Source organism: Vibrio sp. 1874 (assembly GCF_033344395.1).
In the GTDB taxonomy this organism is placed as follows: Bacteria; Pseudomonadota; Gammaproteobacteria; order Enterobacterales; family Vibrionaceae; genus Vibrio; species Vibrio alginolyticus.
On sequence record NZ_JAWPOR010000015.1, the window covers coordinates 1 to 81,584 of the forward strand.

Below are 81,584 nucleotides of genomic sequence, written 5' to 3' on the forward strand. Positions count from 1 at the left end.
TGGGTGTTTTTTATTCTAAAAGGCGAGTTTTCACTACTATTCTACCTCCATACACCCTGTAATCGCCCTGAATAAGGAAAAAAGATGAGCTCAATGAGAAGCTACAAAGGTATAAAGCCTGAACTTGGTGAGCGTGTTTACGTTGACCCAACCTCTGTTTTAGTCGGTGATATCCGAATTGGCGATGATTCTAGCATTTGGCCATTGGTAGCAGCGCGAGGCGATGTAAACCACATTCACATTGGTGATCGAACGAATATTCAAGATGGCAGTGTTTTGCATGTCACCCATAAGAACGCTGAAAACCCAAACGGCTACCCATTGATTATTGGTAATGACGTTACGATTGGCCACAAAGTGATGCTGCACGGTTGTCAGATCCACGATCGTGTTTTGGTTGGTATGGGAGCTATTGTTTTAGATGCTGTTGTAATTGAGTCAGAGGTGATGATCGGAGCAGGCAGTTTAGTGCCACCTGGGAAAGTATTAGAAAGTGGCTACTTATATGTTGGAAGCCCAGTAAAACAAGCTCGCCCTCTATCAGAAAAAGAACGAGCTTTCTTGCAAAAGTCTGCCAACAACTATGTGCAAAACAAAAACGACTACTTAAATGAAGTAAAAGACTTGAACTAAAGCCCTGTTAACCGATGATGATATGGCCTTCTTCGTTGAAGGCTTCATCTTCTATTAGCTCTTCAGCCATTTCTTCTAGGTCGAATCGGTAATCAGTAAACACTTTAATTGCCGCTTGCTCAGTTTCAATCAGTGAACCACTGAGCTTTTCTAACTTTTGTTTCGTCACAAAGCACTCTATTAGTGCGCCTGATTGTTGCGCCGAAAAGTTTACCGATTGTGATACTTCATCCCATGATTGAATATCTGGGAATAAGATGGATTGATTCATCGCTTATTGACCTTCAAGGTTCTTTCTTAGTTCTCTGAGAATTTGTTTGGCACCAGGACGTAAGCCACGCCAGAGCATAAAGCTTTCCGCAGCCTGCCCAACTAACATCCCAAGACCATCATACGCATGAGCGGCGCCATTATCTTTTGCCCATAAGTTAAAGCTCGTCACCCCTTTGCCATAAATCATGTCATAGCTTGTACTGTTAGCGGCAAAGATGGAGGATGAAATAGTCGGCAGTTCACCACTAAGAGAAGCGGATGTGGAGTTAATGATGACATCATACTCTTCATCAATACTTGCCATCTCTTTGGCGAGGATAGGACCGTGAGAGACAAACAGCTCTGCGAGCTCTTGTGCTTTACTAAAGGTACGGTTGGTAATGGTTAAAGAGGTCGGCTTTTGATCGAGTAGTGGCTTAATAACACCACGAGCTGCACCACCAGCACCAATAATTAGGATTCGCGCACCTTCCAATACAACCTGATGCTGAAGCAAATCTTGCACTAAACCTGCACCATCAGTGTTGTCACCGATGATTTCACCATCGTCTAACTTCTTGAGGGTATTTACCGCGCCTGCTAACTGAGCCCGTTCTGTCAATCGACTAGCAAATTGATAAGCATCTTCTTTAAATGGCATAGTGATGTTGCACCCCTTGCCACCTTCAGCAAAAAACACCTTCGCCGCGTCAATAAAACCATCAACAGGTGCACTTTCTGCGGTATACACCAAAGATTGATTAGTTTGACGAGCAAACAAAGTGTGAATGAATGGCGACTTACTGTGTCCGATAGGATTACCAAACACGGCATAGCGATCGATTTGCTGGGTCATTTCCTTACCTTTGTTCCTTACTTAGATATAGAGAAAACAGGGCCACCTGATTACAGATGACCCTATCACTATCTATCTATATAGAAAAGGAGATTCCGTGCTTACCACTCTCGTGGCGTTAGGTATCGCTCGTAAAGTTCAGCTTCTGGCGATCCCGCTTCTGGCTCGTAGCAGTACTCCCAGCGAGCGAGCGGCGGCATTGACATCAGAATCGACTCAGTACGCCCACCACTTTGTAAACCAAATAAGGTGCCACGGTCATACACTAAGTTGAACTCTACGTAACGGCCGCGACGATATAGTTGGAATTCACGCTCACGCTCACCATACTCGATCTCTTTACGACGAGAAACGATCGGCAAATAAGCCTGGCAATAGCCTTCACCGACTGCTTTGATGTAAGCAAAACACTTATCAAATTCCCACTGGTTTAGATCATCAAAGAACAAACCGCCAACACCGCGAGTTTCATTACGATGTGGTAGGAAGAAGTATTTGTCACACCATGCTTTATGCTCTTGGTAAACATCGTCACCAAATGGTGCACAAAGCTGTTTTGCAGTGTCGTGCCATGATTGGCAATCTTCTTCAAATGGGTAGAACGGTGTTAGGTCAAAACCACCACCAAACCACCAAATTGGGTCTTCGCCATCTTTTTCTGCAATAAAGAAGCGGACATTGGCGTGTGAAGTCGGTACATAAGGGTTTTTAGGGTGAATAACCAAAGAAACACCCATCGCTTCAAAACGACGACCCGCTAGCTCTGGGCGATGCGCTGTCGCAGATGCTGGCATTTCTTTCCCTTCCACATGCGAGAAGTTCACGCCTCCCTGCTCGAAAACAAGGCCATCACGCAAAACACGTGAGCGACCACCGCCACCCAGACGCTCTCCTTTTTCACGTTGCCATGCATCTTCGACAAAGACGGCCTTTCCATCTTCTTGTTCTAACTGCTGACAAATGGAGTCCTGAAGTGACATCAAGAACTGCTTTACGGCGTGCTTATCGATCGCTGACATACGTTATTACCTATTACGTGAAACCTAATGATGGCTGGCTAGCAGGGTTAACCCTGTCTTAATATTTGTGAAGTTTTGGCGTCACGAATCTCGCTGGGTTTATCACGACCGCTGGTCTCGCCACGAAGAATGGCGACCAGCTTATCACCCAACTGCTCTTCGACTTCTTCCGTGGTCATACACGGTGGTAAGCCGGAAAGATTCGCGCTGGTAGAGGTTAACGGCTTTCCGAATGCATTACACATTTTTTGCACCAAAGGATGATCAGTCACACGAACCGCAATTGAATCAAACTGCCCTGAAACCCAGTTGGATACTTTATCGCTCGCTGGCATGATCCAGGTGTATGGGCCTGGCCAAGTGGCATGAACAGTCTGTAATTGTTCTTCAGTCAACTGAGATTCATCAATATAAGGCAAGAGCTGATCATAACTTGCCGCGATGAGAATCAGCCCTTTTTCTACCGGACGCTGCTTGAGCTCTAATAGCTTTTGAATTGCTTCTGGGTTATCTGGATCACATCCGACACCAAAAACCCCTTCTGTTGGATAGGCAATCACTTCGCCTTGCTTGAGTGCGTTGAGCACTTGTTCAAAGTTATCCACCGATTACTTCCTATTTGTTTGACTGTGTTGTTTTCACTAAGTGTACAAATATTCATTCTCAGACACTAAAGCAATTTTTTTATAAAATGTATCAATAGCGCCAACAACAAGACGCAAACGTTTGCTTGAGATAAAAATCCCCGTATAATGCGCACAAATTTATAGCTCACCTAATTTTTGCAGCTTAAAGGAGTTTGAGATGAAAGTCGGTATCATCATGGGTTCTAAATCCGATTGGCCAACCATGAAACTAGCAGCGGACATGCTAGATCAATTTGGCGTGCCTTACGAAACAAAAGTCGTGTCAGCACACCGAACTCCTCAATTACTGGCTGACTACGCTAGTGGCGCAAAAGAACGCGGCATCAAAGTTATCATCGCAGGCGCAGGTGGTGCAGCCCACCTACCAGGTATGGCGGCGGCGTTTACTAGTTTGCCAGTGCTTGGGGTTCCCGTTCAGTCTCGTGCACTGAAAGGTATGGATTCACTGCTTTCTATTGTACAGATGCCAAAGGGAATTGCGGTTGGTACATTGGCGATTGGCGAAGCGGGCGCAGCAAACGCCGGTATCCTAGCTGCGCAAATCCTAGGCACTCATGATGAAAACATCATGGCGAAGGTAGAAGCATTCCGTAATGAGCAAACGGAAACAGTTCTCGCAAATCCAAACCCTGCAGAGGATTAATCAGATGCATGTACTGGTTCTTGGTGCGGGTCAGTTGGCTCGTATGATGTCTCTGGCTGGTGCGCCACTGAATATTCAAATTTCAGCTTACGATGTCAGCAGCGGTGATGTCATTCACCCTTTAACTCAACAGGTACTTGGCCATGGCTTGGAAAATGCGATTACGCAAGTTGATGTGATTACTGCCGAGTTCGAGCATATTCCACATGACGTGCTCAAGGTTTGCGAAGCGAGCGGCAAGTTTCTACCAAGTACGCAAGCCATCAAAGCAGGTGGTGATCGCCGTATTGAAAAAGCACTGCTTGATGATGCTGGCGTGCGCAACGCGAAATACTACGTCATTGAAACTCGTGAAGACTTTGACCGCGCAATTGAACACGTTGGTATGCCAATGGTTCTGAAAAGTGCATTAGGTGGTTACGATGGTAAAGGCCAATGGCGCTTAAAAGAAGCTTCTCAAGTCGACGACATTTGGACTGAGATGTCGGAGTGCATCGCGGCAACACCAACTCAAGCGATTGTTGCTGAAGAGTTTGTTCCTTTTAACCGCGAAGTATCACTGGTTGGTGCTCGAAGCAAAGATGGCAGTGTGGAAGTGTATCCTCTGGCAGAGAACGTCCACACCAACGGTGTATTGAGTCTTTCTACTGCGATTGATGCGCCAGGGTTACAGGAACAAGCAAAGCAAATGTTCACGGCTGTCGCAGATAGCCTAGATTACGTTGGCGTATTGGCGCTTGAGTTCTTTGATGTCGATGGGGCACTTTTAGTGAATGAGATTGCTCCACGCGTGCACAACTCTGGTCACTGGACACAGCAAGGTGCAGAAACGTGTCAGTTTGAAAACCATCTGCGCGCAGTGTGCGGCTTGCCATTAGGTAGTACGAAATTGGTTCGTGAAACCTCAATGATTAATATTCTTGGTGAAGACACACTACCAGAAGCATTGTTATCAATGGATGGTTGCCACATTCATTGGTATGGCAAAGAGAAACGTGCAGGTCGCAAGATGGGACATATCAACGTGTGTGGCGACTACCCAGGAGAATTGCACCGTAGGTTGTGCGCTCTGGCAGACATCTTAGACCCAATAGCTTTCCCAGCCGTGCAAGCGTTCGCTAAACAGCCTCAACACTAACGTTTGGCAGCAAAAAAACAAAAAAGGGTCGCACGATGCGACCCTTTTCAATTCCTTTAATTCATTTACCCTTGCTGGGTGTGCTGACACTTACGATTAGCACATTGCAATTTCACACCACTGGCAAGTTTCTTCTCCACCAACAGAGTAAAACCACATTCTTCGCATCGCCCCTTGACCGGAGCAAGGTTCACAGCAAATTTGCATTTAGGGTAGTTATCACACGCGTAGAATGTTTTGCCAAATCGGGTTTTACGCTCAACCAAATGTCCTTTGCTACATTCAGGGCAAGCGTGTTGCTCTTCTGACTGCGCCTCTGGCTCTGGTTGATTAATCGACTCAATATGATGACAAGCCGGGTAATGGCTACAACCAACGAACATACCGTAGCGCCCTTGGCGGAGTACCAACTCGTTACCACAATCTGGACAAGGAACGCCAAGCTCTTTGATGATGTGTCCATCATTGTTGTGCAGGGCTTTGATGTAATCACAGCTTGGGTAGTGGCTACAGCCAAGAAAGGGACCGTGTTTGCCATGTTTGAGGGTCAACTCGCTGCCACATTTAGGACACGGCTCGTGTTCCAATGCGTGTTCATGGGCAGAGAAAAGGGTGTTGTCGATTTTACTACTCATACTTACCGTTTCGTGAAAAACACACCAAAAGACAAGCTCGCGTTCTTGCTAGCTAAACTCGAACTTGCCTAGATTGGGTTAGTGAAGAATCCCTTGTTCTTTGGTGTACAACAGCTCTTCCATTAGCGTATAAGCGTTTTCATTACCAGGCACATTAAACAGCACCATCAAAATGATCCATTTGAGGTCTTCAAGCTCAAACTCGCTCGTTTCTAGCCCCATCACTCGGTCAATCACCATTTCACGAGTTTCTGTCGTCAATACATTGATTTGCTCAAGGAACAATAAAAAACCTCGGCACTCCAAATCCAAACGCTGTATCTCTTTCGCAGTGTAGATACGAGTCGATGATGACGCGATACAAGCCGAAATCGCAGAAGATGTATCACTTTGCTGCAGCGCTGCGAGCTCTTCTAACCAGACAAGGGCTTTATAGATATCTTTTTGTTGGAAGCCAGCGCGAAGCAATTCTTCTTCCAACTCGTCTTGTTCGACCTGTAACTCTGCATCGCTATGGATGTAGGTTTCGAATAGATACATCAGTATATCCATCATCATAGCTAGCCCCTCCCCTTTCGAATATAGCCACCTGAAACCGCAACGACATGCCCAGAGAGTTCTAACTCTAAGAGCTGCATCATGACTTCTTGGACAGGTATATTGGTCCTGTTTGCAAGAATATCAACCGGTGTAGCTTCGCTTCCTACGTTAGCTAACAGCTGAGGAAATGGCAATTCTTCTTCATCATTTAACGTAGAAAATAAATCGGTACTCTGATTAATAGACCAATCAAGCAAGGACTGTATTTCATCTAAGACATCTTTCGTCTTTTCTACGAGGCAAGCGCCATGACGTATCAACTGGTTTCCACCGCAGGCATTGGGGGCATTGATTGACGCTGGCAGCGCAAATACTTCTCGACCTTGCTCAAGCGCGTAACGAGCTGTAATTAACGAGCCGCTCTTTTTCGCCGCCTCGACGACCAGCACACCAAGCGATAATCCACTAATAATACGATTACGACGCGGGAAGTTTTCTGGGCGCGGCTTGGCATTAGGCCGAAACTCAGACACCAAAGCCCCATGTTCAATAACACGTTGCGCTAAACCACGATGACGTGCCGGATAAATATTTTCTAAGCCAGATCCTAGCACCGCAATCGTCTTACCACCCGCTTGCAACGCACCATCATGCGCATGACCATCAATGCCTAAAGCGAGACCACTGGTGACAATAAAATCGTGCTGAACAAACTCTGCAGCAAACTGACGTGCATGCTGTAATCCATCAATACTCGCATTTCGACTGCCAACCATCGCGATTTGTGGCTGAGAGAGACAAGTAGGGTTTCCTTGAACAAAAAGCAGAGGTGGCGGTGCAACGATTTGTTTGAGTTGAGGTGGATAACGCGGGTCAGTCAGTGTCAGGATATGATGGTTTGTAGAAGCCTCAAGCCAGCTTAAACAAGCATCGACTTCTTTATCTGTTGAAGCCCAAGCTTGAATTTGCTTAGTTGTTAACCCAAGTTGTTGTAGCTGTTCAGGAGAGAAGTTTACGATGTTACGTGGCGTGTCTCTTGCCAGTAGCTTATTCATTTTGACGCCGCCAATGCCTGGTAAGCAACTCAGTTTTAACCAGGCAGCGAGATCATCGTTATTTCGTCGATTCATCGATGGTTAATTCGTCCGCCAACGGTGACACCACCGAAATATCTTGGTTAATGGGTTTCGTACTGTTAGTGATCAGTGCCAAGCTAAAGTACTCATAAGGACGAATGACCAGCAACTCACCAACTTTGCTTTGAGGCAAAGTGATTTTCTTATCAAGCACGCCAAACTCTTTCTTGAACTCATCGCCGTCTTTGTAAACTGGGTGCGCGTCTTCTTTTAAATCAAACACACTGCCTTGCTTGAGATTATCTGACGTGCCTTTATCAATCACCACGACTTGGTTAGTTGAACTAAAGCGAATACCTTCGATATTACCTAGCAACTTTGCAGAACTGCCTTGTGGCGACGGCAGCGGATAGAACGTAGTCGTGAAGTCAGTATTCTCAACCGATTGATTTGGCAACGCGATATCGTTACGTAGGATTTCTTGCATTTGCGATGTAAGCTTCAAACCTGAATAATCACTCGAAGCTTCAACGAGCTCGCCTTTGGCAATCAAACGCAGCGCGGTAATCTCTTCGGACACATCGTCACGCGAAAAGGTAGCTACTGGTCGGTAAATAGCCCAACCTGTCGCGGTCTGATTGCCATTGATATACAGCACATCTTCTGCAGTCAGATACTTACTGCCTTTGCTGCTACCCATCACTTTTGCTGCTCTGTTCAACGAATCTTTATCTAGCAACCGATCCGATTTAAGGTAAGGCATCACCAAACCTTCCGCGACCGTTGGTACGGCTTTCTTTTCTGTGATGCGAGCTTTCGGGCTAAGCTTCTTAACCGGTTTTAGGCTCAACACGGGCTGACCGTTAATCCACACCAAAGACAGCTTGTCTCCGGGATAAATTAAATGAGGGTTATCGATTTCCGGGTTTACTTGCCATAAACGAGGCCACAACCACGGGCTATCTAAGTACATGGCCGAAATATCCCATAGCGTATCGCCCTTCACGACTACATACGTTTGTGGCGCATCATCTTTAACAGTCAGTGGGTTCGCATCCACATTTGCTACAGCGTTGAAAGAGAAAAGTAGCGGCAACGTAACACTGGCAACGTTGCGGAAAATTCGATTCATGACCCTCGTCCTTGGTCTATTAAGCAGGAACCAGAATGGAAATTGGTGCAAGGATGCTGTCATTTAGGCTATAAAATGTCTAGAATTGAGCCAACAAGGTTTGTGCTGTTTCGGCACAGTTCAATATTTCGAGTGAATATGTCTGTATTACAAGTATTAACATTCCCGGATGATCGCCTGCGCACAGTCGCAAAGCCTGTTGAAGCGGTGACCCCTGAGATTCAAAAAATCGTCGATGACATGATTGAAACCATGTACGACGAAGAAGGTATTGGCCTTGCTGCAACGCAGGTTGATATCCACAAACGTATCGTAGTGATTGATATTTCAGAAACTCGCGATGAGCCGATGGTGCTAATCAACCCTGAGATTCTGGAAAAGCGTGGCGAAGATGGCATCGAAGAAGGCTGTCTGTCGGTACCAGGTGCGCGCGCACTTGTGCCTCGCGCTGCAGAAGTTACCGTTAAAGCACTGGATCGTGATGGCAAAGAGTTCACCTTTGAAGCCGACGACCTGCTAGCGATTTGTGTTCAACACGAGCTTGATCACCTACAAGGTAAGCTGTTCGTGGATTACCTATCGCCACTGAAACGCAAACGCATTCAGGACAAGCTAGCGAAAATCAAACGCTTTAACGAGAAGCAGCAAAACGCTTAATCTCGAACCATACCAATTAGAAGGAAGTCTACCTTGAGTCAGTCTTTACGAATTGTCTTTGCAGGTACTCCGGATTTCGCCGCCCGTCACTTGGCGGCGTTGTTGTCTTCGGAGCATGAAGTCATCGCGGTTTACACAAACCCAGATCGTCCAGCGGGTCGTGGCAAAAAATTGGCTGCGCCACCGGTAAAACAACTGGCGCTAGAACACAATATCCCGGTTTACCAACCTGAAAGCTTTAAGTCCGACGAAGCGAAACAAGAACTTGCCGATCTGAACGCCGACCTCATGGTTGTCGTGGCGTACGGTATGCTGCTGCCACAAGCGGTTCTTGATACCCCTAAACTGGGTTGTATCAACGTACATGGTTCTATCCTACCTCGTTGGCGTGGTGCGGCTCCAATCCAACGCTCTATTTGGGCGGGCGATGCAGAAACTGGCGTGACCATCATGCAGATGGACATCGGTCTCGACACTGGTGATATGCTGAAGCTTGCAACTCTGCCAATCGAAGCGACAGATACCAGCGCTTCAATGTACGAAAAATTGGCTGAGCTTGGTCCAGAAGCCCTGATTGACTGCCTAGTAGACATTGCTGCGGGTAAAGCAGTGCCAGTGAAGCAAGACGATGAGCTCGCGAACTATGCGAAAAAGCTCAGCAAAGAAGAAGCACGCATCAACTGGAACGACGATGCGGCGCACATTGAGCGCTGCGTTCGTGCATTTAACCCATGGCCAATGAGCCACTTTGAGGCGGCAGAAAACAGCATCAAAGTATGGCAAAGCCGTGTCGCAGAGCAAACCAGTGACAAGCCAGCCGGCACCATCGTGCAAGCAGATAAAACCGGTATTTATGTTGCGACAGGCAACGGCGTACTGGTGCTAGAGCAACTGCAAGTTCCTGGCAAAAAAGCCATGTCAGTTCAGGATATTCTGAATTCGCGTGCGGCTTGGTTTGAAGTGGGCACTCTGCTGGTTTAAGCCATATTAGGGGTTATCATCCCCAATAATACGAACTTTTAGAGGGCAGAGATGCCCTCCTTTACTTTAAGGTACTCATCATGAATGTTCGCGCTGCGGCTGCTAACGTCCTGTATCTTGTCGTCGACAAGGGCCACTCACTTTCAAGCGCTCTTCCAGCGGCTCAACAAACGGTACGACCTCGTGACCACGCTCTGTTACAAGAGATCTGTTACGGTGCGCTACGTTACCTCCCTCGCCTAGAAATGATCGCAAACCAGTTGATGGATAAGCCCCTCAAAGGCAAACAACGTGTATTCCATCACCTAATTCTGGTTGGTATTTACCAACTGAGCTTCATGCGCATTCCTGCGCACGCAGCAGTTGGTGAAACGGTTGAAGGCACTAAAGAGCTGAAAGGTCCTCGTCTGCGTGGTTTGATTAACGCGGTATTGCGTAACTACCAGCGCAACCAAGAAGAACTCGACCAAATGGCCGTCAGCAACAACGCTGGCAAGTACGGTCACCCAAGCTGGTTACTAAAACTGCTGCAAGAGGCCTACCCACAGCAATGGGAAAGCATTGTTGAAGCGAACAACCAAAAAGCACCAATGTGGCTGCGTGTGAACCATCAACACCACACTCGTGATGAATACCTTGCGCTGCTCAAAAATGAAAACATTGATAGCACGCCACACACAGAAGCAATGGACGCCATAAAATTGGCCGCACCATGTGACGTGATGAAGCTACCTGGTTTTGAAAAAGGTTGGGTTTCGGTCCAAGATGCGGCGGCGCAGCTCTCGATCAACTATCTAAAACCACAAGACGGCGAACTGATTTTAGATTGCTGTGCAGCGCCAGGTGGCAAGACGGCGCACATTCTAGAGCGCACGTCAGGCAGTGAAGTGGTCGCGATTGACTGCGACGACACACGCTTGAAACGTGTGCATGAAAACCTGAAGCGTCTCAACCTTCAGGCAAAAGTGGTTTGCGGTGATGCGCGTAATCCACAAGAATGGTGGCAAGGCGAGCAATTTGATCGCATTTTGCTGGATGCCCCATGTTCTGCGACTGGCGTGATTCGTCGTCACCCAGACATCAAATGGCTACGTCGTGCAGACGACATCACCGCATTAGCAGAGCTGCAAAGTGAAATTTTTGATGCCATGTGGACGCAACTGAAGCCCGGCGGCACCATGGTTTACGCGACTTGTTCAATCACACCGCAAGAAAACGTGGAGCAAGTAAAAGCGTTTTTAGCACGTACCGCGGATGCGCAACTGCTGGATTCTGATCCCGACCAGCCTGGTCGTCAAATTCTACCAGGCGAAGAAGATATGGATGGTTTCTACTACGCAGTGCTAACTAAAACACACGCGTAACAGCATGCTAAATAGGGCGATTGAAGTGATTTCAATCGCCTTTTTCAGATACGAGAAAAGAGTATGAAGATCATTATTCTTGGTGCAGGTCAGGTTGGCGGCACACTGGCAGAAAACCTAGTGGGTGAAAACAACGACATCACCATCGTCGACAATAATGCCGACCGACTGCGTGAATTGCAGGACAAATACGACCTGCGTGTGGTCAATGGCCATGCGAGCCACCCAGACGTGCTGCATGAAGCTGGCGCGCAAGACGCCGATATGCTCGTCGCAGTAACCAACACTGATGAAACCAACATGGCTGCCTGTCAGGTCGCGTTCACTCTATTCAATACCCCAAACCGCGTTGCACGTATTCGCTCTCCAGAATACTTGGCAGAAAAAGAAGCCCTGTTTAAATCTGGCGCTATTCCTGTTGATCACCTTATCGCACCAGAAGAACTCGTCACGAGCTACATCGAACGTCTGATCCAATACCCAGGCGCGCTGCAAGTGGTGAGCTTTGCTGAACAGAAAGTCAGCCTAGTGGCGGTGAAAGCCTACTATGGTGGCCCGCTGGTGGGTAATGCGCTGTCTGCTTTGCGTGAGCACATGCCGCACATCGATACCCGTGTGGCGGCTATTTTCCGCCAGGGTCGCCCGATTCGCCCACAAGGCACCACGATTATTGAAGCCGACGATGAAGTGTTCTTCGTTGCAGCAAGTAATCATATTCGCTCAGTGATGAGTGAGCTTCAGCGTCTAGAAAAACCGTACCGCCGCATCATGATTGTTGGCGGGGGTAACATCGGCGCAAGCTTGGCTAAACGCCTAGAGCAAACTTACAGCGTGAAGCTGATTGAGCGTAACTACCAGCGTGCAGAAAAGCTCTCTGAGCAACTAGAAAACACCATCGTGTTCTGCGGTGATGCGGCAGACCAAGAGCTTCTCTCGGAAGAGAACATCGACCAAGTCGACGTCTTCATCGCGCTGACCAACGAAGATGAAACCAACATCATGTCTGCAATGTTAGCAAAACGCATGGGCGCTAAAAAAGTGATGGTGCTGATCCAACGTGGCGCTTATGTAGACCTGGTACAAGGCGGCGTAATTGATGTAGCAATCTCACCTCAGCAAGCCACTATTTCAGCCTTGCTAACGCACGTTCGTCGCGCTGATATCGTAAACGTATCCTCACTTCGCCGCGGCGCTGCGGAAGCGATTGAAGCCGTCGCTCACGGTGATGAAAGTACATCTAAAGTGGTTGGACGTGCGATTGGAGATATAAAACTTCCACCTGGGACCACCATTGGTGCTATCGTTCGTGGCGAAGAAGTTCTTATTGCCCACGACCGTACGGTCATCGAACAGGATGACCATGTGGTGATGTTCCTGGTCAACAAAAAATACGTATCAGACGTCGAAGCGCTATTCCAGCCGAGTCCATTCTTCCTCTAGGATTTTCCTATGGTCAACTTACGTCCCGTACTGTTTGTTATCGGGCTAGTTTTATCCAAACTGGCCCTGTTTATGTACGTGCCGACTTTGGTCGCTTTCTTTACCGGTACGGGGGGATTCCTCGATTTCGCCCAAGCCGTTGTGATCACGCACCTTGCCGCCTTCATCTGCCTAACGATAGGTCGAACCGCCAAGTTCAAACTCAGCGTACGCGATATGTTCCTCATCACCAGTTTGGTTTGGACCATCGCGAGTGCGTTTGCCGCCTTGCCATTTGTGTTTATCAACCACATCAGCTTCACCGACGCCTACTTCGAAACGATGTCGGGTATCACCACGACGGGCTCAACGGTGCTCAGTGGCCTAGACAACATGGCGCCGAGCATATTGCTGTGGCGCTCTATTTTACAATGGCTTGGTGGCATTGGTTTTATCGTGATGGCGGTAGCAGTGTTACCTATGCTGAATGTCGGTGGTATGAAGCTATTCCAAACCGAATCATCAGATTGGTCGGATAAAAGTAGTCCAAGAGCGAAAACGGTCGCCAAAAACATCGTAGCGGTTTATTTGATGCTAACGGGCCTATGTATTTTGGGCTACTTGATCACCGGCATGAACCTGTTCGAAGCAATCAACCATGCCTTTACTACGCTATCGACGGGTGGATACTCTACATCTGATGGGTCAATGAACCACTTCTCTAATGGCGCACATTGGGTGGCCACTACCTTTATGTTCTTAGGTGGTTTGCCGTTTTTGCTCTTTATCGCCGCATTACGTAAACGCCGTATTGATGTGTTGGTTAACGACGCTCAAGTTAGAGGATTTGCGTACCTGTTCGTATTCTCAAGCTTAGTGATTTCAGCTTGGTTAGTGATTCGAGATGGGTACACCATTTTGGATGCCCTGCGAGTGTCGATGTTTAATATTGTCTCTGTCGTCACCACAACTGGCTTTGGCTTAGAAGACTTCACCGCATGGGGCGCATTACCCACTACTCTTTTCGCATTCTTAATGATGGCGGGAGCATGCTCAGGATCAACGTCTGGCGGGATCAAAATCTTCCGCTTCCAAATTGCGATGACGCTGCTAAACAAACAAATGATGAAGTTGATTCACCCTTCAGGGGTGTTTGTACAGCGTTATAACCAGCGACCGGTGAATGATGATATTGTTCGCTCAGTGGTGGCATTTGGCTTGATGTTTTTTATCACCATTATCTTTATCGCGGGTTGTTTAAGTGCACTTGGCCTCGACCCTGTGACCAGTATTTCTGGCTCAATCACCGCCGTTGCCAATGTTGGCCCTGGTATGGGCAGTGTGATTGGCCCGACAGGCAACTTCGCGCCTCTGCCCGATACTGCCAAATGGCTCTTAAGCTTTGGGATGTTAATGGGCCGCTTGGAAATTCTGACTATTCTTGTACTGTTCTTTCCTGCGTTTTGGCGCCGCTAAGCAGACTCTAATTAAAAGGTATAACAATGAAAACATGGATTACTCTGGCGACCCTATTTGCCGCCTCATCCACATACGCCGCCGAGGTCATCACTTTAGCCGATGGTCGAGAAGTGAAGTTGAACGATGACTTTACCTGGGAATACGTCATGAAAAAACCGGCGCAGCAAGCGACGGAGACACAAACAACAGCAAGCGTAGTTGAAACAATCGCAGCTCCTGCGATTGCGACAATTCCTGTGGTAACGAAAACCGTTGGCACGACCGTGGTGGTAAACGCCAAAAAGCCAACCATGCAGCTATCAGATTCAGGTGTGGATGTATTGATTGGTTCAGCAAGCTATCAAAGCGGTGAGCTTATTTTACCTACATCAATCACTAACCAAAGCTCTCAATCTGTCATTCAAGTGGAAGTTGAGGTGCAAGTGTTTGATATGTCTGGTCAGCAACTGGCAAAAGAAAACGTGACTGTTTGGCAATCCATCAAGCGCATGGCGGATACCTACCTGCGACCTCAGCAAGCGGAGCAAGGTAAGAGCATAAAACTGGCTGTACCGCAATCACAGCAATACCAGTTTTCTGCCAAAGTGCTAGAGGTAAAAACTCGCTAATACGTGTTTAATATTCTTTGTTGAGCCTATCGGCTAGATAGGCTCAACAAAGTAATAAATAGCAAAGAAATGGCACACGCAGCCAGCCAAAACAAAGCCGTGCCAAATCGCATGGTTAAAGGGAATGCGCTTCGCAACGTAGAAAATCACGCCCAGTGAATACACAATTCCACCAGCGGCAAGCAGTGTAAGTCCGCCGACATCCAAGTTGATCGCCAACTGATAAATCACAATCAACGATAACCATCCCATCACCAAATACGTCATCAAAGAAAGCTTTTTAAATCGATAGACGAACGCAACTTTCATGATGATGCCGATCAACGCAATGCTCCAAATAACGATCATCAACCCAAATGCTAGAGGTGTTCTTAAGCTGACTAACAAGAAAGGGGTATAGCTGCCTGCTATCAAAAGATAAATAGCACAGTGGTCGAAGGTTTTTAGCCAACGTTTCGCTTTGGGATGAGGGATCGCATGATAGAGCGTCGAGGCCAAAAATAGCACGATAATACTCGCACCATAAATCGCCATACTGGTAAGCGTTAAAGTGTCAGCTTGATGGTCTATGGCTTTAACTAACAGCAGTATCAAGCCAACAATACCAAAAATCATCCCTATACCGTGGGTGATGGTATTGGCCAGTTCTTCACGTTGACTGTATTGAGGTTTCTGCAGCTCGGACATCAATGCGCCTATACTAGAGTTTGAAATTTGCTCTAGTATGGCACATTAGGCTTACACGTGTAAGCTTAAATTAAGACTCATGAACGGCAGTAGTTTGATCGAGATAATTGAGTACCAGTTCGCCAACTTGATCTGGCTTAGTCGTGGCAGGGATGGTCAGCTCTCGCTTGAGTTTGCCACTACCCAGTAAGCTCGCGAGCATGCCACCTTGCCCCTTGCGTGTGCGGTCAACTTCAAACCACAACTTGAGCTCTTGCTCACTGCGGTGGGCAACAAATTCTAATTCGCGCCACACGCCGTGGTAAGGTCCGTCGGTTGGCACCAGTTCAAACTCTTGCACAAATGGTAGATCGAATCCTTTCACTTCCTCGCATTCCACCTGGCGAATTCGTAAACCTTGCGCTTCAAATGCAGATAGTACCGCATCCATCAGTGGATCAGGTCGAACGGTGAGGATGTCTTTATCAGTCGGATCCAAAGCAGCAGCAACGTCTAAGCCAGTTTCTAACCATACTTTGGCATCACCAATGGTGACAGGCGTGTTCCAAGGCACATCGAGCTTAACATCGAAGGTACGCTCTTCGCCGGAATGGATGGTAAATGCGTAAGGGAGACTCCACTTAGCAAGCACATGAGTTTGAGGTACTCGGCGCATGCTGTGTCCTTCTCGCGCACCACGGTCATCAGGGGCTTCTGCGATGTAGCGGCAACAGAGTTTTAAATCAATGTTGTCGATCGCTTGTTCAGTCGCACCACCATATACATGGATCGACACATCCACACTTTGACCTGGGTATAGCACGTCTTGGTTTAAGATTGAGTCGACCTTCGCGCTCCCAATCCCAAAACTGGCAAGTGTCTTCTTCAAAAATGACATAGGCACCTCCTTCATCGAGATCTCATACTACTACTGCTGATCGTGGGAGCAAACAAAAATTGCCTCGAACATCGCGACAAAATGACAAAATCTAAACAATTCAATTGCTCAACTATCGACCAATTATTACAAGGATGCTAATCTTACACTTGATATGCATGCATATCGGTATTCCTGACTCATTAACTGGATTGGCGAGAGCCAGAAGAGTGATTCTTCAATCTTGTTGGAGCCTAGCTCATAATGATTCAGGCCATTACATCGGCAATGGATATGCCTGACAGTTAGGTAAATTAATGCGCCCAACAACAGTCAGGTTCGCACACACTAATACTAGTGCAATGCGCCGCCGCAGTGGCTTTACTACTGCACCAAAGGCAAAGCAAGTTGCGCCAGCAATGACATTGGTTGAGAAGACAGCAATGATGTCGAGTGTTCCGGCCAAAGTTATCAAAGCAGCTTAATCAAAAGCGCGGCGCCAGCTGCGCTTTTTTCTTTGCACGCGACTCATAAAGCTTCAAAGACTTAGAACAAACTACAGTGAAAGAGATCGTTTTTCCTATTTGGTCTTAGCAAAGCAATTTGGTACCTTTACTGCTAATTACACCTATAAATTCTGTGGAGAAAGAAATGAAGTGTCATCGCATTGAAGAGCTGCTTGAGCTACTAGAGCCTGAATGGCATAAAGATCAAGAGCTGAACCTCTTGCAGTTCATCGTTAAGCTGGCAAAAGAAGCAGGCTATAAAGGAAAGCTAGAAGATCTGACCGACGATGTACTGATCTACCACCTTAAAATGCGTAATAGCAGCAAAGATGAAATGATCCCTGGACTCAAAAAAGACCAAGAGGACGATTTTAAAACGGCGATCCTACGCGCTCGTGGCATCATCAAATAACCAGCTCAACAGCCAGTATTCTTTAAGCGACTCTCTCTGTGAGTCGCTTTTTTATAACCAAAGTTTTTAGTCCCACAATTGGTTATAACTGTTCAGCCAATTATCAGGTTAACTGTACTGATTTTTGTTGTTAAACATTGACTGCGTTAAAGAAACGGAATTGTTATTGATTGTATAATCGCCGTTCATCAGTATTTACTAAAATAATTATGTTCGGTCATCTTTATGACGGAACGAGCAGCAATGTCATCGAGCGACATCAATAGAAATGACGCCGTACATTATAAAAGCCTAAGAAGGATGAGTGCATGAGTCAGGACAAGATCGATATCAAAGATGTGACTCCTAAAACCTATAATCCCAAAACCCATAAAGGAAACGGGGATCGGTTCAACCCAAGTAATCGCATCTATGTACGCGAAAGCAAAGGGACTTACCAGAAACTGCGTCGTTACGGTGGTTGGTTCTTACTGCTTCTCTTCGCTTTGATACCGTGGATTCCTTACGGTGAACGTCAAGCGATCTTGCTTGATATTGGCAACCAGCAGTTCAACTTTTTCGGTACCACCCTGTACCCACAAGATCTTACCCTACTCGCCTTGCTGTTTGTGATCGCGGCGTTTGGGTTGTTCTTTATTACCACCTTCTTGGGTCGGGTTTGGTGTGGCTATCTCTGCCCACAAACCGTCTGGACCTTCATGTATATCTGGTTTGAAGAGAAGCTGGAAGGTAGTGCCAATAAACGCCGCAAACAAGACTCCAATAAGCTGACGGCGAATTTAGCGATGCGTAAAACCGTCAAACATATAGCTTGGTTTGCCATTGCACTCGCCACTGGTTTTACTTTTGTTGGCTACTTCGTGCCAATGAAGCAATTGGTTATCGACTTTTTCACCTTTAACGCCAACTTCTGGCCCGTCTTTTGGGTAATGTTCTTTGCCATTTGTACTTATGGTAATGCTGGTTGGATGCGTTCCATCATGTGTATTCACATGTGTCCTTACGCGCGCTTCCAGTCTGCCATGTTTGATAAAGACACCTTCATCGTTGGCTACGATGCAAAACGTGGGGAAAAACGTGGCCCACGTCCGCGTAAAGCCGATCCAAAGCAGCTTGGTTTGGGTGATTGTATTGATTGTGATTTGTGTGTGCAGGTGTGCCCAACAGGTATCGATATTCGTGACGGCTTGCAGTATGAATGTATCAACTGTGGCGCCTGTATTGATGCGTGTGACAACACCATGGATCGCATGGGCTACGAGAAAGGCCTAATTAGTTACACCACCGAACATCGCTTATCGGGTAAGAGTACCAAAGTCATGCGTCCGAAGCTGCTAGGCTATGGTGCCGTACTACTCGTCATGGTCGGTCTTTTCTTTGCCCAAATTGCAGCGGTAGACCCAGCCGGCATGAGTGTTATTCGCGACCGTAACCAACTGTTCCGCGTTAATAGCTCGGGAGAAGTAGAAAACACCTACACCCTCAAAGTGATCAACAAAACTCAGCAAGTGCAAGAGTACTCGTTGGATGTTGAAGGGCTATCCGATGTAAGCTGGTATGGTAAGCAGACAATTCAGGTCCAGCCAGGTGAGGTATTAAACCTGCCAATGAGTCTTGGTGCCGATCCTGACAAGCTAAACTCTGCGATTACGACAATTCAGTTTATACTCACCGATAAGAGCAACGAATTCACCATTGAAGTAGAAAGCCGTTTTATTAAAAAACTATAGTGCTACTTCAGTGACTAACGGAAAAAGGCTCAGTAATGAGCCTTTTTGTTTATATGTCCCAAAGTATGTTTAACTTTGACGCCCTTACCCCAGACTTTATGTGGTACGCGTTAGAAAGCATCGGCGTTCGCGCAGAATCAGGCTTTCTTCCCCTCAATAGCTACGAAAACCGTGTTTATCAATTTACTGACGAAGAGCGTCGTCGTTATGTCGTCAAGTTTTACCGTCCTGAACGTTGGAGCAATGAACAGATCCAAGAGGAGCACGACTTTACTTTAGAGCTGATTGGCAATGAGATACCCGTCGCACCACCTGTGCGCATCAACGGTGAAACCCTGCATCACTATCAAGGCTATGCTTTTGCGCTGTTTGATAGCGTGGGTGGTCGCCAATACGAGGTTGACAATTTAGATCAGCTCGAAGGTGTAGGGCGTTTCCTTGGCCGCATCCATAAAGTCGGCAGCCGCCAAGCGTTCCAACATCGCCCTACGATCGGCTTACAAGAATACCTGTATCAACCAAGAGAGATTCTGCAAAACGCCAATATGATTCCAATGCACTTGGAGAACAGCTTCTTCAATGACTTGGATATGCTGATCAAATCAATTGAAAGCCACTGGCAAGAAGGCTTCAATATGATTCGTTTGCATGGCGATTGCCACCCAGGCAATATTTTGTGGCGAGATGGCCCTATGTTTGTTGATTTGGATGACGCTCGTAACGGCCCTGCAGTACAAGACTTATGGATGCTATTGAACGGTGAACGCCAAGACAAACTGATGCAGTTGGATATTGTTTTAGAGGCTTACCAAGAGTTTTGCGACTTTAATCCTGCAGAATTGAAACTAATCGAGCCACTTCGCGGTCTACGAATGGTGCACTATATGGCATGGCTAGCAAAACGTTGGCATGACCCTGCATTTCCTCTCGCTTTTCCATGGTTTAATGAGCCAAAATACTGGGAAGGTCAGGTCCTTGCATTTAAAGAGCAGATCGCCGCTTTAGAAGAAGCACCGCTGTCTTTAATGCCTCAGTGGTAAGTCAGGCCAAAAATTCAAAAATGGAGATATTTCGATGAAAAAACTGTTCGCACTGTTTTCTATGCTGATGTTAAGCCTGTCGGCACATGCAGCGCAATTCAAAGAAGGTGAACATTACAAAGTATTGGATCTTGAGGCATCAAAAAAACCTCTTGTGACGGAGTTTTTCTCTTTCTACTGCCCGCACTGTAATAGCTTTGAACCTGTTATCCAGCAACTGAAAAAGCAGTTACCAGAAGGTACTAAGCTATTAAAAAACCACGTTTCTTTCATGGGTGGCAACATGGGCCCATCAATGAGCAAAGCCTACGCAACGATGGTTGCATTAAAAGTGGAAGACAAAATGGTGCCAGTGATGTTTAACCGCATCCACAATCTAAAGAAAGCACCACGTAATGATGAAGAACTTCGTCAAATCTTCCTTGATGAAGGTGTAGATGCGAAAAAATTCGATTCTGCATTCAAAGGCTTCGCGGTTGATTCAATGGTTCGCCGTATGGACAAGCAATTTGAAAACAGCGGTCTAACCGGCGTTCCTGCGGTTATCGTTAACAACAAATACCTAGTTCAAGCACAAAGCATCAAAACGATGGATGAGTACTTCTCTCTGGTGAACTACTTGCTGACACTAAAATAAGCACATCGATATCAATCAAAAGGGGAGCACGTCGCTCCCCTTTTGTTTACTTGTAAATCTCTTGTAGTAACCGATCTTTTTCTTGCCACACATCACTCAGCCATTGTTGAAATTGCCGCTTATAGGGCTTATCGTTGAAGTAATCACCAAGCACTCTTTCATCAACGGGTAACACATTTACACGCACAACCACCTTGCTCATGCGGCCCATCAATAAATCCTTGAACGGTTTATGCGTATTTTCTGGGTACGCCAACGTAACGTCGATAATGCTCTCGAACTGTTCCCCCATCGCCGCTAACGTGTACGCAATCCCGCCCGATTTTGGTTGCAGCAAATATTGATAGTTTGCTTTACTCTTACGCTGCTTTTCTTCGGTAAATCGGGTTCCTTCGACATAGTTAACCACTGTGGTTGGAGTGTGTTTGAATTTAGCGCACGAGCGACGTGTCGTTTCTAAATCTTGACCTCGCTTATGAGGATTGCGGATCAGATACTCTCGCGAATAGCGACGCATAAATGGCATGTCGAGCGCCCAACACGCCATCCCGATGAAAGGCACATACAGCAGTTGTTGCTTGAGGAAAAACTTCGGCATGGGAATACGGTCTTTAAACACGCAGCAAAGCACAACAATATCTGTCCAACTGAGATGATTACTGATCAGCAGATACCACCCGTCTTTTTTAAGCGCTTCACCGCCCTGAACATCCCACTCAACACGGTTAGATACCGCCAGAATGCACGCATTAACGGTAGCCCATAACCACATCACCTTATTGGCACAAACGGTCGCTATCGCTTTTAGCTTTACGCCAGGAAGCAATATTTTAAATACTGCGATAACACAAATTGCGAGTGAACAAACCGCAGAATTGAGAATCACAAAAGAAGCGTTAAAAAAAAATAACAAATATGCCAACATGATAGTCAAACAACAGTGATAATGTGTGAAGAATAAAACAGCGTGTAATTATACTGCGCCTTTGCCACATTGGAACATGCGTGGAAATGGTCAGATTTGTTACCGCAACCAATATGTGCACCACTCATTCGACAACAAGGAGATAACGAATGAAACCAAGGCTACTTCTCTTGCCTTTGGCCTTTGTCGTCAGTTCTGCTCAGGCTCAACTCGCTGAAACCGCAGGTTTTGGCGGTGAAATTTCGCTGAATGCCGGATTCATATCATCAGAATCCAATTTCAATACAGAAAATAGTAACACCATCGATTCTCTCGATAAGCGTGCCGATAGTGACAGTTCCGTTATCGCTGCACCGCTAGGGAGTGTGACATACACCTTTGGTAGCCGACTCAACCACCAAGTTTACGCCGGTACCACACGCTCAGATGTCGCGGTAGGTACACTCGCTTTTCAGTTGGGCTATCAACACGAGCTACAATCTGGCACCGTGCTCGATGTTTCCTATCTGCCGACGGTACTCAAAGGCGAAACTTGGCGCAACCCTTATCAAGTAGGAACCGCACGTAAAGAGACGGATGTTGACGGCAATGCGTATCGCTTTCAGATCAAAGGGTTGATTGATAAGAACTTCAACCTTGATCTTGCTTATGCTGATAAAGACATCGAGCAGGAGGAAGTGACAGACCGCTCACTTGCTCGCGATGCTAACCTTTACTATGTCAAAGGCGACTATCGCATTCCACTCAACCAAACATCTATGTTGCAACCCGCTTTCACCTACATCAATCAAGATGCCGACGGTAAGGCGGAGTCATTTGATTCGTACGGATTTGACATTAGCTGGTTTAAATTTATCAACCGTCATCGATTGGCCCTCACCGCGGGTTATGCATGGAAAGACTATCAAGCAGCTAGCCAAACTTTTGCTAAAACACGAAATGACGACACCATCAGCCTATTTGCGGCCTACGAATATCAAAACGTATTTGACTGGCAAGACTGGTCGTTCATTTCTTTAGCCGGCTATAGCCAAACTGACTCGAATATCACGTTTTATGAGGAGAAAGAGTACCTATTGTCGCTTGGTCTCAACTACACCTTCTAACGCCCTTCATCGCAACAAGGTGCTTACAACACTTGTTGCGATGACACTTTGCTGTCTATACCGCTTGCGCCGTAAGCTGTTTCAGCAAACGGTCCATCGCTCGATACCCAAGTGCCTCGGCCAAGTGCGTTCGTTCAATTTGCTCCGCCCCATCCAGATCGGCGATTGTTCGCGCCACTTTGATAATACGATGATACGCACGAATCGAGAGTCCTAAACGGTGCAAAGCGGTTTCAAGAAACTCAGCATCACTCTTATGCAAGGGACAAAACGCCTCAATTTCTCGACTACCTAGCAGTGCATTGACCTTACCACTGCGGTTTAGCATATTGTTACGCGCATGGCTCACACGCGCTTTTACGATAGCAGTCGGCTCACCGCGATCACCACCTTCTGCTAATGTCCCTTTGGGCAAAGCTGGGATTTCTAAAGACATATCAAAGCGATCTAACAGTGGTCCAGATAATCGACCAAGGTAGCGCAAAATAGCTTGTGGATTGGTGCGCGCTTGATTGCCTTCGTAATATCCTGTCGGGCTTGGGTTCAAGGCTCCTACTAATTGGAAGCGAGCCGGAAAGCGTGTTTTACCTTGCGCTCGAGAGATAATGATCTCGCCAGATTCGAGCGGTTCGCGTAACGAGTCTAGAACTTTACGATCAAATTCGGGCATTTCATCGAGAAACAATAACCCGTTGTGGGCTAAAGAGATCTCCCCTGGTCTGGGTACCGAGCCACCGCCGACTAATGCCGCCATTGAACTTGAATGATGCGGAGAACGAAACGGACGCGACTTCCAGTTATGCTCATTAATTTCACTCTGAGTCAACGATGCCACCGAAGCGGTTTCCATTGCTTCTTCGTCACTCATTTCCGGTAATAAGTCACACAAACGCGAAGCCAACATCGTTTTTCCAGTACCTGGCGGGCCAAGGAAAAGTAAGTTGTGGTTTCCAGCGGCAGCAATCTCCAGTGCTCGCTTACCTTGTTGTTGGCCAATAATATCTTGTAAGTCTCGACCATGTTTTTCGATCGTTTTTCGCTTAGGCGTTTGAAAAAGATTCAGTCGATGTTGACCACAAAGCTCGGCACATACTTCCAGTAATGATTGGGCCGATTTATGTTGTTCCTTCCCCACTAGCGCCGCCTGATCGCCATTCACATGTGGGACGACCAAATGACGTTGAATCTTACTGGCTTCCAGCGCAGCAGGCAGCACACCTTTTACAGGTCTTAGACCACCAGATAGCGCCAACTCACCAACAAATTCGTAGTTTTTGAGCTTATCTGTCGCGATTTGATCCGAAGCGGCCAAAATTCCCAATGCAATAGGAAGATCAAAACGTCCTCCCTCCTTGGGTAGATCTGCCGGAGCCAAGTTCACGGTGATCCGCTTAGCAGGAAATTGAAAGTTAGAATTAATGATCGCACTGCGTACGCGATCTTTGGACTCTTTTACCGTTGTCTCTGGCAAGCCTACTAAGGTAAACCCTGGCATGCCGTTGCTGATATGAACTTCTACACTAACCGATGGCGCTTGCACCCCGACGCTTGCTCGACTATGAATGATTGCCAGCCCCATACGTTCCTCAATTTTTTGAACACTCTGTAAACAAATGTTTTATCTAGTTGGTTATGTTATATACCGCGTCCCAATTGAGAGTTAATGTGAAAAAAGAATGACTTTTTGCTTGTCATGCAGCGGAATTGTGTGATACCACTAATGACGCAAACAATTTCGTAGAACATTACACAACATTTTTTAACGAAAAAAGAACGACAGACAGATGAACCTTTTCGCTCATATCAACGCACTGCTAGCCCTGATTATCGTGGTCATTATTGGCACCGCGCGGGGTATTGTGGGCGAAAGGTAACCACAAATTACAAAAAACCCCCGCACTGAAAAGTCCGGGGGTTTTTTTACAACTACAAGTTGTCATCTGTCTAACCCTCGGACAGTTTAACGGGAAGAATGGGAGTGCACATGAAGTGCAATAAATATGGCAATCGCTACGAGCCACAACGTAGCAAAGGAGGTTTACGATGACTGGTGCACAACTTGTCGTAGCCGCTTTAAGACAGCAAGGCATCGAAACCGTTTTTGGCTACCCCGGCGGGGCCATCATGCCAATCTATGATGCTTTGTATGACGGTGGGGTGGAACACATCCTATGCCGTCACGAGCAAGGGGCCGCTATGGCAGCTATCGGGATGGCTCGTTCCACTCAAGACGTTGCTGTGTGCATGGCAACTTCCGGCCCAGGAGCCACTAACCTTGTTACCGGCCTTGCCGACGCTTTCCTTGACTCCGTACCTCTAGTTGCCATCACAGGCCAGGTTGCTAGCTCTCATATCGGTACCGATGCATTCCAAGAAATGGATGTGATCGGAATGTCCCTAGCCTGTACTAAGCACAGCTATCTCGTGACTGAAATTGAAGATCTAGCTCCGACACTTGCCGAAGCCTTTGAGGTCGCAAAAACCGGTCGTCCGGGTCCTGTCATTGTCGATATCGCCAAAGACGTTCAACTCGCTCAAGCACCTACAGACCTTCTTCCTCCATACATAGCACCAGCAATCGAAGATGTCAGCGCTGAAGATATCAAACGTGCGCAAGATGTGCTGGCAGCATCTACTCGCCCAGTGTTGTATGTTGGTGGTGGCGTGCAACTTGCGAAAGCAACCGATGCAGTACGCGAATTTCTTCGCTTAAACCCAATGCCTGCAGTTAGCACATTAAAAGGCCTCGGTACCATTGAACGCCATGATCCTCACTATCTTGGTATGTTGGGTATGCACGGCACCAAAGCCGCTAACCTAGTGGTTCAAGAAGCCGATCTATTGATCGTGGTTGGCGCGCGCTTTGATGACCGTGTGACGGGTAAGCTCGACACGTTTGCACCAAATGCGAAAGTGATTCATATCGACATTGATGCTGCGGAGATTCATAAACTGCGCCACGCCAACGCACCATTACGTGGCGACATCAACACCATTCTTCCTCAGCTAGAGCTGACTCAAGATATCTCACCGTGGGTTCATCACAGTGAAAGTCTGCGCAGCGGCTTTAAGTGGCGTTACGACCACCCGGGCGAGTTAATCTACGCACCGCTATTGCTTAAACAGCTGTCTGACATGATGCCAGATAGCTCAATTGTCTCGACCGACGTCGGTCAGCACCAGATGTGGGCAGCGCAACATATCCAGCCACGCGAACCACAAAATTTCATCACTTCTGCTGGCCTTGGCACCATGGGCTTTGGCTTGCCAGCGGCGATGGGTGCTGCAGTCGCACGTCCTGATGATCAGTCTATCCTTATTACAGGTGACGGTTCATTTATGATGAACGTTCAGGAATTGGGCACGCTGAAGCGTCGTCAGATTCCAGTGAAGATTGTCCTTCTTAATAACCAACGTCTTGGCATGGTTCGCCAATGGCAGTCATTGTTCTTTGACGGTCGCCACAGTGAAACCATTCTTGATGACAACCCAGATTTCGTGATGTTAGCAAAAGCGTTCGATATCCCGGGCAAAACCATCACCAAGAAAGAAGAAGTCGAACCTGCTCTCAAAGAGATGCTAGCGAGTGAAACTTCTTACATGCTTCACGTTTTGATTGATGAAGAAGAAAACGTGTGGCCATTGGTGCCACCTGGCGCATCAAACAGTGATATGTTGGAAAATACATAGGAGACAATCGCATGGACAGATATTTACTCGACATCAAAGCCGATGACAAACCGGTACTGTTGGAGCGCGTTCTACGTGTGATTCGTCACCGAGGCTTCGTGATCAAACAAGTCGCTGCTACGCAAAACCACGAAAGCAAAGTAGCCAGCGTCGAGATCATCGTCGACAGCGATCGACCAATCTCGTTTTTGATCAATCAAATAGAGAAGTTGTGGGACGTTCGTAAGGTTGAGGTGCTAAAAATCCGCAACGATGAACTGCCAAATCACAACTTACAACAACACGTAAGTGCATAAGGAAGGCAACAAATGGCAACGAAAACTGCAGATTTCATTTGGTTTAATGGTGAGATGGTTCCATGGGCAGAGGCGAACGTTCACGTTCTGACTCACGCAATGCACTATGGTACATCCGTGTTTGAAGGCGTGCGCTGTTACAACACACCAAAAGGCCCAATTGTCTTCCGTCACCGTGAGCATGCACAACGTCTAAAAGATTCTGCCAAGATTTACCGCTTTCCGATCCCTTTCTCTGTAGAAGAAATCATGGAAGCGACCCGCGAAACGCTGCGCCAAAACAAACTCGACAGCGCTTACATTCGTCCATTGGGTTTTGTCGGTAATGTTGGCTTAGGCGTATGCCCACCAGTTGGCACTGAGATGGATCTAATCATTGCAGCATTTCCTTGGGGCTCTTACTTAGGCGAAGAAGCGCTAGAAAAAGGTGTCGACGCGATGATTTCAAGCTGGAACCGCGCTGCGCCAAACACCATCCCAACTGCGGCTAAAGCAGGCGGTAACTACCTATCTTCACTACTGGTTGGTGGTGAAGCCCGTCGTCACGGTTACGACGAAGGTATTGCGCTAAGCGTAGATGGTTACCTATCAGAAGGGGCTGGTGAAAACATCTTCGTTATCAAAGATGGCGTAATCACCACACCACCAGCAACTAGCGCGATTCTACCGGGCATCACTCGTGACTCGATCATGACAATTGCACGCGATAAAGGCTACGAAGTACGTGAAGCGAACATTGCTCGTGAAGCCCTTTACCTTGCCGATGAAGTCTTCATGACAGGTACTGCGGCTGAGATTGTACCAGTGGCAACCATCGACAAGATTGAAGTGGGCACTGGTAAGCGCGGCCCTATCACTAAAGAACTACAAGCAGCCTACTTTGGCCTATTTGACGGCACCACGGAAGATAAGTGGGGCTGGTTAGACTATGTGTACCCAGAACAGAAGTAAGAAGGATTAGGAAATGCCAAAATATAGATCAGCTACCACCACACATGGTCGTAACATGGCGGGTGCACGAGCACTGTGGCGTGCAACGGGTGTGAAAGAAGAAGACTTCGGTAAACCAATCATCGCCGTTGTAAACTCGTTTACTCAATTTGTTCCGGGTCACGTACACCTGAAAGACATGGGCCAGCTTGTAGCGCGTGAAATCGAAAAAGCCGGCGGCATCGCAAAAGAATTCAACACCATCGCGGTTGATGATGGTATCGCAATGGGTCACGGCGGCATGCTGTACTCACTGCCTTCACGCGAACTTATCGCAGACTCTGTGGAGTACATGGTCAACGCGCACTGTGCCGATGCCATGGTATGTATCTCTAACTGTGACAAAATCACTCCGGGAATGTTGATGGCATCTATGCGTCTCAACATCCCGGTTATCTTTGTTTCTGGTGGTCCAATGGAAGCGGGTAAAACCAAGCTTTCTGATCAGATCATCAAACTAGACCTTGTAGATGCGATGATCCAAGGCGCGGATCCAAAAGTGTCTGATGAGCAAAGCGAGCAGATCGAACGCAGCGCATGTCCAACGTGTGGATCGTGTTCAGGCATGTTCACTGCAAACTCGATGAACTGTCTAACAGAAGCCCTGGGTCTTTCTCAGCCGGGCAACGGTTCTATGCTGGCAACGCACGCTGACCGTGAACAACTGTTCCTTAATGCAGGCCGTCGTATCGTTGAACTGACTCGTCGTTACTACGAGCAAGATGACGAATCAGCACTGCCGCGCAACATCGCTACGTTTGATGCGTTCGAAAACGCAATGGCATTGGACATCGCAATGGGCGGTTCAACCAACACCATTCTGCACCTACTTGCCGCGGCGCAAGAAGGTGAAGTGGATTTCGATATGGAAGATATCGATCGCCTATCACGTCAAGTACCACACCTATGTAAAGTGGCACCATCTACCCAGAAATATCACATGGAAGACGTACACCGCGCTGGTGGCGTCATGGCAATTCTTGGTGAGTTAGATCGTGCAGGTCTTCTACACAATGATGCGCGCACCGTGCTTGGCCTTTCGATGAAAGAGCAGCTGGCGAAATACGACATCATCCAAACTGAAGACGAAGAAGTACTTAAGTTCTACCGCGCAGGTCCTGCGGGAATTCGTACTACTCAAGCGTTCTCACAAGATTGCCGCTGGGATCGCCTTGATGACGACCGTGCGGAAGGCTGTATTCGTACTATCGATCATGCCTTTAGCCAAGAAGGTGGCCTAGCCGTTCTATCAGGCAACATCGCATTAGATGGTTGTATCGTTAAGACTGCTGGTGTGGATGAGAGCATTCATAAATTCACTGGCCCAGCCGTAGTTTTCGAAAGCCAAGAAGACGCCGTAGAAGGCATCTTAGGCGGCAAAGTAAAAGCTGGCGACGTGGTTGTTATCCGTTACGAAGGCCCTAAAGGTGGTCCGGGCATGCAAGAAATGCTTTACCCAACCACTTATCTAAAATCGATGGGCCTTGGCAAAGAGTGTGCACTTCTGACTGACGGCCGTTTCTCTGGCGGCACATCAGGTCTTTCTATCGGCCACGCCTCTCCTGAAGCAGCAAACGGCGGTGCAATTGGCCTGGTAAAAGAAGGCGATATGATTGCAATTGATATTCCAAACCGTTCAATTTCACTCCAAGTGTCTGAACAAGAACTTGCTGAGCGCCGTGCAAAACAAGACGAACTAGGCTGGAAACCAGTTGACCGCCAACGTGAAGTTTCATTTGCACTCAAAGCGTACGCGAGTATGGCAACCAGTGCTGACAAGGGTGCAGTACGAGACAAGTCGAAGCTAGAGGGCTAGCAATGATGGAAGCTCAACCCGAAAAACAAGTGAACCAAACTGGCGCAGATTATCTGCGCCAAATCCTTCGCGCACCTGTTTATGAAGTAGCAACAGTGACGCCACTGCAAGAAATGCCTCGTTTATCTGCACGTATCGGGAATAACGTGCAGATCAAGCGTGAAGATCGCCAACCCGTACACTCGTTCAAATTGCGCGGTGCATACAACATGGTGGCGAGTTTATCTGAAGCACAAAAAGCCGCTGGTGTCATTGCAGCATCGGCAGGTAACCACGCTCAAGGCATGGCGCTCTCTGGTACTAAGCTAGGCATCAAAACCACCATCGTGATGCCTAAAACCACACCAGACATCAAAGTCGATGCGGTACGTGGCTTCGGTGGCAATGTAGTGCTGCACGGCAGCAACTTCGATGAGGCAAAAGCGGAAGCGGAACGCCTTTCTGATCTGCATGGGTACACATTTGTCCCTCCTTTCGATCACCCACTGGTGATTGCAGGTCAAGGCACCATAGGCATGGAAATGCTGCAGCAAAATGGTCACCTTGATTACATTTTCGTCCCTGTCGGTGGTGGCGGTTTGGCTGCGGGTGTTGCGGTACTTGTGAAGCAGCTCATGCCAGAAATCAAAGTGATTGCAGTTGAGCCAGAAGATTCGTCATGCCTCAAAGCTGCTTTGGATGCTGGTGAGCCAGTAGTACTAGACCAAGTCAGCATGTTTGCCGATGGCGTCGCTGTAAAACGCATTGGCGAAGAGACTTTCCGTCTATGCCAAAAGTACATTGATGGCCATATTGCCGTCTCTAGCGATGAAATCTGCGCAGCAGTAAAAGACATCTTTGAAGACACCCGTGCGATTGCAGAGCCTTCTGGCGCGCTTGCTCTGGCGGGTTTGAAGAAGTTTGCTGAGCAAAACAAACTGCAAGGTAAGAATTTAGGTACTGTGCTGTCTGGTGCCAACACTAACTTCCATGGCTTACGTTATGTTTCTGAGCGTTGCGAGCTTGGTGAGAAACGTGAAGGTTTGCTTGCCGTCACCATTCCTGAGCGTCAAGGTGCCTTCTTTGAGTTCTGTAACCTCATTGGCGGCCGCGCCGTAACGGAGTTTAACTACCGCTACAACGATGACGCATTGGCAAATATCTTTGTCGGTGTGCGTTTGCAAGGCGGTCAGGAAGAGCTAGAACATATCATTCACGACTTACGTGATGGTGGCTACCCAGTGGTTGATTTGTCTGATGATGAAATGGCGAAGCTGCACGTGCGCTACATGATTGGTGGTAAGCCGTCTAAGCCGCTTAAAGAGCGCCTCTACAGCTTTGAATTCCCAGAATATCCGGGAGCGCTACTCAAGTTCTTAAGCACACTCGGTACTCATTGGAATATCAGCTTGTTCAACTACCGTAACCACGGCGCTGACTACGGACGTGTTTTATGTGGTTTCGAGTTAGATGAAAGCGATTTAGCTCAGTTTTCTGCACATTTACGTGAACTTGGCTATCAATGCAAAGACGAGACAGACAACCCATCGTATAAGTTTTTCTTGTCATAAAACGCCACATTTTAAACATATCAATGAAAACACCTCGCTAATGCGAGGTGTTTTTTATGACTGTAACCAATCTTTATGTAGCTGATTAGGCGACCCAAGATAGTCCACCATCCACTGGATCAATTTATGATTATCATCTTTGCGCCATACTAAGCAGCAGTGACTGAGCGGTTTATCATCCGGCATGACCTTCTCCACCAGTACACCATCATTGATTAAGGGTGTTGCAATATGACGTGGCATGTAACCCACGCCCACCCCATTTTTTAAACATTCAATCGCACTATACCAATTGGGCAATAATAATCGGCGCTGTTGCGGATAATGGCCAGTATGGCGTTTTGGCAGCACGTTCGAAGTATCATCAAGACAGATCGCCGGAAATTGACTCACAAACTCTTCAGTAAGCACTTGTTGTCGAACGCAAGGATGAGCGGGTGACATTACAAATGCCCAATCTAATACGCCCATATCTTTGACTTCAAAATCCCCACCAACGGGAACCGCAGACGTGGCTCCAACGACTATATCGGCTCGTCCTTGTGCTATAGCCTCCCAAGAACCATTGAAGACCTCCATATTGATCTGCAATTCAGCAAATTCAAACTCGCGATAAAAATCTTCCACCAAAGGTTTGAGTTTTTCTAACTTCACCACGTTATCCAAGGTCAGCTTTAACGTGCTTTTCCATCCTTGAGCCGCTCGCCGCGTTTGTGCTTTCACCTCTTCCATTTGACGCAGCAAAGAGCGCGCCTCGGCCATAAAAAGTTCACCCGCTGGAGTTAGCTCGACTTTCCTTGGTAAACGTCGAAACAGCACCACATCTAAATCTTGCTCGACCTGCCTTACTCCATAGCTGATGGCTGAGGGGACTTTATGCAATACCTCAGCCGCAGCGGTGAAACTGCCTAAACGGGCAACCGTATCCAGCATTTCCAAAGACGCTTTAGAGAACATGATTTAACCTTTCAAAAAATTTGATTGATAACCAACAATTTTAGCGTTTTATTTTCTCAAAATCGAAAAATAGAATAATAAGGTAAATAAATCAGGGTTGGCGCCAACTGATGTTGATTAAAAAATGATTAAATAATTTGACTGGTTGAATCATGAAAATCTCAAAACTACAGCTCATTTATCTGGCAGCATTATCGATGCTTGGCTTCGTTGCTACCGATATGTATCTGCCAGCATTCAAAGCGATGGAAATCGACTTTGCAACAGGCCCTGAGCAAATTGCGCTCTCTTTAACGGTATTCCTCGTTGGTATGGCGATTGGCCAACTAATGTGGGGATTGGCATCCGATAAATTTGGCCATCGTAATACACTCGCAGCCGGGTTGGTGCTATTTACTATCGCGTCATTCGGTTTGGCTTTCTGTGATCAAGTATGGCAACTACTCACACTGCGCTTTATCCAAGCTATCGGTGTGTGTGCACCAGCCGTGATCTGGCAGGCTATGGTCATTAAGCGCTACTCAAGCAGTAGCCAACAAATTTTTGCGACAATCATGCCACTCGTCGCGCTATCACCAGCACTAGCACCTCAATTAGGGGTTGTGTTGGCAGATAACTTCGGCTGGCACAGTATCTTTATTACGCTAACACTAGTTGGCGTCTTTTTGGTCTTTGCGACCATGGCACAAAAAGACGAGAAAGCAGAAATCAAACAAACCAGTATGTCTGCCGACATCAAAGCGCTGCTGAGTTCTAAAAAATACCTTGGCAACGTGTTTATGTTTGCGACGGCTTCAGCTGCATTCTTTGCTTACCTAACTGGGATGCCAGAAATCATGGCGCAACTGGGCTACGAAGCAAAAGATATTGGTTTGAGCTTTATCCCACAAACCATCGCGTTTATGGCTGGTGGCTACTTAGGTAAAGTAGGCGTTCGAAAATTTGGTGATGAAAAGGTTCTGCGCCAACTGATTGGCCTATTTAGTGTCGCGGCATTAATGATTTTCATTGCTTCACAGTGGGAGCTGTCATCGATTTGGCCTATTCTTGCGCCATTCTGTTTGATTGCCGTTGCTAACGGCGCACTGTACCCAATCGTGGTAAACCGTGCACTGGCCAGCGCACAACAGAGCCCTGCAACAGCAGCAGGTTTGCAAAACAGCCTGCAAATCTGTGTAAGTAGCTTCTCAAGTGCATTGGTAGCCGCAATGGCAAGCCAAGCTCAGATGGTTACTGGCATCGCAATCATCATCTGTATGGGTGGGCTGTGGATGGGATACATTCTGTCGAATCGCGAATTATCCAAGCACTTTACGACTCCTGACAACGCCCGAGTCGTGAGTGAAGACGAACTTTAATCGTTCAGATAATAAAAAGAGCCGCGCAATGCGGCTCTTTCTGTTTATAAGCTTTTCAACCCCCATTTCTTGGCAGTCTGCTTAAAAAAGCCTTGAGTCTTTTTCAACTCTACCCAGTGATTGATGTAATTAATCCATACTTGATCGTCTTGCGGCAACAACATAGCAATTGGGGTTGGTTTACGCGGTGCGGTCACTGGCACTATCGCCAACTGTTTAAACTTATCCACCAACGTCGCTGCTTCCACATTGGACGTCACGGATACATCGGCCCTGCGAGCTAGTAGTTCTTGGAAGTCGCGCGCTGGCGCTTCAATAACAATATGCTGAGCAGACGGGAAGAACTCTTTCACCATTTTTTCTTGTACCGTACCTAACGTCGCTGCGACTTTTACTTCTGGTTTATTAAAATCCGCCCAATCAGAAAATTTGGCGAGATCTTTCTTTTGCACCACAGGTACAAAGGCAAGGTAGAAATACGGCTGGCTGTATCCAGCTACTTTCGCGCGCGACATGTTCAGAGATGCGCTGCCAGTAATATCGTATTTGTTGGCGGTAATGCCATTAACTAGCGTCTTCCAATCCGTGGGCACATACTCCACTTTTACACCGAGATCTTTAGCAAGTTCTGTTGTTACATCGATATCGAAGCCACGATAACTGTTTGTCGCGGGGTCTTTCATCGTCATCGGATTCCAATCTCCCGTCGTTCCAACTCGGAGTACGCCATTGTCTAAAATGGATTGAAGACGGCTTTCAGCGTGAGCGACTTGAGTCACAGCAAGCAAACACATTCCTAGCACTAGTAAAATCTTTCTCATTTTTATTCCCTTAAAAATAATGACCTTATACGGTTTAATAATTAACCTTTATTAGAGCTCTACTGATAACATAGCAGCAACAAAGGAAGTTTTTTAGTTAATTCAGGGAGTAAATGTGACGTTTCGAACTCTATGGCTATTTTCATTGCTATTACTCACTGGTTGTTCAGATTATCAATGGGGCTGGTATGTACTTGACCCTTCGACGGATCAAGGGCTCACCAATCTAAAGTTTTTAATCGCTGGGTTTAATGACACCATTCAGGTATCACTCCTCAGTATGTTATTTGCGATGAGCTTGGGCCTGATCGTTGCGTTACCCGCTCTGTCGGACTCTGCCTCTCTGAAGTGGATAAACCGTATTTATGTCGAGGTGATCCGTTCAGTGCCAGTTTTAGTCTTACTACTTTGGGTGTATTACGGCATGCCTACGCTATTGGATGTCTCACTCAATCACTTTTGGGCGGGTGTTATTGCACTGACTATCGCTGAGAGTGCGTTTATGGCGGAAGTGTTTCGCGGTGGGATACAAGCTATCAGCCGTGGCCAGCATGAAGCAGCTGAGTCTTTGGGCTTAAGCTATTGGCAAAAGATGCGCTTGGTAATTCTTCCCCAAGCGTTTCGACAAATCCTCCCTCCACTGGGCAATCAATTTGTCTACATTCTCAAGATGAGTTCTTTAGTCAGCGTGATTGGTTTAAGCGATCTCACTCGCCGTGCTAATGAGCTGGTGGTGAATGAGTACTTACCCCTAGAAATTTATACCTTCCTCGTTTTGGAGTACTTGTTGCTCATCCTATTTGTATCTCAAGCCGTTCGTTGGCTCGAAAAACGTATTGCTATTCCTAGCTACTAACGATGAAGCCAGAGCTAGAAACAACAAAGCCGCTCTTGTTGAGCGGCTTTGACAGTATAGCGATAGAGTGAGTGCAGGTAATGTTTATTTCTGTTTTACAGGACGCTGCCAGCCAGTAATTTTGCGCTCTTTGACGCGAGTAATTACTAACTCACCTTCTTCAACATCTTTTGTTAGTGTCGTGCCTGCACCGATGGTTGCGCCATCAGCGATAGTGACAGGCGCCACCAGCTGGCTATCAGAACCAACAAAAACATCATTACCGATGATGGTTTTAAACTTGTTCGCACCATCGTAGTTACAAGTGATAGTACCTGCACCGATGTTAGTACGTTGGCCGATCTCTGCATCACCTAAGTAAGTTAGGTGGTTCGCTTTTGAACCTTCTCCGATGCGCGCATTTTTCACTTCAACGAAGTTACCCACATGGGAATCGTTACGCATTTCAGCACCAGGACGAAGGCGAGTAAATGGACCAACCGTACATTCTTCACCAACCGTTGCACCTTCAATCACACTGTAAGGGCGAATGATGGTGTTGTCGTCGATTTCACAATCTTTCAGTACACAACCCGCACCGATAACCACGTTATCACCCAGTGAAACTTTACCTTCGATGATAACATTCACGTCGATTTCACAGTCCATACCGCACTGTAACTCACCACGCAAATCAAAGCGTGCTGGATCGCGTAGCATGACACCTTGCTCTAGTAGTTTCTGAGCTTGCATTGACTGGAAAGCACGCTCTAGACGAGCAAGCTGTGCGCGGTCATTGACCCCTTCCACCTCAATGGCATTGACTGGGTGTACTGCCTCAACGGCACGACCTTCATCGTGTGCAGCTGCAATAACGTCAGTTAGGTAGTATTCGCCTTGTGCGTTGTTGTTGTTTAAGCCAGACAACCAACGCTTAAGATCCCCACCAGTCGCAACCATCACGCCAGTGTTGATCTCTTTAATTTGTTTTTGTTCTTCTGTTGCATCTTTTTGTTCAACGATCGCAACAACAGGACCATTCTTACGGATAATACGACCGTAGCCTGTCGGGTTATCTAGAATCACTGTTAGTAGCGCAATACCGCCTGTTGGCTGTGCATCTAATAGGTTTTCAATCGTTTCAGCTGAAATCAGTGGAACATCACCGTAAAGCACCAGTACTTTTTCATCGTCTTCAAACTTCGGAGACGCTTGATCAACCGCATGACCTGTACCTAGTTGCTCCGCTTGCAGTACCCAGTTTACAGGCTCTTCTGCTAGCGTTTGCTGCATTTGATCACCACCGTGACCATATACTAAGTGGATGTTTTGTGCGCCAAGACCTGTACATGTATCAATCACATGTTTTGCCATTGGCTTCCCTGCCAAAGTGTGTAGCACTTTAGGCATGTTTGAATACATACGGGTACCTTTACCCGCAGCAAGGATCACAGCACTGAATTTCATTAATAACCTATTGACGTTCTATTTTAATTGGGCGTTATTTTAAACACCTTGGAAGGATTAGTTAATGGTGGGATGTAAATTTCCAACTAAAATTAATCAAAAAGGCGACCAATTGGCCGCCTTTTTTCATGCAACGTTGCTAATTGAGCTTAGCGACGCTTTTTTGTCAGCTCGATAACTCGTAGCTGAGCAATGGCTTTAGCCAGTTCACTGGCCGCTTGTGCGAAGTCCATGTCACCATGCTGATTCTGGATTTGCTCCTCAGCGCGGCGTTTGGCTTCTTCTGCCTTCGCTGCGTCTAGCTCTTCACCACGGATAGCTGTATCAGCTAGTACAGTCGCTGTACCAGGCTGAATCTCTACCATACCACCAGAAACATAAATAATTTCTTCGTGGCCGTGCTGTTTCACAATACGCACCATACCAGGCTTGATAGCGGTCAGCAGCGGTGTGTGACCATGGAAAATACCAAGTTCACCTTCGCTACCGGTCACCTGAAACGTTTCAACACGACCAGAGAAGATTTTCTTCTCAGCGCTTACTACGTCTAGGTGAAAGGTTATTGCTGCCATATCGCCTCCTAGTTAGCCTTATAGCTTCTTCGCATTCTCAATAGCATCGTCGATGCTACCGCAGTACATAAATGCCTGCTCAGGAATGTCGTCGTATTCACCAGCTAGTAGGCCTTTAAAGCCACGTAGAGTCTCTTTTAGAGGTACGTAAATACCAGGGTCACCTGTAAATACTTCTGCTACGTGGTAAGGCTGAGTTAGGAAACGCTCAATCTTACGTGCACGAGATACAACTTGCTTATCTTCTTCAGATAGCTCGTCCATACCTAGGATAGCAATGATATCTTTCAGCTCTTTGTAGCGCTGAAGAGTCTGCTGAACACCACGAGCAACTTCGTAGTGATCTTGACCAACGACTAGTGGATCAAGCATACGAGATGTTGAATCTAGCGGGTCGATCGCAGGGTATAGACCCATTGCAGCGATGTTACGGTTAAGTACAACCGTTGCATCCAAGTGCGCGAACGTTGTTGCTGGAGACGGGTCAGTCAAGTCATCCGCTGGTACGTATACCGCCTGTACAGACGTGATAGAACCTGATTTCGTTGACGTGATACGCTCCTGGAGTACACCCATCTCTTCTGCAAGAGTTGGCTGGTAACCTACCGCAGAAGGCATACGACCTAGTAGTGCTGATACCTCTGTACCTGCAAGTGTGTAACGGTAGATGTTATCAATGAACAGTAGTACGTCACGACCTTCGTCACGGAAACGCTCTGCCATTGTTAGACCAGTCAGTGCAACACGTAGACGGTTACCTGGTGGCTCGTTCATCTGACCGTAAACCATCGCTACTTTTGATTCTTCAGGCTTCTCAACGTTTACAACGCCCGCTTCCTGCATCTCGTAGTAGAAATCGTTACCTTCACGAGTACGCTCACCAACACCAGCAAATACTGATAGACCTGAGTGCTGTAGTGCGATGTTGTTGATAAGTTCCATCATGTTAACGGTCTTACCGACACCTGCACCACCGAATAGACCGATTTTACCACCCTTAGCGAATGGACAAATTAGGTCGATTACTTTAACGCCCGTTTCTAGAAGTGCAATTTCGTTTGATTGCTCTTCGTAGCTTGGTGCACTACGGTGGATAGAGTAAACCTCTTCCGCACCCACTTCACCACGCTCGTCAATCGCGTCACCTAGGACGTTCATGATACGACCTAGAGTTTTAGTACCTACTGGTACTGAAATTGGAGCGCCAGTGTTAACCACTTCTACTCCACGACGTAAACCATCAGAGCTACCCATTACGATACAACGAACTACGCCACCGCCTAGCTGTTGTTGAACTTCAAGAACTAGACGCTCTTTTGAGTCCGTTACGTTTAGAGCGTCATATACACTAGGTACATTGCTCTGTGGGAACTCTACGTCGACTACCGCACCGATGATCTGTACGATCTTACCTGTAGCCATCGTTAATCCTCTAAACTATTTCGTTTTACCTAAGCTTAAACCGCAGCTGCACCACCAACGATTTCTGATAGTTCTTGTGTAATCGCAGCCTGACGGGCTTTGTTGTACACAAGTTCCAAATCGTCAATCAAACTGGTTGCGTTATCCGTTGCAGCCTTCATCGCAATCATTCGAGCCGCTTGCTCACAAGCAAGGTTCTCAACCACACCTTGGTATACCTGAGACTCTACGTAACGCACTAATAGCGTATCCAGTAGAGGTTTTGGTTCAGGCTCATAGATGTAGTCCCATGAATGCTCACGCTGCATCTCTTCGCTGTCCGATTTAGGCAAAGGTAGCAATTGATCGATCGTTGGTTGCTGAACCATAGTATTTACAAACTTGTTGAATACTACATATAGACGGTCCAGTTCACCTTCATCGTATTTCTTCAGCATTACGCCAACAGAGCCGATTAGGTCTTGTAGGCTTGGATTATCTCCAAGACCAGAAACCTGTGCCGCAACTTTTGCGCCACCATGTTTAAAGAAAGCTGTTGCTTTTGAGCCAACAACGGCTAGCTCAATCTCAGCACCTTTCTCTCTCCATGCTTGCATGTCTGTAACGGCTTTTTTGAACACGTTAATGTTCAAACCACCACACAGACCACGGTCTGTCGAAACGATGATGTAACCAACACGTTTAGCTTCACGCTCTTCTAGGTACGGATGACGGTACTCTAGGTTTGCGTTAGCCACATGACCGATCACTTTACGCATTGTTTCAGCGTATGGACGAGAAGCTTCCATTGCATCTTGAGAACGACGCATTTTTGAAGCTGCTACCATTTCCATCGCTTTCGTAATTTTCTGAGTGCTTTTAACACTACCGATTTTATTACGTATCTCTTTTGCGCCGGCCATCGTTACTCTCCGTTAGTTGGTGGCAGAAACTGCCACCGACCTAATTACCAAGTTTGGGTTGCTTTGAAGTCGTCAGTCAGTTTCTTCAACTGAGCTTCGATTTCATCGTTGTAAGCGCCAGACTTGTCGATCTCAGCTGCTAGTTCAGCGTATTGACCGCGAGCGTACGATAGTAGAGCCGCCTCGAAATCTAGAACTTTGTTAAGTTCTACATCATCAAGGTAACCGCGCTCTGCCGCGAAGATAGTTAGAGCTTGGTCAAATACAGACATTGGAGCGTACTGCTTCTGCTTCATTAGTTCTGTAACTTTTTGACCATGGTCTAACTGTTTCTTCGTTGCGTCATCAAGGTCAGAAGAGAACTGAGCAAATGCCGCTAGTTCACGGTATGCAGCTAGTGCTGTACGGATACCACCTGATAGTTTCTTGATGATTTTCGTCTGAGCTGAACCACCTACACGAGATACTGAGATACCAGGGTCAACAGCAGGACGAACACCAGCGTTGAATAGCTCAGTTTGTAGGAAGATCTGACCATCGGTAATCGAGATTACGTTAGTCGGTACGAATGCTGAAACGTCACCTGCTTGAGTTTCGATGATAGGAAGAGCAGTCAAAGAACCAGTCTTACCTTTCACTTCACCGTTAGTGAAACGCTCTACGTACTCTTCGTTTACACGAGCTGCACGCTCTAGTAGACGCGAGTGTAAGTAGAATACGTCACCTGGGAATGCCTCACGGCCTGGTGGACGTTTAAGTAGTAGAGAGATCTGACGGTAAGCTACCGCTTGCTTAGATAGATCATCGTAAACAATCAGTGCGTCTTCACCGCGATCGCGGAAGTATTCACCCATCGCACAACCTGCGTAAGGCGCTAGGTATTGAAGCGCTGCAGATTCAGAAGCTGATGCAACTACAACGATAGTATTTTGTAGTGCGCCGTGCTCTTCTAGTTTGCGAACAACGTTAGCGATAGTCGATGCTTTCTGACCGATTGCTACGTAGATAGAGAAAATACCAGAGTCTTTCTGGTTGATGATCGCGTCGATCGCCAGTGCTGTTTTACCAATCTGACGGTCACCGATGATAAGCTCACGCTGACCACGACCGATTGGGATCATTGAGTCAACTGACTTATAACCAGTTTGCACAGGTTGGTCTACCGATTTACGGTCGATTACACCTGGTGCGATCACTTCTACAGGCGAAGTCATTTTCGCTTCGATTGGACCTTTACCATCGATAGGCTCACCCAGCGTGTTTACTACGCGGCCTAGTAGTTCTGGACCAACTGGCACTTCAAGAATGCGGCCAGTACCTGTAACTTTCATGCCTTCCTTAAGGTCAGCATATGGGCCCATTACAACCGCACCAACCGAGTCACGCTCAAGGTTAAGTGCCAGTGCATAACGGCCACCCGGTAATTCAATCATTTCACCTTGCATCACGTCCGCTAGGCCGTGGATGCGGATGATACCATCGCTTACCGATACGATAGTACCCTCGTTGCGAGCTTCACTAACAACTTCGAAAGATTCGATACGTTGTTTGATCAGATCGCTAATTTCCGTGGAATTAAGTTGCATGCTCCAATCCCCATTAAGACTGCAATGCATCGCTCAGGCGGTTCAAACGACCACGCGCTGAGTCATCGATGACTAGGTCTCCGGCTCGAATAATAACCCCACCAAGTAGGGTCTCATCTACACTGCAATTCAGCTTCACTTTGCGTTCAAGACGCTTTTCAAGTTTGCTGCCAATGTTTGCAAGTTGTTCATCAGAAAGCTCTGTTGCTGAAATAACTTCAACATCAATTTCTTTCTCATGTTCTTTTTTCAGAGTAAAAAACTCCGTGCAAACATCAGGAAGGGCCGCTAAACGACCATTCTCAGCCATTACCTTCAAAAGGTTTTGACCGTGCGCATCAACTTGTTCGCCGCAAACTGCAACAAAAATTTCTGCCATTTTGTCAGCAGAAACCGAACCCGTTAGTAGTTCGTTCATTTGTTCGTTTTTGGCCACTTCAGCAGCAAAAGATAACATTTGGCCCCATTGGTCCAACTGGTCTTTCTCTAAAGCAAAGTCGAAGGCTGCTTTAGCATAGGGGCGTGCGATAGTAGTCAAATCAGACATATGCGCCCCCAGACTTAAAGTTTTGCAGTAATGTTGTCGAGAATATCTTTTTGCGCATCTTTATCGATAGAACGCTCAAGGATTTTCTCAGCACCAGCTACAGCCAGAGTAGCAACTTGTTTGCGCAGCTCATCGCGTGCACGATTGCGTTCAGCTTCAAGTTCTGCTTCTGCTTGCGCTAGGATTTTCTGGCGTTCTGCCTGAGCTTCCTCGCGAGCTTCATCAAGAATTTGAGACTTACGCTTGTTCGCTTGTTCGATGATCTCAGTTGCTGTGCGCTTCGCTTCTTTCAATTGATCAGAAGCGTTGGCTTGTGCTAGATCCAAGTCTTTCGCAGCACGTTCTGCTGCTTGAAGACCATCAGCAATTTTCTTCTGACGCTCTTCGATCGCTTGCATCAATGGTGGCCATACATACTTCATGCAGAACCACACAAATAGTGCGAACGAGATTGCTTGACCTAGCAGAGTTGCGTTTATGTTCACAACAGCTACCCCTCTATTTGGACTTAGTGTTAATCAGTGACAAGCGATAATCGCCCGTCCCGAGTTAAAGGTGATTAACCTAGTTGACCAACGAATGGGTTTGCGAAAGTGAATAGTAGCGCGATTACGATACCGATCATTGGAACCGCATCAAGTAGACCCGCGATGATGAACATCTTAACTTGTAGCATAGGAGCCATTTCTGGTTGACGTGCAGCACCTTCTAGGAATTTACCACCTAGCAGTGCGAAACCAATCGCTGTACCAAGAGAAGCAAGACCGACGATAATACCTACGGCGATTGCAGAAAAGCTCAGTAAAGTTTCCATTACTATCTCCAATTTATAGTTGTTGGCTTAGTGCCCAAATAAAAAGCTTTAAAAAATTAATGATCAGGATCTTCGTGTGCCATTGACAGGTAAACAATTGTCAACATCATGAATACGAAGGCTTGAATCGTAATAACCAAGATATGGAAGATTGCCCACGGTAGTGAACCCATCCATTGTAAGTACCATGGTAGCATTGCCGCACAAAGAATGAATACAACCTCACCCGCGAACATGTTACCGAATAGACGCATACCAAGTGATAGAGGTTTCGCTAATAGCGATACCACTTCAATTAGTAGGTTAAACGGAATCATCAGTGGGTGATTGAATGGATGTAGTGCAAGTTCTTTTGCGAATCCACCTAGACCTTTTACTTTGATGCTGTAGTAAATCATCAATGCAAAAACGCCTAGAGCCATAGCCATGGTGATATTCACATCAGCAGACGGTACAACCTTAAGGTAAGGAATACCTAGCCAATGCTCTGCTGGGTATGGTAAGAAGTCGATAGGAACTAAGTCCATCACGTTCATCAAAAATACCCAACAAAAGATAGTCAGTGCTAAAGGCGCGATCAGTGGGTTGCGTCCATGGAACGTGTCTTTGACGTTATCGGCGACAAATTCAACGATCATTTCTACAGCACACTGAAGCTTACCCGGTACACCCGCTGTTGTTCTCTTTGCTACTTTGTAAAAAATTCCGAGGAAAATTAAACCAGTAAACCAAGAAAAAAACAGGCTATCGATATGTACGTTCCAGAAACTTGTCTCCGACCCTACTAAACCCAACTTGTATAGCGATAGGTTAGAAAGGTGGTGGGCAATGTAACCGGACGATGTTAGCGCTTCACCTGGCGCAGCCATAACTCATCCTATTTTTTGTTGTTAATGAATAGCACTGGTGCACAGATATTAATACCTAGTACCAGCAAATAGGTTAGTTTGAGGGGAACAAGTTCCACCTGCATATACATGTAGGCAACATAGAACAGTGCAACCGTGATGAGAATTTTCAGTACTTCACCCGTATAGAAGGAAGCAGCGATGCGCTTGGCAGCGCGAGCTCCACTAAACATGAAAGCACACAGCGCGAATACTGCATTGGCAACAACAAAAATGCCTCCGCCAATCAGCGCTGAAAATCCCCAGTCAGGATTTATGGCTACCGCCATTCCTGCTGCCACAAAAATAACCGCGCCAGACTGGATCATTAACAATTGCCTTGCGAGCTCTCGTCCTGGTCTAGCTAACGCAGCTACCATGTATTCGTACCTCTAGTAATATCCACTTCGCACTTAACTCTCTGTGCTGGGAAATTGGCGAAAATTATACGTTCAGTTCAACGTAAAGCAATTCGATTGCATCAAAAACTTACAGTTTTGTTTACAAAACGACAACTTTCGCACAAAATTCGATTAATTAGATTAATTGACCTAAATCAATTATCTCATCTAGGCCTCAAGCTTGGCAATTAGTTGGTCCAATTTGTGAGGCTCATCAAGACTTATCGTCAATTTCGCTTTTCCGTTTGCAGAACGGGTAAGAGAAACTTTTGCATCAAGCAGCTGACTCAATTTATGCGACATTTGCTCGGCTTCGGTATCCTCTTGTTGCCCTTTTTGCTCATTTTGTGGGGCTAAGCACTTTTTTACTAACTGTTCGGTTTGGCGAACAGTCATTTGCTTCTTAGCCACTTGTTGAGCTACTTCGACTTGCTGTTCGCCTTCTAACGCTAACAGAGCTCGAGCATGACCCATTTCCAATTTTTTATCTGCAACCAGACCTTTTACATCAACTTCCAACTGATTCAGACGTAATAGGTTACTCACCGTCGTTCTTGATTTACCAATCACATCGGCCACTTGCTGATGTGTCAGCGTGAATTCATCTTGTAGACGTTCAAGCGCTTGGGCTTCCTCAATCACATTCAAGTCTTCACGTTGAATGTTTTCAATCAACGCCATGGCGATGGCGGCACGATCTTCAACTTTTTTCACCAAACACGGCACGCGTTTTAAACCCGCCTGCCTTGCAGCACGCCAGCGGCGCTCACCTGCGATGATCTCAAACTGACCATTTTCGACCTGGCGAACCACGATTGGTTGAATAATGCCTTGTGATTGAATCGAAGCCGCTAGTTCTTCTAGCGCTTCAGGCGCCATATCTTTACGCGGTTGGTATACGCCCGGCTGCAATTGACCAATCGCTAAATCGGTTAACTCACCGTCTGCCGATAATTCTTGGCTATGCGATGCAATATGCTGTTTTTCACGAGCAAACGAACTGGTCGACAATAACGCATCCAGTCCTTTTCCGAGACCACGCTTAGACATGGGATTGAATTCCTTAGGTTAGAGTTAAACTGGGATTTCTTCGCGGCGGAGCATTTCGCCCGCTAGAGCAAGATACGCTTTGGCACCTGCGGAGTACTTATCGTAGTACATTGCTGGCTTACCGTGACTTGGCGCTTCAGCCAAACGAACATTACGCGGAATGACAGTACGGTAAACTTTATTCCCAAAGTGTTTTTTAAGTTGATCGGATACTTCATTCGATAAGCGGTTGCGTGGGTCGTACATGGTACGCAATAAACCTTCGATTTTTAGGTTTTCATTCACAACAGCCGCTAACTTGCTGATTGTATCCATAAGAGCAGTTAAACCTTCTAACGCAAAGTATTCACATTGCATCGGCACCAGCACAGAGTCAGCTGCCGCCATCGCATTGATTGTAAGAAGGTTTAGAGAAGGAGGACAATCAATAAAGATGAAATCATAGTTATCGCGAACTGACGACAATGCATTTTTTAGACGCACTTCACGAGCGAAAACTTCCATCAATTTGATTTCTGCCGCGGTTACGTCTCCGTTCGCCGCGATCAAATCATACTTCCCTGTTGTTTGGGTACAAACGACTTGATCGAACGGTGTATCTTCAACCAAAAGATCGTATGCGGTGGCGTCGACCATATACTTATCCACGCCACTGGCCATCGTAGCATTGCCTTGCGGGTCGAGATCGATCACCAAAACCTTGCGCTTTGTTGCCGCCATCGAAGCCGCTAAGTTAATGCACGTTGTTGTTTTGCCGACCCCACCTTTCTGGTTGGCGATTGCTACAATTTTACCCACGATTACCTCGCTAATTTTCCTTGCGCGATAAGATTACTAGATGACGATCACCTTCCAACTCAGGAACAGCCAAAGATATGATCTCTGTCACACTGCACCATTCAGGAAGCTGATCCATTTCATCTTTAGGGTGCTGTCCTTTCAGCGCTAGAAACACCCCGTGCTCTTGTTTCGGCAAATGGTGGCACCATTCCACCATGTCTATCATTGAAGCAAAAGCTCGACTCAAAACGCCATCAAATTTTTCTTCAGGTTGGAATTCTTCGACACGACTTTGAATTGGTGTCACGTTTTTCAGCCCTAATGTGTGCACAACTTGCTTGATAAAACGGATGCGTTTGCCAAGACTGTCGAGCAAAAAGAAGGTTTTCTCAGGGTTCATGATTGCCAAAGGGATGCCCGGTAACCCCGGACCAGTACCAACATCAATGAAGCGCTCACCGGGCAGGTGTGCGCTTACAACGATACTATCAAGAATATGTTTCACTAACATATCAAGCGGATCACGTACCGATGTTAAATTGTACGCTTTGTTCCATTTGTCGAGCAGTTCGACATAACCAACTAACTGCTCTCGTTGCTGTTCTGACACTTCCAAATCGGTTTTCGCGATCAGTGAATCCAGCTTTGTTCGCAATGCGCTCATTATTCTTCCTCACCTTTCTTCAGCAAACCATGCTTTTTCAAGTGAACAAGTAGAATAGAAATTGCAGCAGGCGTAATACCAGAAATGCGTGATGCAATACCGATGCTCTCTGGTTTGGCCTCGCTCAGTTTAGCAACGACTTCGTTTGATAAACCTTTTACATCGCGGTAATCCAAATCAGCAGGTAACTTGGTATTTTCGTGACGCAGTGATTTTTCGATCTCTTCCTGCTGACGCTTGATGTAACCATCGTATTTCACTTGAATTTCAACTTGCTCAGCCGCTTGCTGATCTTCAAGAGCAGGAGCAAACGCTTCAAGTTGCGTCAGTTGCGAATAAGTGATCTCTGGACGACGCAGAAGATCCTCACCACTCGCTTCACGGGCCATTGGGGTTTTCAGCAGCTTGTTCAACTCATCAACACCCTCTGACTTCGGATTCATCCACGTTGCTTTCAAACGCTGACGCTCCGTTTCCATATTGTTGATTTTCTCGTTAAAGCGAGCCCAACGAACATCATCAATCAAGCCTAGCTCGCGCGCTTTTTCCGTTAAACGTAAATCGGCGTTATCTTCACGAAGTAGCAGGCGGTATTCCGCACGAGAAGTGAACATGCGGTACGGCTCTTTGGTACCCATGGTCGATAAGTCATCAATCAACACGCCCATGTAAGCTTGGTCACGACGTGGGCTCCAGCCTTCTTTGTCTTGGCTAAACAAGCTTGCGTTTAGGCCCGCCATCAAGCCTTGCGCTGCGGCTTCTTCGTAGCCAGTCGTACCATTAATCTGGCCAGCAAAGAACAAACCATGGATGAACTTCGTCTCGTACGTTTGCTTCAAATCACGTGGATCGAAGAAATCGTATTCAATCGCATAACCTGGGCGAACGATGTGTGCATTTTCAAACCCTTTCATTGAGCGCACGATTTGTACTTGCACATCAAATGGCAAGCTGGTCGAGATACCATTAGGGTATAACTCGTGCGTGGTTAGGCCTTCTGGCTCAATGAAGATTTGGTGGCTGTTTTTGTCAGCGAAACGCATCACTTTGTCTTCAATAGACGGACAGTAACGAGGACCAATACCTTCAATCACACCTGCGTACATTGGACTGCGATCCAAGTTACTGCGGATCACATCGTGAGTTTGTTCATTGGTGTGGGTGATGAAACATGGAATCTGACGCGGATGCTGTTCACGTTTGCCCATGAACGAGAATACAGGCGTTGGGTTATCACCGTGCTGAGCTTCTAGCACTGAAAAATCAACAGTACGAGCATCAATGCGCGGTGGAGTACCTGTTTTTAAACGATCCACACGGAACGGCAGTTCACGCAGTCGATCCGCTAATGCGATCGATGGTGGATCCCCGGCACGACCACCAGACGAGCTTTCCATACCTATGTGGATCTTACCACCAAGGAAGGTACCCACGGTTAGCACAACGGCTTTCGCATGGAAGCGAAGTCCCATTTGAGTTACCACACCAACTGCGCGATCTTGTTCAACAATCAGATCATCAACTGATTGCTGGAACAACGTTAAGTTAGGCGCATTTTCTAATGCATTACGAACGTACGCTTTGTACAGAGCGCGATCGGCTTGAGCTCGAGTTGCTCGTACTGCAGGACCTTTGGAGGCATTTAGTGTACGAAACTGAATACCTGCATGGTCGATGGCTTCAGCCATCAAACCGCCCATAGCATCTACTTCTTTTACTAAGTGACCTTTACCAATACCACCGATCGCCGGATTACAAGACATCTGGCCTAATGTATCGATGTTATGGGTAAGGAGAAGCGTTTTTTGTCCTGTGCGTGCAGATGCGAGCGCGGCTTCCGTTCCTGCGTGTCCGCCACCGACAACAATGACGTCAAAGTTTTCGTGATAAAGCATGAACTGACCTCAGGTATTCAAAGGGATTTAATGGACAGATAAAGGAGCCGTATTTTACCTGCTTTATGCCAGAGAGAAAAACGTTTTCTCGTTTTATCCGTTTTAAGCTTCAAGATAAATATATATAAGATCTATATATATGATCTTTTATTAGATCTATTATTAGGATCGACCGTTTCTGTGGATAACCTAAAAATGATCAACAAGATCATGGATCTTCTTTGGATCATATCTTGTGATCATGATTGGATCAGATCGAGGATTACCTGGGATCAAAAGTGGTGGTTATACACAGGGGGTGAAATTGATCAAAGTTGTTATTGGGATAACTAAAGGAAAATCACTGGATCTTATTGTAGTTATCCACAGTCTGTTTGGTTGGTTTTTGAGCGGTTAAACAAAATAATTTGGTGGGAGTTATTCACATGGGAGAAAACAGAGCCGAATTTCGACTCTGTTGAAGGGAAAGTCGTGAGTTTAAAAACGTTCGATATTCTCTTTTAACCACATCTCTGCGGCGTCTTCTGGTACATCATGGCTCAGTACATCGATTTTAAAGCAATCTGCGAGAGGGGTTGCACCAATATCCTCTAATAAATCATAAGCGTGTTGACCAGCGGCACAGAACGTATCGTAGCTAGAGTCACCAATCGCAATCACCGCAAATTTTACATCAGTCATTTTTGGCGGTGTATTTTGTAATGCTGCGATAAAAGGTTGGATATTATCAGGATACTCACCAGCTCCATGTGTAGAGGTGATCACCAACCACGTACCTTGATTTTCGATATCACTGAGGGAAGGCTGGTTGTGGATCGTTGTTTCAAATCCATTCTCGTTGAGTAGATCACTCAGGTGATCCCCTACGTATTCTGCGCCACCTAACGTGCTGCCTGTAATAATGTGGATCATACTTCTTCCTTATTGAATGCGACGGCTAAAGCTCATGGATGGCTTGCCGTACAAAAAGAAACGCGGTGTGAGTTAAGCTCAGCACCGCGCGTTCGATTATTTACTTCCCGATACAGAATGAAGAGAAGATTCGTCCCAGTAAGTCGTCAGAACTGAACTCACCGGTAATCTCATTGAGATGTTGTTGGGTGATGCGTAGCTCTTCAGCCAATATTTCACCAGCCATATAGCCTTCAAGCTGCTCCTGGCCTATTTGAAGGTGCTGTGCGGCACGTTCTAATGCATCGAGATGACGACGACGAGCCATAAACCCACCTTCACTGTTGCCAGAGAAGCCCATACACTCCTTGAGATGATCGCGCAGAGCTTCAACCCCTGCACCAGTCTTCGCTGACAAACGGATAAGGGTAGGGTTATTGACGTGGCAGATCCCCATATCTTCACCCGTTTGATCCGCTTTATTACGGATCACAGTTATACCAATGTTGTCTGGTAGGCGATCCACAAAATCTGGCCAGATATCTTTCGGATCGGTGGCATCGGTTGTCGTGCCATCCACCATGAACAACACGCGGTCTGCTTGGGCTATTTCATCCCACGCGCGTTCGATACCGATTTTCTCTACTTCATCGGAAGCATCACGCAAACCTGCTGTATCAATGATGTGTAGTGGCATGCCATCAATATGGATATGCTCACGCAGTACATCACGCGTGGTTCCTGCGATGTCGGTTACGATTGCAGATTCTTTACCCGATAGCGCGTTCAGTAGGCTTGATTTGCCCGCATTTGGACGACCCGCAATCACGACTTTCATCCCTTCACGCATAATAGCGCCTTGGTTAGCTTCTTTGCGCACCGCATCTAGGTTGTCGATGATGGCTTGTAGGTCACCAGCCACTTTACCGTCGGCCAAAAAGTCGATCTCTTCTTCAGGGAAGTCGATGGCTGCTTCAACATAGATACGCAAATGAATCAGCGACTCAACTAAGGTATTAATGCGGCCTGAAAATGCGCCCTGTAAGGATTGCAGCGCCGATTTTGCTGCTTCTTCAGAACTGGCATCAATGAGGTCTGCAATCGCTTCGGCTTGAGCTAGGTCGAGTTTATCGTTCAGAAATGCGCGTTCAGAGAACTCACCAGGGCGAGCAGCTCGAATACCATCTATACCTAGAATGCGTTTTATCAGCATATCCATCACGACAGGGCCGCCATGGCCTTGCAGCTCAAGTACGTCTTCACCTGTAAATGAGTGCGGGTTAGGGAAGTACAGTGCGATGCCCTGATCAAGCACAGTGCCATCTTCTGACTTAAACGGCAGGTACTCTGCGTAGCGGGGCTTTAGTGTTTTGCCAGTGACTTCTAACGCCACTTGGTTGGCTTTAGGGCCAGAAACTCGAATAATACCGACACCGCCACGACCAGGCGCGGTCGCTTGAGCGACAATCGTATCTGTAGTCATAATTTTGCCTTTTGAGCTGGGCTATAGGGAAGATACCTAGGGAGCCATCACAATTAATTAGCTGAATTGTAATCAGCCAAAAACAAAAAGGCGACCTTTTGGCCGCCTTTCTCAATCATTTCCTAAAAGGTTACTTGCTGTGTAAGCCTTTTTTCTCTAATCCTTTGTAGATCAGAGTTTGCTGGATAAGCGTTACGATGTTTGACACCAACCAGTACAGAACGAGACCTGATGGGAAGAACAAGAAGAAGAAGGTAAACATAACCGGCATAAAGGTCATGATCTTCTGCTGCATTGGATCCGTTACTGTTGTCGGGCTCATCTTCTGGATTAGGAACATTGACGCACCCATCAGTAGAGGCAGGATGTAGTAAGGGTCCTGCGCTGAAAGGTCATGAATCCAACCGAAGAATGGAGAGTGACGTAGCTCAACCGATTCCATTAGTGCCCAGTAAAGCGCGATGAAGATAGGCATCTGTAGGATAAGAGGTAAACAGCCACCTAGTGGGTTCACTTTCTCTTTCTTGTACAGTTCCATCATTTCTTGGCTCATGCGCTGACGGTCATCACCGATACGCTCACGCATTGCTTGCAGCTTAGGCTGTAGCATGCGCATTTTCGCCATAGACGTGTATTGCGCTTTTGTTAGTGGGTACATTGCACCACGAACGATGAAGGTCAGACAGATGATTGCCACACCCCAGTTGCCAACAAAGCTCTGGATGAATGAAAGCAACATATGAAGAGGCTTCGCAATGAACCATAACCAGCCGTAGTCCACTACTAGGTCTAGGTTAGGTGCCACTTCTGCCATTTCATCTTGCAGTTTTGGACCAACCCAAAGTGTTGCTTCAAACTTAGCCTGATCGCCTGTTGCGATAGTTTTGTTCGGCATACGAACGCCGATGTCGCCGAGGTTGCCAATTACACGAGTGTATAGGTTAGTACCTGGTTCGTTACGTGGGATCCAAGCTGCGGCAAAGTAGTGCTGAATCATTGCTGCCCAACCTTGGCCATCGGCTAGGTTAAGAGACAGGTTGCGATCCTGCATATCATCAAAGCTGTACTTCTTGTAACGCGTATCTTCTGTTGAGTATGCGCCACCACGGTAAGTAGGCATTGTGATGCTACCACCATCGTCCATTAGGTTTTGACGTAGGTGAGCGTACATACCAAATGTTGCGTTGTTGCCTGAGTTGTTCACTACATCGTATTCAACATTAAGCGCGTAGCTGCCGCGTTTAAAGATGTAAGTTTTGGTGTATTCGATGCCGTTTGCAGTGAATGTCATCGGAACGCGAAGTTCATCTTGACCGTCAGCCATTGTGAAGCTGTCTGCACTTACGTTGTAGTGAGGGCGATTTGTGCTGCTCAAGTCGATACCTTGAGGGCCCACTAGACCGCTTTGAGCGATAAATTGGTGACCTTGAGCGTCTTTAAGCAGAACAAAGGAATCTGATGAATCTAACTCAGCAGAGTATTCGTTAAGGTTGGCATGTACCACATCGCCACCAACGGTGTCGATCGACAGAGTTAAAACATCAGTCGTTACTGTGATAGTTTTTGCAGAAGCTTGCTGTTGACCAGGAACTGGGTCAAGTTCATCAGCAAAAGATGGTGCAGGTAGAGTGCTGCTTGATTGAGCCTGTTCAACTGCTTGAGGTTCTGGATTCTTTGCAACTTGCCATTGTTGAAACAGCAAAAAAGAAACCAGGGCCAAACCGATGAGCAGGATATTACGTTGAGAATCCATCGTTAGTTATCTCTGTCTTGTTTTTGGACTGGTGGAACGGGGTCATACCCCCCTTCATTCAAAGGGTGGCATTTTAATAGACGTTTGCCTGATAACCAACATCCTTTTACAAAACCGTGAGCTCTCAAAGCTTCTAGCGCGTAAGTGGAACAGGTTGGTGTGAACCGGCAACGAGGACCAATCAAAGGGCTGATAAACCAGCGATACAGATAAACGAGCCCAATGGCTATCCACGTGAAGGGCGAGACAGGCGTTGCCATAGCTTATCAAACAACTTAAAAATTTCCTCATTGCTTAAATCTTGCGCGCTTTTCTTCGCAATCACAACAAAATCTTTGTTTGGAAGCTGATGTTGATTGTTACGAAAGCTTTCACGAGCCAAACGCTTAAATCGGTTACGACCGACAGCCGTTTTGATTTGCTTTTTGGGAACCGCTAAACCTAATCGTGGGTGAGAAAGTTTGTTATTGCGAGCAATGATGGTGAAATGAGGCGAGCCAGCTCGATGAGCTTGCTGGAAGACGTTTTGATAATGCTCGGGAGTTAACAAACGTAACTCCCGATTAAACGCGTACGTGTTCAAAATAAACTAGCGATTATTTTGATAGGCGCGCACGGCCTTTTGCACGACGTGCGTTGATAACTTTACGACCGTTCTTAGTTGCCATGCGAGCACGGAAGCCGTGAGTACGCTTGCGCTTTAGAACTGTAGGTTGAAAAGTGCGTTTCATGATAATTACCTTTACTGATCAGTAGTTTTAGGTTCTTGTTAAACCCGGCGTGGGTATTTGCTTTCTTATATAAAGAAGCTCTTTATATAGAGAAGGACAACCGACGCCTCTCAACAAAGAGGCGGAATTGTAATCACACTCACATAATGTGTCAATGACTCAATGAGTACGAAATTCCGGCCGGGCGATTATACGTAGTGTGAGTAAAATCTCAAGGATCAATCGATCCTGATGCTTGATCGTTACTCTATTCCTACTTGGTTAAGGAATTTTTTCAAACGAGGATCTTGTGGATTATCGAAGATATCCTGTGGAGAACCTTGCTCAACGATATTGCCTTCCGCCATGAAGATCACTCTATCAGCGACTTCTTTCGCGAATTGCATCTCGTGCGTCACCACCAGCATGGTTTGATGCTGATTAGCTAACTTCTTCATTAATGAGAGAACTTCACCGACCCATTCAGGATCCAGCGCAGAAGTTGGTTCGTCAAACAACAGCAGTTCTGGTTGTAGCGCCATCGCTCGGCCGATACCCACACGTTGTTGTTGGCCGCCAGACAATGCCGCTGGATAACTATCGCCTTTATCCCCAAGACCGATGTCATCCAGAATTTGTTGCGCTCGTTTGAGAGCATCGGCTTTTTTCCAACCTCGAACGGTCACTAGACCTTCGGCAATGTTCTGGCGCGCATTCATGTGGGCAAACAGGGCATAGTTTTGGAACACAAAGCCAGTTCGACGACGCAGCGCTAATACTTCGGCTTTAGTGTGTTTTTGAGTATCAACGGAGATGTCATCTATCGTGATACGACCTTCATCTGCTTGTTCTAGAAAGTTCACCGTACGCAGCAAGGTTGATTTACCCGTACCACTTGAGCCGATAATCACGATGATCTCACCTTGCTTAATATCGAGGTCGATGCCTTTCAGCACTTCAGTCTCACCAAAACGTTTGTGAATATTTTCTAACTTAATCATCGTACGTACGCCTTATTCAGTTTTGCTTCTGCCCAGATTTGTACGCGAGTCAGAATCACCACCACGCCCCAGTAAATAAGAGCAACCGCAAGGAAAGCTTCAAAGAAACGGAAACTTGATGAGGCTTCCATCTGTGCTTTCGCCATGATTTCGGCCACACCAAGCGTGAAAGCAAGAGACGTTGACTTGATCATATCGATGAAATAGTTCATCAATGAAGGCAGTGCGACACGCGTTGCTTGAGGTAGAATCACTCGGCGCATTGCTTGGGATGTCGTCATACCGACCGATAAGCTCGCTTCCATTTGGCTGCGATCAATGCCAATAATGGCGGCACGAATACTTTCCGCCATATAAGCGGCAAAGTGCAGCGTTAAACCGATAACCGCTGCTGAAAAGGCGTCGATACCGACCATCAATGGAAAAATTTGCGGTAAGCCGTAATAGAGCAGGAAAAGCTGAACCAACAGTGGGGTGCCACGGAAGAAGCTGATGTACAGTTGGCTTAATTGATCCAGAACTGGCAGTTTAAATACGCGAATATTGGCTAAAATGACGGATAAAATCAGCGAAAACACCAATCCCCATGTCGCCATTTCCATGGTTGTGCCAAGATATTTCAGCAATATCGGCAGCAGTTCCAACATGTAATTAAAGTCAAATCCCATACGGCTTACCTAAAGGCTAGAGAAAAGAAAAGGTGGAAAACAAGTTCCACCTTTACGTAAGTTTATTTTAGTCCGAGAGTGATACCACTTTGCGGCCTAAAGTACAAAGAGTTCTTATTTCGTGATGTCAGCGCCAAACCACTTCACGGAAATTTTCTCTACTGTACCATCTGCGCGCATCTCAGCCAGTGCTTTGTTTACTTCTTCTTGCAGCTTACGACCTTTCTCGTTTTCAACGAAAGGCCATGCGTTTTGAATGGTCTCAAACGGTTCGCCTGCCAATTCCAGAGGAAGGCCAGTTTTCTTAATCAGCTCTAACGCAGAAAGACGATCCATTACAAACGCGTCTGCACGACCGAGCGCCACGTCATGTTCGATACCTGTGTCGTACGTTTTAATGTTGATCTTGCCGTCTTTGTCGTATTGACGCAGCAGTTGCTCAAAGTTAGAGCCTAGGTTCACCGCAACGGTTTTGCCCGCAAGATCGTCAACACCTTTGATGCTGTCGTTGCCTTTACGCACGGTAATTTGTGCGCCATCTACAACGTAAGGGTCAGCAAATAGGTATTTAGCTTTACGCTCATCAGTCATGGTGATTTGGTTGGAGATCGTATCGATACGACCAGTTTCTAAAAGACCAAATAAACCAGAGAAGTTGGCTGTTACGTATTCGATTTTGTAATCGTTACGTTTACCGATTTCATCCCACATGTCGACTTCAAAGCCTTGTAGCTTGTCTTGCTTTACAAAAGTAAACGGGAAGTAGCGACCTGACATACCAACTTTGACTTCAGTAGCGGCTTGTACGGTTGCTGCCGACAGTGCAATGGCTGCAACGGCAACCTTAATCCAGTTTTTCATAATACATCTCCATAATTTTATGGTTGGAAATACTACTGTTAGTTAGCTCAATTAAATAAATAACCAAGAGCAATAACCTAGACCTGTGAGTTATTAGATAATAGAAGAAGAATGTTAAATGTGACGAAAATGCGAACTGAACCTAGCGAAATGATCGACAAAATCAGCATTGGGAATAAAATAATACACAGACTTATCACCAATCGCTCGATCTTGTGAATTTTGCCCAATTGTGGATCGTTGTGTGGGCAAATTTGGGGCAAGGTGTGTTGATCTCATCAAGTTTGCAGAAATAATTGTGAATAACTTGGATCTTATTCACTGGATCGTCGATCAATCGCTGGCGATCTTGGTTATCAACAGGTAAAATTGCCAGTCTTTTCCGATAATTCAATTACTCAGTGGGGGCACCGTGTCATCTTCGCTTTGGCTGCAATGTTTGCAGCAGCTTCAAGAAGAGCTACCAGCTACAGAATTCAGCATGTGGGTTCGTCCGCTACAAGCGGAGCTCAATGACAATACTCTCACTCTATTCGCGCCAAACCGCTTTGTGTTGGACTGGGTGCGTGATAAGTATCTGAACAATATTACTCGCTTACTGCAGGAATACTGCGGTGGCGATATTCCTAACTTACGTTTTGAAGTGGGGAGCCGACCTGTCTCTGCACCAAAACCAGCGCCGACACGTACGCCTGCAGATGTGGCTGCCGAGTCATCTGCACCTGCGCAATTACAGGCGCGTAAGCCAGTACACAAAACCTGGGATGACGACGCTCAAGCGATTGCGGCTATCAATCACCGCTCAAACATGAACCCAAAACACAAGTTCGACAACTTTGTTGAAGGTAAGTCGAACCAACTGGGTTTGGCTGCGGCGCGTCAGGTATCGGATAATCCTGGTGCAGCATACAACCCGCTGTTCCTATACGGCGGCACGGGCTTGGGTAAAACGCACTTGTTGCATGCGGTGGGCAACGCGATTGTGGATAACAACCCGAACGCAAAAGTGGTCTACATGCACTCAGAACGTTTTGTGCAAGACATGGTAAAAGCGTTGCAAAACAATGCGATTGAAGAATTCAAACGCTACTACCGCAGCGTGGATGCGCTCCTTATCGATGACATCCAATTCTTTGCTAATAAAGAACGTTCACAAGAAGAATTCTTCCATACCTTCAACGCACTATTGGAAGGTAATCAGCAGATCATTCTAACGTCTGACCGTTATCCTAAAGAAATTAATGGCGTTGAAGATCGTCTTAAATCTCGCTTTGGTTGGGGTCTTACTGTTGCGATCGAGCCACCTGAGCTTGAAACGCGTGTGGCTATCTTGATGAAAAAAGCCGAAGATCACCAAATCCACCTTGCTGATGAAGTGGCATTCTTCATTGCCAAGCGTCTGCGTTCGAACGTTCGTGAGCTAGAAGGTGCACTGAACCGCGTTATCGCGAACGCGAACTTTACTGGTCGTCCAATTACGATTGATTTTGTTCGTGAAGCGCTACGCGATCTGCTTGCTCTACAAGAGAAGCTGGTGACAATCGATAACATTCAAAAGACCGTGGCGGAATACTACAAGATTAAAGTAGCGGACTTGCTGTCTAAGCGTCGTTCTCGTTCTGTAGCGCGTCCTCGTCAGCTGGCTATGGCGTTAGCAAAAGAGCTAACCAACCACAGTTTGCCTGAAATTGGCGATGCGTTTGGGGGCCGCGATCATACGACCGTACTTCATGCTTGTCGCAAGATTGAGCAGCTGCGTGAAGAGAGCCACGACATTAAAGAAGATTACTCTAACTTGATTCGCACCCTGTCTTCGTAATCGGTTAGAATAACGGTATTCTAAGCAAATCATTTATTGAGCTGACAGCGTAAAGAGCCAAGCATGAAATTTACCATTGAACGTAGTCATTTAATCAAACCGCTACAGCAGGTTTCGGGCGCTTTAGGTGGCCGACCAACCCTGCCAATCCTGGGTAACCTACTTCTTAAAGTAGAAGAGAACGTATTGTCGATGACGGCAACCGATCTTGAAGTAGAGTTAGTAAGCAAAGTGACGCTAGAAGGTGATTTTGAAGCGGGCAGCATTACCGTTCCTTCGCGTAAGTTTCTCGATATCTGCCGTGGTTTACCGGACGATGCGATCATCACATTTGTATTAGAAGGTGATCGTGTACAAGTTCGCTCTGGTCGCAGCCGTTTCTCGTTGGCAACGCTTCCTGCGAACGATTTCCCTAATATTGAAGACTGGCAAAGCGAAGTGGAAGTATCACTGAGCCAAGCTGATTTACGTACGCTGATCGACAAAACTCAGTTCTCGATGGCGAATCAAGACGTTCGTTACTACCTCAACGGCATGTTGTTTGAAATTGACGGCACCACGCTACGCAGCGTGGCGACGGACGGCCACCGTATGGCGGTATCGCAAACTCAGCTAGGTGCGGACTTTGCGCAGAAGCAAATCATCGTGCCACGCAAAGGTGTGCAAGAATTAGTAAAGTTGATGGATGCGCCAGAGCAGCCCGTAGTACTTCAGATCGGTAGCTCCAATGTTCGTGCTGAGGTGAATAACTTTACTTTTACCTCTAAGTTGGTTGATGGTCGTTTCCCTGACTACCGCCGTGTATTGCCTCAGAGCACCAATAAGACACTAATAGCAAGTTGTGACGAGTTGCGCCAAGCCTTCTCTCGTGCTGCGATTCTTTCCAACGAAAAATTCCGTGGCGTGCGAGTGAATCTGGCTGATACTGAAATGCGCATAACCGCGAATAACCCAGAACAAGAAGAAGCGGAAGAGATGCTTGATGTAACCTTTGAAGGTGACGCCATCGAAATCGGCTTTAACGTAAGCTATGTGCTTGATGTTCTGAACACGTTGCGTTGTGAAAATGTACGTGTGTCGATGTCGGATGCTAACGCTAGCGCGTTGATTGAAAATGCCGACGATGACAGTGCCATGTACGTGGTGATGCCAATTCGTCTATAAGCCAACTGAATGCCTCTTTCTCGTCTCATCATTCAGCAGTTTCGAAACATTAAAGCCTGTGATATTGAGTTATCAGCAGGCTTTAACTTTCTTATCGGGCCGAATGGCAGCGGTAAAACCAGTGTCTTAGAAGCGGTTTATCTGCTCGGGCATGGCCGCTCATTCAAGAGCTCTCTCACCGGACGAGTGATACAAAATGAGTGTGACGAACTGTTTGTTCATGGTCGTTTTTTGAACTCGGATCAATTTGAGCTACCTATCGGCATTAATAAGCAGCGTGATGGCTCAACAGAGGTTAAAATAGGCGGTCAATCTGGACAAAAATTAGCGCAGTTGGCACAAGTTCTGCCTCTGCAGTTGATACACCCAGAAGGGTTTGATTTACTGACAGATGGCCCTAAACATCGTCGTGCGTTTATTGATTGGGGCGTGTTTCATACCGAGCCCGCTTTTTATCAAGCATGGGGAAGGTTCAAGCGCCTGAACAAGCAGCGCAACGCGTTGTTGAAAACCGCCAATAGTTATCGTGAGCTCAGTTATTGGGATCAGGAAATGGCAGGATTGGCTGAAAACATCAGCCAATGGCGAGCAAGTTACATCGAGCAGATGAAAACTGTCGCAGAAACTATCTGTCAGACATTTTTGCCAGAATTTGAGATCCAATTGAAGTATTATCGTGGCTGGGATAAAGACACTCCATACCACGAGATACTAGAAAAGAATTTTGAGCGTGATCAGGCATTGGGATACACCTTTAGTGGCCCAAACAAAGCTGATTTGCGCATTAAAGTGAACGGAACGCCCGTTGAAGATGTTCTGTCACGCGGTCAATTAAAACTCATGGTGTGTGCATTGCGTGTAGCGCAAGGGCAACACCTGACAGAGATGGCCGGTAAACAATGCATTTACCTAATTGATGACTTCGCGTCGGAATTAGATAGCCAACGTCGCAAGCGTCTTGCTGACTGCTTAAAAGAGACGGGCGCACAAGTATTTGTAAGCTCTATCACTGAAAGCCAAATCGCCGATATGTTGGACGATAACGGTAAATTGTTTCATGTGGAACATGGCAGGATAGAGTCAAACTAGAAGAGAGAAACTCATGTCTGAAAATTACGATTCATCGAGTATTAAGGTACTGAAGGGTCTGGATGCGGTACGTAAGCGTCCAGGAATGTACATCGGCGATACGGACGACGGCACCGGCCTTCACCACATGGTTTTCGAGGTGGTGGATAACTCAATTGATGAAGCGTTGGCAGGTCACTGTAAAGACATCGTTGTGACAATTCATGAGGATAACTCGGTTTCCGTTAGCGATGATGGTCGTGGCATTCCAACAGAAATCCACTCAGAGGAAAATGTCTCTGCAGCAGAAGTAATCATGACGGTTCTTCACGCGGGTGGTAAGTTCGACGATAACTCATACAAAGTATCGGGTGGTCTTCACGGGGTAGGTGTTTCAGTAGTAAACGCACTATCAGAGAAAGTTGAGCTAACGATTCATCGTGGTGGTCATATCCATACGCAAACCTACCGCCATGGTGAGCCTCAAGCGCCACTAGCCGTTGTGGGTGATACGGATAAAACCGGTACACAAATTCGTTTCTGGCCAAGTGCCGAGACGTTCTCTAACACTGAGTTCCACTATGACATTCTGGCGAAACGCCTGCGTGAACTGTCATTCCTGAACTCTGGTGTGTCGATCAAATTGGTTGATGAACGTGAAGCGGACAAACATGATCACTTCATGTATGAAGGTGGTATTCAAGCGTTCGTTGATCACCTAAACACCAACAAAACGCCAATCATCGAAAAAATCTTCCACTTTAACTCTGAGCGTGAAGACGGCATTTCAGTTGAAGTGGCGATGCAATGGAACGATGGTTTCCAAGAGAACATCTTCTGCTTTACCAACAATATCCCACAGCGTGATGGTGGTACTCACCTTGCTGGTTTCCGTGCTGCGCTAACACGTACATTGAACAGCTTTATGGATAAAGAAGGTTTCTCGAAGAAAGCGAAAACAGCGACTTCAGGCGACGATGCGCGTGAAGGTCTAACTGCGGTTGTTTCGGTGAAAGTGCCTGATCCTAAGTTCTCAAGCCAAACAAAAGACAAACTGGTTTCTTCTGAAGTGAAATCAGCTGTTGAGTCTGCAATGGGTGAAAAACTGTCTGAGTTCTTGATTGAGAACCCGACAGAAGCGAAGATGGTTTGTTCGAAAATCATCGATGCAGCACGTGCTCGTGAAGCAGCGCGTAAAGCTCGTGAAATGACGCGCCGTAAAGGTGCACTAGACCTAGCTGGCCTTCCAGGTAAACTTGCAGACTGTCAGGAAAAAGATCCGGCACTCTCTGAACTATACATAGTGGAGGGTGATTCGGCAGGCGGCTCCGCAAAACAAGGCCGTAACCGTAAGAACCAAGCAATCCTACCGCTAAAAGGTAAGATTCTTAACGTAGAAAAAGCACGTTTCGACAAGATGCTATCTTCTCAAGAAGTAGCAACACTGATCACCGCACTAGGTTGTGGTATCGGTCGTGACGAGTACAACCCGGACAAGCTTCGTTACCACAACATCATCATCATGACCGATGCCGATGTCGATGGTTCGCACATCCGTACGCTACTGTTGACCTTCTTCTACCGTCAAATGCCAGAGCTTATCGAGCGTGGCTATGTGTACATCGCTCAGCCACCACTATACAAAGTGAAAAAAGGCAAACAAGAGCAGTACATCAAAGATGAAGAAGCGATGAACCAATACCAAGTATCATTGGCTCTGGACAATGCATCGCTACACGTAAACGCAGAAGCACCAGCATTGGCTGGTGAAGCACTAGAGAAGCTTGTTCAACAGTACAATGCGGGTATTAAACTGGCGGAACGTATGAGCCGTCGTTACCCAAGTGCTTTGGTAAACGAGTTGATTTACACTCCTCGCCTAACGCCAGAGCAATGCCATGACGCATCAGTTGTGGAAGCGTGGACGAAGCAGCTTATTGAACAGCTGAATGCGAAAGAAGTGGGTGCAAGCCAGTACAGCTACGAAGTTGAGCAGCACGAAGAGCTAGGCTTAAACTTGCCTAAGATTGTGGTTCGTACTCACGGCGTGACGCACGAACATGCAATTAGCATCGACTTCCTAAACTCGAAAGAGTACGGCAAGTTGGCTGATCTATCAGAAGCACTTGATGGACTTCTGGAAGAAGGCGCGTACATCAAACGTGGTGAGCGTACTATGCCAGTGGCAAACTTTGCAGAAGCGCTTGACTGGTTAGTGAAAGAGTCAATGCGTGGCTTAAGCCGTCAGCGCTACAAAGGTCTAGGTGAGATGAACCCAGACCAACTTTGGGAAACCACCATGGACCCAGAAACTCGTCGTATGATGCAGGTAACGATTGAAGATGCGGTAGGCGCAGATCAACTGTTCACTACGCTAATGGGTGACCAAGTAGAACCTCGTCGTAACTTCATCGAAGAGAACGCACTGAAAGTAGCGAACCTAGACGTATAACGACACTGTTCGTGATAGTAAAAAGCAGCGAGAAATCGCTGCTTTTTTTGTTTTACCACCAGCTAAAATCGCCACTTTCTGCTAAAGCGGATGTTTTTCTGGTACTAACTGCCAACAACCCGATCAAGCCTGCCATTTTATTTCTGTTTTCTTTTTTTCTCGCCATTTTGTTCGCTTGAGCGTTTTTGCTTTCTTTTTTCTGCTCGCTATAGTGCTGAAGAGCTGATGAATAAGGAGACTAAGAAAATGGTGATGACTTTCCTGAACTAAGCCGGAAGTGATGCACTTCCGGTTCAATGCACTGAATTTATTTGTAAGACAAGGCATTAAGAAGGAAATAATCATGTTTGAACGCTGGTTCTCAGCGTACTGCTTGGCGCTGCGAACTTGGTGGTTAACCAGTCGCTTTTTAACCTATCAATCACCACTAAGGTTGTTATCGCTATTTGAAACCTGCGAGCAACAAGCCCATTGCCGTAACCGAACTCGTATTGCGGTTGGGGACACGGTTCGCTTAGTGGATGTTGAACGCGCCTATCAATATCGCATGACATTGGTCAGCTCGCGCAAGGGGCAACCCATGACAGGTATGCTCGCGGTCGATTCTTATTTGGGATCTCGACTATTAGGTCGAGCTAAAAATGATGCGCTCGAAGTGGAAATTTTTAATCAGCGACGCTGCTTTGTGATTACTGAAATTGTTCATCAATCGCAACCACCAGCTCAGAAAATGCTGTGTGGTTGTCTGTTGTGCCAATAAATAGAGGTGAAGTCATGAGTAAGAAAGAAAAGAAACAACCGCAGTTGAGTCTAAAAGAAAAGCGCAAACTAAAGCAGGAAAAGGCGGCAGAAAAGGGCGTTGTAAAAGCGCGTAAATCCTCCCGCAAGTAAAGTGTAGATTGAGCCCTCCAGAACGGCGGGCTTTTTATCACTGATCGCGAAGTGATGAGGAACTAAGCTGTTCAAGGGGATAGTGGATGCTTTAAAAATTTTTTATTTTTTCCCTTGAAAGTCATTTTTGACGACCTTATATCTAGTTATGAAGAGGGTGACTGGCTTGCTAGAGACTAGAAGACCAGCCCTCTGAAATCGCTAAAACGAGATCGCTCAGAAGAGGATATGGCGTTTTAGCACACAACTTAAACTTTTAGATTCAATATCATGTCTCCGAGCCAAACCAAGGCCAGTGGAATGATAAGAATCTCTTAGTTCGGCGTTGGTTTTTGCATAAACACGCCAGTAGGATGGAACTCATCTGAACTAAGACTATTGCTTAATTAAGAGGATAGATTTATGCGTAATGTAGATTTCTCACCACTATACCGTAATGCAATTGGCTTTGATCGTCTGCTAAACCTGATGGAAGCGAATACAGCGAAAAATACTTCTGGCGGTTACCCTCCATACAACATTGAGCAAAAAGACGAGCACAACTACCGTATTACTATGGCCGTTGCTGGCTTTGCTGAAGAACAGCTCGATCTGACTCAAAACGAAAACATGTTGATTGTGAAGGGCGAACGTAAAGCAGAAGAAGGCAAAAACTACGTTTACCAAGGTATTGCAGAACGTGATTTTGAACGTAAATTCCAGCTAGCGGATTACGTAAAAGTCGTGGGTGCATCAATGGAAAACGGTCTGCTTCATATCGATTTAGTTCGTGAAATCCCTGAAGCCATGCAACCACGTAAGATTGCTATCGGTGGCAACAACCTGATTGAGAACAACTAATCAGTTAACCACCCGGTTATAGAATGAGAAAGAGCGCCATATGGGCGCTCTTTTTAGTTTGGGTGCTTTCAAAACCGCTATTTCAAAGCCGTAATTTCAAAGAGAAGAACGGCTGAGTTCAATCCGTCTATTTACCTTCGCGGTAAGCCTTTTCCACTTCTTCAGCGATAATCGCAATGCCTTTTTGCATCATCTCATCATCTTGAACGTAGTTCATACGCAGGCATTGGTGCGCGTGATCCCACTCGTCTTGCTGACCAATAAAGAAATATTCACCAGGGACAATCAATACGCCACGCGCTTTCAAGCGTTGGTACAGTTCCATTGTTGTGATTGGCAGTTCATCAAACCATAACCACAAGAAGATAGCGCCTTCCGGCTTGTGGATGCGGAATCGCTCATCGGTAATTGCTTGTTGGAGCAGTTCAACCGCACGTTGTGATTTTTGCTTGTAGAACGGCTTAATCACCTCTGAACTCAGTTTAAGCAGATCACCTTTGCCAATTATATGGTTTGCCAGCGCTGGACCAACACTGCCCGGCGCTAGGCTGATGATGCCGTTCATATTGGTTAACGCTTGAGTGATTTCTTCACTCGCAATCACAATGCCACAACGCACGCCCGGTAAACCAAGCTTAGATAGGCTCATGCATAGGATGGTGTTTTCATTCCAGAACGGTTCGACATCTTCAAAGATGATGTTCGGGAAAGGTAGACCGTAGGCGTTATCGATGATCAGTGGGATGTTGTTCTCACGTGCTAGCTTGTCCAGCTTACGTACTTCTTTATCTGTCAGTACATTACCCGTTGGGTTAGTTGGGCGAGACGCGCAGATTGCCGCAACAGAGTCGTCGACGGCGAGTTGCTCAAAATCGACGTGGTATTTAAACAGGCCGTTATCTAACAGCTCGATTTCTGGGTGGTAAGAGATAAAGATATCTTCATCAATGCCAGCATCACCATAACCGATGTATTCAGGCGCGATAGGCAGTAGCACTTTCTTGTGCGAACCGTCTGGCTGTTTACCTGCCAACAAGTTGAACAAGTAGAAAAAGCCACTTTGGCTACCGTTAGTTAGGCTGATGTTTTTTTCGGAAATATCCCAGCCGTAAGTTTCACGGAATAACTGAGCTAGCGCTTTGACGAACGCGTCTTTACCCTGCGGGCCATCGTAGTTGGCGAGGGCGGCGACGAGCTCCCCACTGGCGAGCATTTCCTCACTGGCTTGGTGAAAGTAATCGAGCATGGCAGGAATGGCGGCAGGATTACCTCCACCGAGCATGATGGCACCTGGTGTGCGCAGACCATCATTCAAATCGTCCATTAACTGCGTAATACCTGAATACTGATTAAATTTTTCACCAAACTTTGAGAACTGCATGCTGACTTATACCTAATTCATTGTGATTGCTTTGTGTATGTTTATGCCGATGTTTTATAGGCTTATCGAGTAATCCTTGACCTTACCTCAATGTGTAATTAACGCAAAGTGTGAATTAAGCCGAAAAAGAAAAAAGTGCGTCATCAGACCAGAGGAACGAGACAAAAGGGCAAAAAGAACAATAAAAAAGGGAAGCTTATGCTTCCCTTGCTGGTGGAGAGAGTGTGATTTACTCACCGGTGTAAACAATCAGCACCTTGTCGTCTTGGTATTGGCGTTCGAACGCGTAGTAACCTTCTTGATTGCGAGTGATGTGCTTACCTTGAGCAACTGCGGGGTGGCGTTTACGGAATTCACCCAATTTTTGCCAATGTTGCAGCAGAACTTCACGCTCGCCATGAATTTTATCCCATGGCATATCTGAGCGTGTGCCTTGGTGGGCGTCTGAACCAGTAATGCCAAAATCACGAGCTATCTCATCACCGTAATAGATCTGTACTGCACCCGGAGCCAGCATCAGAGCATTTGCCGCACGTGCTTGGTCATCAAAGCTGCGGCTGCGAGCTGACCAAAACAGTTGTGTATCGTGTGAAGACAGGTAGCTCAACACATTGAACTCAGGATCGGTATTGATGCGCTCTGCATAGCGGCGGTAATCATTATCAAGTTGAGCGAAACACTTCAGCGCTTTTGGTGCTACATCAGATTGGAACTCGAAGTTGATGATGGAATCGAAGCCGTTATCGAAATACGGGCTCTTCACTACGCTGTGTGCCCACACTTCACCTGTCATCCAGAAAGGTAGGTCATCCAAGGCTTTGTCCGGGTTGTTTTGCTTCCATTGAGCAAGCGCTTGGGTGGTGCTGGCTTTCAGCTCTGCCCACGCTTCCATTTCAACGTGTTTGGCAGTGTCAACGCGGAAGCCATCAATGCCATAGTCACGCACCCAATCGGATAACCAGGTAATCAGGTGTTCACGTGGGGTTTGTAGCTCATCTTGCGCATTGGTGTTTTTATTGCGGAAGAAGTTTGGTAATCCGGTTTTCTGAGTCGATTCGGTTTTTAGATCCGGTAGGTAGTTCAAAGACATGGTGATGTCGTTGTAGCCCGGAGCATCGTAGTCGCCAATATCGGTGCGGATCCAATCTTTGCCCCACCATTTATCCCACGCTTCGCTATCTCCGTATTTGATGTAGTCGTTGAAGCTGTGCCAGCTTTGTCCTGATTTTGGCTGCCAGTCGGTCCATTTTTCACCAAGAACTTCTTTAGCTTCTTGCTCATCCAGGTAAAGCTGACCAAAGCCGAATTCCTGCATGTCTGCTAATGTTGCGTAGCCTGTGTGGTTCATGACTACATCCCAAATCACGCGGATGCCTTTCTTGTGGGCGGTATCGACGAAGGTTCTGAGTTCATCTTCGGTACCCATGTTGGCATCGAGCTTGGTCCAATCTTGGTGGTAGTAGCCGTGGTAGCCGTAGTGCTTAAAGTCGCCTTTATCGCCGCCGCCAACCCAGCCGTGGATTTGTTCCAGTGGTGAGGTTATCCAGATAGCATTCACACCAAGTGATTCGATGTAATCGAGTTTTTTCGTCAGACCCGCTAAGTCACCACCGTGGAAGGTACCAATCTCATATTTTCCGTCTTTACTGCGACCGTAGCTGTTGTCGTTGTCAGGGTTGCCATTGTAGAAGCGGTCAGTCATGACGAAGTACACTGTTGCGTTATCCCAGCTGAACGGTTTGTCGGCTTGCTGTTCAACTTCTTCTAGCAGCAATAGACCTTGGCTCATAGGACCCGGTTGTATGGTGACGCTGCCATTGGCGACTGTGGCTTCTTGTCCGGTTAAGGCGTCACGAACGACAGTGCCATCATTAAAGGTTTGAGCAACATTGATGGTTTTTGGCGTGTCAGTTGCGACAGGGCAAGAGTAGGTGATGTCCTGAGTCTGTTTTGGTTTGATTTTTACCGTCAGCTCGTTGGTGGTTGGATTGAGCGTAAATTGATAGGTATTGGCTTTGAAGATGCGCAGCGGCATTTGTGCATCAGTGGCGCAGTTATCCATTTTTAATGGACGATTGAACTTGATGCGATCTTCTTCTGCTAGGGCAAAGCTACTGCCACAGCTTTGCTTGCTGTCAGCAATGGTAAAGCTATAACTGCCTTTTTCGAGTTTTTGCTCGGCGACAAGTAAGCCCTGTGAGTTTTCCTCAAAAACAGCGGTATCATCACCAACGCTTAATACGATGGCATTTTCTGGAATCTGGCTGCAGGCGCTCAGTAGACCGATAGAGAGTGCGAGAATTGTTTTTTTCATTGTGTCCTTCCCCCGAATAAACAGTCCAGTTATAGCAAAACTGTGCCTCTACAATCCGAGCTCTATACCAACAAGTTAAACGCGTCTCACCCTACAAATTTTAGTCTTGTTCACAAAATGAATAATAAGCGTCACCGTCATCGGTTTGAAGGCAACAAAAAGGGAAGCATCTGCTTCCCTTTTACTTATTTCTTAATCACTTCTAAGAGTAATGAATTACTTTTGAAGCAAAGAAATGTCTGCGATCTGTAGGAACAGGTTACGCAGGTTGTTCAGTAGTGTCAGACGGTTTTTCTTAAGTGCTTCGTCGTCTGCCATTACCATTACGTTATCAAAGAACGCATCAACTGGTTCACGTAGGTCAGCTAGCTTGCTTAGGGCTTCTTGGTAGTTACCTGTAGCAAATGCTGGCTCTAGCGCTTCCGTCATTACTTCAACGCTTTCTGCTAGTGCTTTCTCTGCGTCTTCTTGTAGAAGTGCTAGGTCGATTTCTGCTGCTAGTTCGCCGTCGAATTTCGCTAGGATGTTACCTACACGTTTGTTCGCTGCTGCTAGAGACTCTGCTGCTTCTAGTTCACGGAAGTGAGAAACCGCTTTAACTCGTTGGTCGAAGTCTGCTGGTTTCGTCGGGCGACGCGCTAGAACTGCTTGAATGATGTCTACGCTGAAGCCTTCGTCTTGGTACCAAGCACGGAAACGACCAAGCATGAACTCGATAACGTCTTGTTCAACGTTGTCGTTGGTTAGGCGGTCGCCAAACAGTGACTTCGTTTTCGCTACTAGGTCAACAAGATCTAGGTTGTAGCCGTATTCAACGATGATACGTAGTACACCTAGAGATGCGCGGCGTAGTGCGAATGGGTCGCTGCCTTTAGGCGCTTGACCAATACCGAAGATACCTACGATAGTGTCTAGCTTGTCTGCCATTGCAACTGCAGTTGAAACGCCGTTAGATGGCAGTTCATCACCTGCGAAACGAGGCATGTATTGCTCGTTCAGTGCTACTGCAACTTCTTCTGCTTCACCGTCGTGGCGAGCGTAGTGCATACCCATAACACCTTGAGTATCCGTGAATTCGAATACCATTGAGGTCATTAGGTCACATTTTGCTAGTAGACCAGCACGCTTTGATTTCTCAACGTCAGCACCGATTTGCTCAGCAATGTAGCCAGCAAGCTCTGTGATGCGGTCTGTTTTGTCTTTGATCGTCCCCAGTTGCTTTTGGAAAATCGCTTGTTCTAGTTCTGGCAGACGGTCGATAAGCGGACGCTTACGGTCTGTGTTGAAGAAGAACTCTGCGTCAGCAAGACGAGGGCGAACTACTTTCTCGTTACCTTCGATTACGTAACGAGGCTCTTTTGATTCGATGTTCGATACGAAGATGAAGTTAGGTAGTAGCTTCTTGTTTTCGTCGTAAACAGGGAAGTACTTTTGGTCACCTTTCATGGTGTAAACCAACGCTTCAGAAGGCACTTTTAGGAACTCTTCTTCAAACTTCGCTGTTAGTACCACTGGCCATTCAACCAGAGACGTTACTTCTTCTACTAGGTCATCTTCTAGGTCAGCGATACCGCCAACCGCTGCTGCCGCTTTTTGTGCGTCAGCGAGGATGATTGCTTTACGCGCTTCGTAATCTGCCATTACTTTACCGCGCTCTTCTAGGATCGCAGGGTATTGTTCAGCAGAATCGATAGTGAACTCTTGCTCACCCATGAAGCGGTGACCACGGATAGTGCGGTCTGAAGCGACACCAAGAATCTCGCCTTCGATTAGATCGCTGCCCATTAGCATGGTTAGCGTCTTAACTGGACGGATAAATTGAGTCGTTTTGTTACCCCAGCGCATTGGTTTTGCGATAGGTAGGTTTGCTAGTGCTTTCGCTGCAAGTTCAACTACGATCTCAGACGTTGGCTGACCTTTCACTTCTTGTTTGAACAGTAGCCATTCACCTTTGTCTGTAACCATGCGCTCTGCTTGGTCAACCGTGATGCCACAACCGCGTGCCCAGCCTTGAGCCGCTTTTGTTGGGTTGCCTTCCGCGTCAAACGCTGCAGAAACCGCAGGACCACGTTTTTCAACAACTTTGTCAGACTGGCTGTCTGCTAGTGCTGCGACTTTAAGTGCAAGACGACGAGGTGCCGCGAACCATTTCACGCCTTCGTGAGCAAGCTCAGCGCCTTTTAGTTCTGCTTCGAAGTTTGCTGCGAATGCTTCAGCTAGAGTGCGAAGTTGCGTTGGTGGTAGCTCTTCTGTACCTAGCTCGATTAGAAATTCTTTTGCCATGTTACTCTACCCCTTACGCTTGTTCTTTCTTACACATTGGGAAGCCAAGAGCTTCACGCGATGCGTAGTATGCTTCCGCAACTGCTTTAGTCAGGTTGCGGATGCGTAGGATGTAACGTTGGCGTTCAGTTACTGAGATCGCTTTACGTGCGTCTAGTAGGTTGAATGCGTGACCGGCTTTTAGGATGCGCTCGTAAGCAGGTAGTGGCAGTGGCTTTTCAAGCTCAAGTAGCTCTTTACACTCTTTTTCACACTGTTCGAAGAAGCCAAATAGGAATTCAACGTCTGCGTGCTCGAAGTTGTAAGTCGATTGCTCTACTTCATTTTGGTGGAAGATGTCACCGTAAGTCACTTTGCTGCCGTCTGGTGCGATGTTCCAAACTAGGTCGTAAACAGAGTCTACTTCTTGGATGTACATTGCTAGACGTTCGATACCGTAAGTGATTTCACCAGTTACTGGTTTACACTCAAGACCACCAACTTGCTGGAAGTAAGTAAACTGGGTCACTTCCATGCCGTTTAGCCAAACTTCCCAGCCCAGACCCCATGCGCCTAGTGTTGGGTTTTCCCAGTTGTCTTCTACGAAACGGATGTCGTGTACAAGAGGGTCAATACCAAGAACTTCAAGGGAGCCAAGGTACAACTCTTGAATATTGTCAGGCGATGGTTTTAGCGCTACTTGGAATTGGTAGTAGTGCTGAAGACGGTTAGGGTTTTCACCGTAACGGCCATCAGTAGGACGACGTGAAGGTTGTACGTAAGCTGTCGACATTGGCTCTGGGCCAAGCGCTCGTAGACAGGTCATTGGGTGAGAGGTACCCGCACCCACTTCCATATCTAGCGGTTGAACAATGGTACAACCATTTTGAGCCCAATAATCCTGCAGCGCGAGGATCATTCCCTGGAAGGTTTTGATATCGTATTTTTGCATAAGTCAGGTTCGCGCGATTCTCTTGTTACTCGTTAATTCGTCATCTATGCCGAGTTTTTCAACTCTAACAACGGCGATAAAGAGTAATTACGGTTGAATAAATTAACAATCTAGTATAACCAGATATTGAGCATGGGAGTAGAGCTAATCTTGATTAATTCGTGGGCGATTTTCTCCTTTAATGAATTTTTACCGCGTTATCTGCTGTATTTTTCCTAAAAGGGAGTTTTTGCCTGCTTTGGCTCTTGAGAAGCGCAACAAAGGTGGCTAGAATTGCGCCTGTCTTTGGGGAGTAGCTTACCTGATGAAGTTTCTGTTTCATCTGGTTCGTCCGTCAACATAATTGGTGCAAAATCACCATGGCGTTCGAGACTTGAAGCCTTTCAAGTTTAGCAAGACCTTAGACAAATCATCACGAACCGGGGTAGGGGCGTGAGGTTTGTCTTCGGTTAAAAATAATAATCCCTGCCCCAATGAGCATGTCGTGAGCGTTTTAGCTATTTCAATTACTACTGTAGCGTTAGCAGAAATTGGCGATAAGACCCAATTGCTATCTCTATTACTCGCAAGTCGTTACCGAAAACCAATCCCAATTATTGCAGCAATCTTTTTGGCAACTATTGCCAACCACGCTTTGGCTGCATGGTTAGGTGTGGTTGTCGCAGACTATCTATCACCTGAGATTTTAAAGTGGGTGCTGGTGGTCAGTTTTGTCGCGATGGCGGCTTGGGTTCTGATCCCGGACAAACTGGATGATGACGAGCAGATTTCTAATCGAGGCCCATTTATTGCCAGCTTTATCGCGTTCTTCGTTGCGGAGATAGGCGATAAAACTCAGATCGCCACTTCCATCTTAGGGGCGCAATACGCGGATGCGTTAAGTTTGGTGATTATCGGTACCACAATCGGTATGCTGCTGGCGAATGTACCTGTGGTCCTGATTGGTAAATTGTCGGCCGACAAGATGCCTTTAGGGCTGATCCGTAAAATTACCGCATTTTTGTTTATTGCTCTGGCAATAGGGGCTGCACTGTTCTGATTTTTTGCACGTGAAATGATGTGAGTTATCAATCATTAGTGGCGTGCTGCGCGAGTTCAAACTCTGACTCTAAATCGTTCCGTTGCGTGACGGATGACATATAAGTGTCATACTTGTCATGGTAGTTTAATGGTGTGAATGATAGCGAGAGGGCAAGTTTATGCTTACACGTTACATGGGGATGTCCCCGAAGAGTCAGAGTTATTTATTCACTTTTGGTTTAGCGCTGTGTTTACTAGCGATGGTGCTAACTGATATGTGGTTACCGATTGTAGCAGGATCGTTCGTTCTTACTGGATTGACAGTAGAAGCGTGGATTCGTGTCGCTCACATCATTCCTATGCATGAAGAGATGCGGGCAATGAAGAAACAACTTAACAAGCTCCAATCAGAAGTTCGCACACTCGAATACGACGAATAAACAAACGGCAGCCAATATAGGCTGCCGTTTTTAGTTCGACCAGATTATTCCAATCCTTTCTTGATCAGGTACTGATACGGAACTTGCTCCGTTTGTGCCGCAACTAATTGGTGGTCCATAAAGCGGCAGAAACTCGGAATGTCTCGAGTCGTGGATGGATCGTCTGCTTTGACCAGCAAAATCTCACCATCTTGCATGTTGCGAATTGTCTTCCTGACCATCATCACTGGCTCTGGGCAGCGCAGTCCTTCCGCCTCTAATGTCTTGTTTGCCAGTTCAGGATTAAAGCTCATAGTGTGATTCTCGTAACTAACTGAACGTTGAATTTTACTTTCGTTGAAAAAATATTCAATAACCACTTGGCAAACCGAATTTTTTGTTTTACCTTGAGTTAACAATTTGGTAACAACTGGCAAGGGAGAGGCAATGTTAACAGCGTTAGACAGACTTACGATTTACTCAGTGCTGTGTTTTATCTCGTTTTGTGCATTGGTACTCAGGACGCCAGCTGACACCTCTTTGACGCCTCTTGTAGGCATGGTTGCCACTATTATTGGGATTTGGATCGAGATGCGCAGATGGTCTGGCGCATCTGAGCAAGAAAATTAGCGCTTCTTGCTTGGATCAGAATGCTTTTAATAACGCTCACCTATTTTTTACCGACACTTCATTCCGACACTATCCCCATTTTTCTTGGGCTTCCCCGCTGAAAGGCGGGATTTTTTTTGCCTAAAGAGTACAATTTACCCAAACACATAAAAAATAAGTGGCTAATTCGTGGAACTGGAAGATATCTATCGCCGAGATTTAAATTTACTGGTTGCGTTGCGAGTACTGATAGAAGAAAACAGTGTCAGTAAGGCGGCAACACGTCTGAACTTGAGTCAATCGGCAATGAGTCGTGTGCTTGGTCGTCTACGTGACTTGTTGGGAGACCCGCTGTTTACTCGTCAGGGACAGCATTTGATCCCAACTCAGAAAGCGTTAGAGATCGATCGCTCATTGGGCGAACTATTAGAGTCTTTACGTCAGTTGTTATCTCCGGTTGAGTTTGACCCATTGCAATGCGTGCAGACTTTCAACATCGTGACCACCGACTATGCCATGCAAACAATCTTACCGTTCGCTTTGCCGAGAATTTACCAAGAAGCGCCAAACGTGTCTTTCAACTTCTTACCACTGCAACACGACCGTTTATCAGATCAGCTCACTTATGAAGGTGCAGACTTAGCGATTTGTCGCCCGACAGGCCCGGTGGAGCCTCTACGCAGTGAAGTGTTGGGGCGAGTGGGGGTGCTGTGTATGCTTTCAAAACAGCATCCATTAGCGGATAAAGAAATGAGCTTGGATGATTATCTGAGTCATCCACATGCCATGATCGCCATCAGTGATGGTGTTAAGGCACTGATCGAACAAGCTTTGATGGAGAAACCTAAGCGTAAAATGGTTCTGCGGGCTTATCATTTAGAAGCCGCATTGGCGATCATGGATACCTTGCCAATTATCATCACAGTGCCAGCGGACTTGGCGTATCTGGTTGCCGAGCGTTATGACTTGGTGGTGAAACCGTTACCATTCCAATTCACGCCGTTTGAATACTCGATGATTTGGCATGCGCGTTGCGAGCATTCTCCCGCTCAAGAATGGTTAAGAACGATTGTGCGTGAAGAGTGTAGCCGTCTGATAGCTAAACGTATCGAAGATATGGGACTGAACTGCTAACAAAAAAGAGCCAGCAATGCCGGCTCTTCGTCTGTTTACACTGAGTCAGTGTTTATAGCTTGATAACCACACGACCCGTTACTTGACCGTTGGTGATGTCTTCTGCATATTTCGGTGCTTCAGCAAGAGCAACTTCAGTACACGCTTGCTCGAAGTAGCTGTCTGGTAGTAGCTCGACCAGCTTTTCCCATGCAGCGATACGTTTCTCTGTTGGGCACATTACTGAGTCCACACCTTGTAGGCGAACATTACGTAGGATGAACGGCATCACTGTGGTTGGTAGATCAAAACCACCTGCAAGACCACAAGCTGCAACTGCACTGTTGTAATCCATTTGCGCCAATACTTTTGCTAGTACTTTGCTGCCTACAGTATCAACCGCACCTGCCCATACTTGTTTTTCAAGCGGACGTGCTGGTTCTTCAAATTCAGTACGGTCGATGATGCGGCTAGCACCTAGTTTTTCAAGTAGCGGGCCATTTTTCTCTACACGACCTGTCACTGCAGCAACTTTGTAGCCAAGCTGTGCTAGAAGCGTTACTGCGACTGAGCCTACACCGCCACTTGCGCCAGTTACTAGGATTTCGCCATTTTCAGGTTTGATGCCTGCATCAAGCAGTGCTTGAACACACAGCATACCAGTGAAGCCAGCAGTACCAACCATCATTGCTTTCTTGCTGTCTAGACCTTTTGGTAGTGGTACTAGCCAATCCGCTTTTAGACGAGCACGCTGAGACATACCACCCCAGTGGTTTTCACCCACGCCCCAGCCAGTAAGGACAACTTTGTCACCAGCTTGGTAGCGGTCGTCTTCTGAGCTTACTACCGTACCTGCTAGGTCAATACCTGGCACCATCGGGAAGTTACGGATGATTTTACCTTTACCTGTGATCGCAAGACCGTCTTTGTAGTTTAACGATGAGTAATCAACGTCAATCAGAACGTCGCCTTCAGGCAGTTGTGTTTCATCGATTTGCTCGATGTTAGCGATAGTACGTTTGTCTTCTTGATTTAGAACTAGAGCATTAAACATAAGGTTCTCCGATTGTGCGGTAGCATGACTCTGGGTCACATGCAGCAAGATATCAACTGGTCTAAGTGTATGTCTTCTTTGTCTATGAATAAAATGAAACTTGAGCATTTAATGTATGCTCTTCATGCATGTTTGATGTAAAACAAAGGGCGACATCAATTGTCGCCCTTAAGTGTAATACTAAAAATTTTAGTACTAGTTCATTTGCTTATGATTGTTGGCTCGATCACTACAACAACGTCTTGAACTGTTATGGTCGTTCAAATACTGTCGCAATGCCCTGACCCAAACCGATACACATGGTGGCCAGACCGTATTTCGCGTCTTTCGCTTCCATTAGGTTGATCAACGTTGTTGAGATACGTGAACCAGAACAGCCTAGTGGATGACCCAATGCTATCGCACCACCGTTAAGGTTGACCTTCTCATCCATAACATCAAGCAGGCCTAAGTCTTTAGCACACGGCAGAGACTGCGCGGCAAATGCTTCGTTTAGCTCAACCACATCCATGTCTTCAATTGAAAGACCGGCACGCTTGAGCGCTTTTTTCGTCGCAGGTACAGGACCGTAACCCATAATAGAAGGATCGCAGCCCGCAATGGCCATGCCTTTAATACGTGCACGAATCTTCAAGCCAAGCTCATTGGCTTTCTCTTCACTCATGATCAACATCGCTGATGCACCATCAGACAGAGCCGATGATGTACCGGCTGTTACTGTACCGTTTGCAGGGTCGAACACTGGGCGAAGTTGAGATAGACCTTCAACGGATGTTTCAGGGCGAATCACTTCGTCGTAATCCAGAGTGAACAGTGTGCCGTCTGCTGCGTGGCCTTCAATTGGTAGAATTTCGTTTTTAAAACGACCCTCTACGGTTGCTGCGTGCGCACGAGCGTGAGAGCGAGCGGCAAACTCGTCTTGTTGCTCACGGCTAATACCATGTAATTTACCAAGCATTTCAGCCGTTAAGCCCATCATGCCCGCAGCTTTTGCTACGTTCTTTGACATACCTGGGTGAAAGTCTACACCGTGGTTCATTGGCACATGACCCATGTGCTCAACACCACCAATTAGGCAGATTTCAGCATCGCCAGTCATGATGGCACGTGTACTATCGTGAAGCGCTTGCATTGATGAGCCACACAAGCGGTTCACCGTCACGGCGCCAATTTCAATCGGCAGACCAGCAAGCAGCGCCGCATTACGTGCAACGTTAAAGCCTTGCTCTAGTGTTTGCTGTACACAGCCCCAGTAGATGTCTTCAATCTCGCTTGGGTTCACTTGTGGGTTACGCGCAAGAATGCCTGTCATTAGGCGCGCAGATAGATCTTCTGCTCGTGTATGACGGAAAGCACCACCTTTAGAGCGACCCATTGGAGTACGTAGACAATCGACTACGACAACATTTCTTGTTTGATTAGTCATTTTAGAATCCCTGCTTAGATAGAACCTTGCTGTTGTGCACCGTAAAAGCTTTCACCTTTCGCCGCCATATCAATCAGCATTTGCGGTACTTGGTACATCGCACCTAGCTCGGCGTGTTGTTTTGCCATTTCAACGTATTCAGCAATACCCACGCTGTCTAGATAGCGGAATACGCCACCGCGGAATGGAGGGAAACCAAGACCATAAACCAATGCCATATCTGCTTCCTGCGGAGTCGCGATGATGCCTTCTTGTAGGCACAGCACCACTTCGTTGATCATTGGAATCATCATACGTTGAATGATGGTCTGATCGTCAAAGTCCTGCTTATCGGCACAAACGTCAGCAAGTACCGGTAAGATCGCTTCGGAGAAGGCTTTCTTCGGCTTACCTTTTTTATCTATGGTGTAGCTGTAGAAGCCATTACCATTTTTCTGACCATATTTGTCTGCTTCGAACAGTGCATCAATCGCATCACGACCTTGTTTACCCATACGCTCAGGGAAACCGTCAGCCATCACAGCTTGTGCGTGGTGCGCGGTATCAATGCCGACTACGTCAAGCAAGTACGCCGGTCCCATCGGCCAGCCAAACTTACGCTCCATTACTTTGTCGATTTTCGTAAAGTCAGCACCATCACGAAGTAGCATGCTGAAGCCGCCAAAGTATGGGAACAATACGCGGTTAACGAAGAACCCTGGGCAGTCATTAACGACAATTGGTGATTTGCCCATTTTCGCAGCATACGCCACAACACGATTGATGGTTTCATCAGAGGTGTGCTCACCACGGATGATCTCAACAAGAGGCATACGATGCACTGGGTTGAAGAAGTGCATACCACAGAAGTTTTCTGGGCGTTTTAGTGATTTTGCCAATAGGTTGATAGGAATCGTCGAGGTGTTTGAGGTGATAACGGTGTCGTCACCGACATGGGACTCAACTTCACTCAAAACTGCTGCTTTTACTTTCGGGTTTTCAACGACAGCTTCAACAATCACATCAGAGTTTTCAATACCTGCGTAATGTAAGCTCGGTGTGATTGACGCTAAAATACCCGCCATCTTAAAGCCATCAATGCGACCGCGAGATAAGCGTTTATTCAGCAGCTTAGATGCTTCAGTCATGCCTAGGTCGAGCGACGCTTGTGCGATGTCTTTCATCAAGACTGGCACACCTTTTAGCGCTGATTGGTAAGCAATGCCGCCACCCATGATACCTGCACCTAATACGGCTGCACGTTGCGTGTCTTTACTTGCTGACTTCGCTGCTTTTTTCGCAATGCCTTTGATGTATTGATCATTAAGGAATAGGCCAACGAGTGATTTTGCTTCTTCCGTTTTAGCCAATTTCACGAAGTGCTTACGTTCAATGTCTAACGCTTCATTACGTGCAAAGCGAGCACCTTCTTCAATCGTGATAACGGCTGTCATTGGGGCAGGGTAGTGAGGACCTGCTTTTTGTGCCACCAGCCCCTTCGCCATGGTGAAGCTCATCATTGATTCAAGCTTACTCAGCGTTAGCGGAGATGTTTTCTGTGCTCGGCGTGCTTGCCAGTCAAGTTTCTCGTTAATTGCAGAGTTAAGAGTTTGTAGTGCTGATTTGTATAAAGCATCAGTCTCTACAACAGCATCGAGTAAGCCAATTTTCAATGCTTCATCAGCTCGGCATGCTTTACCTTGGGTGATGATTTCCATTGCGCTGTCTGCGCCAATAACGCGAGGTAAGCGTACACAACCACCAAAGCCCGGCATGATTCCCAGTTTCGTTTCTGGTAGGCCGATGCTGGTGGTTTTGTCACCAATACGCATGTCTGTTGCTAGCACACATTCACAACCGCCACCAAGAGCGTGGCCTTTGATCACTGAGATGGTCGGAATGGGTAAGTCTTCTAATTTGTTAAAGATGCTATTAGCAAATTGCAGCCATTGGTCGAGCTCGGCATCCGTTTTAGCAAACAGACCTAAAAACTCGGTAATGTCTGCGCCTACAATGAATGCGTCTTTATCTGAAGTGAGCAACAACCCCTTGAGGCCTTGATGGGCAATGAGCGCATCAAGAGCTTTATCTAGCGATTCCAATGTCGCTAGGTCGAGTTTGTTGACGGATTTTGGAGAGCAGAAGCTTAGCTCTGCAATACCATCTTGTATTTCCTTTACCTGTAGGGTTTCGGCTTGGTAAATCATTGTCTATCTCCATGACATACAATCGTGGATTGTCTGTATACCTATTTCAACGACGCCGTGTACCTCGGCAAATAGGTATCGAGGAAGTCGTTTTATTTTTGTTCTGGTTTGACCAGTAAAGTTAGTTTGGATCGTGGATTGTCTAATTTCAATACATTTTTTAAACAAGTGTTTAACATTGTGCGCTGTGGCAGATCTTATGCGACGGGTAAATCACACTCGTGATAGACTTCAGGCAAATAAACCTGAATCCATAATCCTATGAATGACAAGCCTTATCTGATTCCAGCAGAGCCCGCTCAATTTGAAGAAGAAATTAAAAAGAGCGTCTTCATTACTTATTTGGCACACACGCCAAGTATCGAAGCTGCAAAAGCATTTGTTGATCAAATCAAAGCTAAACACGCTGATGCTAGACATAACTGTTGGGGCTTTGTTGCTAGTCGACCAGAAGATTCGATGCAGTGGGGCTTTAGTGATGATGGAGAACCTTCAGGGACGGCAGGTAAACCGATCCTTGCTCAGCTGTCTGGATCTGGTGTGGGGGAGATCACGGCTGTGGTCACGCGATACTCTGGTGGAATCAAGTTAGGTACAGGCGGCTTGGTTAAAGCGTATGGGGGTGGGGTACAACAAGCGCTCAAGCTGCTTCAAACTATTGAGAAAAAAATAACCACAAAGCTCAGACTAACGTTAGACTATGGGTTTATGCCGATCGCACAATCAATCATGCCGCAATTTGGTGCGATAGAAGTCGAGGCTGAATACAGCGATCAGGTCGTATTAGTGGTGGAAATTGAGCTTCGAGAAGTGAGCGCGTTTACCCAAGCAATCATTAATAAAAGCGGGGCAAAGGCAATTGTCACTCCGCTAGACGGACAATAATGAAAAACAGGAAGCAACAGGGACAGCTTCGCTAGTCAATTTATCCATGCAATTTCGTTCAATTATTCGAATCGTCGGGCTACTGCTCGCACTCTTTAGTGTCACTATGCTTGCGCCAGCACTCGTTGCGCTGATCTATCGAGATGGTGCTGGTGTGCCTTTTGTCACGACATTTTTTGTTCTGCTGTTTTGTGGGGCCGTTTGTTGGTACCCAAACCGCAGGTATAAGCACGAGCTTAAAGCTCGAGATGGCTTTCTTATTGTCGTCTTATTCTGGACAGTACTTGGCAGTGCAGGCTCGATCCCCTTTCTCATTGCTGACAACCCGAACGTCTCAGTGACAGATGCGTTTTTTGAATCGTTTTCTGCTCTCACGACGACCGGGGCGACCGTTATTGTTGGTTTGGATGAGTTACCTAAAGCGATTCTATTCTATCGACAGTTACTGCAGTGGTTCGGCGGTATGGGAATCATCGTATTAGCTGTGGCGATTTTGCCAGTACTTGGCATTGGTGGTATGCAGCTTTACCGCGCCGAGATCCCTGGTCCAGTCAAGGACACTAAAGTGACGCCGCGCATAGCAGAAACTGCTAAGGCGCTTTGGTACATCTATTTGAGCCTGACTATCGCCTGTGCTTCGGCTTTTTGGTTAGCTGGTATGACGCCATTTGACGCCATCAGTCACAGCTTTTCCACCATTGCTATTGGCGGCTTCTCTACCCACGATGCCAGCATCGGATATTTTGATAGTTACGCGATTAACCTGATTACTGTGGTTTTTCTGCTTATATCTGCATGTAATTACACACTGCACTTTGCTGCATTTGCATCAGGTGGCGTACATCCCAAGTATTACTGGAAAGATCCTGAGTTTCGCGCCTTCTTGTTTATTCAAGTGCTGCTATTTATCATTTGCTTTCTATTATTACTGAAACATCATTCTTACACATCGACATACGATGCTTTCGATCAGGCTCTGTTCCAAACCGTATCAATATCCACAACAGCGGGCTTTACGACAACAGGTTTTGCGGATTGGCCGCTCTTCTTACCTGTGCTGTTATTGTTCTCTTCCTTTATAGGTGGTTGTGCTGGTTCAACAGGCGGCGGCATGAAAGTGATCCGTATCCTGCTTCTTACCTTACAAGGTGCGCGTGAACTAAAACGTTTAGTCCATCCACGCGCGGTTTACACCATCAAAGTAGGTGGCAGTGCCCTACCGCAACGTGTTGTCGATGCGGTTTGGGGTTTCTTCTCCGCATACGCATTGGTATTTGTGGTTTGTATGTTGGGGTTGATTGCAACAGGAATGGATGAGCTCAGTGCGTTCTCGGCGGTGGCTGCGACTCTGAACAACCTCGGTCCTGGCTTGGGAGAAGTGGCGCTTCACTTTGGTGATGTTAACGACAAAGCAAAATGGGTATTAATAGTTTCTATGCTGTTTGGTCGTTTGGAAATCTTTACCTTACTTATTCTACTTACGCCGACGTTTTGGCGTAGCTAAGGGGAAATCGTGGCAAAAGCATTATTTCTATACTCTTCCCGCGAAGGGCAGACTAAAAAAATTCTCCACTATATAGATGAACAACTTCCAGATTTCGATTGTGAGCTGGTGGATTTACATAATGTCGAGACGATTGACTTCAGCCAATACGACAGAGTATTGATAGGCGCCTCTATTCGCTATGGCCATCTTAATAAAAAGCTATACCAGTTTATTGAGCGAAACCTCAATCAATTGGAGCAAAATAAAGTGGCATTTTTCTGCGTAAACCTAACCGCTCGTAAAGAGGACCAAGGAAAGGATACACCTGAAGGTAGTGCCTACATTCGCAAGTTCCTAATTAAGTCGCCTTGGAAACCAACGCTAATCGGTGTTTTTGCTGGTGCACTTTATTACCCACGTTATAGCTGGTTCGACAGAACTATGATTAGGTTCATTATGTCGATGACGGGTGGCGAAACCGATACGACCAAAGAGGTGGAGTACACCAATTGGGAAAAAGTGGCTCTTTTCGCAGATAAATTTAGAGAACTGTAGAAATAACGTGCTCTTTTGACCGCTTTTGATGCAAATTTATCCG

General features: G+C 46.6%; 80 protein-coding genes. 35 read left to right on the plus strand and 45 right to left on the minus strand.

What is annotated here, in order from left to right; genetic code table 11:
* Window positions 1-84: 84 nt before the first annotated feature.
* Entirely contained in the window at window positions 85-633 is a 549-nt protein-coding gene (locus R8N46_RS19955) for a gamma carbonic anhydrase family protein (protein ID WP_033906568.1), read from the plus strand.
* Window positions 634-640: 7 nt separating this feature from the next.
* Here R8N46_RS19955 and R8N46_RS19960 read toward each other — a convergent pair whose 3' ends face one another.
* From R8N46_RS19960 to R8N46_RS19975, 4 genes are all read right to left on the minus strand, one after another.
* Window positions 641-904 (minus strand): DUF1488 domain-containing protein, encoded by a 264-nt coding sequence (locus tag R8N46_RS19960; protein ID WP_005379090.1) that lies wholly within the window; start codon window positions 902-904, stop codon window positions 641-643.
* Window positions 905-907: 3 nt separating this feature from the next.
* On the minus strand, window positions 908-1,741 hold the full coding sequence (gene aroE / locus R8N46_RS19965; protein WP_033906569.1) for a shikimate dehydrogenase: 834 nt from the start codon (window positions 1,739-1,741) through the stop codon (window positions 908-910).
* A gap of 101 nt (window positions 1,742-1,842) precedes the next feature.
* On the minus strand, window positions 1,843-2,760 hold the full coding sequence (gene hemF / locus R8N46_RS19970; protein WP_047104448.1) for an oxygen-dependent coproporphyrinogen oxidase: 918 nt from the start codon (window positions 2,758-2,760) through the stop codon (window positions 1,843-1,845).
* Between the two features lie 47 nt (window positions 2,761-2,807).
* Complete coding sequence (locus R8N46_RS19975; protein WP_005379084.1) at window positions 2,808-3,365, minus strand: L-threonylcarbamoyladenylate synthase; 558 nt, start codon at window positions 3,363-3,365, stop codon at window positions 2,808-2,810.
* 199 nt (window positions 3,366-3,564) lie between these two features.
* Here R8N46_RS19975 and purE point away from each other — a divergent pair, with 199 nt between their 5' ends.
* Window positions 3,565-4,050, plus strand: a complete 486-nt coding sequence (purE, locus tag R8N46_RS19980; RefSeq protein WP_005379082.1) for a 5-(carboxyamino)imidazole ribonucleotide mutase — start codon at window positions 3,565-3,567, stop codon at window positions 4,048-4,050.
* A 4-nt stretch (window positions 4,051-4,054) separates the two neighbouring features.
* On the plus strand, window positions 4,055-5,188 hold the full coding sequence (locus tag R8N46_RS19985; RefSeq protein ID WP_115386375.1) for a 5-(carboxyamino)imidazole ribonucleotide synthase: 1,134 nt from the start codon (window positions 4,055-4,057) through the stop codon (window positions 5,186-5,188).
* Window positions 5,189-5,253: 65 nt separating this feature from the next.
* Here R8N46_RS19985 and R8N46_RS19990 read toward each other — a convergent pair whose 3' ends face one another.
* The 4 genes from R8N46_RS19990 to R8N46_RS20005 all read right to left on the minus strand — a co-directional run bounded on the left by R8N46_RS19990 (window position 5,254) and on the right by R8N46_RS20005 (window position 8,571).
* On the minus strand, window positions 5,254-5,823 hold the full coding sequence (locus R8N46_RS19990; protein WP_318098505.1) for a type I DNA topoisomerase: 570 nt from the start codon (window positions 5,821-5,823) through the stop codon (window positions 5,254-5,256).
* Between the two features lie 78 nt (window positions 5,824-5,901).
* Window positions 5,902-6,381 (minus strand): DUF494 family protein, encoded by a 480-nt coding sequence (locus tag R8N46_RS19995; RefSeq protein ID WP_031823674.1) that lies wholly within the window; start codon window positions 6,379-6,381, stop codon window positions 5,902-5,904.
* Window positions 6,382-6,383: 2 nt separating this feature from the next.
* Window positions 6,384-7,493 (minus strand): DNA-processing protein DprA, encoded by a 1,110-nt coding sequence (gene dprA, locus R8N46_RS20000; protein WP_053350676.1) that lies wholly within the window; start codon window positions 7,491-7,493, stop codon window positions 6,384-6,386.
* The gene (locus tag R8N46_RS20005; RefSeq protein ID WP_017821578.1) at window positions 7,477-8,571 is read right to left on the minus strand and encodes a LysM peptidoglycan-binding domain-containing protein; all 1,095 of its coding nucleotides are present in this window, start codon (window positions 8,569-8,571) and stop codon (window positions 7,477-7,479) included. Before R8N46_RS20005 ends, dprA begins: the two co-directional genes overlap by 17 nt.
* Window positions 8,572-8,709: 138 nt before the next feature.
* On the opposite strand from R8N46_RS20005, the gene def reads away from it, so the two are divergent.
* The 6 genes from def (at window position 8,710) to R8N46_RS20035 (ending at window position 15,079) form a co-directional block, all read left to right on the plus strand.
* Entirely contained in the window at window positions 8,710-9,228 is a 519-nt protein-coding gene (gene def, locus R8N46_RS20010) for a peptide deformylase (RefSeq protein WP_005379068.1), read from the plus strand.
* A gap of 33 nt (window positions 9,229-9,261) precedes the next feature.
* Entirely contained in the window at window positions 9,262-10,209 is a 948-nt protein-coding gene (fmt, locus tag R8N46_RS20015; RefSeq protein ID WP_115386377.1) for a methionyl-tRNA formyltransferase, read from the plus strand.
* 80 nt (window positions 10,210-10,289) lie between these two features.
* A complete protein-coding gene (gene rsmB / locus R8N46_RS20020; protein WP_017821576.1) occupies window positions 10,290-11,573 on the plus strand; it encodes a 16S rRNA (cytosine(967)-C(5))-methyltransferase RsmB in 1,284 nt (427 codons plus the stop codon).
* A 63-nt stretch (window positions 11,574-11,636) separates the two neighbouring features.
* The gene (gene trkA / locus R8N46_RS20025) at window positions 11,637-13,013 is read left to right on the plus strand and encodes a Trk system potassium transporter TrkA (RefSeq protein ID WP_005379062.1); all 1,377 of its coding nucleotides are present in this window, start codon (window positions 11,637-11,639) and stop codon (window positions 13,011-13,013) included.
* A 9-nt stretch (window positions 13,014-13,022) separates the two neighbouring features.
* A complete protein-coding gene (locus R8N46_RS20030; protein WP_017821575.1) occupies window positions 13,023-14,468 on the plus strand; it encodes a TrkH family potassium uptake protein in 1,446 nt (481 codons plus the stop codon).
* 26 nt (window positions 14,469-14,494) lie between these two features.
* Window positions 14,495-15,079, plus strand: a complete 585-nt coding sequence (locus tag R8N46_RS20035; protein ID WP_115386378.1) for a DUF3157 family protein — start codon at window positions 14,495-14,497, stop codon at window positions 15,077-15,079.
* Window positions 15,080-15,112: 33 nt separating this feature from the next.
* Here the strand turns inward: R8N46_RS20035 and trhA are convergent, their stop codons facing one another.
* Window positions 15,113-15,766, minus strand: a complete 654-nt coding sequence (trhA, locus tag R8N46_RS20040) for a PAQR family membrane homeostasis protein TrhA (RefSeq protein ID WP_005379047.1) — start codon at window positions 15,764-15,766, stop codon at window positions 15,113-15,115.
* A gap of 70 nt (window positions 15,767-15,836) precedes the next feature.
* Window positions 15,837-16,643 (minus strand): sporulation protein, encoded by an 807-nt coding sequence (locus R8N46_RS20045; RefSeq protein ID WP_005379045.1) that lies wholly within the window; start codon window positions 16,641-16,643, stop codon window positions 15,837-15,839.
* 296 nt (window positions 16,644-16,939) lie between these two features.
* Between R8N46_RS20045 and R8N46_RS20050 the strand changes: the two genes are divergently transcribed.
* From R8N46_RS20050 to R8N46_RS20070, 5 genes are all read left to right on the plus strand, one after another.
* On the plus strand, window positions 16,940-17,107 hold the full coding sequence (locus R8N46_RS20050) for a hypothetical protein (RefSeq protein ID WP_005379043.1): 168 nt from the start codon (window positions 16,940-16,942) through the stop codon (window positions 17,105-17,107).
* Between the two features lie 166 nt (window positions 17,108-17,273).
* Window positions 17,274-17,540: a YihD family protein gene (locus tag R8N46_RS20055; RefSeq protein WP_005379040.1), complete on the plus strand. Its 267-nt coding sequence runs from the start codon at window positions 17,274-17,276 to the stop codon at window positions 17,538-17,540.
* Window positions 17,541-17,848: 308 nt separating this feature from the next.
* Window positions 17,849-19,270, plus strand: a complete 1,422-nt coding sequence (ccoG, locus tag R8N46_RS20060; RefSeq protein ID WP_033906581.1) for a cytochrome c oxidase accessory protein CcoG — start codon at window positions 17,849-17,851, stop codon at window positions 19,268-19,270.
* A 53-nt stretch (window positions 19,271-19,323) separates the two neighbouring features.
* Window positions 19,324-20,310: a serine/threonine protein kinase gene (locus tag R8N46_RS20065; RefSeq protein ID WP_005379037.1), complete on the plus strand. Its 987-nt coding sequence runs from the start codon at window positions 19,324-19,326 to the stop codon at window positions 20,308-20,310.
* A 34-nt stretch (window positions 20,311-20,344) separates the two neighbouring features.
* A complete protein-coding gene (locus R8N46_RS20070) occupies window positions 20,345-20,947 on the plus strand; it encodes a thiol:disulfide interchange protein DsbA/DsbL (protein ID WP_005379036.1) in 603 nt (200 codons plus the stop codon).
* A 46-nt stretch (window positions 20,948-20,993) separates the two neighbouring features.
* On the opposite strand, the gene R8N46_RS20075 is transcribed toward R8N46_RS20070, so the two are convergent.
* The gene (locus R8N46_RS20075) at window positions 20,994-21,872 is read right to left on the minus strand and encodes an acyltransferase (RefSeq protein ID WP_017821568.1); all 879 of its coding nucleotides are present in this window, start codon (window positions 21,870-21,872) and stop codon (window positions 20,994-20,996) included.
* A 149-nt stretch (window positions 21,873-22,021) separates the two neighbouring features.
* On the opposite strand from R8N46_RS20075, the gene R8N46_RS20080 reads away from it, so the two are divergent.
* On the plus strand, window positions 22,022-22,978 hold the full coding sequence (locus tag R8N46_RS20080; protein WP_005379034.1) for a DUF2860 domain-containing protein: 957 nt from the start codon (window positions 22,022-22,024) through the stop codon (window positions 22,976-22,978).
* A gap of 55 nt (window positions 22,979-23,033) precedes the next feature.
* Here the strand turns inward: R8N46_RS20080 and R8N46_RS20085 are convergent, their stop codons facing one another.
* A complete protein-coding gene (locus tag R8N46_RS20085) occupies window positions 23,034-24,557 on the minus strand; it encodes a YifB family Mg chelatase-like AAA ATPase (protein WP_115386379.1) in 1,524 nt (507 codons plus the stop codon).
* A gap of 464 nt (window positions 24,558-25,021) precedes the next feature.
* Here R8N46_RS20085 and ilvG point away from each other — a divergent pair, with 464 nt between their 5' ends.
* Genes ilvG through ilvA form a run of 5 tightly spaced genes read left to right on the plus strand, consistent with a single transcriptional unit; the run spans window position 25,022 to window position 31,320 of the window.
* Window positions 25,022-26,668: an acetolactate synthase 2 catalytic subunit gene (ilvG, locus tag R8N46_RS20090; protein ID WP_005378960.1), complete on the plus strand. Its 1,647-nt coding sequence runs from the start codon at window positions 25,022-25,024 to the stop codon at window positions 26,666-26,668.
* Window positions 26,669-26,679: 11 nt separating this feature from the next.
* Window positions 26,680-26,964 carry an acetolactate synthase 2 small subunit gene (ilvM, locus tag R8N46_RS20095; RefSeq protein ID WP_005378958.1) on the plus strand — a complete coding sequence of 95 codons (285 nt, stop codon included), beginning with the start codon at window positions 26,680-26,682 and terminating at the stop codon, window positions 26,962-26,964.
* A 12-nt stretch (window positions 26,965-26,976) separates the two neighbouring features.
* Window positions 26,977-27,915, plus strand: coding sequence for a branched-chain-amino-acid transaminase (gene ilvE, locus R8N46_RS20100; RefSeq protein ID WP_005378953.1), 939 nt, complete (start codon window positions 26,977-26,979; stop codon window positions 27,913-27,915).
* A 13-nt stretch (window positions 27,916-27,928) separates the two neighbouring features.
* A complete protein-coding gene (gene ilvD / locus R8N46_RS20105) occupies window positions 27,929-29,770 on the plus strand; it encodes a dihydroxy-acid dehydratase (RefSeq protein WP_005383859.1) in 1,842 nt (613 codons plus the stop codon).
* A gap of 2 nt (window positions 29,771-29,772) precedes the next feature.
* Window positions 29,773-31,320: a threonine ammonia-lyase, biosynthetic gene (gene ilvA / locus R8N46_RS20110; RefSeq protein WP_017635600.1), complete on the plus strand. Its 1,548-nt coding sequence runs from the start codon at window positions 29,773-29,775 to the stop codon at window positions 31,318-31,320.
* Between the two features lie 54 nt (window positions 31,321-31,374).
* Here the strand turns inward: ilvA and punR are convergent, their stop codons facing one another.
* Entirely contained in the window at window positions 31,375-32,277 is a 903-nt protein-coding gene (gene punR / locus R8N46_RS20115; protein ID WP_017821565.1) for a DNA-binding transcriptional activator PunR, read from the minus strand.
* Between the two features lie 152 nt (window positions 32,278-32,429).
* Here punR and punC point away from each other — a divergent pair, with 152 nt between their 5' ends.
* Window positions 32,430-33,635 carry a purine nucleoside transporter PunC gene (gene punC / locus R8N46_RS20120; RefSeq protein ID WP_005378946.1) on the plus strand — a complete coding sequence of 402 codons (1,206 nt, stop codon included), beginning with the start codon at window positions 32,430-32,432 and terminating at the stop codon, window positions 33,633-33,635.
* 44 nt (window positions 33,636-33,679) lie between these two features.
* Here the strand turns inward: punC and R8N46_RS20125 are convergent, their stop codons facing one another.
* Window positions 33,680-34,456 carry a transporter substrate-binding domain-containing protein gene (locus R8N46_RS20125; protein WP_017821564.1) on the minus strand — a complete coding sequence of 259 codons (777 nt, stop codon included), beginning with the start codon at window positions 34,454-34,456 and terminating at the stop codon, window positions 33,680-33,682.
* A gap of 115 nt (window positions 34,457-34,571) precedes the next feature.
* Between R8N46_RS20125 and R8N46_RS20130 the strand changes: the two genes are divergently transcribed.
* The gene (locus R8N46_RS20130) at window positions 34,572-35,312 is read left to right on the plus strand and encodes an amino acid ABC transporter permease (protein ID WP_005383852.1); all 741 of its coding nucleotides are present in this window, start codon (window positions 34,572-34,574) and stop codon (window positions 35,310-35,312) included.
* A gap of 84 nt (window positions 35,313-35,396) precedes the next feature.
* On the opposite strand, the gene glmU is transcribed toward R8N46_RS20130, so the two are convergent.
* The 23 genes from glmU to R8N46_RS20245 all read right to left on the minus strand — a co-directional run bounded on the left by glmU (window position 35,397) and on the right by R8N46_RS20245 (window position 55,645).
* The gene (gene glmU / locus R8N46_RS20135) at window positions 35,397-36,758 is read right to left on the minus strand and encodes a bifunctional UDP-N-acetylglucosamine diphosphorylase/glucosamine-1-phosphate N-acetyltransferase GlmU (protein ID WP_025768924.1); all 1,362 of its coding nucleotides are present in this window, start codon (window positions 36,756-36,758) and stop codon (window positions 35,397-35,399) included.
* A gap of 149 nt (window positions 36,759-36,907) precedes the next feature.
* Complete coding sequence (locus tag R8N46_RS20140; protein WP_005378937.1) at window positions 36,908-37,330, minus strand: F0F1 ATP synthase subunit epsilon; 423 nt, start codon at window positions 37,328-37,330, stop codon at window positions 36,908-36,910.
* A gap of 18 nt (window positions 37,331-37,348) precedes the next feature.
* Window positions 37,349-38,752 carry a F0F1 ATP synthase subunit beta gene (gene atpD / locus R8N46_RS20145; protein WP_005383849.1) on the minus strand — a complete coding sequence of 468 codons (1,404 nt, stop codon included), beginning with the start codon at window positions 38,750-38,752 and terminating at the stop codon, window positions 37,349-37,351.
* A 35-nt stretch (window positions 38,753-38,787) separates the two neighbouring features.
* Entirely contained in the window at window positions 38,788-39,654 is an 867-nt protein-coding gene (atpG, locus tag R8N46_RS20150) for a F0F1 ATP synthase subunit gamma (protein ID WP_005378932.1), read from the minus strand.
* A 44-nt stretch (window positions 39,655-39,698) separates the two neighbouring features.
* Entirely contained in the window at window positions 39,699-41,240 is a 1,542-nt protein-coding gene (gene atpA, locus R8N46_RS20155; RefSeq protein WP_005378931.1) for a F0F1 ATP synthase subunit alpha, read from the minus strand.
* A gap of 13 nt (window positions 41,241-41,253) precedes the next feature.
* Complete coding sequence (gene atpH, locus R8N46_RS20160; protein ID WP_017635596.1) at window positions 41,254-41,787, minus strand: F0F1 ATP synthase subunit delta; 534 nt, start codon at window positions 41,785-41,787, stop codon at window positions 41,254-41,256.
* Between the two features lie 14 nt (window positions 41,788-41,801).
* A complete protein-coding gene (atpF, locus tag R8N46_RS20165; RefSeq protein ID WP_005378929.1) occupies window positions 41,802-42,272 on the minus strand; it encodes a F0F1 ATP synthase subunit B in 471 nt (156 codons plus the stop codon).
* 74 nt (window positions 42,273-42,346) lie between these two features.
* Complete coding sequence (gene atpE, locus R8N46_RS20170; RefSeq protein WP_002540812.1) at window positions 42,347-42,601, minus strand: F0F1 ATP synthase subunit C; 255 nt, start codon at window positions 42,599-42,601, stop codon at window positions 42,347-42,349.
* Between the two features lie 56 nt (window positions 42,602-42,657).
* Window positions 42,658-43,470 (minus strand): F0F1 ATP synthase subunit A, encoded by an 813-nt coding sequence (gene atpB, locus R8N46_RS20175; protein WP_005378922.1) that lies wholly within the window; start codon window positions 43,468-43,470, stop codon window positions 42,658-42,660.
* 8 nt (window positions 43,471-43,478) lie between these two features.
* Window positions 43,479-43,868 carry a F0F1 ATP synthase subunit I gene (locus R8N46_RS20180; RefSeq protein WP_005378921.1) on the minus strand — a complete coding sequence of 130 codons (390 nt, stop codon included), beginning with the start codon at window positions 43,866-43,868 and terminating at the stop codon, window positions 43,479-43,481.
* Between the two features lie 189 nt (window positions 43,869-44,057).
* A complete protein-coding gene (locus R8N46_RS20185; protein WP_005383840.1) occupies window positions 44,058-44,939 on the minus strand; it encodes a ParB/RepB/Spo0J family partition protein in 882 nt (293 codons plus the stop codon).
* Window positions 44,940-44,963: 24 nt separating this feature from the next.
* Window positions 44,964-45,737, minus strand: coding sequence for a ParA family protein (locus tag R8N46_RS20190; protein WP_005383838.1), 774 nt, complete (start codon window positions 45,735-45,737; stop codon window positions 44,964-44,966).
* Window positions 45,738-45,747: 10 nt separating this feature from the next.
* Entirely contained in the window at window positions 45,748-46,383 is a 636-nt protein-coding gene (gene rsmG / locus R8N46_RS20195) for a 16S rRNA (guanine(527)-N(7))-methyltransferase RsmG (RefSeq protein ID WP_130546159.1), read from the minus strand.
* Window positions 46,383-48,278 carry a tRNA uridine-5-carboxymethylaminomethyl(34) synthesis enzyme MnmG gene (mnmG, locus tag R8N46_RS20200; protein WP_005378901.1) on the minus strand — a complete coding sequence of 632 codons (1,896 nt, stop codon included), beginning with the start codon at window positions 48,276-48,278 and terminating at the stop codon, window positions 46,383-46,385. The genes rsmG and mnmG overlap by 1 nt, the downstream gene beginning before the upstream one ends.
* A gap of 477 nt (window positions 48,279-48,755) precedes the next feature.
* Window positions 48,756-49,190: an FMN-binding protein MioC gene (gene mioC, locus R8N46_RS20205; RefSeq protein ID WP_005378900.1), complete on the minus strand. Its 435-nt coding sequence runs from the start codon at window positions 49,188-49,190 to the stop codon at window positions 48,756-48,758.
* A 100-nt stretch (window positions 49,191-49,290) separates the two neighbouring features.
* The gene (mnmE, locus tag R8N46_RS20210; RefSeq protein ID WP_005383836.1) at window positions 49,291-50,652 is read right to left on the minus strand and encodes a tRNA uridine-5-carboxymethylaminomethyl(34) synthesis GTPase MnmE; all 1,362 of its coding nucleotides are present in this window, start codon (window positions 50,650-50,652) and stop codon (window positions 49,291-49,293) included.
* Window positions 50,653-50,782: 130 nt separating this feature from the next.
* On the minus strand, window positions 50,783-52,405 hold the full coding sequence (gene yidC / locus R8N46_RS20215) for a membrane protein insertase YidC (protein ID WP_005383834.1): 1,623 nt from the start codon (window positions 52,403-52,405) through the stop codon (window positions 50,783-50,785).
* A 2-nt stretch (window positions 52,406-52,407) separates the two neighbouring features.
* On the minus strand, window positions 52,408-52,665 hold the full coding sequence (gene yidD / locus R8N46_RS20220; protein ID WP_005378822.1) for a membrane protein insertion efficiency factor YidD: 258 nt from the start codon (window positions 52,663-52,665) through the stop codon (window positions 52,408-52,410).
* Window positions 52,632-52,955 (minus strand): ribonuclease P protein component, encoded by a 324-nt coding sequence (gene rnpA / locus R8N46_RS20225; RefSeq protein ID WP_005394102.1) that lies wholly within the window; start codon window positions 52,953-52,955, stop codon window positions 52,632-52,634. Before rnpA ends, yidD begins: the two co-directional genes overlap by 34 nt.
* A 46-nt stretch (window positions 52,956-53,001) precedes the next feature.
* Window positions 53,002-53,136, minus strand: a complete 135-nt coding sequence (gene rpmH, locus R8N46_RS20230) for a 50S ribosomal protein L34 (RefSeq protein ID WP_005378825.1) — start codon at window positions 53,134-53,136, stop codon at window positions 53,002-53,004.
* A 242-nt stretch (window positions 53,137-53,378) separates the two neighbouring features.
* Window positions 53,379-54,116: an amino acid ABC transporter ATP-binding protein gene (locus R8N46_RS20235; RefSeq protein WP_005378827.1), complete on the minus strand. Its 738-nt coding sequence runs from the start codon at window positions 54,114-54,116 to the stop codon at window positions 53,379-53,381.
* On the minus strand, window positions 54,113-54,784 hold the full coding sequence (locus tag R8N46_RS20240) for an amino acid ABC transporter permease (protein WP_005378829.1): 672 nt from the start codon (window positions 54,782-54,784) through the stop codon (window positions 54,113-54,115). The genes R8N46_RS20235 and R8N46_RS20240 overlap by 4 nt, the downstream gene beginning before the upstream one ends.
* 114 nt (window positions 54,785-54,898) lie before the next feature.
* The gene (locus tag R8N46_RS20245) at window positions 54,899-55,645 is read right to left on the minus strand and encodes an amino acid ABC transporter substrate-binding protein (protein ID WP_005383832.1); all 747 of its coding nucleotides are present in this window, start codon (window positions 55,643-55,645) and stop codon (window positions 54,899-54,901) included.
* Between the two features lie 412 nt (window positions 55,646-56,057).
* Here R8N46_RS20245 and dnaA point away from each other — a divergent pair, with 412 nt between their 5' ends.
* The 6 genes from dnaA to R8N46_RS20275 all read left to right on the plus strand — a co-directional run bounded on the left by dnaA (window position 56,058) and on the right by R8N46_RS20275 (window position 63,879).
* The gene (gene dnaA / locus R8N46_RS20250) at window positions 56,058-57,464 is read left to right on the plus strand and encodes a chromosomal replication initiator protein DnaA (RefSeq protein WP_005378835.1); all 1,407 of its coding nucleotides are present in this window, start codon (window positions 56,058-56,060) and stop codon (window positions 57,462-57,464) included.
* A gap of 63 nt (window positions 57,465-57,527) precedes the next feature.
* The gene (dnaN, locus tag R8N46_RS20255) at window positions 57,528-58,628 is read left to right on the plus strand and encodes a DNA polymerase III subunit beta (RefSeq protein ID WP_005394106.1); all 1,101 of its coding nucleotides are present in this window, start codon (window positions 57,528-57,530) and stop codon (window positions 58,626-58,628) included.
* Window positions 58,629-58,637: 9 nt separating this feature from the next.
* Window positions 58,638-59,717, plus strand: a complete 1,080-nt coding sequence (gene recF, locus R8N46_RS20260; protein ID WP_005378839.1) for a DNA replication/repair protein RecF — start codon at window positions 58,638-58,640, stop codon at window positions 59,715-59,717.
* Window positions 59,718-59,730: 13 nt separating this feature from the next.
* Window positions 59,731-62,148: a DNA topoisomerase (ATP-hydrolyzing) subunit B gene (gene gyrB, locus R8N46_RS20265; protein WP_005378841.1), complete on the plus strand. Its 2,418-nt coding sequence runs from the start codon at window positions 59,731-59,733 to the stop codon at window positions 62,146-62,148.
* Between the two features lie 343 nt (window positions 62,149-62,491).
* A complete protein-coding gene (locus tag R8N46_RS20270; protein ID WP_017821918.1) occupies window positions 62,492-62,908 on the plus strand; it encodes a GreA/GreB family elongation factor in 417 nt (138 codons plus the stop codon).
* A gap of 533 nt (window positions 62,909-63,441) precedes the next feature.
* On the plus strand, window positions 63,442-63,879 hold the full coding sequence (locus R8N46_RS20275) for an Hsp20 family protein (protein ID WP_005378857.1): 438 nt from the start codon (window positions 63,442-63,444) through the stop codon (window positions 63,877-63,879).
* Window positions 63,880-64,006: 127 nt separating this feature from the next.
* Here R8N46_RS20275 and R8N46_RS20280 read toward each other — a convergent pair whose 3' ends face one another.
* The 4 genes from R8N46_RS20280 to glyQ form a co-directional block, all read right to left on the minus strand.
* Window positions 64,007-65,260, minus strand: a complete 1,254-nt coding sequence (locus R8N46_RS20280) for a valine--pyruvate transaminase (protein WP_213915386.1) — start codon at window positions 65,258-65,260, stop codon at window positions 64,007-64,009.
* 229 nt (window positions 65,261-65,489) lie between these two features.
* Window positions 65,490-67,574 (minus strand): alpha-amylase, encoded by a 2,085-nt coding sequence (locus tag R8N46_RS20285; protein ID WP_213972546.1) that lies wholly within the window; start codon window positions 67,572-67,574, stop codon window positions 65,490-65,492.
* A gap of 216 nt (window positions 67,575-67,790) precedes the next feature.
* Window positions 67,791-69,857: a glycine--tRNA ligase subunit beta gene (gene glyS, locus R8N46_RS20290; protein ID WP_213972547.1), complete on the minus strand. Its 2,067-nt coding sequence runs from the start codon at window positions 69,855-69,857 to the stop codon at window positions 67,791-67,793.
* 13 nt (window positions 69,858-69,870) lie between these two features.
* Complete coding sequence (gene glyQ / locus R8N46_RS20295) at window positions 69,871-70,788, minus strand: glycine--tRNA ligase subunit alpha (RefSeq protein ID WP_005383818.1); 918 nt, start codon at window positions 70,786-70,788, stop codon at window positions 69,871-69,873.
* 484 nt (window positions 70,789-71,272) lie between these two features.
* Between glyQ and R8N46_RS20300 the strand changes: the two genes are divergently transcribed.
* Together R8N46_RS20300 and R8N46_RS20305 are read left to right on the plus strand one after the other, a co-directional pair.
* A complete protein-coding gene (locus tag R8N46_RS20300) occupies window positions 71,273-71,827 on the plus strand; it encodes a TMEM165/GDT1 family protein (RefSeq protein WP_005378877.1) in 555 nt (184 codons plus the stop codon).
* Between the two features lie 160 nt (window positions 71,828-71,987).
* Entirely contained in the window at window positions 71,988-72,248 is a 261-nt protein-coding gene (locus R8N46_RS20305) for a hypothetical protein (RefSeq protein WP_005378878.1), read from the plus strand.
* 44 nt (window positions 72,249-72,292) lie between these two features.
* Here R8N46_RS20305 and tusA read toward each other — a convergent pair whose 3' ends face one another.
* Window positions 72,293-72,541: a sulfurtransferase TusA gene (tusA, locus tag R8N46_RS20310; protein ID WP_005378879.1), complete on the minus strand. Its 249-nt coding sequence runs from the start codon at window positions 72,539-72,541 to the stop codon at window positions 72,293-72,295.
* Between the two features lie 133 nt (window positions 72,542-72,674).
* Here tusA and R8N46_RS20315 point away from each other — a divergent pair, with 133 nt between their 5' ends.
* Both R8N46_RS20315 and R8N46_RS20320 read left to right on the plus strand, forming a co-directional pair.
* Window positions 72,675-72,857, plus strand: coding sequence for a hypothetical protein (locus R8N46_RS20315; protein WP_005378880.1), 183 nt, complete (start codon window positions 72,675-72,677; stop codon window positions 72,855-72,857).
* A gap of 168 nt (window positions 72,858-73,025) precedes the next feature.
* Window positions 73,026-73,970: a LysR family transcriptional regulator gene (locus tag R8N46_RS20320; protein ID WP_318098504.1), complete on the plus strand. Its 945-nt coding sequence runs from the start codon at window positions 73,026-73,028 to the stop codon at window positions 73,968-73,970.
* 52 nt (window positions 73,971-74,022) lie between these two features.
* On the opposite strand, the gene R8N46_RS20325 is transcribed toward R8N46_RS20320, so the two are convergent.
* The 3 genes from R8N46_RS20325 to fadB form a co-directional block, all read right to left on the minus strand.
* Complete coding sequence (locus tag R8N46_RS20325; RefSeq protein WP_005378882.1) at window positions 74,023-75,003, minus strand: MDR family oxidoreductase; 981 nt, start codon at window positions 75,001-75,003, stop codon at window positions 74,023-74,025.
* 250 nt (window positions 75,004-75,253) lie between these two features.
* Entirely contained in the window at window positions 75,254-76,429 is a 1,176-nt protein-coding gene (gene fadA, locus R8N46_RS20330; RefSeq protein ID WP_318098503.1) for an acetyl-CoA C-acyltransferase FadA, read from the minus strand.
* 14 nt (window positions 76,430-76,443) lie between these two features.
* The gene (gene fadB, locus R8N46_RS20335) at window positions 76,444-78,615 is read right to left on the minus strand and encodes a fatty acid oxidation complex subunit alpha FadB (protein WP_115385637.1); all 2,172 of its coding nucleotides are present in this window, start codon (window positions 78,613-78,615) and stop codon (window positions 76,444-76,446) included.
* Window positions 78,616-78,876: 261 nt separating this feature from the next.
* Here fadB and R8N46_RS20340 point away from each other — a divergent pair, with 261 nt between their 5' ends.
* Genes R8N46_RS20340 through hemG form a run of 3 tightly spaced genes read left to right on the plus strand, consistent with a single transcriptional unit; the run spans window position 78,877 to window position 81,541 of the window.
* Window positions 78,877-79,500, plus strand: coding sequence for a YigZ family protein (locus R8N46_RS20340; RefSeq protein WP_025768945.1), 624 nt, complete (start codon window positions 78,877-78,879; stop codon window positions 79,498-79,500).
* A 46-nt stretch (window positions 79,501-79,546) separates the two neighbouring features.
* Window positions 79,547-81,004: a TrkH family potassium uptake protein gene (locus R8N46_RS20345; protein ID WP_005378893.1), complete on the plus strand. Its 1,458-nt coding sequence runs from the start codon at window positions 79,547-79,549 to the stop codon at window positions 81,002-81,004.
* Between the two features lie 9 nt (window positions 81,005-81,013).
* Window positions 81,014-81,541, plus strand: coding sequence for a menaquinone-dependent protoporphyrinogen IX dehydrogenase (gene hemG, locus R8N46_RS20350; RefSeq protein WP_005378894.1), 528 nt, complete (start codon window positions 81,014-81,016; stop codon window positions 81,539-81,541).
* The last annotated feature ends 43 nt before the right edge of the window (window positions 81,542-81,584 follow it).

Bases quoted from the DNA above. Each gene is read 5' to 3' on its own strand.
- R8N46_RS19955 (WP_033906568.1), top strand. From the start codon at position 85: ATGAGCTCAATGAGAAGCTACAAAGGTATAAAGCCTGAACTTGGTGAG.
- R8N46_RS19960 (WP_005379090.1), bottom strand. From the start codon at position 904: ATGAATCAATCCATCTTATTCCCAGATATTCAATCATGGGATGAAGTA.
- aroE (WP_033906569.1), bottom strand. From the start codon at position 1,741: ATGACCCAGCAAATCGATCGCTATGCCGTGTTTGGTAATCCTATCGGA.
- hemF (WP_047104448.1), bottom strand. From the start codon at position 2,760: ATGTCAGCGATCGATAAGCACGCCGTAAAGCAGTTCTTGATGTCACTT.
- purE (WP_005379082.1), top strand. From the start codon at position 3,565: ATGAAAGTCGGTATCATCATGGGTTCTAAATCCGATTGGCCAACCATG.
- R8N46_RS19985 (WP_115386375.1), top strand. From the start codon at position 4,055: ATGCATGTACTGGTTCTTGGTGCGGGTCAGTTGGCTCGTATGATGTCT.
- R8N46_RS19990 (WP_318098505.1), bottom strand. From the start codon at position 5,823: ATGAGTAGTAAAATCGACAACACCCTTTTCTCTGCCCATGAACACGCA.
- R8N46_RS19995 (WP_031823674.1), bottom strand. From the start codon at position 6,381: ATGATGATGGATATACTGATGTATCTATTCGAAACCTACATCCATAGC.
- dprA (WP_053350676.1), bottom strand. From the start codon at position 7,493: ATGAATCGACGAAATAACGATGATCTCGCTGCCTGGTTAAAACTGAGT.
- R8N46_RS20005 (WP_017821578.1), bottom strand. From the start codon at position 8,571: ATGAATCGAATTTTCCGCAACGTTGCCAGTGTTACGTTGCCGCTACTT.
- def (WP_005379068.1), top strand. From the start codon at position 8,710: ATGTCTGTATTACAAGTATTAACATTCCCGGATGATCGCCTGCGCACA.
- rsmB (WP_017821576.1), top strand. From the start codon at position 10,290: ATGAATGTTCGCGCTGCGGCTGCTAACGTCCTGTATCTTGTCGTCGAC.
- trkA (WP_005379062.1), top strand. From the start codon at position 11,637: ATGAAGATCATTATTCTTGGTGCAGGTCAGGTTGGCGGCACACTGGCA.
- R8N46_RS20030 (WP_017821575.1), top strand. From the start codon at position 13,023: ATGGTCAACTTACGTCCCGTACTGTTTGTTATCGGGCTAGTTTTATCC.
- R8N46_RS20035 (WP_115386378.1), top strand. From the start codon at position 14,495: ATGAAAACATGGATTACTCTGGCGACCCTATTTGCCGCCTCATCCACA.
- trhA (WP_005379047.1), bottom strand. From the start codon at position 15,766: ATGTCCGAGCTGCAGAAACCTCAATACAGTCAACGTGAAGAACTGGCC.
- R8N46_RS20045 (WP_005379045.1), bottom strand. From the start codon at position 16,643: ATGTCATTTTTGAAGAAGACACTTGCCAGTTTTGGGATTGGGAGCGCG.
- R8N46_RS20050 (WP_005379043.1), top strand. From the start codon at position 16,940: ATGCGCCCAACAACAGTCAGGTTCGCACACACTAATACTAGTGCAATG.
- R8N46_RS20055 (WP_005379040.1), top strand. From the start codon at position 17,274: ATGAAGTGTCATCGCATTGAAGAGCTGCTTGAGCTACTAGAGCCTGAA.
- ccoG (WP_033906581.1), top strand. From the start codon at position 17,849: ATGAGTCAGGACAAGATCGATATCAAAGATGTGACTCCTAAAACCTAT.
- R8N46_RS20065 (WP_005379037.1), top strand. From the start codon at position 19,324: ATGTCCCAAAGTATGTTTAACTTTGACGCCCTTACCCCAGACTTTATG.
- R8N46_RS20070 (WP_005379036.1), top strand. From the start codon at position 20,345: ATGAAAAAACTGTTCGCACTGTTTTCTATGCTGATGTTAAGCCTGTCG.
- R8N46_RS20075 (WP_017821568.1), bottom strand. From the start codon at position 21,872: ATGTTGGCATATTTGTTATTTTTTTTTAACGCTTCTTTTGTGATTCTC.
- R8N46_RS20080 (WP_005379034.1), top strand. From the start codon at position 22,022: ATGAAACCAAGGCTACTTCTCTTGCCTTTGGCCTTTGTCGTCAGTTCT.
- R8N46_RS20085 (WP_115386379.1), bottom strand. From the start codon at position 24,557: ATGGGGCTGGCAATCATTCATAGTCGAGCAAGCGTCGGGGTGCAAGCG.
- ilvG (WP_005378960.1), top strand. From the start codon at position 25,022: ATGACTGGTGCACAACTTGTCGTAGCCGCTTTAAGACAGCAAGGCATC.
- ilvM (WP_005378958.1), top strand. From the start codon at position 26,680: ATGGACAGATATTTACTCGACATCAAAGCCGATGACAAACCGGTACTG.
- ilvE (WP_005378953.1), top strand. From the start codon at position 26,977: ATGGCAACGAAAACTGCAGATTTCATTTGGTTTAATGGTGAGATGGTT.
- ilvD (WP_005383859.1), top strand. From the start codon at position 27,929: ATGCCAAAATATAGATCAGCTACCACCACACATGGTCGTAACATGGCG.
- ilvA (WP_017635600.1), top strand. From the start codon at position 29,773: ATGATGGAAGCTCAACCCGAAAAACAAGTGAACCAAACTGGCGCAGAT.
- punR (WP_017821565.1), bottom strand. From the start codon at position 32,277: ATGTTCTCTAAAGCGTCTTTGGAAATGCTGGATACGGTTGCCCGTTTA.
- punC (WP_005378946.1), top strand. From the start codon at position 32,430: ATGAAAATCTCAAAACTACAGCTCATTTATCTGGCAGCATTATCGATG.
- R8N46_RS20125 (WP_017821564.1), bottom strand. From the start codon at position 34,456: ATGAGAAAGATTTTACTAGTGCTAGGAATGTGTTTGCTTGCTGTGACT.
- glmU (WP_025768924.1), bottom strand. From the start codon at position 36,758: ATGAAATTCAGTGCTGTGATCCTTGCTGCGGGTAAAGGTACCCGTATG.
- R8N46_RS20140 (WP_005378937.1), bottom strand. From the start codon at position 37,330: ATGGCAGCAATAACCTTTCACCTAGACGTAGTAAGCGCTGAGAAGAAA.
- atpD (WP_005383849.1), bottom strand. From the start codon at position 38,752: ATGGCTACAGGTAAGATCGTACAGATCATCGGTGCGGTAGTCGACGTA.
- atpG (WP_005378932.1), bottom strand. From the start codon at position 39,654: ATGGCCGGCGCAAAAGAGATACGTAATAAAATCGGTAGTGTTAAAAGC.
- atpA (WP_005378931.1), bottom strand. From the start codon at position 41,240: ATGCAACTTAATTCCACGGAAATTAGCGATCTGATCAAACAACGTATC.
- atpH (WP_017635596.1), bottom strand. From the start codon at position 41,787: ATGTCTGATTTGACTACTATCGCACGCCCCTATGCTAAAGCAGCCTTC.
- atpE (WP_002540812.1), bottom strand. From the start codon at position 42,601: ATGGAAACTTTACTGAGCTTTTCTGCAATCGCCGTAGGTATTATCGTC.
- atpB (WP_005378922.1), bottom strand. From the start codon at position 43,470: ATGGCTGCGCCAGGTGAAGCGCTAACATCGTCCGGTTACATTGCCCAC.
- R8N46_RS20180 (WP_005378921.1), bottom strand. From the start codon at position 43,868: ATGGTAGCTGCGTTAGCTAGACCAGGACGAGAGCTCGCAAGGCAATTG.
- R8N46_RS20185 (WP_005383840.1), bottom strand. From the start codon at position 44,939: ATGTCTAAGCGTGGTCTCGGAAAAGGACTGGATGCGTTATTGTCGACC.
- rsmG (WP_130546159.1), bottom strand. From the start codon at position 46,383: ATGAGCGCATTGCGAACAAAGCTGGATTCACTGATCGCGAAAACCGAT.
- mnmG (WP_005378901.1), bottom strand. From the start codon at position 48,278: ATGCTTTATCACGAAAACTTTGACGTCATTGTTGTCGGTGGCGGACAC.
- mioC (WP_005378900.1), bottom strand. From the start codon at position 49,190: ATGATCCACATTATTACAGGCAGCACGTTAGGTGGCGCAGAATACGTA.
- mnmE (WP_005383836.1), bottom strand. From the start codon at position 50,652: ATGACTACAGATACGATTGTCGCTCAAGCGACCGCGCCTGGTCGTGGC.
- yidC (WP_005383834.1), bottom strand. From the start codon at position 52,405: ATGGATTCTCAACGTAATATCCTGCTCATCGGTTTGGCCCTGGTTTCT.
- yidD (WP_005378822.1), bottom strand. From the start codon at position 52,665: ATGGCAACGCCTGTCTCGCCCTTCACGTGGATAGCCATTGGGCTCGTT.
- rpmH (WP_005378825.1), bottom strand. From the start codon at position 53,136: ATGAAACGCACTTTTCAACCTACAGTTCTAAAGCGCAAGCGTACTCAC.
- R8N46_RS20235 (WP_005378827.1), bottom strand. From the start codon at position 54,116: ATGATTAAGTTAGAAAATATTCACAAACGTTTTGGTGAGACTGAAGTG.
- R8N46_RS20240 (WP_005378829.1), bottom strand. From the start codon at position 54,784: ATGGGATTTGACTTTAATTACATGTTGGAACTGCTGCCGATATTGCTG.
- R8N46_RS20245 (WP_005383832.1), bottom strand. From the start codon at position 55,645: ATGAAAAACTGGATTAAGGTTGCCGTTGCAGCCATTGCACTGTCGGCA.
- dnaN (WP_005394106.1), top strand. From the start codon at position 57,528: ATGAAATTTACCATTGAACGTAGTCATTTAATCAAACCGCTACAGCAG.
- recF (WP_005378839.1), top strand. From the start codon at position 58,638: ATGCCTCTTTCTCGTCTCATCATTCAGCAGTTTCGAAACATTAAAGCC.
- gyrB (WP_005378841.1), top strand. From the start codon at position 59,731: ATGTCTGAAAATTACGATTCATCGAGTATTAAGGTACTGAAGGGTCTG.
- R8N46_RS20270 (WP_017821918.1), top strand. From the start codon at position 62,492: ATGTTTGAACGCTGGTTCTCAGCGTACTGCTTGGCGCTGCGAACTTGG.
- R8N46_RS20275 (WP_005378857.1), top strand. From the start codon at position 63,442: ATGCGTAATGTAGATTTCTCACCACTATACCGTAATGCAATTGGCTTT.
- R8N46_RS20280 (WP_213915386.1), bottom strand. From the start codon at position 65,260: ATGCAGTTCTCAAAGTTTGGTGAAAAATTTAATCAGTATTCAGGTATT.
- R8N46_RS20285 (WP_213972546.1), bottom strand. From the start codon at position 67,574: ATGAAAAAAACAATTCTCGCACTCTCTATCGGTCTACTGAGCGCCTGC.
- glyS (WP_213972547.1), bottom strand. From the start codon at position 69,857: ATGGCAAAAGAATTTCTAATCGAGCTAGGTACAGAAGAGCTACCACCA.
- glyQ (WP_005383818.1), bottom strand. From the start codon at position 70,788: ATGCAAAAATACGATATCAAAACCTTCCAGGGAATGATCCTCGCGCTG.
- R8N46_RS20305 (WP_005378878.1), top strand. From the start codon at position 71,988: ATGCTTACACGTTACATGGGGATGTCCCCGAAGAGTCAGAGTTATTTA.
- tusA (WP_005378879.1), bottom strand. From the start codon at position 72,541: ATGAGCTTTAATCCTGAACTGGCAAACAAGACATTAGAGGCGGAAGGA.
- R8N46_RS20315 (WP_005378880.1), top strand. From the start codon at position 72,675: ATGTTAACAGCGTTAGACAGACTTACGATTTACTCAGTGCTGTGTTTT.
- R8N46_RS20325 (WP_005378882.1), bottom strand. From the start codon at position 75,003: ATGTTTAATGCTCTAGTTCTAAATCAAGAAGACAAACGTACTATCGCT.
- fadA (WP_318098503.1), bottom strand. From the start codon at position 76,429: ATGACTAATCAAACAAGAAATGTTGTCGTAGTCGATTGTCTACGTACT.
- fadB (WP_115385637.1), bottom strand. From the start codon at position 78,615: ATGATTTACCAAGCCGAAACCCTACAGGTAAAGGAAATACAAGATGGT.
- R8N46_RS20340 (WP_025768945.1), top strand. From the start codon at position 78,877: ATGAATGACAAGCCTTATCTGATTCCAGCAGAGCCCGCTCAATTTGAA.
- R8N46_RS20345 (WP_005378893.1), top strand. From the start codon at position 79,547: ATGCAATTTCGTTCAATTATTCGAATCGTCGGGCTACTGCTCGCACTC.